The organism is Duganella sp. HH101 (assembly GCF_001758795.1).
GTDB lineage: Bacteria > Pseudomonadota > Gammaproteobacteria > Burkholderiales > Burkholderiaceae_D > Rugamonas > Rugamonas rivuli.
Map to the genome: position 1 here is coordinate 1 of NZ_LRON01000009.1, position 110701 is coordinate 110701.

Sequence of the window (110701 nt, forward strand, 5' to 3'; positions counted from 1 at the left end):
CATCGCGCCGCCGCAGGCGCTGAGCAACAAGGCCATCAACGCCGCGCCGGCGCGATGCCGCAGCCGGCCGGAGGCGAAATAAGTTGGCATGCGCAGCTCCCTATTCGATGACGCTGGTGTCGAAGCCGGCCGGCAGCGCGCCCGGTATCCACGCGTGGCCGGCATAGGCGCGCATGTGGCCGCCGGAGACGATCACCACGTCCTGCTGCTCGACCGCCAGCTGCGAATGGCCTGCCTTGGGACGCTTGGCGGCGGTGTTGCTCAGGACCGCGAACTTGTCGCCCAGCAGGGTGCGCAGGTCGGGCAGGGCGGGGCCGTTCCAGCTGACGGCGAACACCACGCCCTCGGCGTTCATGTATTCGCGCACCACGGTGCCGCTGTCGAGCGTGCTCTGGCTGACGGTGTAGACCGCCGTGCTGCCGGAGCCGGCCGCAGCCAGCGTGCGCGCGCCCTGGCGGACGGGCGTCGTGCCGAAGTTGGATGGGGAACTGCCCAGCGCGGCATAGGCGAGCGCGCCTTGCAGCAGGGAGAGTACCAACATGAGTAAGAATGCCCGGCGCATAGCCCGCTCCTGTGCCTAAGATGCAGGCAGTGTAGAACGGCGCCGAGTTGGATGGCGTTAGCGAGATGTAAGCAAACGTTACACGCCGGCGGAAACGAAAACGGCGCCCGAAGGCGCCGTCGATGCTCACCGCAGCAAGCTTAGAACTTGACGTACAGGCGGCCGAAGTAGGACGCGCCGTTCAGGCCGAACTGCACGCTTTCATACTTGAAACCGTTGTCGGTCTGGTCCGGGTTCTGCGTGGTCGGCTTGACGTTGAAGATGTTGTTGCCGCCGAAGGTGAACTTCATGTTTTTGTTGATGGTGTAGGTGAAGCTCAGGTCGGCCGAGGTCTTCGACTCGTAGTGCTGGTTAGGCACGCCGGCTGCCGTACCGTCGAAGGTGCCCAGCGTCTGCGGACCGAAGTGGATGATCTTCAGGTCGCTTTCCCACGGGCCGGTCACATAGTCGAAGCCCAGCGTGGCCTTCGAACGCGGCGCGCCCTGCTCGATGTACAGGCGTTCCTTCTCCGACAGCAGCACGTCCTCGAAGCCCTTCAGCGAAGCCGGCGCGTGGATGCCGGTCACTTCCGTCTTGCTGACGTTGAGCGCCAGGAAGGTGGTCAGCTTGTTGGGACCGAAGTTGGTCTTGTGCGACGCCGTCAGGTCCAGGCCCTGGGTCTTGGTGTCGACCGAGTTGACGAAGAACTGCGCTTCGCCCACGCCCAGCTTGGCCAGGCGCTCGGCCAGGGCTGGATAGGTGTCGGCATTGAAGCGGCCGGACAGCACGATGCGGTCCTTGATCTTGATGTTGTACAGGTCGGCGGTGACGGAGACGGCGGCGTTCGGCGTCCAGGTTGAACCCAGCGTGAAGCTGGTCGACTTCTCTTCCTTCAGCTTCGGAATGCCGGCCTCGTTGGCGACGGCGCCGCCGTTCGGCGCCAGCACCACGTCGGTGGCCACGCCGCCGATGAAGTCGGTGAAGGTGGACGAGAAATACACCTGCTGCAGCGACGGCGCGCGGAAGCCGGTGCTGGCCGAGCCGCGCAGCAGCACGCTGTCGGCCACGCGCACGCTGCCGGCCAGCTTGCCGGTGACGGTCGAGCCGAAGTCGCTGAACTTCTCGTAGCGCACCGCGCCCTGCAGCTTGACGGTCTTGCTCAGGTCAGCTTCCAGGTCGAGGTAGGCGGCGGTGCTGTGGCGCTTGGCGTTGACCTGGTCGCCCGGCTGGAAGCCGGGGAAGCCCTGGCTGCCGGCGTTGCCGCCGAAGCCGATGCCGTCGACGTCGTTGTACGAGCCCGCTTCGCCCGCGAAGATCTTGTAGTTCTCGCTGCGGTACTCGCCGCCGAAGGCGACGTTCAGGCCGTCACCGATGAGGCCGTCGTAGTAATGGTTCAGGTCGAGGTTGGTGGTCAGCTGCTGGAACGAGAAGCCGCCGGCGTCGAAGCGGTCCGGGCTGATGCCCTTGCCGCCGGCCAGCAGATCCTTGTTGGCGATCGATGCGTTGAGCGTGTGGCTGATGTTGTACTTCATCTTGTTGTAGCCGTAGGTCTGCGACACGTCCATATTCCAGTCGCCCAGCGTGCCGCGATGGCCGACGGTGGCGTAGCGGTCGTCGATGTCGGCATTGATGAAGGGCACGAAGCCGTTCGGGTACATGGCGGCCGAGTTGCGGCTCGGGATGTCGTCGGAACCGACGCCGCCGCGCGCGAACGCGGCGCTCGATGCGTCGCGGGTCTGGGCGCCGGCGGTGAAGTAGAGCTTGCCGGTGCCGGTGGTTGGCAGTTCGCCGTTCAGGTACAGCGACTGGTTCTTGGTCTTGGTGTCGCCGATGATGCGCGGGTTGCCGGCGTCGGCGCGGTTGGAGCGGCCACGGTCCAGGTACTCGCCGGTGATGCCGAGCACGCCGCCGCTGCCGATCTCGAAGCCGCAGTAGGCCGAGGTCAGGTAGTTCTTGCCGTCGCGCTTGGAGTATTCGCTGAAGCCGGCGATGGCTTCGCAGCCCTTGCTCTTTTTCAGGCCGATGTCGATCACGCCGGCGATGGCGTCCGAGCCGTACTGGGCGGCGGCGCCGTCGCGCAACACCTGCACGTCCTTGATCGCCAACAGCGGAATGGTGTTCATGTCGGTGCCGGTGTTGCCGCGGTTGCGGGCGCCGAACAGGTTGACCAGCGCGGTGGTGTGGCGGCGCTTGCCGTTGACCAGCACCAGGGTCTGGTCGGAGCCGAGGCCGCGCAGCGCGGCGGAGTCGACCAGGTCGGCGCCGTCGGAGCCGCTCTGGCGGGTCGAGTTGAACGATGGCGAGATATAGGTCAGCGTTTGCGCCAGGTCGAACTGGCCGCCTTGTTCTGTGGTCTTGCTCATCGGGATGATATCGACCGGCACGACGGTGTCGGTGGACGAGGTGGTCGCGCGGCGCGAACCGACCACGCTGACCGACTGCATCTGGGTTTCCTGTTTGGCTTCTGGGGCGGTCTGCGCGAAGGCGGAGGGGGCGAAGCCCAGGGCTGCTGCGCCGTACAGGCTGAGCAGTACGGCATGACGTAAAGGCGTGGTGGCGAACAAGTTTTCTCTCCCGTGAAAAATCTGATTCTAGTCAAATAGTTCATAAGCAAATGACTTTTTTGACAATTTTGCAGCCAAACTTTATTTACTGTTGTTTTTGTCTCGCCGGCCCTGCGTAGTGCTACGTAGGGCCATAGTTTTAGCCAATAAATCCACCGGCGCCGACTATTAAGGTTATTCATGTCGAACGGCGCGCAGGGTGTATTATACTGTACAAAAACACAGTATAAAATCATGGGCACATCCTCCGTCCAGGGCTTGCCGGCTTATGCCGAGCTGTTCTGCATGACCAATTTCTCCTTCCTGCAGGGCGCCTCCAGCGCCGAGGAGCTGGTCGCGCGCGCCGTGCAGCTCGATTACGCCGGCCTGGCGATCACCGACGAATGCTCGCTGGCCGGCGTAGTGCGCGCTCACGCCCAGGCCAAGGCTGCCGGGCTGCCGCTGCTGATCGGCAGCCATTTCCACCTGAAGAACCCGGACGGCAGCCCGGCCCTGTCGTTGATCGCCCTGGCGCAGGACCGCGAAGGCTACGGCAATCTCTGCGAGCTCATCACGATAGGCCGCAACCGCGTCGCCAAGGGCAGCTACCTGCTCACGCCGGCCGACCTGGCCGCACCGCCACCCGCCTACGCCCACCTGAAGGGCTTGCCCGGTTGCCTGATGATCTTGCTGCCGCATTACCCGGCCTTCCAGCCGGACGATGTCGACCGCCTGCACGCGCAGGCGGCGTGGATGGAGGCCAACTTCCCCGAGCGCAGCTGGATGGGGCTGAGCCTGCTGCAGCGCGCCTTCGACGAGGCGCACCGTCTCAGCATCGACGAGGTGGCTTTGCAGCACGGCATGCGGGTGGTGGCGGTCGGGCAGGTCTGCATGCACGTGCGCTCGCGCAAGCCGCTGCACGACACGCTGTGCGCGGTGCGCGTCGGCAAGCCGGTGGGGGAGTGCGGCTATGCGCTGGCGCAGAACGCCGAACAGCATCTGCGCTCGCGGCTGCGGCTGGCGAACCTGTATCCGCCGCAAGCGCTGGCGGAAACCTTGAGCATCGTGCAGCAGTGCAGCTTCAATCTCAAGCAGCTGCGCTACGAATACCCGCGCGAGCTGGTGCCGCAAGGCCAGACGCCGGCCAGCTATCTGCGGCAGGAAGTGTATGCCGGCGCACAGGGGCGCTTTCCGGCGGGCCTGTCCGTCAAGGTGCGCGGCCAGATCGAGAAGGAGCTGGAGCTGATTGCCGAGCTGGAGTACGAACCTTACTTCCTGACGGTCTACGACATCGTCCGCTACGCCCGCTCGCAGGGCATCCTGTGCCAGGGCAGGGGATCGGCGGCCAACTCGGTGGTCTGCTATTGCCTCGGCGTGACCGAGGTCGATCCCGAGCGCAGCAACATGCTGACCGGGCGCTTCATCTCCAGGGAGCGCAACGAGCCGCCGGATATCGATGTCGACTTCGAGCACCAGCGGCGCGAGGAGGTGATCCAGTACATCTACAAAAAATACGGCGCGGACCGTGCCGCGCTGGCGGCCGTGGTCATCAGCTACCGCCCGAAGAGCGCATTGCGCGACAGCGGCAAGGCGCTGGGCGTGGACCTGGCCATCGTCGAGAAGGTGGCCAAGGCGCACCACTGGTTCGACAGCCGCAACGACCTGCTGGGCCGGTTGGCCGAGTGCGGACTGAACCCGGAGTCGCAACTGGCGCAGCAATGGGCCGCGCTGGCGATCGGCCTGCTGGGCTTCCCGCGCCATCTGTCGCAGCATCCGGGCGGCTTCGTCATCTCGCACGACAAGCTGTCGCGGCTGGTGCCGATCGAGGCCGCCACGATGGAGGGGCGCTGCGTGATCCAGTGGGACAAGGACGACCTGGAAGAGCTGGGCCTGATGAAGGTGGACGTGCTGGCGCTGGGCATGTTGTCGGCGCTGCGGCGCGCGCTGGACCTGGTGGGCGCGCAGCGCGGCGAGCCGTTCCGGATGCAGGACATCCCCAAGGAAGACCCCGCCACCTACGACATGATGTGCGAGGCCGACACCATCGGCGTGTTCCAGATCGAATCGCGCGCGCAGATGAGCATGTTGCCGCGCCTGCGGCCCCGGGAGTTTTACGACCTGGTGATCGAAGTGGCGATCGTGCGGCCGGGGCCGATACAGGGCGGCATGGTGCATCCGTACCTGCAGCGGCGCATGAATCCTCTCGCGAAGACGCATTGCCCGCCCGGGCTGGAAGAGGCCCTGGCCCGCACGCTGGGCGTGCCGATCTTCCAGGAGCAGGTGATGCAAATCGCCGTCATCGCCGCCGGCTTCAGCGAGGGCGAAGCGGACCAGCTGCGGCGCGCCATGGCGGCCTGGAAGCGCAAGGGCGGCGTGGACAAGTACGAGCAGCGCATCAAGGACGGCATGCGCGAGCGCGGCTACGAGGCCGATTTCGCCGACGCGATCTGCAAGCAGATCGAAGGCTTCGGCGAATACGGCTTCCCCGAATCGCACTCGGCCAGCTTCGCGCTGCTGACCTATGCCAGCTCCTGGCTCAAGTGCCACGAGCCGGCGGCCTTCCTGTGCGCGTTGTTGAACAGCCAGCCGATGGGTTTCTACAGCCCATCGCAACTGGTGCAGGACGCCAGGCGCCACGGCGTACAGGTGCGCGAGATCGACGTCACCGTCAGCGGCTGGGATACCTCGTTGGAAGAGCGGGTGGGCAAGCGCGGCCAACCGGCGGTGCGCCTGGGCCTGTCGATGCTGAAGGGCATGCGCGCCGAAGCGGCCGCGCGCATCGAGCAGGCGCGGGCCGAACGCCCCTACACCAGCGTGGCCGACATGGCGCGGCGCGCGGACCTGGAGCGCCACGACCTGCAAGTGCTGGCCGCCGGCAACGCCCTACAGCAGTTGTCGGGCAACCGCAGGCAAGCCTTGTGGCAGGCGGTCGGCGCCGTGCCGGACAAGGATCTGCTGCGCCCGGCCATGCCGGACGAAGACATCCCCGTGCTGAAACCGCCGACGGAGGGCGAGGAAATCCTGGGCGACTACCGCTCGCACGGCCTGACGCTGGGCCGCCATCCGCTGGCGCTGCTGCGCCCCAAGCTGCTGGAGCACCGCTTCCTGCCGGCCGCCACGCTCAACACCTACACCAACGGCATGCTGGCGCGCGCCTGCGGCATGGTGACGGTGCGGCAACGCCCCGGTACGGCCAAGGGCGTGCTGTTCATCACCATCGAGGACGAGACCGGCAACGTCAACGTCATCATCTGGCCGTCCCTGGTCGAAACGCAGCGGCGCGAAGTGTTGAGCGCGCCGCTGCTGGGCGTGTATGGCGTCTGGCAGCAGGAGGGGATCGTGCGCCACCTGGTGGCCAAGCGGCTGGTCGACATGTCCCACCTGCTGGGACGGTTGCCGACCATCAGCCGGGACTTCTGCTAGCGCTGTTGCGCGTCGTGCTGGCTGCCGGTGGCGTAGTAGGTGTGGATCTGGCTGGCCCAGGTCTGGTTGGCCATGTTCGGCCAGTGGTCGGTATCGAAGCCCGGAGCGTTTTCGATGCGGTCTTTCTCCAGGTTCAGCGTGAAGCGCTTGTTGATGGTGTCCAGCGTCAGCGCTTCCCAAGGCACGGCGAACAGTTTTTCGCCGATCGTGAACACGCCGCCGTACGACATCACCGCATAGGCGATGTTGCCGGTGCGCATGTCGAGCATGATTTCCTTGATCTCGCCCAGGTGTTCGTCTTTCAGATTGTGGACGTGGTTGCCGATCAGCGTGTCGGCGCCCATCAGTTCCGGGCCGGGGCCTTTATGGCCGTTGTCCACATACATGCCCAAGGCATCGAGTTCTTCGTAGTTCATATCATGACCTCCCTGATTTAATGAGTTGTCATTTTTGCCTGCCGGCGGGCGACGGTCTGTACGGTGCAGCACCGTGCTGATGGATAGGCAAACTGGCTAATTTTGCACTTTCCCTCATAGGAGTTTCCCGCCCGGTTGAGGATTTTTCCGGGCAGGAAGGTGAAGAATCGGACGTTTTAGGGTATAATTTCAATTTCCCGCACGTGCCGTTCGGCACCATCTGCAATGACCAAATTTGTCTTCGTCACTGGCGGCGTCGTGTCTTCCCTTGGTAAAGGGATTGCCGCCGCCTCTCTCGCCGCGATCCTCGAATCGCGCGGCCTCAAAGTCACCATGCTCAAGCTCGACCCGTACATCAACGTCGATCCTGGCACGATGAGCCCTATGCAGCACGGTGAAGTCTTCGTCACCGACGACGGGGCCGAAACCGACCTCGACCTCGGCCACTACGAGCGCTTCATCTCCACCCGCATGAAAAAGGTGAACAACTTCACCACCGGCCAGATCTACGAATCGGTGATCCGCAAGGAACGCCGCGGCGAGTACCTGGGCAAGACCGTGCAGGTCATCCCCCACATCACCAACGAAATCCAGGACTACATCCGTCGCGGCGCCGAAGGCTACGACGTGGCCCTGTGCGAAATCGGCGGTACCGTGGGCGACATCGAATCGCTGCCGTTCCTGGAAGCCGCCCGTCAGCTGAGCCTGCGCGCTGGCCGCAAGAACACCGCCTTCGTCCACCTGACGCTGGTGCCGTTCATCGCCTCCGCCGGCGAGCTCAAGACCAAGCCTACCCAGCACTCGGTGCAGAAGCTGCGCGAAATCGGCATCTCGCCGAACGCGCTGCTGTGCCGCGCCGACCGCGCCATTCCGGAAGACGAACGCGCCAAGATCTCGCTGTTCTCGAACATCGAAGAGCAGGCCGTGATTTCCGTGTGGGATGTCGACACCATCTACAAAGTGCCGCAGATGCTGCACGACCAGGGCCTGGACGCGATCATCTGCGAAGCGCTGGACCTGAACCCGGCCCCGGCCGACCTGTCGGTCTGGAGCCGCCTGATCTACACGCTGGAGCATCCGAAGAGCGAAGTGTCGATCGGCATGGTCGGCAAGTATGTGGAACTGACCGAGTCGTACAAGTCGCTGACCGAAGCGCTGCGCCACGCCGGCATCCACAACGAATCCAAGGTCAACATCGAGTACATCGACTCGGAAGAGATCGAGACCACCGGCTGCGCCGCGCTGGGCAAGTACGACGCCATCCTGGTACCGGGCGGCTTCGGCAAGCGCGGCGTGGAAGGCAAGATCATGGCCGCCCAGTTCGCCCGTGAAAACAAGATCCCTTACCTGGGCATCTGCCTCGGCATGCAAGTGGCGCTGATCGAATACGCCCGCCACAAGGCCGGCCTGACCACCGCCAACTCCACCGAGTTCGACCTGGACACCGCGCAGCCTGTGGTGGCCCTGATCGACGAGTGGCAAGGCCAGGACGGCAAGGTCGAGAAGCGCGACGAGAACTCCGACCTGGGCGGCACCATGCGCCTGGGCGCGCAGACCTGCGCCATCAAGCCGGGCACGCTGGCTTCGGAAATCTACGGCGCGGTCGTCACCGAGCGTCACCGTCACCGCTACGAAGCCAACAACCACTACCTGCCGCGCGTGGAAGCGGCCGGCCTGGTGGTCGCGGCGCGCACCCCGACCGAAGACCTGTGCGAAATCATGGAACTGCCGCGTACCGGCGAGAACGCGCACCCTTGGTACATGGGCGTGCAGTACCACCCTGAATTCAAATCGACCCCGCGTGACGGCCATCCGCTGTTCACGTCCTACATCAAGGCAGCACTGGCCCACAAGGCCGCCGGCGGCAACCGCCTGCACGCTGTCGATGTTAAAACTGCGGATACTCTGCAAGGAGATGCAGCATGAAACTGTGCGGATTCGACGTTGGCCTCGACCAGCCGTTCTTCCTGATCGCCGGCACCTGCGTGATCGAATCGCGCCAGATGGCGTTCGACACCGCCGGCGCGCTGAAGGAAATGACGGCCGCGCTGGGCATCCCGTTCATCTACAAGTCCTCGTTCGACAAGGCCAATCGTTCCTCCGGTACCTCGTACCGCGGTCCGGGCCGCGACAAGGGCCTGGAGATCCTCGGCGACGTCAAGCGCGAACTGGGCGTGCCGGTGCTGACCGACGTGCACTCGATCGATGAGATCGCCGAAGTCTCTTCGGTGGTCGACGTGCTGCAAACCCCGGCCTTCCTCTGCCGCCAGACCGACTTCATCGTCGCCTGCGCCGAGTCCGGCCTGCCGGTCAACATCAAGAAGGGCCAGTTCCTCGCCCCGCACGACATGAAGAACGTCATCGACAAAGCCCGCCTGGCCGCCAAGGCCAAGGGCCTGAACGAAGACAACTTCATGGCCTGCGAGCGCGGCGCCTCCTTCGGCTACAACAACCTGGTCTCGGACATGCGTTCGCTGGCCATCATGCGCGAATCGAACTGCCCGGTGGTGTTCGATGCGACCCACTCGGTGCAACTGCCAGGCGGTAATGGCACGTCGTCCGGCGGCATGCGCGAGATGGTGCCGGTGTTGTCGCGCGCGGCCGTGGCGGTTGGCGTGGCCGGCCTGTTCATGGAAACGCATCCGAACCCTGCGGAAGCCCTGTCGGACGGCCCGAACGCCGTGCCGCTGGGTCGCATGAAGGAGTTGCTGTCCACGCTGATCGAGCTGGACCGCATCACCAAGAAAGCTGGCTTCCTGGAAAACAGCTTCAACTAATGCAGCATACCTGGCGTACGAGTTTTCGTATGTTCGGCCCTCCGGCGCCGGGTACAATTCCCGTTATTTCGTCCGCAACGCGCATCAGAACGCGTAGCGACTTCGCATCGCCTAACTTTGGAGAATGACATGAGTGCTATTGTTGACATTATCGGCCGTGAAATCATCGACTCGCGCGGCAATCCTACCGTCGAATGCGACGTGCTGCTGGAATCCGGCGTCATGGGCCGCGCCGCCGTACCATCGGGTGCATCGACCGGTTCGCGCGAAGCGATCGAGCTGCGCGACGGCGATCCGAAGCGTTACTTCGGCAAGGGCGTGCTGCAAGCCTGCGAGAACATCAACACCGAAATCTCGGAAGCCATCATGGGCCTGGACGCCAATGAGCAAGCTTTCCTGGACCGCACTCTGATCGACCTGGACGGTACCGAAAACAAGGCACGCCTGGGCGCCAACGCCATGCTGGCCGTGTCGATGGCTGTCGCCAAGGCCGCCGCTGAAGAAGCCGGCCTGCCGCTGTACCGCTACTTCGGCGGTTCGGGCGCGATGCAGCTGCCAGTGCCGATGATGAACGTGATCAACGGCGGCGCGCACGCCGACAACAACCTGGACATCCAGGAATTCATGATCATTCCAGTCGGTGCACCTTCCTTCAAGGAAGCGGTCCGCTACGGCGCCGAAGTGTTCCACACGCTGAAAAAGATCCTGCACAAGAAGGGTCTGAGCACCGCCGTGGGCGACGAAGGCGGTTTCGCGCCATCGCTGGCCAACCATGAGGAAGCGATCAAGCTGATCATCCAGGCGATCGAAGAAGCCGGCTACGAGCCAGGCACCCAGATCGCCATCGGCCTGGACTGCGCCGCTTCCGAGTTCTACAAGGACGGCAAGTACGAGCTGGAAGGCGAGGGCCTGAGCCTGACCGCCACCGAGTTCACCAACCTGCTGGCGACCTGGTGCGACAAGTACCCGATCATCTCGATCGAAGACGCGATGCACGAAGGCGACTGGGACGGCTGGGCGATCCTGACCAAGGAATTGGGCAAGAAGATCCAGCTGGTGGGCGACGACCTGTACGTCACCAACACCAAGATCCTGAAAGAAGGCATCTCGAAAGGCATCGCCAACTCGATCCTGATCAAGATCAACCAGATCGGCACCCTGACCGAAACCTTCGCCGCCATCGAAATGGCCAAGCGCGCCGGCTACACCGCCGTGATCTCGCACCGTTCGGGCGAAACCGAAGATTCGACCATCGCCGATATCGCCGTTGGCCTGAACGCCCTGCAGATCAAGACCGGCTCGATGTCGCGTTCGGACCGCATGGCCAAGTACAACCAGCTGCTGCGTATCGAAGAAGATCTGGGCGATATCGCTTCCTACCCGGGCCGCGACGCGTTCTATAATCTGAAGTAATTAAGCAAACGCGGCCGGATCACTTCCGGCCGCTGTCGATTCCATGCGTCTGATCACTCTCGCACTGGCAGCCCTGCTGCTGTTGATACAGTACCCGCTCTGGCTGGGGAAGGGCGGGTGGCTGCGCGTGAAAGACTTCGAGGCCCAGGTGGACACGGCCCACAAGAAAAACGCGGAACTGATCGCCCGCAACGCCAAGCTCGACTCCGAAGTGCGCGACCTCAAGGACGGCACCGGCGCAGTGGAGGAGCGTGCTCGCTACGAGCTCAGCATGATCAAGCAAAACGAAATCTTCATCCAGATCGTCGGCAAGGGCCAGGCCGCTGCGCTGCCGCCGCTGGCGCCCAAACCTTCCGACAACTGAGCCCCTTCATGGCGATCCGCGCTGGCATACTGCTGATGTTGGCCACGCTTGCTCCGCTGGCAAAGAGTGCAGGCGTTTGCACGCCGCTGCGGGTCGGCTATATGGACCAGAACCGGCCGCCCTACTGGATGGGCGAGGGCGAGCAGGTGCCCGAACCGCCCGGCGCGGCGGTCGACCTGATACGCAACGCGGTCATGGGTTCCGGCTTCAACTGCCTGCCGACGCTGGTGCGGCTGCCGGTGGCGCGCCTGAGGGTGGCGCTGGAGGCGGGCGACATCGACATGACGCCGCTGGCCGAGCAGCCCAGCTATTCCGCCGAGATCGCGCTGCCGCGCGACAAGGACGGCAACATCGACCGCAACCGAGCGCTGCACAACACGCTGGTGGTGCTGGTGCGCGTCAAGGACAAGATCCCGGCCGGCGCCAATCCCAATGAATACTTCCGCGGCAAGGTGCTCGGTTCGCCGCAAGGCAATGCCTACAACGCGCGCCTGCGCGACGCCGGCTTGACCATCGACGACGGCGCCCGCGACCTGGAGCGCAATATCGAGAAGCTCAAGCTGGGCAGGGTGGACGGCGTGGTGGTCAACCTCGTCAAGCCCGAGCATCTGGCGCTGACGCTGAAACGCTATCGCGGCGTGGTGGTGCAGTTGCCGCAGCCGCTGATCAACACGCGGTTGTGGCTGGCCTTCAACGCCACTTACTACCGCGCCCATCATGACCAGGTCGAAGCGCTGTGGAGCTGGCTGGACTCGCACCGCGGCCGTCTCGGCGACGTCATGCAAAAATACCGCAAGCAGGAGTGACACCGTGAGCAATCCTTTGCACCATCTCAGCGCCATCAGCCTGTTCGTCGAAGACGTGGCGGCGGCCAAGGCGTTTTATCTCGACGTGTTCGGCGTGCCGGTGGTGTACGAGGACGCGGTGTCCGCCGTGATGAAGTTCGACAACCTGATCATCAACCTGCTGCATGTGGGCAGTGCGCCGGTGATCATCTCGCCCGCAGTGGTGGCGCCGCGCGATGCCGGCTCGCGCTTCCAGATCAGCATCTGGGTGCCGGACGTGGACGCGGTCTGCGCGCAGCTGCGGCAGCGCGGCGTGACGCTGCTGGCCGGTCCCGTCAACCGCCCTTGGAATATGCGTACCGCTAACTTCGTCGACCCCGCTGGACACAGCTGGGAAGTCGCACAACAACTGGAATCCTGAACATGCTGCATCACATTTCTTTCGGCGTGCGCGACCTCGCGCTGTCCGGCGCTTTCTACGACGCCGCCATGGGCGCGCTCGGCTTCCGCCGCGTGTTCGAAGACGACGACGCCATCGGCTATGGCTTGGAGGACGACAAGGACCTGCTGTGCCTGAAGCTGCGTCCCGAAGCCGAGGCGCCGGGCGCGGGCTTCCACATGGCCTTCGCCGCGCCGAACCGCGCCGCGGTGGACGCCTTCCATGCCGCCGCGCTGCGCGTCGGCGGCAGCGACAATGGCGCGCCGGGCCTGCGTCCCGATTACGGCGACCATTACTACGCCGCCTTCCTGGTCGACCCGGACGGCCACCACATCGAGGCGGTCATCAACACCGCCAACTAATTGCGCTTTTACCAGCGCCGCAGCGAACAGGCTTAACGGGCAAGCTTAAGCTAGAATAAGCGCCCCTTACGTCATACGAGTCCGGCTTGAGAGTCTTATTTTTTGTCGCATCGCTGATTGCCGCCGCCAGCGTTGGCGCGGCCACCGTCGGCCCGAAGGCGCATGGCCCGGAAGTGCTGCGCGCCCAGGTGCTGCTCGACCGCGCCCATTTTTCCACCGGCGAAATGGACGGCGCCTATGGCAGCAATATGCGCCAGGCCATACGCGGCTTCCAGAAGCTGCACCAGCTGCCGGTGACCGGCGTGGTCGATGCCGCCACCTGGGCCGAGCTGGAGCGCGACCAGGCGCCTGTGCTGGACAGCTACACCATCACCGCGCAAGACGTCGCCGGACCCTACACGCCTGTCCCGGCCGGCATGATGGCCAAGTCCAGGCTGCCCGCGCTGGGCTACGCCAGCCTGGCCGAAGCGCTGGGCGAACGCTTCCATTGCAGCCCCGACCTGCTGCGCCGCCTCAACCCCGGCAAGCCGCTGACCCGGGCCGGCACCCGCATCACCGTGCCCAACGTGGCCGCCGCCAAGCCGCTGCCGAAAGCCAGCTCCATCCTGGTCGACGCGCAGGACGGTACGCTGACGCTGCTCGACGCGGGCGGCATGCCGTTCGCGCAATTCCCCGCCAGTACCGGGAGCAAGCACGACCCGCTGCCCGAAGGCCGCTGGCAGGTGCGCGGCGTCGCCACCGATCCCGAATACCGCTACAACCCCAAGCTGTTCTGGGACGCCAAGGCGGGCGATGCCAAGGCCCGCCTCGCGGCCGGCCCCAACAACCCGGTCGGCGTCGCGTGGATAGAACTGAGCAAGGAACACTACGGCATCCACGGCACGCCCGAGCCGGGCAAGATCGGCAAGACCCAGTCGCACGGCTGCATCCGCCTCACCAACTGGGACGTGATGGCCGTGGTCCGCTCCATCGCGCGCGGTGCGGTGGTGTTATTGCAAGAGTAGTGACATTTCAATAGATTTCCAATAAGAAATTTTTTATACAATCGGGCCGTCGATTCTTCATGAGAACAATCCTCCATGACCCGCTTACTACTGACGATCACCTTGCTCTGCGCCAGCGCCGCCGGCCACGCGCAAGTCTACAAATGGGCCGACGCCCAAGGCCGCATCCATTACACCGACAACAAGGACGATGCCGGCGACTTGCCCGTCGCCGAGTTGAAGATGAACGGCCAGCCGACCGTGCTGCCGGCGCCGCAGGCCCATGGCCCGACCTGGCAGCAGCGCGACGCCGAGTTCAAGCAGCGCCTGCAATACAAGCTGCTGGCGCCCGGCTTCCGTCCGCGCCGACAGGTCGCGCACGAGCAGGTGGGGGAGCGTCAGTCCTGACAACTGGTTGTGTGGGGGCGTGTGGCGCAAACACAGCAGGCTCCTTCATGTCGCTGGCATAGACGCGACCGCCGGGCTACAATCAACGCTCAAAGTTGTTTTTTGGATAACCTTTTGAAAGGGACTACCATGGCGACACCTGAGCAACTGGCGCAAGTGAAGGAAAATGTCAGCAACCTGATGGACCTGACCAACCATGTGCACGACTACATGCAGGACGTCCTCAGCGGGGTCTACCAGGAGCTGTCGCAGGATGCCTCGCCCGATCCTGGCCAGAAAGAACTGTCCACGTTCTTCACTGCGGTGTTCAGTTGTATCGGACTGCTGGATTTTCCAGGCGCGGGTATATTCGGCACCTTCCTCGGCACTTTCTTCGGCGCTTACTCTGGCCCGGACGAGCCGCCCAGCCTGAAATCCACGTTTGGCTCGCTGTGGCTGCGCATGAACCAGACCTTCCTGCAGGCCAATGACGATCTGTCGCTCATCCATGCCGATCCGGCCGCGTACTGGAACAAGAGTTATATCAATCCGCTGAATCAGCATAGCGCGCCGGTCTCCAGCTTGGGCGATCCCAAAGTGACCCTGCCTGCCAAGTCCGATCCGAAATTCCAGCAAATAACAGACGCCATCATCAACAAGTCCTGGTATGAAACGACGCGCACCACCATCGGCCAGAAGTTCTATATCGCGCTGGTCACTACTGAACCGGCGGACCCGTTTCTGGCTGGGGAGACCGACGCCCAATTCGCGCAGTTCGGCGCTGACAGCATCGGCAAAAAAACGTACAGCTATTTCGCGTCACGCCACGCCTTTACTAAAAATTGCTGCGGTGATCCTTTGGACGGCATACAGTACTCGCAATTCGGCCTCAGGACGTCGAATGGATGGGCAGCGCCGGATCTGTGCGCGTGGCTGTTCCGAGACAACCAGTTTGGTACGGTTACCAATCCGCTAGGCATTGCAAACCGTTTCGAGGTGTTTACCCAATGGGAAATTCCGGGAAGCGATTTGATACTAAACTGGCCTGGCTCCGTCTGGTCCGAGGCCCCGGCCGCCTTGTCGCCGCAAGATCAGGAGCATGCCCAAGCCTGGAACCGCCTGCTCGAAGGCACGTCCCGGCAGGAACTGGAGAAGCGACTGATACGTAAATTCTACGCAGACCCTGCCTTCGCCCATGCACTGATCAGCGAGCCGGAAAAGGCCATCGCGGCGGAATTAGGTGTGGAACTGCCATCGCTCGTCAAGGTCGAAGTACTGCGCGAAACGCCCGGCAACTACAAGCTGGTCATCCCGACTGTTGGCCTTGCCGCTTATCTCGCGCCGTAAGCATGGTCCAGAGCTCCGCTTCGCTAAAATGAGAACAGGAGGTGCGTATGACTATCCATCTTGATCATTTGTTGATACCCGTGCGCGACAAGATCGCCGCGGCCAAGCAGCTGGCGGAACTGCTGGGCGTGCCCTGGTCGAGCACCGGCGTAGGACCCTTCGCGCCGGTGTTCGTCAGCGACAGCCTGACCATCGACTTCGACCAGTGGCCGGAACCCATCCCGCTACAGCACTATTGCTTCCGCGTCGCGCAGGCGGACTTCGACGCCATCCTCGGCCGCATCAAGGCCGCCGGCATCCCTTACCGCAGCTCGGTGTTTGCGGACAACGACAACCAGGTCGGCAGCTACAACGGCGGCAGCATCGTCTACTGGAACCAGCCCGACGGCCACCAGTGGGAAATCCTCACCGTCAGCTACGCCCGCCCCGAGGCTTGAGCAAAAAACCGTCGCGGCGTGTATGCTGGCGGGCCGGGCCCGCGTGTCGCGAGGCCGGTTTTTCGGAGGGGCGCGCTTGAAAACGATAGGCCTGATAGGCGGCATGAGCTGGGAATCGACGGTACCTTACTACCGCCAGATTAACGAGACGGTGAAGCAGCACCTGGGCGGCCTGCATTCGGCCAAGGTGGTGCTGTACAGCGTGGACTTCCACGACATCGAACGCCTGCAGCACGCGGGCGACTGGGACGCCGCCGGCGCCGTGCTGGCCGATGCGGCGCGTTCGCTGCGCGCGGCCGGCGCGGATTTCCTGGTCCTGTGCACCAACACCATGCACAAGGTGGCGCCCGCCATCGAGGCGGCGGTGGACATTCCGCTGTTCCACATCGCCGACCCGACCGCCGCTGAAATCCAGCACGCCGGCCTGCGCAAGATCGGCCTGCTGGGTACGCGCTTCACGATGGAGCAGGCGTTCTACAAGGACCGCCTGCGCGAGCATCACGGCCTCGACGTGGTGGTACCGGCGCAGCACGACCGCGACATCGTCCACCGCATCATCTACGAAGAACTGTGCCTGGGCCGCATCGTCGACAGTTCGCGCGACGAATACCGCCGCATCATCGCCGGCTTGGTGGAGCAGGGCGCGCAGGCTATCATTCTGGGCTGCACCGAAATCTCGCTGCTGGTCGCGCAGCGGGACGCCGCCGTGCCGCTGTTCGACACCACCGCCATCCACGCGCGCAAGGCCGCCGAGTGGGCGCTGGCTTAGGCTTAACTATTGGAGAAAACATGAAATTAATCGGGATGCTGGATTCGCCCTATGTGCGCCGCGTGGCCGTCACGCTGCAGTTGATGGGCGTGCGCTTCGAACACCAATCGCTGTCGGTGTTCAGCACCTACGAGCAATTCCGCCAGATCAATCCGGTGGTCAAGGCGCCGACCCTGGTGGCCGACGACGGCACCGTGCTGATGGACTCGACGCTGATCGTGCAGTACGCGGAAGCGCTGGCCATGCCGGCCAGCCGCCTGACGCCGTCGATGCCGACCGAACTGATGCGCTCACTGCGCGTGCTGGGGCTGGCGCTGGCCGCCTGCGACAAGGGCGTGCAACTGGTGTACGAGCGCATGGTGCGTCCCGCCGAGAAGCTGCATCAGCCGTGGGTGGACCGTGTCACCGCGCAGATGCTGTCGGCCTTCGATGCGCTGGAGGCCGAGCTGGGCGCGCATCCGCTGTCGGTGGCGGCGCTCGACCATGCCGGCGTAATGACGGCCGTCACCTGGCACTTCATGCAGCAGATGCTGCCGGAAGTGGTCGACGCATCCCGCTATCCGCTGCAGGCAGAGTTCTCGCGCCAGGCCGAAGCGCTGCCTGCCTTCCAGGCCGCGCCGCACGGCGACACCACCTATATCGCTTGAAAAACATGCCCATCTCCAGCTATCTCAACACCAGCCCCGTCCTCGGCGAAAACATTTATCTGCACGCCTCCGCGCAAGTGATAGGCGACGTGCGCATCGGCCGCGACAGCTCGGTCTGGTGCAACACCGTGCTGCGCGGCGACGTCAACCGCATCGTCATCGGCGAGTGCAGCAATGTGCAGGATTTCGCCATGGGCCACGTCTCGCACAAGAACGCCGCCAAGCCGGACGGTTCGCCGCTCGTCATCGGCGATTATGTGACCATCGGCCACTCGGTGCTGCTGCACGGCTGCACCATCGGCAATGAGTGCCTGATCGGCATGGGCTCCATCATCATGGACGACGTCGTCGTGCAGGACCAGGTGATGGTCGGCGCGGGCAGCCTGGTCTCGCCGGGCAAGGTGCTGGAAAGCGGCCACCTCTACGTCGGCCGTCCGGCGCAGAAGGTCAGGGCGCTGACCGCCGAAGAAATCGCTTATCTGAAATATTCGGCGGAGCACTATGTCCGCGTGAAGAACAACTACCTGGCGGCTTGATAGTTATCGGCCCGCAGTTTCTGGCTGGCCCAATAACCATAGTCGACATCGATGTTCTCCAGCAGCGCCACGAAGTCCGTGGCCTGGCTGGCCACCAGTTCGGCCGATTGCGACACCAGGTTGCTCTGCTTCTCCACCAGCTTGGACATGGTGTTGGCTTGCCGCAGCTGTCCATAATCGTCGATCAGGATGGCGCAGCCCTTGTGCCAGTTCTGATGCTGCACATACAGCCGCTGCATGATGGCCGCCTGCAGCTGCGTCCATTCACTCCAGACGACCGGATCCCATAGCCGCGTGACCAGCGCCATCGAGACGGCGCTGTTGTTGACCAGGTGCGTGGCGTCTTTTTGCAGCAGCCTTTGCGCGGTCATGGCGTGCGCCAGGGGCGCTATCGCGTTCGATGCGATGGCTGCGGATTCGGCGGCGATGCCTGCTGTATCCCCATGCAGGCTGGTCGAGACGGGAAATTTGCTCATTGGATTCTCCTTGGTCGCTCAAGCGCACAGGCGGTCGAGCATGGCGTGTATCGCCTTGATCTGCACCGCGTGGCGCGAATAGTACGGCGACGCGGCGTCCTTGTTGCTGTATCCCCACCAATCCCAGCAGCCGTCCGGATTCTGGATGGCGCCGTTGTCCGTGCCTTCGGCTTGCGGATAGAGCACGATGATGTCGTTGCTCTCGGCGATGTTGTTGTAGCCCGTGGTCGTGATGTAGCGGTTGCCGTACGGCGGCTGGTTGGCGATGTCCGCGCGGCCGTTGACGTAGTCGGTGTAGTTGTAGCCCTGCTTGCAGCCGTGCAGCGCGATATGAACGCGCGGCGCCTTCACCGCGCCTTCCAGCACTCTGGATGGAATGTAGGCGTAGCCGAAGCGGCTCATGCTGGCCCACGGCGCATCCTCGCCGAGGAACTCCGATTGATCGAAACGCAGCAGCTGGCCGTTGGCTTGCGCTGCCGGTGCTTTCAGATCGCCGTAGATATGGCGCAGGATGTCGTGGGATTGCATGAAGCCGCCGTTGTTGATGTACGGCGGCTGGTTGGTCTGCAATTCCGAATCTTCGGGATTGTCCGTGATGATGCTGTGGCCTGCCGGCACGTCGTCGTGATAGGCGATGTTGTCCCTCTTCACGCCCAGCATTTCGTAGAACTGGCGGGTTCTCTCCACCACGTCGGAATAGACCACGTCATCCTGGCTGCCGGTGAAGATGTAGAGCCGGTCGTCGGCGAGGTTGGCGATGTCGTCGATCAGGCCGGCCTGGGCGGTTTCGCGCGCCATCTCGACCAGGCGTTGCGCGTCGGGACCGGTTTGCGGGATCAGCGGGTTCATGCAGATGTACAGGGAGTTCTCGATGCGGGCGTCTTCCGCCGTCACCAGCCCGGCGGGCTGGTAGGTCTCGGCACAGCGGAACGGCCCGCCCGCGATGATGCCCGCGCCTGCAAAGCTGGCCGAACGGGCCAGGTGCAACTGCACGGTCATGAAGGCGCCGGACGACAGGCCGGAGATGGAGTTGTTTCCTTTTGACGCCGCATACGATCCGAGTTGAACGATTTTCCCGTCTGCACTAGCAACCATCGTGGACCTCCTGTCGTGAATTTTTCGGGGGATTTGGCCTGTAGCTGCCGGCCGGGTGGAAGCGGTATTCTGCGTGCGCCTCACGGCGGACTCTTGAGCTTTATCAAGATACCTGAAGAACGGAAAGATGCAATAAGAATAATGTTTAACTTTTATCTAGCAATGCGGTCGCGGATTCTCACCACGCCGCCGCTTGTAAATGAGAATCATTATTGTTAGAATGTATTTTTGCCAGCAATCGCCGTAGGTCCGAGAGCCAGCCGTCACCCCCCACTCTTGGAATTCTATGGCCGCTATCATTTCGGGCGCCCGGCATACGGCCGCGCCTTTGTCTCCCCACGCCGTGACACTGGCGGTGCGATCCGCCTTGCTGACCTTGCTGGGCGCCGCGCTGCTGCCTGCCGCCTATGCCAACAACGCCGCCAACGCCACCAACGCCACCAACGCCGCCGACGTGACCGCCGCATCCGTGGCACTGGGCGAGATCCTGGTCAAAGCCAAACGCGACGACAGCAGCAACACCCGCAGCGGCGCCACCATCGTCATCGGCGCCGAGCAGATCGGCCAGAACAACGCCATCGACATGGCCAATCTCGCCCGCTACGCGCCGCTGGTCAGCGTGCCGACGGCGGCCAGCGGCTCCGGCAATATCTGGGATGGCGCCGGCAATACCGGCATCAACATCCGTGGCGCCGAAGGCAACCGCGTCAGCCTGGAGCTGGACGGCATCGCGCTGCCGGACGCCGCACCCAAGCCGGACGGCAACTCCACCAACGCCTTCGGCATCGGCCGCGACTACTTCGATCCCGAAACCTTCCGCGAAGTGCGCATCGGTTCCGGCACCAGCCCGGCCGGCGCAGGCACGCCCGGCATCGGCGGTTCGGTATCGTTCATCACCAAGACGCCGGAAGAGTACCTGACCACCCGCAAGCTCTACGCCGACTACAAGGCGGGCTACACCTCCGACCGTGGCGCCCGCGTGCATGCGGTGACGGCGGCGGCCACGCTGAGCGACAAACTGAAGGGCCTGATCGTCGGCGTGCACCGCGCCGGCGACGAAGGCAAGAGCCGAGGCAATGTCGCACTGAATCCCGACGACTGGACTTCCGACGCCGTACTGGCCAAGCTGAACTGGACGCTGAGCGGCAACCAGAAACTCGGCTTCACCGTCGACAACTACAAATCCACGCACGACCGCGTCTACGCCAACAAGCTGGGCCCGTCGTATCCGGAAGGCGCGGCGCAGAACTCGCGCACCGAGCGCAGCCGCTACAGCATCGAGCACCACTACACGCCGGGCTCCGGCCTGCTGTTCGATACGCTCGACACCCGCGCCTACACGCAGAACGCCTCGGTGGTCGACCTGACCCGCGCCAGCTACATCACCGGCAGCCAGCCTTACCTGCGCAACATCACGACCGGCTTCTACAACAACAGCAAGGGCCTGGCGGCGGACGCCACCAAGCAGCTGGACGCGAACAGCCTGCTGAGCTACGGCATCAGCTACGAGCAGCAGGAGAGCCGTCGTCCATGGCAGGAAGACCGCACCGTCATCAAGACCGGCGCGCACCAGATCACCATGAAGAACCGCATGGCCGACATGGACACCGACAAGCTGGCGGCCTATCTGCGCGGCGAGTTCGGCTTCGCGATGCTGGGCCACCAGGCCACGCTGACGCCCGGCCTGCGCGGCGAGCAGCGCAAGCTGCATCCGAAAAACCTGGAGGCGTACTTCATCGCCGTGCCAAGCGCGGCCAGGGAAATCAAGGATGAAACCGATTCCTTCTTCACGCCCAGCCTGAACCTGTCGGTCGAGCTGACACCGGGCTTCAGCGCCTATGCGCAGTACAGCCGTGGCACCCGCCTGCCGACCGCGGCCGAGCGCACCGGCACCTACGATTCGTTCACCTACACCGCCGCCGGCAATGCCTACGCCGTGATGGGCAATCCGAACCTGAAGAAGGAAACCAGCAACGCCTTCGACATCGGCCTGAAAGGCGCGCCGGTTCCGGGCGTGGAATTGAGCACCTCGGTGTTCTACACCAGCTACAGCAACATGATCGAGTACGCCGCGCAGCCGCTGGACCCGGTCAACTATCCGACCATCACCTTCGGCCTGTTCCGTCCGGAGAACATCGGCAAGGCCAACACCAAGGGCATAGAAGTCAGCGGCCGTTTCCAACTGGGCCAGTGGTTGGCGCCGATGAAGGGTTACAGCGTGGCGCTGGCCGGCGGCATCTCGCAGGGCACGGCGGAAAACCGCACGACCGGCAAGAAAGCCGATTTGCCGTCGGTGCAGCCGTACAAGGCCAACGCCGTGTTCGCTTATGACGATCCGGCATTGCGTGGCGGCGCGGCCTTCGCGGTCAGCACCGTGCGCGGCAAGAAGGCCGCCGATGACGTGATCTCCGACACCAGCGCCGCGCGCTTCAACGTTCCGGGTTCGACCGTGATGGACTTCACGGCCTACTGGAACATCGGCAAGCACGTGGTCCTGAACGCCGGCGTCTACAACCTCGGCGACAAGAAGTACTGGGATTACGCTTCGGCGCGCAGCCTGCCGGTCGGCACCACCACCGCCACGCTGGCCGATATCGAACGCTATGTCCGTCCGGGCCGCAACTACGCGGTCAACCTCAAAGTGATCTACTAAGGAGTTACCCATGAAAGCTCACCACCGCTTTGCCCTGGCGCTGACCGGCGCCCTGTTGCTGAACTATCTGCCAGCGGGCGCCGCCAGCCTGTCCGAACGCTACGATGCGCTGCGCACCAGCCAGCCCCGTCTGCAAGCACGCGACGCCGCCAAGACCTTGAACGTGTCCGAAGCCGACCTGCTGGCGATCGGCATCGGCAAGACCGTCACCCGTTTGCAGGAAGGGGAGAACGTGCCGCGTGAAATCATGCGCCGCGCGCTGGACCTGGGCACGGTGATGGCGCTGACGCGCAACGAGAACGGCGTGCTGGAACGCACCGGCGTCGCCACCAAACTCAAGCCGCAGGAAGAAATCACCGGCCTCGACGCCGACAAGGAAAAGGAACGCGAAGCCCGCCTGCGCAACATCGCCGGCGGCTACCTGGGCGGCGAGATCGACATGCGCTTCACCTTCAAGAACTGGAAGTATGCGTTCGCCGTCGTCCAGCCGGGCAAGGACGGCGTGGTGTCGCGCAGCCTGCAATTCTTCGATGCCCACGGCGACGCCGTGCACAAGGTCTACGTGAAGAGCGAGGCCGGCGTGCCGGTGTTCGACAAGCTGGTGGCGGACTTCCGCAACCCGGTGCAAAGCGCGGACCTGAAGGTGACGGCGGCGCCGGCCAAGACGGCCGAGAAACCGGACAGCGCCATCGACGTCAAGGAATACCAGCTGGCCTGGAACGAGCTGACCGATGTGCACCAGTTCAACCGCCTGCTGGGCGAGTTCGGCCTGACGCGCGAACAGGCGATGCGCTTGGCGCCGGCCAGTTCCGTGCAGCGCGTGACGCCGCTGGCGGTGCGCCAGCTGCTGGAAGAGTCGGCCAAGCAGAAGCTGGAGATCATGGCCTTCCTCGGCAACGAGGCGGCGATCCAGATCTACAGCGGCAAGGTCGGCAAGGTGCAGGAAGCGGGCGGCTGGTTCAACGTGCTGGACCCTGAATTCAATCTGCACCTGCGCGACAACGCCTTCAACAGCGGCTACGTGATCAAGCGCGCCGGCGTGACGTCGGTGGAATTCTTCGACAAGAATGGCGAGCTGGTGGTGAGCTTCTTCGGCGTCCGCGAGCGCAACAAGCCGCAGCCGCAAAGCTGGGTCGACATGACGGCCGCGCTGCCCAAGGCCGGTGCCGATCGCCGCTGATCAGTAGAAATAGAACGAACTTGCATGCGAAAAGCCAGCTGTGGCTTTTCGCGCAGGTCGGAAAGTAACTGTTGATTTTTCAACTGGACGATGTCAAATTGAATACATTATAAAAAATGCATGGAGACCGGAATGAAATTGCTGCCCGTCGTCAGTGTGCTGCTTTCCGTATTGCTGGCCGGCCCCGCCGCCGCCGATGAAACCTGCAACTCGCCCTACATGGCCAACCTGATCAAGGGCCAGGAGGACTACGTCCATGTCTGGACGCTGGGCATCGCGGGCGTCGGCAATGGCCAGGACAAGCTGGTGACGATAGACGTCAACCCGGCCTCGCCGACATACGGCAAGGTGATCCACTCGCTGTCGGTGCCGGGACGCGGCGACGCCCACCATGTCGGCTTCACCGAAGACCGCAAATACCTGTGGGCAGGGCGGCTGCAGGACAGCAAGATCTTCGTGTTCGACGTCGGCACCGACCCGGCCCATCCCAAGCTGGTGAAGACCATCAACGACGTGGTCGACAAGAGCGGCTTCGTCGGCCCGCACACCTTCTACGCGCTGCCGGGGCGGATGCTGGTCGGCTTCCTGTCGAACCCGCGCGACATGGGCGGCGCCACCGGCATGGCGGTCTACAACAACAAGGGCGACGTGGTGGCCCGCTACCCCAACCCGACCGACAAGATCGGCGACGTGCAGGGCGACGGCTACGGCTACGACCTGGCGATCAATCCCGGCCGCAACGCCATGCTGACCTCCAGCTTCACCGGCTACAACAACTACCGCACCGACCTGGGCAAGCTGATCAAGGATCCGGCGGCCATGCAGAAATTCGGCAACACCATGGTGCTGTGGGATTTCAAGGCCATGAAGCCGCAGCAGATCTTCAGCACCCCGGGCGCGCCATTGGAAGTACGCTGGTCGCAGGCCCCGGGCGACAACTGGGCGATCACCGCCACCGCATTGACCTCCAAGCTGTGGCTGGTCCGGCCCGATGCCGACGGTCGTTGGCAGGCGCGCGACGTTGGCCCGATAGGCGATCCGGCCAAGGTTCCGCTGCCGGTCGACATGTCGATCACGGCCGACGGCAAGGGTTTGTGGGTCAACACCTTCATGGATGGCAAGACCCGCTTGTTCGACCTGAGCAATCCTGAAGCGCCGCGCCAGGTCTATGAGAAAGTCACCGGCAAGCACGTCAACATGGTCAGCCAGAGCTGGGACGGCAAGCGCCTGTACATCACCACCAGCCTGCTTGAACACTGGGACCTGGACAACGACGACCATTTCATCAAGCTCTTCCACTGGGATGGCCGCGAGTTGAGCCAGCAATGGAAGATCGATTTCTACAAGGAGAAGCTGGGCCGTCCGCATCACATGAAGTTCAGCGCGAAGCCGGCTCCCAATGTGGCGTCGATACGCTGACATCTGGGCGCTGCTGCCGCTGCTGCTGTTGAGCGGAACGGATGGCGCGCGGCTGGCCGGCGCGGCGCAGCGGCCGGCGGCCGTGCCGCCGCAACCGATCGTGCCCGCCGCCGGCAGCTACCACCTGCCGGTGATCCAGCAGGGGCCGCGCGGCACAGTGCTCGACAGCGACGGCCGCGACATGCCGCTGGAACGCTACACCACCGGCCGTGTCACGTTGCTCAATTTCATGTACACCTATTGCAGTGATCCGACCGCGTGTCCGGCGTTGTTCGCCACCTTGCATGGCTTGCGCGAGCGCTTGCTCAACACGCCTGCGATGGCGCGGCGGGTGCAGTTCGCCAGTGTGTCCTTCGACCCCGTCAACGATACGCCGGAGGCGATGCGCCTCTACGGTGGCGCGCTGGGCAGCGCCGGCCAGCCCTTGCGCTGGCACTTCCTGACTTCGCGCTCGGTGGAGAAGCTGCAACCCATCCTCGACGATCTGGGGCAGAGCACGTCGGTGCAGCTCGACGCACAAGGCAAGCCGACGCGCTTGTACTACCACCAGGTCAAGCTGTTCCTGCTCGACCGCCAGGGGAGGGTGCGCGAGATCTACAGTCCAGCCTTCCTGCAGCTCGAGCTGATCTACCGCGATATCCAGACACTGCTGCTGGAAAAGGACACCGCCCAGGCGGCGGCCGGCCGGCGGCGGTACTAGCGGCCATGTTGACGCACAGCCCCATGTCGGCCAGGCATTCGGTGGTCATCGTCGGCGGCGGCGCGGCCGGCATCGCCACGGCGGCCAGCCTGCTGGCGCGGCAGCCCGGGCTGGATGTCGCCATCGTCGAACCGGGCGACATCCACTACTACCAGCCCGGCTGGACGCTGGTGGGCGGCGGCGCGATGCGCAGCGCCGCCACGGCCCGGCCGATGGAGAGGGCCATGCCGCGCGGCGCGCGCTGGATCAGGGCGGCGGTGGCCGGCTTCGCGCCGCAGCGCGACGCCGTCGTGCTGGCCGACGGCGGCATGCTGCACTACAGCCAGCTGGTGGTGTGCCCCGGCCTGAAGCTGGACTGGGACGCCATAGCCGGACTGTCGGAGACGCTGGGCCGCAACGGCGTCACCTCGAACTACCTGTACCGGCTGGCGCCCTACACCTGGCAGATGGTGCGGCAGCTGCGCGGCGGCCGCGCGCTGTTCACCCAGCCGGCCATGCCGATCAAGTGCGCGGGCGCGCCGCAAAAGGCGATGTACCTGGCGGCCGACCACTGGCGCCGCAACGGCGTGCTGGGCGATATCGAAATTGAATTCTGCAGCGCCGGCGCGGTGCTGTTCGGCGTTGCGGATTATGTGCCGGCGTTGATGGAGTATGTCGACGCTTATGGCATCGACCTGCGTTTCGGTCACACGCTGGTCGCAGTGGACGGCGCTGCCAGGACGGCGACCTTCCGCCGCGCCTTGCCGGATGGCGGCAGCGAGGAAATCCAGCGCGGCTTCGACCTGCTGCACGTGGTGCCGCCGCAGACGCCGCCCGATTTCATACGCGGCAGCCTGCTGGCCGATGCGGGCGGCTGGCTCGACGTTGATCCGGCCACGCTGATGCACAAGCAATGGGGCAACATCCACGCGCTGGGCGACGTCGTCAACTGCGGCAACGCCAAGACCGTCGCCGCCGCCCGCCGCCAGGCGCCGGTGGTGGCGCACAATGTATTGGCCGCGCTGCGCGGCGTCAAGCGCGGGGCGCGAGGCCTGGCGCGCTATGACGGCTACGGCGCCTGCCCGCTGACGGTAGCGCGCGGCAAGGTGGTGCTGGCCGAATTTTGCTACGGCGGCCGCTTGTCGCCCAGTCTGCCCGGCTGGCTGATCGACGGCACCCGCCCGTCGCGGCTGGCCTGGCTGCTCAAACGGCATGTGCTGCCGCCCTTGTACTGGCGGGCCATGCTGAAGGGGCGGGAGTGGTTGGCCGGGCCGGACATCGATTGCATTTAAATCAATACTTGGCTATGCTGCGCTCTCCATTGAATCAAGGACAATTCCATGTGGACACATGTAGCAAGCATAGAAACAAGCGCCACGCCGGCGGCCGTCTGGGCGTTGTGGTCCGACGTCGCCGGCTGGAAGCAGTGGAACGCCGGCATCGTTAATATCGAACTGCACGGACCGTTCGCCGACGGCACGCGCTTCACGATGCAGGTGCCGGGCGACGACATCTTCACCAGCACCCTGTTGACCGTGCGCGAGAACCAGGAGTTCACCGACGAGACCGTCATCGACGGCAACCGCGTGCTGGTGTTCCACCGCATCGAAGCGCTGCCGTCCGGCCTCACGCGCATCAGCTACAGCACCGAGATCACCGGCCCGCAGGAAGCGGAATTCGGGCCGATGGTGGTGGGCGATTTCCCCGACGTGCTGGTGGCGCTGAAGCGCCATGTGGAAATCCGCGACGCCGAGGAACAGCTACGTCTGGCCATGCAGGCGTCGGACGTGGCGGCGCTGGACCGCATCCTGGCGGAGGATTTGCTCTTCACCAACCACATGGGACAGATCATCGACAAGGCGCAAGACCTGGAGCTGCACCGTTCCGGCACGCTGCGTTTGCGCAGCGTGGAAACGGTCGAGCTGAAAGTGCTGGGCGGCGCTGCGCTGCCGATGACGTCCATCCTCGTCAAGCTCGGCGGCCAGTACGGCGGTCAGGGCTTCGACACCTTGCTGCGCTTCACCCGCATCTGGCGGCAGGCGGACAACGGCGCGTGGCAATTGGCCGTCGTCCACAGCAGCCCCGTGCTTCAGTAGGCGTAGCTGACGTAGACCGCGGCGGTAGGACTGGTCTTGCGCTCGGTGAGCGGGCTGCGCGAGGCTTCGCGCAGCAGATGGGTGGCGCCCACCATCGTGGTGATGCCCCATTTCTGGTCGAGCTTGTGCTGCCATGTCAGCATGACGTTGGCTTCGTACAGGCCGGACTTCGCCTGGTAAGCCTTGAACTTGGACGTGCTCGCCTGCTTGGCGGTGACGCCGTAGTAGGTCTGCGCGTATTTGCTGTCGGCAAAGCCGGCCCCGACGCCCAGCGAAATCTGATCTTTGGGAGCATCCAGCAAATGCGCGGTTATGCCGGTGTGGAAGGTCTTGCCGTTCTCGCGCTGCGACAGCGGGATGTCGGCGCTGACGTTCAACTCCAGCAAAGGGATCGGCTTGTAGCCCAGGCTCAGCATGGCGTTGGCGCTGCCCTTGATGTCGCCCATGCCCTTCAGGTTGGCGCTGCCGGTGTTGCCGAACAATCCTTTCTCATTCTTTTCCTTGCGGTCGCCGCGATAGCCCAGCGCCGCGCTGTAGGTCAACGGGCCGCCTTCGCCGCCGTAGCCGATGCCGCGCAGGGTGCTGGCGAAGAAGCCGCTGGCGTGGCTGTAGTCGATCAGGATCACCGGTGCGACGGCGTTCTGCTTGGAACCGGAGTAGCGCGCACCGGCGGCCACGCCGCCACCGAGCATGAGTTGGCTGTCGTCGGCCGCAACGGCCAGGGTGGGCAGCAGCAGGCAGGCGGCTGCAGCGGAGATCAGGCGTAAATTCATGGTGAAGTCCATTCAAAAGTAGTACCGGAGCCCCAATGGCCCGGTAAACTGCGTGCAGTATGTTCAACACGCATGAAGGCAATCTGAGCCTTTGATGAAGAAAGCATGAAGACGGGTCTTTAGCTCATCTTCAGATTCGGATGGTCTAATACCGCCTATGAAAATCCTGCTGATAGAAGACGACCTGGACCTGGGCAACGGCGTGCGCATCGCGCTGTCGGAGCAGGGCATGGACGTGGTCTGGGTGCGCACCCTGGACGACGCCTCACGCAGCCTGGCGCATGATGGTTGCGACCTGGTGCTGCTCGACCTGGGCCTGCCGGACGGCGACGGCCTGACCCTGCTCGCCCAGTTGCGTCGCAATCCGGTGCAGGGCGACAGCGGCGGCCTGCCGGTGCTCATCCTCAGCGCGCGCGATACGCTGGATGACCGCTTGTCCGGCCTCGACCGGGGCGCCGACGATTACCTGGTCAAACCCTTCGTGCTGGCCGAGCTGCTGTCGCGGGTGCGCGCGCTGGCGCGGCGCAGCTACGGCTTCGACGGCGAGACCATCGAGGTGCGCGGCCTGGTGCTGCATGCGCCGACGCGGCGCGTCAGCGTCGGCGGGCGCACCGTGGAGCTGACCGCCAGCGAATACGCGCTGCTCAAGATGTTGATGATGCGTACCGACCGCGTGCTGACGCGGCGCGTGCTGGAGGAACAAACGCTGCCGGGCAGCCAGACCAACGCCAGCAACACGCTGGACGTGCACATGGCCAACCTGCGGCGCAAGATAGGCGAGGGCTATATCCGCACCGTGCGCGGCATTGGCTACGTGATCGACCAGCAGGCGCGCGGCGGTGCCGCGTGATTCTGCTGCGGCGCCTGTGGCGCGTGGTCGCCGAGCCGACGCTGGTGCGGCGGCTGATGGTGGTGCAGGTGGCGCTGGTGCTGGTGATGTGGGGCGGCGTGATCGCCCTGATCATTTATGAGGGCGGCGACAGCATCAGCTATCTGAGTTCGCCCAAGTCGTTCGATGCGGTCTTCAGCGTGGCCGAGAACCTGGCCAGCCAGCCGGCGCTGCAGCAAAAAATCCTGCTCGCCTTCGACGACGCGCAGCGCGAAGATTTCGATGCCAGCGGGTTGCATTCCCTGGGGCCGATGCTGATGGTCTGGCAGGGCGGGCGCCTGATCTACCTATCCAAGGGGGCCTTTCCCGGCCTGCGCGGCAAGGGCTTGGACGAGCTGGAGACCGTGTATCTTCAAGGCGAACGCTACCGCGCACGCAGCATGCGCTCGCACCGCTCGGACACCCTGGTGACATTGGCGGCGCCGGTCGGTTGGATGAATTTATTCATGAAGATCAATTCCCGCGGCTACTTCCTGTTGCCTTTGCTGATCAGCTTGCCGCTCCTGCCCTTGCCGGCATGGTGGTCGATCCGCATCGCGATGCGGCCTTGGCGGCGGGTGGCGCAGGAGGTGGCGGCACGCGGCCCGCATGATCTGACGCCCCTGCATTTCAGGCCGCCGCACCGCGAGCTGGCGGCGATGGTCGACAGCGTCAACGCCTTGCTGCTGCGGGTCAGCCAGAGCGCGCTGCGCGAACGCAGCTTCATCGCCGACGCCGCGCACGAACTGCGCACGCCGCTGGCGGCCATGCGCGTCAATGCGGAAGCCTTGCAGGGACAGGACAACGGGCCGGTGCAGCGCGAGCTGTTGAACGGCATCCTCAGCAGCGGCAACCGCGCCGGGCGGCTGGTGGGGCAGCTGCTGCAGCTGATGCGCAGCGACGCCACCGGCGACGAGCCGCACGCGCCGCTGGCGCTGGACGCCTTGCTGCAGGACAGGCTGGCGGCCTTGTCGGGGCTGGCGTCGCGCGATGGCGTCGAGCTGGAGCTGTCGGTGGCCGAGCCGGTGAGCGTGATGGGGCAGCGCGAGAGCCTGGTGTCGCTGGTGGACAATCTGGTCGAGAACGCGATCAAGTATAGTCCGCCGCATGGCGTGGTCAGGGTGAGTTTGTCGCGGGCGGCGGGGCAGGCTTTGTTGACGGTGGAGGACCAGGGTCCGGGCATCGCGCCGGCGTTGCGCGTGCGCGTGTTCGACCGGTTTTTCCGCGATCCGCAGCAGACCAAGAGCGGCAGCGGCTTGGGGCTGGCGATTGCCGCCTCGGCGGCGGCCAGCCACGGCGGCCGCATCGAGCTGGGCGACGCACAGGGCGGCGGCCTGCTGGCGCAAGTACAGCTGCCGCTGGCGTAAATCCCGCTTTGATGGGGTCAAGTCTGACATTCGGACACGAGCTCTACAGCTATTGCTGTAGAGCTCGTGTCCGAATGTCAGACTTGACCCCAGCCTTTCAGGCGAGCGCGGCCCGGCCCAGCGCCGGGTCGTCGGTGAAGAAGCCGTCCATGCCGGTGGCGATGTAGCGCTTGATCTCGGCGATGGAACCCGCCTCGTTGCGCGCCGTATCTCCCGCATTGTTGCGGAAGTCCGCTGCCAGGAAATGATTCTCCGGACGGAAGGTCCAAGGCTCCACCCGCAAGCCCACCTTGTGCGCGTCATCCACCAGCGAGCTGGCCTGATCCAGGCTGCCGTCCTTCTTCAACGGGATCAGCGCGCGCGTCGGCGGCGCCACCACGTCGGCGTATTGGGCGATGTCGCGCAGGCCGGCCGGCGTGCACATCTGCGCGAAGGTCAGCGTGCCGCCGGCCTTGGCCACATCCATCGGCCGCACGTTCTCGGCGATCACCAACTGCATCAGGCGCAGGTTGGCGCGCTGGCCCAGCTTGCCGCGCATGTACTTCAGGTTGGCCACTTCGAACGATTGGATCTCGACCGGGTTGCGGCGCGTGTAGTCGTGCGCGGCCAGGATGGACAGGAACCGGTCTTCCAGCGGCAAACCAACGCTGGCGAAATACGTCGAATGCTTGAGCTCCGGCACCAGGCCGATGATGCGCCCGCGCGCCGCCGCTTCCGCCGCCGTGAAGTCGATGATCTCTTCGAACGTCAGCACCTGGAACATGCCGTCGTACCGGGCGCTGCCGGGACGGTACTGCGGCAGGCGCTCGACCGCGCGCAGCGTCTTCAGCTCGGCCAGCGTGAAGTCGTCGACGAACCAGCCTTCGTGGGTTTCGCCGTCGATGGTCTTGCGCGTCTTGCGGCTGGCGAACTCGGGATGGCTGGCGACGTCGGTGGTTTCGCTGAGGAAGGCTTCATGGCGCGCGACCAGCACGCCATCCCTGGTGCTGCACAGGTCGGGTTCGATGTAGTCGGCGCCGTCGGCGATGGCCTTGGCGTACGACGCCAGCGTGTGCTCGGGGCGCAGCGCGCTGGCGCCACGGTGGCCGAACACCAGCGGGGTCTTGGTCCCCGCGCCGACCGCGCCCACGCCCGGCATGCCGGACAGGTCCGGCGAGGCCGGAGCAGTGGCCGCCAGCACGGAGCCGGGCAGCATCAGCGCGGCGCCGGCGGCGGCCGCCGTCTGGATGAAGCCGCGCCGCGACAGGCGTTGAGGTAAATACAGTCCGTTCATCAGAAGTCCGCCATCAAAGTCAGGAAGCCCTGACGTGGTGCAATCGGGAAGGTATTGTAAGTCCCGCTGGCCGCGCCGACCACCACGTTCAGGCTGCCTTCGCGATTGGCCAGGTTGCTGACGTTCAAACGGTAGCGCGCGTTCTTCACCCAGCTGTTGTTCAGGAAGGGCAGCTTGCCCGATACGCCCAGGCTCATCAGGAAGTAGCTCGGCACGTCCAGGTCGTTGGTGTAGGTGGCGTAGCGCTTGCCGACGTAGTCGCCGATCAGCTGGAACTCGGTGTCGGCCACGGTCATCGTGGCGACGAATTTGTTCATCCACTCAGGGCTGCCCGGCACGGCCTTGCCGGAGGTCGGCACGACATCCTTGCCGTTGTTGTAGTTGTCCGAGTAGGTCGAGCGGTTGAACGACACCGCATCGTAGAACGAGAACATGCGGCCGAAGTGCAGCGTGCCGGAGATGTCGATGCCGTCGGTCTTGACGCTGCCGACGTTGGCCAGCACCGGATTGCCGCCGATGATGGAGGTGATCACCGGCGTCGGGCTGATGGTCAGCAGGCGGTCCTTGAAGTCGACGTGGTACAGGTTGACCTGGCCATCGAAGGCCTTGAGCGGGCCCAGGTCCAGCTGGTGGCTGGTGCGCATGCCCAGCTCATAGGTGATCGAGGTCTCGGGCTTGGCGCTGCTCTTGAACAGGTCGAACGCGGCCTGGCTCGCCAGGCTCCACGGCGAGGCGCCGCCGCCGCCGTAGGTGACGAACTGGCGCATGTTCTTTTGCACGTTGACGAACATCTGGTCTTGCGGCGTGATGTCCCAGCGCGCGCCGACCTGCGGCAGGAACCATTTCTTGGTGATGATCTCGCCGACCGGCAGGGCCAGCGAACCGTTGGCGATGGCGCCCTTGGCCGGCTGCACCGGGAACTGGCCGTCGGCAAACTGCAGGCTGGACTTGAAGCCGGCTTGCAGCGCCAGGTCGTCGCGCACGCGCCATTCGTCCTGCACGTGGATCTGCGCGACCTTGTTGTTGATCTCGCTGCCGTACTGCGTGATCAGCGGATTGCTCGGACGGTCGTACGGCGAGCTTGGGTTGTTCACGTCCAGCGCGTACCAGCGGCGGTAGGCCGACGAGCGGTTGTGCTCCAGCCACAGGCCGCCTTGCAGCTTGTGGTTGCCGAATTCGCTGGTCAGCGTGGACAGCCAGCCGTTGCGGTTGATCGCGTATTCGGTGGTGCGGGTGGCGTAGCCGGAGTTGCCGAACACCTGCTTCAGGTTCTGGCCCGGGAAGTAGACCGCGAACAGGCCAGGCAGGCCGGCCACGCCGATCGGGCCGGCCACCACGCCGACGCCGTCGTCGTTGTGGTAGTAGACCTGGTTGGACCAGGTGGTCGATTCGCCGATGTTCATGTCGAACTTGGCGTAGGTCAGGTAGTCCTTGCGCTGGGCGTCGCTGTAGTAGTTGCGGTAGTTGTTGCCTTCGGCCGCAGGCGTGGCGCCGGTCGGCGACAGGTAGCTCAGCGCGGTCTGGAAGTTCGGGTACATGAACGGACGGGTGTACGGCTGGTACTTCTCGGTGGCCGAGCGCACGGTGGCGTCTTCGTTCGGCTCGATCTTGTCCGAATAGTTGAAGAACAGCGTCAGCTTGCCGGCGTTGCTCTGGTTGACGAACTTGGCGTTGACCTGGTCGCCGCCCTGGCGGCCGTTGAAGTCCCAGGCCTTCTGCTCGTGGTGGACGGCCGAGATGTAGGCGCTGTTGCCGCTGCCGAAGTCGCCGGTGTCGTAGCGCAGGAAGGTGCGCGAGGTGTTGTAGCTGCCGACGGTCTGCTGCACCGCCAGGTTGCGGCTGCGCTGCGGATCGCTGGAGAAGGTCTCGATGGTGCCGCCCAGGTTGCTGGTGGACGCGGTCGACAGGTCGCCGGCGCCGGACGACAGGATGACGTTGCCGACGTTCTCGCTGATGACGGCGCGCTGTGGCGACAGGCCGTTGTAGTTGCCGTACTGCTGGTCGCCGAGCGGTACGCCGTCCATGGTGTAGCCCAGCTGCGGGCCGCTGAAGCCGTGGATGAACAGCGACAGGTTCTGCTCGTTGTTGCCCCATGGGTCGGCGGTCTGGAAGCTCACGCCGGGCAGGGTTTGCAAGGCCTTCAACGGGTTAATGCCCGGCAGGATCTTCTGCATGTCGCCCTTGGTCAGCGCGACCGAGGAGCGGGTTCTGCGGGTGGCGATCTCGATCGTGGCGACCGGAGCGGCAGCGGCCGCTTCGGCTTCCGTAGCGTGGCCGGCTGCGGTAGCCGGTGCGTCGGCGGCCATGTCGGCCACGGCGGCGGCGACGTTGGCGGCCATCGCCAGCATGGGGAAGCTCAGCGCGGCGAAGCACACTGCGGATAATTTCTTGTTCATGATCGGCCTTGAATACCAGTTGGAGGGAAATGAAAACTTTGCGCATGATAGGCACTGAGTGTTACCGGATCATGACGCCGGTGAGATACACTGCTGGCTGCAAATAGAGAGAGGATCACGATGCGCAAACTTTTGATGCTGGCGCTGGCGGGGTTGGTAGCTCAACTGGCCGGCTGCTATACGGTGAACCAGGCCGCGCTGGGCAACTTCATCACGCAGACGGTGCAGCCTGGCATGCCGCTGGATCAGGCGCTGGTGCGCATGCGGACCGAGGGCTTCTACTGCAATACCAGTTCGGCCGGCACGGTGACGATCTGCACCCGCAACCAGGAGCGTTTGCTGCGCGGCTCCTGCGTCGAGCGGGTCGATCTGGTGCGCAGCACCACCTCCGCCCAGACCCTGGGTTCCATCGACGTGATGGAAATCCGCTGCGCCAAGTACTGAGCATGGATACCAAACCGGGCTTGCGGGACTGGGCGCTGGCCGCGATCGGCACCATGTTTGTCCTGATGGGGGCGGTGATACTGCCGCGCGACCTCAATACCGGCGTGACGACCATCGCCTTCTTCGGCATGTGCGCCGCAGTGGGGATCAACACGATAGTGCGCAAGCGGCGCTATGCGCGGCAGCGGGTGGATGGGATCCAGGTCGTCGGCGGCGTGCGCATCCGGCCTTCGCGGCTGCGGCTGGTCTTGTTCGGCGGCTTGCTGCTGGGCTTGGGCGTCGTGTTGCTGGTCTTCAGTCCCGCCGCGCCGTACCTGGTCTGGCTCAGTTTTTGGGTGATCGTCGGCGTGGGCGCGCTGATGCTGGCCGGCGTCGCCGTCGGCTATCTGCCGAATCAATACATCGAGTTCACGCCGGAAGGATTGACGTTGGGCGTGCGGGGCTGGACGGTGCTGTTGCCATGGGAGCGGATAGCGCGGGTGTCCGCCGGCGAGATGCACAGCAATCCGGTACTGCTGCTGTCGCTCGATGCGCCGGAAACATGCGACGTCAAGCCGCCCGCCAAGCTGGGTAAGTTCATGAAGTACGTTGGGCAAAGCCGTGGCTGGACGGGCGCCGATATCTTTCTGCTGACGACGCACTTCGGCATCGATTTGCCCGTGCTGGTCGGCGCCATCAGCCGCTACGTGGCGGACCCCGCAGCGCGCGCCGAGCTGGCGCCGCCGAAGGCCTTGACGGAGTGACGCCGGCATGGACTCACTGGTGACCGAGCGCCTGCTGCTCACGCGCCCTCGGATGGCCGACAGCGCCCCGCTGCTGGCGTATCGCGAGGCGAACCGCGCCCATCTCGAACCGTGGGAGCCTCAACGCAACGACCGGTTCTACACCATGCAGGCGGTTGAGGAACGACTCCGCCAGATGGCGCGGCAGGCCGAGGAAAACTCGGCGGTCTATTGGCTGCTGCGGTTTCCGCATAGCGCGCAAGTGGTGGGGGAGTGCAGCTTCACGAATATCGTGCGCGGACCTTTTCAAGCGTGTCACCTGGGATTCTCGCTGGACAGCCGGCACACCGGACAAGGCCTGATGCATGAGGCCCTGGTGGCGGCGATTGCGGATATCTTGGACGTTCACGGACTGCATCGCATCATGGCGAACTACCAGCCCCGTAATAGCGGCAGCGAGAAGCTGCTGCGTAGGCTGGGTTTCGAGCGGGAGGGGCTGGCCAGGAAGTATCTGAAGATCGGCGGCGAGTGGGCCGATCATGTGCTGACTTCTTTCATTAATCCGCGTGACGGCGAAACCCCGTACGCCTAAGCGATACGGTAGCCGCAGCACTTAGGGGGCTGACCCCGGATGGGGGCATCTCGCACTGCGAGATGCGGGCGCAGCCCTCCCCAGACCCCGTCCTGCAGTGCGGGGTTTAGTGCTTCACTTCGCCGGCCGGTATCAGCGCTTCGACCGGCGCGTCGGTGGCGAACAGCTGGGCGCAATCGACCTTGTCGTAGTCGTAGTGCTGGCCGCAGAAGTCGCAGTTGACGCCGACATGGCCTTGCTCTTCCAGCACGCTGTCGACTTCGGCGCGGCCCAGCATCTTCAGCATATTGCCGACCTTCTCGCGCGTGCACGTGCAGTGGAAGGCCGGGTGCAGCGGTTCGAACACGCGGATGGTCTCTTCCCAGAACAGGCGCTCCATCAGCACGTCGATGGTGGTCGACAGTATCTCTTCTTGCTTCAGGGTCGAGCCCAGGATCACGGCGCGGTTCCAGGTTTCCAGCGCGTCGTCTTCGGTCAGCGGCGTCGCCTCGGCAGCGGTCGTGCCGCCGTTGTAAGGCAGCTTTTGCAGCAGCAGGCCGCGCGAGACGTTGTCGTCCGCCGCCAGCCACAGCTTGGTGTCCAGCTGTTCCGAACGCAGCATGTAGTTTTCGATGACGGTGCTGACGTCGTCGCCGTCCAGCGGCACGATGCCCTGGTATGGCTGCTGGCCGGGCATCTTGTCGGCCGGGTCGAGCGTGATGATGAAGCGGCCCTTGCCATGCTCGTTCAGCAGCGCCTGCAGCGTGGCGTCGTCGGCGATGGCCGCGTCGGGATCGAGCTTGGCGGTGGCGCGCAGGTTCAGGTCGGCGTCGCATTCGACCACCAGCAGGCGCAGCGGGCCGTCGCCATGGATCTGCATGATGATGGTGCCGTTGAACTTCAGGTTGGCCGACAGCAGCGCGGCCGCGGCCACCATCTCGCCCAGCAGCTTCTTGACCGGGGCAGGGTAGGCGTGGCGCGACAGCACCTCGCGCCAGGTGGCGGAAATGTCGATGAACTCGCCGCGCACGGCGGCGTTATCGAAGATGAATTTTTGCAGGGTGTCCTGGCCGATGATGGGGGTAATGCTCATGTGTTATCCGATCTTTTTGAGTTGCGTCTTGAACAGTTGGCCGCGCTTGACGTAGCTGTCGGCGCTGGCGAGCAGGCGAGCGGCGTCTTCGGCGGTCAGCGTGCGCACGGCCTTGGCCGGCGAGCCGATAATCAGCGAGTGGTCCGGGAATTCCTTGCCTTCCGTGACCAGCGCGCCGGCGCCGACCAGGCAGCCCTTGCCGATCTTGGCGCCGTTGAGGATCACGGCCTGGATGCCGATCAGGGCGCCGTCGCCGATGGTGCAGCCGTGCAGCATGGCCTGGTGGCCGATGGTGACGTTGCTGCCCACGGTGAGCGGGTAGCCCATGTCGGTGTGCATGACCGTGCCTTCCTGGACATTGCTGTTTTCGCCGATGGTGATGCGTTCGTTGTCGCCGCGCAGGGTCGCACCGAACCACACCGAGCTGTTGGCGTGCAGGCTGACTTTGCCGATGATGGTGGCAGAGTCGGCAACAAATGACGATGCATCGATCTCGGGCGCGTGTTCGCCCAGTTGATATATAGACATTGGAAACCTTAGTTGAGTGCTGAATACAGCGCTGATGAGCGGTGGGATGGCGCTATTTTACGCTTGAGCGGCTATCGAACGGTCGTGCTATTATTTTACTTCATCGCCGGCAAGCAACCGATATTGCGCCGGCTTACGCATTTTCAAGGACCATCATGACCTTCACTTCGTCCCGCTCGGAATTCCTGACCATCCGCGGCCTGCGCTGCCACGTGCGCCACTGGGGCCGGGACGGCGCCCCCAAGATCTTCATGCTGCACGGCTGGATGGACGTCGGCGCCTCGTTCCAGTTCGTGGTCGATGCTTTGCAGGGCGACTGGCACGTGATCGCGCCGGACTGGCGCGGCTTCGGCCTGTCGCAGCGCTGCGGCGGCGATACCTACTGGTTCCCCGACTACCTGGCCGACCTGGACGCCATCCTGCGCCATTACTCGCCGGACCAGGCGGTCAACCTGCTGGGGCACAGCATGGGCGGCAACGTGGTGGGGCTGTACGCCGGCGCGCGGCCGGAGCGCATCCGCAAGCTGATCAACCTGGAGGGCGGCGGCCTGCGCTCCAGCAAGCCGGAGCAGGCGCCGGGCCGCTACGCCAAGTGGATGGACGCGCTGCTGGAGCAGCCGGAGCTGCGCAACTACCCGTCGCAGGCGGCCGTCGCGGCCCGCCTGCAAAAGACCAATCCGCGCCTGGGCGACGAGCGCGCGGCCTTCCTGGCGCAGCACTGGTCGGCGCAGAACGATGCGGGCGAGTGGGAAATCCTCGGCGATCCGGCGCACAAGCAGCCCGGCCCGCTGCCCTACCACGTGGAAGACATCATGGCGTGCTGGAGCGCCATCACGGCGCCGGTGCTGTGGGTGGAGGCCGAGCAGACCAATATGTGGACCTGGATGGGCGGCGAGCAGGAGGGGCGTGCCGAGCTGGCGCGGCGCCTGGGCCATTTGCGCGACGTTGAATGCAAGGTGCTGGCCGATGCCGGCCACATGCTGCACCACGACCAGCCCGAGGAGCTGGCCCATCTGATCGAAGCCTTCCTGGCGCGCTGACCGGAATCGCTTGCCAAGGCCTTGGCTATTTGGCATGATTAAACACATGACCTCTTATCCGACCATCTTGCCAACCCGCCGCCACGTCGCTTCCGACGCTGGTGCCGTTGCGTTGGCCGGTCGGAGCCTGTCCGCCGTCTCCATTATTCGAATTATTCAGGGTCGCTGAGCTGCGGCTGCGCCGGTGCTCGGCGCCCCCAGCCTCCACGGGCTCAGCCCGCATTCCCTCGAATATTTTATGGAGCAGCACCATGAGCACATCCTATCCCTCGCTGGCCGAGATCCGCGACACCGCCCGCCGCCTGCACGGAAAGATCCTTGAAACGCCCGTGTGGCGCTGGCAGACCGGCGTCATCGAAGAGCAATTGGCTGGCGGCGAAGTCTGGCTGAAACTGGAATTGTTCCAGAAGACCGGCACCTTCAAGCTGCGCGGCGCCCTCAATTGCATCGCCGCGCTGGACGAGGCGGCACGGCGGCGCGGCGTCGTCGCCGTCAGCGCCGGCAACCATGCGATCGCGGCGGCCTACACCGCGCGGCTGGCCGGGTGCGGCGCCAAGGTGGTGATGCCGCAGCACGCCAGCCCGGCCCGCATCGCCGCCTGCCGCGAGCTGGGCGCCGAAGTGCTGCTGATGCCCGATGTGCACCAGGCCTTCGCGCGCGGCCGCGAGATCGAGCGCGACGAGGCGCGCACCATGCTGCATCCCTACGAGGGGCCGCTGACGGCGCAGGGCACGGCCACCATCGGCCTGGAACTGATGGCGCAGATCCCGCAACTGGACGCAGTGGTGGTGCCGGTGGGCGGCGGCGGCCTGTGCGCCGGCATCGCCGCCGCCGTCAAGCAGGTCAACCCTGCCTGCGCCGTGTACGGCGTGGAGCCCTACGGCGCCGATGCGCTGTACCGCAGCTTTGCCTCGGGCGTGCCGGAGGCCTTGGAGCGGGTCGACACCGTGGCCGACAGCCTGGGGGCGCCATATGCGATGGCCTACAGTTTCGGCGTGTGCCGGCGCTTTGTCGACGAGGTGGTGCGGGTCAGCGACGACGAGATCTGCCTGGCGATGCTGCACCTGTTCCGCGACGCCAAGCTGGTGGCCGAACCGGCGGCGGCGGTGGCCACTGCCGCGTTGTTCGGGCCGCTGCGCGGGCGGCTGGCCGGCAAGCGCGTGGCGCTGCTGGTGTGCGGCTCGAACATCGATCCGGTGCGCTTCGCCGAGCTGCTGGCGCGGGGCGCGCGCGTCCGCAGCGCCGGGCTTGACGCGGCGGCACATGGTTTGAGCGCAGGCAGCGTACAATGATCACTTCATTGCCGTAATCATTGAGCCATATGTTGAAAGTCGATCTGCACTGCCATTCCAATGTTTCCGACGGCGTCCTCGCGCCGGCCGCCGTGGCGCAGCACGCGCGCAAGGCGGGGGTGGACGTGTGGGCCTTGACCGATCATGACGAAGTGGGCGGCATCGCCGCCGCCCGTACCGCCGCCCAGGAGCAGGGCATGCGCTTCGTCACAGGGGTGGAGATTTCCATCACCTGGGCCAACGAAACCGTGCACATCGTCGGCCTGCAGATCGACGAGCACAATACCGGGCTGGTCGAGGGCCTGGCCCGCACCCGTTCCGGCCGCGACAACCGTGGCCGCGAAATAGCCCATCAGCTGGCCAAGGCCGGGATACCGGATGCCTACGAGGGCGCGCTCAAGTACGTCGGCAATCCCGACTTGATGTCGCGCACCCACTTTGCGCGCTACCTGGTGGAAGTGGGCGCCTGCGCCAACATTCCCGAAGTGTTCAAGAAATACCTGTCCGAAGGCAAGCCGGGCTACGTGCCGCACTGCTGGGCCACGCTGGCCGACTCGGTCAACTGGATACGCGGCGCCGGCGGCGTCGCCGTGATCGCCCACCCGGGCCGCTACAAGTTCAGCCAACTGGCCCAGGGCCAGCTGTTCGACGAGTTCAAGCAGCTGGGCGGCACGGCGATCGAGGTCGTCACCGGCAGCCACACGCCGGACCAGTACGCGGTCTACGCGCAGCTGGCCAACAGCTACGGCTTCCTGGCCTCGCGCGGCACGGATTTCCATGCACCGGGCGAGTCCCGCGTCGATTTCGCGCTGCTGCCGCCGCTGCCGGCTAATGTCACACCCGTCTGGCACGACTGGTTTTAAGCGGTAAATGTCGACGGTAGATGCGCGCGCCGATTACCGGCGCGATGTAAGAGCTTGTATCTTGAATTTGCGTTCGCACGGTCATACCTTATGATTTGGGCAAATTTTTTGCCTGTACCGGAGACCTTCCCATGAAACGCATCATCCTGTTTATCGCCACCAACCTCGCCGTGATGTTGGTGCTGTCCATCGTCCTGTCGCTGCTGGGCATAGGCCGTCCGGGATCGGGCAGCACGCTGCAGCTGGGCAGCCTGCTGGCGTTTTCGCTGGTGGTGGGCTTTACCGGCGCGATCTTCTCGCTGCTGATCAGCAAGCCGATGGCCAAGTGGTCGACCGGCGCCCGCGTGATCGCCGCGCCGTCGTCGTCGACCGAGCTGTGGCTGGTCAACACCGTCAAGGCGCTGTCCGAGCGCGCCGGCATCGGCATGCCGGAAGTGGCGGTCTACGACGGCGAGCCGAACGCCTTCGCCACCGGCGCCTTCAAGAACTCGGCGCTGGTGGCGGTGTCCACCGGCCTGCTGGAAAACATGAACCGCGACGAGGTCGAAGCCGTGCTGGGCCACGAAGTCGCCCACATCGCCAACGGCGACATGGTGACGATGACCCTGATCCAGGGCGTGGTGAATACCTTCGTGGTGTTCCTGGCGCGGGTGGTGGGTTTCTTCGTCGACAACATGCTGCTGAAGAATAACGACAACGAGCGTCGTGGCCCCGGCATCGGCTACATGGTGACGGTGTTCGTGTGCGAGATCATCTTCGGCCTGGCCGCCTCGCTGATCGTGGCCTGGTTCTCGCGCCAGCGCGAATTCCGCGCCGACGCCGGTTCCGCCAAGCTGCTGGGCAGCAGCGTGCCGATGCAGCACGCGCTGGCCCGCCTGAACGGCATGGAGCCGGGCGCCTTGCCGCAGTCGATCGCGGCGGCCGGCATCACCGGCGCCGGTGGCTGGGGCGCGCTGTTTTCGACCCATCCGCCGTTCGAACAGCGTATTGCCGCCCTGCGTAGCGTACAATCCTAAGCGTTATCAACAGCGGCCGGGAGCATGCCCCGGCAGCGGCCATATGAGTCAATTTTTCCAGGTCCATCCCGTCAATCCGCAGCCGCGCCTGATCAAGCAGGCGGCGCAGATCGTGCACGACGGCGGCATCGTCGCCGTGCCGACGGATTCCTGCTACGCCCTGGTCTGCCATCTGGATGACAAGGCCGCCGTCGAGCGGCTGCGGCGCATCCGCGGCATCGATGAAAAACACCACCTGACCCTGCTGTGCCGCGACCTGAGCGAGATCGGCGTCTATGCGCGGGTCGACAATCGCCAGTTCCGCCTGTTGAAGGCGGCCACGCCGGGCCCGTTCACCTTCATCCTGGAGGCGACCAAGTGCGTGCCGCGCCGCCTCAGCCACCCGTCGCGCAAGACCATCGGCCTGCGGGTGCCCGAGGACGCCATCGTCCACGCGTTGTTGGAAGAATTGCAACAGCCGCTGCTGGGCACGACGCTGATCATGCCGGGCGAGGAAGATGCGCTCAATGACGCCGACACCATCTGCGAGCGCCTCGGCAAGCAGATCGAGCTGGTCATCGACGGCGGCGCCTGCAGCATGGAACCCACCACGGTGATCGACCTCAGCGGTTCGGGCGCCGAGCTGGTGCGCCAGGGCAGGGGCGATGCGGCCATGTTCGGCCTGTAAGTCCGGCCTAAGCCTGGTCTGTCATTGTCAGGCATTCAACAGGGCAAGTGCGCCGGCCCCTGACGGCGCAGCAAGTGGCTTACCCGGCCTCTGGTAAAATCCCCCTCATGAACGAAACCGACAGTATTATCCAGACCATCACGGTCTACCTGATCCCTGTTCTTTTTGCAATTTCCCTGCACGAAGCCGCACACGGATACGTCGCCCGCTATTTCGGCGACCCCACCGCAGCCAACGAAGGGCGCCTGAGCCTCAATCCGCTGCGCCACATCGATCCTTTCGGCACCATCATCCTGCCGCTGATCCTGAGCCTGCTGCACCTGCCTGCGCTCGGCTACGCCAAGCCGGTGCCGGTCGATTTCGGCCGCCTGCGCAATCCGAAGAAGCAGATGGCGCTGGTGGCGGCCGCCGGTCCGGCGGCCAACTTCGCCATGGGCCTGGGCTGGATGGCGCTGTGGGTGGTGATGATCCAGGCGCTGGGCATGCCGCCGGATGACTTCTTCGTCAAGATGGCCGAGGCGGGCTACGCTGTAAACTCGGCGATGTGCATCTTCAACCTGATACCGTTGCCACCGCTCGATGGCGGCCGCATCGTCACCGGCATCCTGCCCATGCCGTTGGCGCGCAAGTACGCACAGATCGAGCGCTACGGCATGTATGTGTTCATCGGCCTGATCCTGATGATGCAGTTCGGCCTGCTGACCGGCTTCCTGGTTGGCGGCATGCACGTCTTGCAAAGCATCTTCTATGTGCTGTTGTACCCCCTTATTTTCATTCTGAGCTGAGCCCGACTATGTATCCCGATCGTGTTGTATCCGGCATGCGCCCCACCGGCGCCATGCACCTGGGCCACTACCACGGCGCCTTGAAGAACTGGATCAAGATGCAGTCCGAGTTGCCATGCCTGTTCTTCGTGGCCGACTGGCACGCGCTGACCACGCACTACGACGACCCGACCGTTATCGAGCGCAGCACCTGGGACATGCTGGTCGACTGGCTGGCCGCCGGCATCGATCCGTCGCAGTCCACGCTGTTCATCCAGTCGCGCGTGCCGGAACATGCCGAGCTGCACCTGCTGCTGTCGATGGCCACGCCGCTGGGCTGGCTGGAGCGCGTGCCGACCTACAAGGACCAGATCGAGAACCTGGCCAATAAAGACCTGGCCACCTACGGCTTCCTCGGCTACCCGCTGCTGCAGGCCGCCGACGTGCTGATCTACCGCGCCAGCCAGGTGCCGGTGGGCGACGACCAGGTGCCGCATATCGAGATGATGCGCGAAATTGCGCGCCGTTTTAATCACTTGTACGGCAAGGAAAAAGGCTTCGAAGAGAAGGCGCAGGACGCGGTGAAAAAGCTGGGCAGCAAGCGCGCCAAGCTCTACAACGAGCTGCGCACCGAATACCAGCAGGACGGCAAGGAAGAGGCGCTGGAACAAGCCAAGGCCATGCTGGACGACGCCCAGAGCTTGTCGATGGGCGACCGCGAGCGCCTGTTCGGCTACCTGGAAGGCAGCCGCAAGCTGATCCTGGTCGAGCCGCAAGCCCGCCTGACGGCCGCCTCGCGCCTGCCGGGCCTGGATGGCCGCAAGATGTCCAAGAGCTATGGCAACTCGATCGCGCTGCGCGAAGACAAGGCCTCGGTCGAAAAGAAGATCCGCACCATGCCGACCGATCCGGCCCGCGTGCGCCGCACCGACGCCGGCGATCCGGCCCGTTGCCCGGTCTGGCAGTTCCATCAGGTGTATTCCGACAACGCTACCCAGGAATGGGTGGTAAAAGGATGTAAATCCGCCGGCATCGGTTGCATCGAATGCAAGCAGCCGGTGATCGACGCCATCGTCAAGGAGCAGGAGCCTATGCACGAGCGCGCCCAGCAGTATCTGGACGACCCGTCGCTGGTGCGCGCCATCGTCGCCGACGGCAATGATGCGGCCCGCAAGCTGGCGCTGGAAACCATGCGCGACGTGCGCGAAGCGATGGGGCTGGCCTACTCATGAGCGACGCTGTGAACACCCCCGTCTCATCCTGGGTGCAGCGCTATGCGCCGCTGATCCCCGGCGGCGAAGTGCTGGACCTGGCCTGCGGCAGCGGCCGCCATTCGCGCCATCTGGCCTCGCTGGGCCACGCCGTGGTGGCGGTGGACCGCGACGCCGAGGCGCTGGCCGCCGCGGCCGGCCCGGAAATCACCACCAGCGCCATCGACCTGGAAGAGGCGGGCGCCGCCTGGCCCTTTGGTCCCGATCGATTTGCCGGCATCGTGGTCACAAACTACCTGCATCGCCCGCTAATCGCCGACATGTTGACCAGCCTGGCGCCGAATGGCGTGCTGATCTATGAAACCTTCGCGGACGGTAACGCCCAGTTCGGCAAACCATCGAATCCGGCCTTTCTGCTACAGGCGGGCGAGTTGCTAGAACTGGCGCGCGCCCACAGTTTGCGCGTGGTGGCCTTCGAAGACGGCGTCATCGATACGCCGAAAGCTGCCATGGTGCAACGTCTGTGCGCCGTGAAGCCTGATTTTCCCCGCGTGGCGGCACTTTTACCGCCATTTTGACGGCCGATTTGTCGCCCCGAATGCACCATATCGGCGGCCTATCGTCTACAATCGTTGTTTTAATACTTTATGCAGTGGTTTCCTATGATTAAGGGCAGCATAGTAGCAATCGTCACCCCGATGAACGCAGACGGCAGTCTGGACTTCGAGGGTCTGAATCAGCTGATCGACTGGCACATCGCCGAAGGTACGGACAGCATCGTCATCGCCGGCACCACCGGCGAATCGGCCACGGTGAGCGTGGAAGAGCACTGCGCGCTGATCAAGGCGACGGTCGCCCACGCCAAAGGCCGCATCCCGATCATCGCCGGCGCCGGCGCCAACTCGACCGCCGAGGCGATCAAGCTGACCCGTTTTGCCAAGGAAGCCGGTGCCGACGCCACGCTGCAAGTGGTTCCGTACTACAACCGTCCCACCCAGGAAGGCATGTACCAGCACTTCAAGGCCATCGCCGAAGCGGTGGACCTGCCGGTGATCCTGTACAACGTGCCGGGCCGTACCGTTGCCGACATGAGCAACGAGACCATCCTGCGCCTGGCGCACATCCCGAACATCGTCGGCGTCAAAGATGCGACCGGCAACATCGGCCGCGGCTACGACCTGCTGCGCCTTGCGCCGAAATCGTTCGCCGTGTACTCGGGCGACGATCCGACCGCGATGGCGCTGATGCTGGCCGGCGGCGCCGGCAACATCTCCGTCACCGCCAACGTCGCCCCGCGCGACATGGCCGACATGTGCGAAGCGGCGATCGCCGGCAATATCGCCAAGGCAGTGGAACTGAACAATAAAATGTTCCCGCTGCATCAAAAACTGTTCATCGAGCCGAATCCGGTGCCGGTCAAATGGGCGCTGGCGGAAATGGGCAAAATGCCAGCCGGCATCCGTCTGCCGCTGGTGCCGCTGGCGGCCGACTGCCACGAAGCGGTGCGCGCGGCCCTGCGAGAAGCCGGCGTGCTGTAAAAACCTTAGCAACAAGCCCCGACCTCGGTTCGGATCAACCCTGATTTGCTGCTTTTCAGCTTCTTAAACAGTAACGACATGACTATTCGCAAGACAGCTTCTATTTCCTCGCAGCGCGCCGTCGTAGTAGGCGCATTGATGGCCAGTTTGACCGGTTGCGGCATGATCAGCTCCGTTGTCGGTAATGATAAAGTGGACTACAAGTCCGCCAAGAAGGCCAGCACGCTGGACGTGCCGCCGGATCTGACGCAATTGCAGAAAGATAACCGCTACTCGCTGCCGGATTCGAACAACGGCGTCGCCACCGCTTCCGGCTACAACGCCTCCAAGGGCATCGTCGCCGGTCCTGGCGCCATCGTGCCAGGCACGCCTGCCGCCGGTACCGTGGTGCCGACCAGCATCAACGATATCAAGGTCGAGCGCGACGGCAACCAGCGCTGGCTGGTGATCAAGCAGACGCCCGAGCAACTGTGGCCGCAGCTGAAGCAGTTCTGGGAAGACTCGGGCTTCGTGCTGGCCAAGGAAAACGCCACCGCCGGCACCATGGAAACCGAGTGGAACGAGAACCGCGCGAAGATACCGCAAGACTTCATCCGCAACACCATCGGCAAGGTCTTCGACTCGGTTTATTCGAGCGGCGAGCGCGACAAGTTCCGCACCCGCATCGAACGCCGCGCCGACGGCGCCAGCGAGATCTACGTCAGCCATCGCGGCGCGCAGGAAGTTGTCACCGGCGCCCAGAAGGAATCGACCACCTGGACCCCGCGTCCTAACGATCCGGGCCTGGAAGCCGAATTCCTGGCGCGCCTGATGACCAAGCTGGGCAACGGCGCCGAAGTAGCGCAAGCCAAGACCGCCGTCGACGGTGCGATTGTGCAACCGCAGCATGCATCGCTGGTGGGCGCAGGCGCCGAGCGCGCCGTGCAGGTGGACGAGGGCTTCGACCGCGCCTGGCGCCGTGTCGGCCTGGCGCTGGACCGCGCCGGCTTCACCGTGGAAGACCGTGACCGCACGCAAGGTACTTACTTCGTCCGCTACGTTGACGATACGACGGAAACCAAGGGCTTCTTCGGCAAGTTGTTCAGCTGGGGTTCGTCGTCGGAAGCCGATAAGGAAGCGCAGCGCTATCGTATTTCGGTGAAAGCCGGCGCGGGTAATAGCAGCACCGTTACCGTGTTGAGCAATAGCGGCAAGGCGGAAGCATCGCCGGTCGCCGATAAGATCCTGACGCTGCTGCACGAGCAACTGAAGTAATCGGCCCTTTATTAGGCCCCAATAAAAAAACCGGCTTTGGCCGGTTTTTTTATATCTGCATCTACATGGTTCTTTCCATTTGGATGCAAAAGCTTGGGACGAAAAAAAACCCGCTTGCACTGAGCGCGATCTTGATCGCGTTCAGGCCAGCGGGTTTTCCGCAAGCTGATTACTTCGAAGCAGCAGGAGCAGCCGAAGCGGCTGGAGCAGCAGCAGCGTCCGAAGCGGCAGGAGCAGCAGCGGCTGGAGCAGCAGCGTCAGCAGCTGGTGCTGGTGCTGGAGCAGCAGCTGGAGCAGCGGCTTCTGGAGCAGCTACTGGAGCTGGGGTCACGGTGGTGGTTTCTTCTTTTTTGGAGCAAGCAGCCAGAGCAACAGCCAGCAGGGAAACGATCAGCAGGGATTTTTTCATGGGGTTTTCCTTAATTAATTCAAAATTAAACACAATTGTTGCGATTAATAATTACCGGTAATTATCGCTCATTAGGTCGTCTTCGAAGGCTTTCGTACCTAGAATGGTGCCTGCCAGACAACGGAAACTTCCTAACCGAATATTATAGCGATTTTTAGTGCGTCGCAATAGGACAAACAGCCGTTTTCACTACTATTTTGCGATATCGCAACATTTCGGTTTCGACTCTACTTTAGCAGAGTTTGCACGAAATACCAGTGTTCGCATCGAACACCGGCATTTTACCTTGAACTGACTCATAATCCAGTTGAGTTTGCGTACAATCCGGGCGCTGACTCCAACCAAATTGTAATAAAACGTTCGGCACTGGTTTGGGTATCTTCCGGCCCGTCAAAAACCGCTTCGCCACGGAAATGATCGGCATGAAAGCGGCGCACAATATGGCGGTCGTCGGCGATGCAGAATGAGTCCGTCAGCTGGCGCAATTGCTGGCTGGTACGGCGTACCTCCACCAGGTGGCCGTAGTCCTTGATCAGGCGCAGGAAGCGGGGCGCGTCGCGCTCGACGGCGCGGCCCTCGTGCGCCGCCAGTTGCAGGCGGCCGCCGTTTTTCAGGTAGTGCCGCAGCTGGGCGTCGGTGGAACTGGCGCCCAGTTCCCAGATGTGGAAATCCGGGTCGAACATGGTCAGCGTATGCTCGGCGCGGGCGATGCAGCTGGACAGGTGCTGGAGAAATTCCGCCCTGGTGGTGAATGGAAAACTCTGCCGTTCCATGCTGCTTCCCCCGTGGTTAGCCCAACTCGATCCAGCCGTCCTGATACCAAGTGTATAACGCGTCCATGACATCGTCCGAGGCCGCCGCCAGCGCCGCGCCGTCCAGCGCGCGATCGTTGGCCAGCACCTCCAGCGTGATCTTGTCGGCGCGGCTGACGCCGAACGATTCGCCGTTGATGAACACATGTTTGCCGCGGTACAGCATTTGCGTCTTGCGCGACAGCGACAAGCCTTTTTTCGCCGCGCTTTCGCCGAACTTGCCGAACGTCAGCGGCTTGGCCGGGCCGGTGAAGAACACATTGTGCTTAGGCTCGGACATGTACTCGCCCAGGAAGATGGTGATGTCTTCCTCGGTGAAGCTGACCTTGTTGATTTCCTCGGCGATCGTGTTCAGCATGTGGCGCGGGATTTCCGCCGGCTTGGAGGTCGCCTCCAGCTCCGGATCGCCGTAGCGGCCCGGCAGGTCGATCGAATCGGCCATGAACTGCAGGAAGGCTTCGCCCAGCTCCTGATAGGACGGCGAGCGGAAGCCGATCGAGTAGGTCTGGCAATCGCCGATGGCGATGCCGTCGTGCGCGTAGTGCGGCGGCAGGTACAGCATGTCGCCCGGGTTCAGCACGAACTCCTCGTTCGGCTTGAAATTGGCCAGTATCTTCAGCGGCAAGCCTTCAACCAGCGTCAAGTCCTTCTGCGGGCCGATGCTCCAGCGGCGCTGGCCCTGGGCCTGCAGCAGGAACACATCGTAGGAATCGAAGTGCGGACCGACGCCGCCGCCATCGGTGGCGAAGCTGACCATCAGGTCGTCCAGGCGGGCATCGGGAATGAAGCGGAACTGGCGCAGCAGCGCATCGGCCTTGGCGTCGAACAGGTTGACGCCCTGGACCAGCATGGTCCATTCCTTCTGGTCCATAGGCGGCAGGCTTTCCAGCGGGCCGTGCTGCATATTCCACTGGCCGTCGACGTTCGTCACCAGGCGCGATTCCGCGTGGTTGGTCGAGGCCAGCTTGGTCAGCGCCTCCATGCTCAGCAAAGGCTTGAATCCGGGGATGGCGTTGCGGATCAGCAGGGGCTTCTTGTGCCAGTAGTCGCGCAGGAACTGCGCCGGCGTGATATCGCCGAGGAGAGGTAATTTTTTCATGCGCTCATTATAACCATCGCCGCGCCGATTGTCGGGCTGGCGGCGGTCCGGCAGGCGATCCAAGGTATAATTCCGGGGCTTATATACAGAAAGGAATTACAAAATGAAGATTGCCAAGAACACGGTCGTGACTGTGAATTACAAGCTGTCCGATGCCCAGGACAATCTGATCGAAGACGGCCGTCAGCCCATGGTTTACCTGCACGGCGGCTACGAGAACACGCTGCCTAAAATTGAAGAAGAGCTGGATGGCAAGGAAGTCGGCTATTCGTCGATCATCCAGATCGAGCCGGAAGATGCGTTCGGCGACTACGACGCCACGCTGGTCAAGGTCGAGCCGCGCAACCGCCTGCCAGAGCCGCTGGAAGTGGGCATGCAGTTCGAAGGCATGCCGGACGGCGACGATGGCGAAGAAGCGATGATCTTCACCGTCACCGATATCGCTGACGACAAAGTGGTCCTGGACGGCAATCACCCGCTGGCCGGCATGGCGCTGCGCTTCTCGCTGAGCGTTGCCGACGTGCGTGAAGCGTCGGAAGAAGAAATCGCCCACGGCCACGTGCACGGCGCCCACGGCCACCACCACGGTGACGAGGACGACGAAGGCGAAGACGGCGATCACGTCGCCATCCACCCGATTCACTAAGTGAATTAAGGCGTCGCCTCGGCGCTGCCGCCCTTGAGCGTGAACAGGGCGGCGGTGCCGGGGGCGACGCGCACCTCGGCCCATTCGGCGGCCAGGCTCAGATGTCCCACATTGCCGCGCCAGACGATGGCCGGTTCGGTCCCCGCGCCGCTCTGCGTATCGACCAGCAGCACCTTCCCTTTGAATTTTTCCGCCATCGCCCGTATCTGCCGGCGCGGTTCGGCGAAGCCGTCCTGTTTCGACTGAAAACTCGGCAGCAGCGAGAAGCCTTGCTCCGCCTGCACGCCGACATCGCCGTCCGAGAACAGCACCAGTCCCTGCATCTTCTGCCGCTCCGCCAGCGTAAACAGGCGGTGCAGCCAGGCGCGGTTGGCCACCAGGCGGTCTTCGTACTCGCTGTTGCGGCCAGCCTCGGCGCGGAAGTGGTTGTTATTGGCCGGCAGGTTGATGGTGGCGAACAGCACCTTGCCGTACTCCCAGTGCGCGTTCTCGGCGTAGCTGCGGAACTTGGCGCTGGCCGACAAGCGCGTCAGCGGCAGGCGGCGTTCGCCCAGCGATTCGCCGTCGGCGTAGAACAGTTCGCGCAGGCGGTTCAGGCGCTCGATGGCGTTCGAGCGGCCGACGGAATTGACGCACGCGCTCCAGTCGCTGCCGGCCAGCGACACGATCATCGGCGGCGCCGCCTCGTTGAGCAGCGCGCGGCGCTGGGCGTACAGCCTGTCGCTGCAAGGCTCGGTGCTGGCCTTGATGCCGGTGGCGACGATGAAGGCGGGCGCGATCAGCGTGGCGTCGGCGATGGCGCGCTTGAGCACCGATTCATCCGGCCCGCTCTTGAAGGAGTGGCCGATCACGCCGAACTGGAAGCCGCGCACCGCCGGCTGCACGGCCTGCGCCGGGCCGGCCATCAACGCCGTCAACGCCGTCAGCGCTGACAGGCCAACGGCCATGGCAAAACCGTGGGCGCGCTGCCGCATCATGCCTGGGCCGTCTCCGTCAGGCGCTTGAGTTGGTACAGGCGATCCAGCGCTTCGCGCGGCGTCAGCGCGTCCGGATCGAGATCGTCGAGCGCATCGAACAGTTCGCGCATCGCCGGGCTGGTGGCGGCGGGCGCGCTGTGCGCCGGCGCCGCCAGTTCCTCATCGTCGGCATCGGCGGTCGGCGCGGCGAACAGGTCCAGCTGCGGCGTGGCGTCCAGCGCCTGCGCCTCCAGGCGGGCCAGGTGCTTGCGCGCGGCCTTGATCACCGGCTGCGGCACGCCGGCCAGCTGCGCCACCTGCAAGCCGTAGCTCTGCGAGGCCGGGCCGTCCTGCACCGCGTGCAGGAACACGATGCTGTCCTTGTGCTCGACCGCCGACAGGTGGACGTTGGCCGCCGTCGGATGGCTCTCAGGCAGCTGCGTCAGTTCGAAGTAGTGGGTGGCGAACAGCGAGAAGCTGCGGCTGGTGTCGATCAGGTGGCGCGCGATCGCCCACGCCAGCGCCAGGCCGTCGAAGGTCGAGGTGCCGCGGCCCACTTCATCCATCAGCACCAGCGAATGCTCGGTGGCGCCGTTGAGGATCGCGGCCGATTCGGTCATCTCCACCATGAAGGTCGAGCGGCCGCCGGCCAGGTCGTCGGTGGCGCCGATGCGGGTGAAGATGCGGTCGATCGGGCCGATGGTCGCGCTGGTGGCGGGCACGTAGCTGCCCACGTAGGCCAGCAGCGTGATCAGCGCCACCTGGCGCATGAAGGTCGATTTACCGCCCATGTTGGGACCGGTGATCAGCAGCAGGCGACGGTCTTCGACGAAGCGGCAGTCGTTGGCGATGAAGCGTTCGATCTGGTTCTCCACCACCGGATGGCGGCCTTCGGCGATGTTGATGCAGGGCGTGTCCACCAGCTGCGGCGCGCACCAGTTGTGGCGCAGCGCATGGTCGGTCAGCGAAGTCAGCGCGTCCAGCTGGGCCAGCGCCTTCGAGATGGTTTGCAGGCTGCCGATGAACGGCGCCAGGTCGGCCAGCAGCTGGTCGTACAGCATCTTCTCGCGCGCCAGCGCCTTGTCCTGCGCCGACAGCGCCTTGTCCTCGAAGGCCTTCAGTTCCGGCGTGATGTAGCGTTCGGCGTTCTTCAGCGTCTGGCGGCGGCGGTAGTCGTCCGGCACCTTGGTGGTCTGGCCGTGCGTGACTTCGATGTAGAAGCCGTGCACCTTGTTGTACTCCACGCGCAGGTTGGCGATGCCGGTGCGGGCGCGTTCTCGCGTCTCCAGGTCGACCAGGAACTGGCCGGCGTTTTCGGACAGCGCGCGCAGTTCGTCGAGCTCCGCGTCGAAGCCGCGTGCGAACACGCCGCCGTCGCGCACCATCGCTGCCGGCTCCAGCGCCACAGCGCGTTGCAGCAGATCGAGGCAGGCTTCGGGCGTGGCCATGTCGGCGTGGATGGCGGCCAGCAGGCCGTCGGTGTCGGTCAGCGCGCGCTGCATCGCGTGGCGCAGGGCAGGCAGCTGCTGCACGCCGTCGCGCAGGCTGGCGAGGTCGCGCGGGCGCGCCGACAGCAGCGCGATGCGGGTGGTGATGCGTTCGATATCCGGCACCTGCGCCAGCGTATGCGACAGCGTGCCGGTGGCGTCGGCCTGGCCCAGCGCGGCGATGGCTTCGTGGCGCGAGCGGGCGATGGCCTGGTCGCGGCGCGCGTGGTGCAGCCAGTGGCGCAGCAGGCGCGAACCCATCGCGGTGCGGCAGTGGTCCAGCAGCGAGAACAGGGTAGGGGATTCCTGGCCGCGTATGGTCTCGGTCAGTTCCAGGTTGCGGCGGGTGGCGGCATCGAGGCCGATGAATTCGTTTTCGGTTTCGGTGGCCAGCGAGCGCACGTGCTGCAGGCCGCGTCCCTGCGTCGACTGCGCGTAGCGCAGCAGCGCGCCGGCCGCGCCGAACGCGGCGCCCAGGCCGTCGGCGCCGAAGCCGGTCAGCGTCGCCACGCCCAGCTGGTCGAGCAGCGCCTTGTGGCCGCCGACGACGTCGAAGTGCCAGTCCGGTACCCGGTTGACGTGGCAGCTCAGGGTATCTTCGAACAGGTCGGCGTTATCGCCGCGCAGCACCTCGGCCGGCGCGATGCGCTCCAGCTCCTGCTGCATGCGGGCGGTGACGGTGCGGCTGTCGCCGGAGAACTCCATCAGCTTCAGCGCGCCGGAAGCCAGCGACAGCCACGCCAGGCCAGCGGTGGCGACCTTGCGCTGGCTGATGATGCACATCGCCAGCAGCGGACGTTCGGCTTTTTCCGGCAGCAGGTCGGCGTCGGTCAGCGTGCCCGGCGTTACCACGCGCATCACCTTGCGCTCGACCGGACCTTTGCTGGTGGCCGGGTCGCCGATCTGTTCGCAGATCGCGCACGATTCGCCGATCTTGACCAGCTTGGCCAGATAGCCTTCGAGCGAATGGAAAGGCACGCCGCACATCTTGATCGGCTGGCCGCCCGAACTGCCGCGAGCGGTCAGTGTGATGCCCAGCACGCGCGCCGCCTTTTCCGCATCCGAGTGGAACAGCTCATAGAAATCGCCCATGCGGTAGAACACCAGCATGTCCGGGTACTCGGCCTTGATGGCGAGGTACTGGGCCATCATCGGGGTGACTTTTTCGGTGGGGCTGTTCTTGACGGCGGCGGCGTTGATTTCGTTCGGGACGGTGGTCATTGGTTCTTTTTCGGCGATGCGTGAGTCTGGTTTTGCGGCGGCTCAACCAGCCCCCGCGCGTAACCTGTCATTTTACCGCTTTCGGCTGTGCTACTGGTGAAAACACACTGCCGCTGTGGGGGAGTACACTGGATTAATCCAAATGAGCGTCGAAGACTCGTTGAGAACTGCAGTTGAGGAAGCCCGCGCAGGCAGGGACGGCCTTTTGGAGTATGGGTTTAATACATCGGAAGGTGAGGTAGCGGTTTTGGCAGATGTCGTTTTGGAAAATGATACGATCATCTGCAGAAACCTTTGCATCTATGCGGCGTCCGACCCTCCCGGCATAAAAAAATCGACAATTGCGAGAGAGTTGCTGTCTGAGTTACGAGCGTTGCTGAAGGCTGGCAATGTCCTTGGATATGAGGCAATGACGGTGCAAGGAAAGCGCACTGCCGGTAGTAGTTCTGCCAATGTAGGAAAGATTGTAGATATCAGACGTCGGAGGAAGAAATGAGTAAATCTGAAATCGGTGTCGAACTCGTAAAAGCGAAGTGGCAACAGGCCAACGATGCTGAACGAGAACAGATCCTGTTGGAGCTAAAGCGGCGAGGGCTGTCTATTACCGACGCAATACTGGCGCTGCGAAACTCAGGATTTTTCTCACTAGGCGAGGCGAAAGAATACATCGCCACCAGCCCGGCGTGGCATGTTGAAGTCGGAAACGGCAAAGTTCTGCATGAGATAGCGTGGCAAGTGCTTGATGATTTCGTAGCCTCCCAACGTGATAAATCACGGCAACCATAGTGCCAACAGGGGGGGGCGTTCAGACAAAGTCATCCATCGCGTAATGGGAGCCGTCGTTCACCCAAGAAAACAGCGATTTGCAGATCGATCGCTCCTTGCCCTTGAATCGCGCTTCAATTCCGCCCACAGCAACTCGTAGGAGGTCTTTATGGGGTTGTTGGGGCTTGGACTCGACACAGGATCCATTGGGCGTCTTGCGAAGCATCCAGAAGGTCTCCTCGTTCATCGCTTGTCCGCGCCGGTCAGGGTTGATTGTGGGTCAGCACGAACACTTGCTTGATCTGGCCACCGGCGCGGACCTCGTCAAAATCGCTTTGATCAGGCTGCTGGCGATGAACAAAATGTCGCTATCAAGGCTCGACACGTGATCGTCGAGGACCACCACGCGGTTCGCGGCGATCGCCTTTTGAGGAACGAGCGGCGCTTGGAGGCATGATGCAGACTTGCTGCTGAATCTACCTGGATCTCTACCCGGCCTGACTGCACCGAACGCCGGCAAACGAAAGTCCGCCCAATCCGCCGCCTTCGCTTTCAGCCACCTTGCAAAACATACAAACCAGAGCTGTGTATTAAAGACAACAGTAATGTTTTGCATTTGTGTCCGAAACGCTCATGTTTCATGTTCATTACAAAAAAATTGTCACGGAACTGTTGTGACAAATAATTAATTAAGCAATACTTTAATTGAAACTTTTGCATGTCTTGTTCGCAACACATGAATGTTTCGCGGAGTATATTTTTTCGTGGAAACGAATGTATTCCAAGTGAAATTGCCGCATGGCGTAGGGAAATACAGGGAAAAGCAGACTTTCGGACCAACAATAAAATTAAGGGTATAGCAGGCATGAAACTTTCAGTGAATCCGTCATCGACTCCCCGCCTCAAAAAGGCCAGGGCAACGCTGCGTCCTACCGCTGGACGCATGTTATTCGCTTTCATGGCACTGGGCTGGACCGTCTCCGGCTCCGCCGCCGTCATCGCCGCCGAGGCGCAGGTCCAGAGCCAGCCTACCGGCGACTTCTGGCAAGACGTCGGCCCCGCCGGCGGCCGCACCGCGCAGGCCGCCAGCACCACGGGGCCGCGCCGCTTCCACGCCGCCAGCCTGAACCGCAACGGCCTGAAGAAGCTGGCGCAATCGGCGCCGCTGGAACGCACCGAGGCCGCCGCCGTCAGCCCGTTGATCATTTCCCTGCCGCACCCGGACGGCGGCTACCAGCGCTTCGCCATCGTCGATTCGCCGATCATGGAAGCCGGCCTCGCCGCCAAGCACCCTGAAATCAAGACCTACGCCGGCAAGGGCATCGACGATCCGAACGCCAGCCTGCGCATGGACATCACGCCGCTGGGCCTGCACGCTTCGGTGCGCACGCCGAAGGGCGCCTGGTATGTCGATCCGCAAACCGCGCTGGACGACAGCGTCTACAACAGCTACCACAGCCGCGACCTGGCCAACAGCCACGGCGCCTTGCGCGAAGCACCGCTGACCGAGGCGCAGATCGCCGTGTCGCAGGGCTTCTACCACGCCGACGACAAGGTCGAAGTGCGCGGCGCCGGCTTCACGCCGGGCGCTTCGGTGACGGTCTCGGTGCGCAACGAAGGCGACACCGGCAGCCGCCAGAGTCTGGTTGTCACCGCCAACGCGGAAGGCGTGATCAACGCCACGCTGGTGGCCGATCCATCGCGCAACCTCGGCGCCTACGAAGTCAGCGCCACCGACGGCACGTCGACCAGCACCGTGTCGTACCACGTGGTGGACGACCAGGCCGCCGCCGCTGCCGCCACCGGCAACCAGCTGCGCACCTATCGCCTGGCGCTGGTGACGGACCCATCCTATGCCACCTATTTCGGCGGCCCTGCCAACGTCACGGCGGCCAAGGTCACGCTGATCAACCGCGTGACCCAGGTCTATGAAGACGAGACCGCGATCCGCCTGATGCTGATCAACGCCACCGACGCGCTGAACCTGGACACCCCGGCGCTCATGACCGGCGCCAACGGGCCGTGCGGCGCCAGCGCCTGCTTCACCGCTTCGCAGTCGGCCAGCTGCGGCAGCGGCACCTTGAGCCGCAACCGCATCGTCGCGGGCCTGCTGGCCGGCGCCGGCAACTTCGATGTCGGCCACATCGCGCTGGGCCTCAACGGCGGCGGCATCGCCAGCCTGGGCGTGGTCGGCAGCAGCAGCAAGGCGCAGGGTTGCACCGGCATTCCCACCCCGGTCGGCGACTTCTACGCGGTCGATTATGTGGCGCACGAGCTGGGCCACCAGTTCGCCGGCAACCACACCTTCAATGGCGTGATCGGCAGTTGCTCGGGCGGCAACCGCAACGACACCACCTCGGTCGAGCCGGGCAGCGGCTCGTCGATCATGGCCTACGCCGGCATTTGCGGCACCGACAACCTGCAAACCCACAGCGACGCCTATTGGTCGCAGCGCAGCTTCGATGAAATCGTCACCTACACCTCGGGTAGCGAAAGCATCGTCAACGAAGTGCAGATGCTGGCCCTGACCAATTTCTCCGGCACCCAGCAGTTCAAGCTGCGCTACAACGGCAACGATTCGGCCGCCATCATCCGTGGCACCAACTTCACCACCGCCGGCGTCAAGGCGGCGATCCAGGGCATCAGCGGCCAGCCTGCCGGCGCCACCGTCACCGTCAGCTCGCTGAGCGACGCTGCCGCCACGATCACCTTCGGCGGCACGCTGGCCGGCACCAACGTCCCGATGCTGCAGCTGGTTAATTGCAGCGGCGGTTGCAGCGGCTATGTCGGCGAGATCACCGTCGGCGGCGCCACCACCCGTCGCGGTTCGCAGTCGGCCACCGGCAATACCGCGCCGGTTGTCAGCGTGCCGGCCGGCTACACCATTCCGGTGCGCACGCCGTTCGCGCTGACCGGCAGCGCCACCGACGGCGAAGGCGACACCCTGACCTATCTGTGGGAACAGAACGACGTCGGCAGCGCCAACGGCACCGGCCTGATCGCGAACGGCAAGACCAACGGTCCGCTGTTCCGCCAGTTCGGCGTGCAGGCCGTGGTCAGCAACGCCGACACCATCAAGTATGGTTCGCCGGGCGAGAACCACGTCAGCACCGATCCGACCCGCGTGTTCCCGGACCTGGCGCAGATCCTGGTCAACAACACCAATGCCGAAACCGGTGCCTGCCCGACCGCCGCCGCCACCCCGACCGCTGCGGATATCGCGTGCTTCTCGGAGTACCTGCCGACCGCCGCCTATGTCGGCAGCGGCGCCAACGCCAATCCGGCCGCGCTGAACTTCCGCCTGACGGTGCGTGACGGCCGTGGCGGCGTGGGCAACGCCAGCACCAAGCTGGTGCTGGCGCCCAACGCCGGTCCCTTCCTGGTGACGTCGCCGAACAGCGCCGTATCGGTGGATGCGGGTTCGACCCAGACCGTGACCTGGAGCGTGGCCAACACCAACGTGGCGCCGGTCAACGCCGCCGACGTGAAGATCACGCTGTCCACCGACGGCGGCAAAACCTATCCGTACACGCTGGCGGAAAGCACCGCCAACAATGGCAGCAAGTCGGTCACGCTGCCGCTGGTGGCCAGCACCACGGCGCGCGTCAAGGTGGCAGCGGTCGGCAATGTGTTCTTCGATGTGTCGAACGCTGACTTCACGATCCGCCTGGTGGGCGACGTCAATGCCGACGGCGCCCTCAATTGCGACGACTATGCCATCGTCAAGGCGTCGCTGGGCAAGCGCACCGGCCAGGCCGGCTTCGATGTCCGCGCCGATCTGAACAAGGATGGCCTGGTGGATGCGCGCGACCTGGCGGTCGTGTCGCAACGCATCGCCGGCGGTTGCCGTCTGTAAGCGTACCTGCTGTCGGCGCCGCCTGATCGCGGCGCCGATGTCGAATCTAAGCCCGATGGGCAAAGGAAAATGAATATGTTGAGTTTGAATAAATGGAAATACCAGGCCGGCGCCGCGCTGCTGGCCGCCGCTTTCGCCGCACCGTCGGCCTACGCCGCCGATCCGTCGCTGAGCATCGTCGCCACGCCGTCGACCGGCGTGGTCGGCTCGACCATCGACCTGGACATCCGCATCGCCGACGTCACGGATTTGTACAGCTACAATTTCTCGCTGCTGTTTAACCCGGCCTACCTGCAAGTGACCGGCGCGAGCGAGGGCGGCTTCCTGGGCACGGGCGGCGGCGCCACCGACTTCGGCGTGGTCGACCTGAACGGCACGCCGGGGCTGGTGTCCTATGTGTACGGCGCGAAGTTCGGCGCCGTGCCCGGCGAGAGCGGCGGCGGCAGCCTGGCGCACCTGAGCTTCAAGGTGATCGGCGCCGGCACCAGCACCCTGAACTTCTCCGACGTCGGCTTCTTTAACTTCGCCGGCAACGACATCGCGCCGCAGTACGGCGCGCTGACGCTGGTGACGACCGCCGTGCCGGAACCGGAAACCTATCTGATGATGGGTGTCGGCCTGATCGGCCTGGCGGCACTGCGCCGCCGTCGCGCCGGCTAAAGCCGCGCAGCGCTGCCGCCACCCTGCGGCGGCAGCGCTTCATACTTCTTCAGCAGTACCGGCAGGCGCTTGCGGCCCTTGCTGCCCATCCAGTTCCACATCGCTTCCACGGCCGCGCCGTGCGAGCCGTAGTAATCCTTGTTGACCATCAACCACAGCGAGTGCGAACTCCACAGCTGTTCCAGCCGCACCAGATCCTTGCCGTGTTCGCGCGCCAGCACCTCGTCCATATCGCCGGGCACGTTCAGCGACATGGCGACGGCGTCGACGCGGTGGCGTTTGAGCTTGTCGAAATTGCGGCGCGCGTCGGCGGCGCCGTCGTCCACGGCCAGGCCGGCCGCGCGCAGCTCGCCGGCAAACGAGACGCCGTGCGAGACGCCCACCCGCCGCTTATGCAGGAAGCCGGGCAGGTCGCGCTCGGCCGCCGCCCGGTCGGCCGCGCGCACGATGATCACCGTGTAGTGCTGCAGGCCGCGCGCCGGATCGGGCTTGCCGTCGGCGTCGCGCGGATAGACCACGGACGGCAGGCCGGCCGGCGGCGAGGCCAGCGCGGTGGCGTCGATCTGGCCGGCGTTCACCGCCAGCAGCAGGCGCGCGGTCGGCAGGCGCACCAGTTCGGTCTTGCAGCCTGCCGCCGCCGCCATTTCGTTCAGCAGGTCGACGGTGGCGCCGGGCGCCGCCGGGATCGTATCCGTGCCGATGAAATAGGGCGGGGCGTTTTGCGAGGTGTAGCCGATGCGCAGCACGCAGGCGTCCGCTCCGGCGCTCAGCAGAACCAGCAGTGAGGTCAGGAAAGGGTGTCTAAGGTTCATAAATTATGAATGATTACTTGCCTTTTGGCTGATTGATAGCCATGAATTTAAATCATATAGTGATTGCACCACCCACCCATTCAGGAGCCTAACATGAACACCAGCACCACGATTCTTCGCCGCACCGTGCTTGCCGCAGCACTGGTTTTGAGCACCGGCCTGGCCGTCGCGGCCGCCGCCCCGATCGACGTCAAGGTCGCCGGTTTCGCCGACAAATACGCGCAAGTCAACGGCGTCAAGCTGCACTACAAGATCGGCGGCCAGGGCAGCCCGGTCGTGCTGCTGCACGGCTACGGCCAGACCGGCCATATGTGGACGCCCGCCATGGCCGAACTGGTCAAGCGCCACACCGTCATCGTGCCCGACCTGCGCGGCGCCGGCGGCTCGGAAAAAGCGGAGAGCGGCTACGACAAGAAGACCATGGCCACCGACATCCATGAACTGGTCAAAGGCATCACCAGAGAGCCCGCCGCCGTGGTCGGCCACGACATCGGCCTGATGGTGGCCTACGGCTACGCAGTCCAGTTCCCGGCCGACACCAGCAAGCTGGTACTGATGGACGCCTTCATTCCCGGCGTCGGCGACTGGCGCAACGCCTTCCCGGCCAAGGCCGTGTGGCACTTCCACTTCTACGGCGACACCCCGCTGGCGCTGGTGAAGGGCCGCGAACGCATCTACTTCGAACACTTCTGGAACGACTTCTCGGCCGATAAAACCAAATCGGTCAAGGAAGCGGACCGCAAGCTGTACACCGCGGCCTATGCCCAGCCGGGCGGCATGCGCGCCGGCTTCGCCTACTTCAGCGACTTCGAACGCGACGCCGCCGACTTCGGCCCGCTGTCGCAGACCAAGCTGACCATGCCGGTGCTGACGCTGGCCGGCCAGTACTCGGCCGGCGAATTCCTCGGCAAGCAGGTCGGCACCGTGGCCACCAATGTGAAGAGCGTCATCGTCCAGGGCTCGGGCCACTGGCTGATCGACGAAGCGCCGGAACAAGTGGTGCCGGCCATCGTGGGCTTCATCGACCAGTAGGCGGTCTGCCGCGCCGGCCGCGGGGCCGGCGCGCGATGCCGGCAATAAAAAATATTTAAAAATATTTTGAAAAGCCTGTCGATTTGGTTTGTGCCGCTTCGTCGTGGAGGTAGAGTGAGCGTTCTCACTCGTTTCAACCCACGTTAAAGGAGAGCACCATGACTGCGAAAGTAGATCCCATCCCGAAAGACATGCACAGCGTCACCCCGCACCTGGTGGTTGACGGCGCGGCGGCCGCCATCGAGTTCTACAAAAAAGCCTTCAGCGCCGTCGAGACCGCGCGCATGGGCGGGCCTGACGGCAAGATCATGCACGCCGCCGTGCGCATCGGCGATTCCCAGGTCATGCTGGTGGACGAGTTCCCCGACTTCGGCAACCTCGGCCCGCTCAAGCTCAAGGGCAGCCCGGTGACGCTGCACATCTACGTGCCCGATGCCGACGCCACCTACGCCCAGGCGATAGACGCCGGCGCCACCGCCAGGATGCCGCCGGCCGACATGTTCTGGGGCGACCGCTACGGCCAGGTCACGGATCCGTTCGGCCACGTCTGGTCGATCGCCACCCACGTCAAGGACATGACGCCGGAAGAAATGGCCGAGGCCATGAAACAGCAGATGCCTAACTGCGGCTAAGGGGAGAACGACATGCGCTTCATGATTATCGTCAAGGCCACCGAGGATTCCGAGGCCGGCAAGATGCCCAGCATCGAGTTGATGACGGCGATGGGCAAGTTCAACGAGGAACTGGTCAACGCCGGCGTGCTGCTGGCGGGCGAGGGCGTGCATCCCAGCTCCAAGGGCGCGCGCATCCGCTACGACGGCGCCACGCGCACCGTCACCGACGGTCCGTTCGCCGAAACCAAGGAACTGATCGCCGGCTTCTGGCTGCTGCAGGTGAAGTCCAAGGAAGAGGCCATCGAATGGATGAAGCGCTGCCCGAATCCGTTCGACGTGCCGTCGGAAATCGAAATCCGCCAGGTGTTCGAGATGGAGGATTTCGGCGAGGTCGCCACGCCGGAGCTGGTCGCGCAGGAAGAGGCCTTGCGCGCCCGCCTGTGATGCTGCTACCTTAGCGGAAAAAAGGAGCATGCGATGGAATTCATGATACTGCGCCGCGCCAACCAGAGCACCGAACGCGGCCAACAGCCGCCGGCGCTGGAGCCGGGAACTTTTCTCAAGCCCAGCACGGAGGCGGTGCGCCTGTTGCGCCGCGGCGGCGAGTGGAGCCAGCTGCACGGGCCGTTCGCGCCCAGGGAGCTGGTGGCCGGCTTCACGCTGATCGAGGCGGCGTCGAAAGAGGATGCGATCGAGCAGGTGCGCTGGTGGCCCTTGTTCGACAGCGGCGCAGTGTATGAAATCCGCGACGCCGGCTGTCCCGGCAACTGCCACGGCTTCGACGAGCGCGGCACGGTGGCGGGCAACATCCCGCGCCGTGACGAGGCGTTGACGCGCTACGTCATCTTCATCCGTTCCGACGCCGGCGCCGAGGCCGACCTGGCGCCGCCGCCGGAAGTGATCGACCGCATGAACGCCTACAACGAGGCCGGCGTGCGGCAGGGCGTGCTGCTGGCGGGCGAGGGCCTCAAGGCCAGCGCCTCGGCCACGCGCGTCCATTTCGCCAATTCGAAAACCTCGGTGGTCGACGGTCCGTTCACCGAAGTGAAGGAACTGATCGCCGGCTACTGGATGGTGCAGGCGGCGTCGCTGGACGAGGCCATCGCCTGGGCCAAGACCTACCCCTATCCGGGCGACGGCGACCTGACGCTGGAGATCCGCGAAGCCTGCGAGCGCATCGCCCACCAGGAGTTCACGCCGGAAATGCGCGCCGCCGAAGAGCGCCTGCGCGCCGAGCTGCTGGAGACGGAGCTGCGCGAAGCGTTCAAGAAAAAAGCCCGTGGCGGATAAGCAGCACAAGGTCGACAAGATCGTCGAGGCGGTGTGGCGGATGGAGTCCGCCAAGATCATCGCCGTGCTGGCGCGCATGTTGCGCGACGTCGGCCAGGCCGAGGAGCTGGCGCAGGATGCGCTGGTGCTGGCGCTGGAGCGCTGGCCCGAAAGCGGCGTGCCGGACCAGCCGGCCGCGTGGCTGACCACGGTCGCCAGGAACCGCGCGCTGGACGTGCTGCGCCGCCGCCAGATGCATCAGGAAAAGGAAGCGGAGCTCACCTACGAAATCGAAGGCGTGCTGCAGGACGCCGCGCCCAATCTCGACGCCGCCGTCGCCGACGCGCTGGAAAACGATATCGGCGACGACCTGCTGCGGCTGGTGTTCGTGGCCTGCCATCCGGTGCTGCCCACCGATGGCCGGGTGGCCTTGACCTTGCGCCTGCTGGGCGGCCTGAGCACCGAGGAAATCGCCCGCGCCTTCCTGGTGCCGGAAGCGACGGTGGCGCAGCGCATCGTGCGCGCCAAGCGCACGCTGGCCGAGGCCAGGGTGCCGTTCGAAGCGCCGCGCGCGCACGAGCTGGTCGAGCGGCTGGCGTCGGTGCTGCAGGTGATCTACCTGATCTACAACGAAGGCTATTCCGCCAGCGCCGGCGCCGACTGGATGCGGCCGGCGCTGTGCGAGGAGGCGCTGCGGCTGGGCCGCATCCTGGCCGCGCTGGCGCCGGACGAGGCGGAGGTGCACGGCCTGGTGGCGCTGATGGAGATCCAGTCCTCGCGCGCCCGCGCCCGCGTCGGCCCGGGCGGCGAGCCCATCCTGCTGCTGGAGCAGGACCGCTCGCGCTGGGACCAGATGCTGATACGGCGCGGCCTGGCCGCATTGGCGCGCGCCGAGCAAACCGGGCGCGGCCTCGGTTCCTATGGCGTGCAGGCGGCCATCGCGGCCTGCCATGCGCGCGCGCTGCGCGCGGCCGACACCGACTGGCAGCGCATCGCCGCGCTGTACGACGCCTTGTCGCAGCTGGCGCCTTCGCCGGTGGTGGAGTTGAACCGCGCGGTGGCGCTGTCCATGGCCTTCGGGCCGGCGGCGGGCCTGGAAGTGGTGGATGGCTTGATGGAGGTGGCGGCGCTGAAGCACTACCATCTGCTGCCCAGCGTGCGTGGCGATTTGCTGGCCAAGCTGGGACGGCACGGCGAGGCCCGCCTCGAATTCGAACGCGCGGCGCAGTTGACGCAGAACGAGCGCGAACGCAGCCTGCTGCTGGCGCGCGCCGCCGCCCAATAAGCAAGCCGGCCGTGGCGCCGGCAGCTATTAATACCAAAACAATACCACTTATAAAATAAATGCGATTCCAGTGCTTTTTAGACAAATAATGGCTTAGTATTCACCTTGTTGGTGCAGAAAATTAAGAATACGCCAATGTTTCCAGTGTGTTTTTGGTACTGGATTGGTACTTGTTTATGGGCAAAAAGGGATCGCATGGTGACGTTAACCAACATCAAGCAGGTGCTGAGCGAGAGCAGCAGCTTGCCGCTGTATCACCAGTTGCAGCGCGCCTTGCGCGAGGCCATCGCCCAGCGCGTGCTGCTGCCGGACGACGCCCTGCCGCCGGAACGCAAGCTGGCCACCGACTTGAACGTGTCGCGGCTGACGGTGCGCAAGGCGCTGGACGGGCTGGTGGCGGAGGGCTTGCTGGTGCGGCGTCCCGGTTCCGGCAACTTCATCAACCACACCCGCATCGAGCAGAATTTTTCCAAGCTCAGCTCATTTTCAGAGGACATGCGCGCGCGCGGCCGGCGGCCCAACAGCACCTGGCTGCACCGCGCCGTCGGCATCGCCACCAGCGAGGAGGCGGCGCGGCTGCGGCTGAGCCCGGGCGAGCAGGTCTACCGTTTCAACCGCATCCGCTATGCCGACGACACGCCGATGTGCCTGGAGTACGCGACCGTGCCCGGCTGCTATCTGCCTTCGCTGGAGGCGGTGGATAAATCGATGTACGAGGCCTTGCACCGCTACGGCCACCGGCCGGTGCGCGCCTTGCAGCGGCTGTCGGCGCTGCTGTTGGATGCCGAGCAGGCGCGGCTGCTGGAGGCGAAGGCGGCCGATGCCGGGCTGGCCGTCGAACGCCTGGGTTTCCTGTCCGACGGCCGGGTGGTGGAGTTTTGCCGCTCGTACTTCCGCGGCGACGCCTACGATTTCGTGGCGGAGCTCAGCTCGGTCTGAAGCTGAAGCCAGCCCAGCGCGTCTTCCCACAGCGGCTGGGCGCTGGCCCGGAAGTAGCCCATGTGGCCGATGGCGCCGATGCCGGCGCGGGCCGGATCGATGTCGGCGGTGGTGACGCTGGCGTTGCGGTAGCCGGCCATGAAGGCGTCGCGCGAGGCCGGCGGCGCCCACAGATCGTCCAGCGCGTTGACCGCCATCACCGGCATGCGCACCCGGTCGTAGCTGCTGCGGATGTCGCCCATCCTGGGATCGTCGAAGAAGTAGCGCGGGAAGCCGCACCAGCGTTTCCACTGGCGGTAGATGGACAGCGGCAAATCCTCGCCCATGCCCAGCTTGCTCCAGGCCAGGTAGCCGTGCCAGCGCGTCAGCAGCGGGCCGGCGATGTGCCAGGTGATCCAGACCTTGACGCGTTCCAGCGGCGGCATCCAGCCGTGCCAGCCGGCGCTGGTGCCGAACAGATAGCAGGCGGCGATCTTGTGCTGGTTGGGCAGCAGGCCGAGCGCGTGGCCGCCGTAGGAATGGCCGATCATCAGCAAGGGCAGCGCCGTGTCGGCCATGTAGTCGACGGCGGCGGCCAGGTCGAGCCGGCCCCAGTCCAGGAAGTCCACGTCGAAGCCCTTCAGCGTGGCCGGGCTGGACAGTCCGATGCCGCGATAGTCCAGCGTCAGCACGCGGTAGCCGCGCGCGGCGGCGAATTCGGCGAAGCGGCGGTAGTAGCCCTGCGGCACGCCGGTGGCGCTGGCGACGATCAGCTGCGCCTTGGCCGCGCCGGCGGCCGGGTAGAGCGTGGCGACGACCGGGTAGCCGTCGGCCGCTGTCAGGGTGAGCTGCTTAGTCATGGGTATTTCCTTGGAGTTGGGTGCGCAGCAGCGGGAACAGGGTGGCGCTGACCAGCTCCATCGGCGCCACGCTGCCGGCCACGCGGGCTTGCAGCAGCGCGCCTTCGTAGGCGGCCACGATCAGCGCGGCCAGGCCGGCGGCGTTGGCGATTTTCCCCGACGCCTGCAAGGCCAGCGCCAGGCGTTCGCGGATGGCGGCGAAGCCGTCGGCCAGCGCCTTGCGGATGGCGACGTCGTCCACTTCCGACTCCAGCGCCACCGTGGCCAGCGGGCAGCCGCGCTGGAAGCCGCTGGCGGCCAGCAGTTGCTGGGCGCGGGCGGTCCACTGCTCAAGCGCGGCCACCGGGTCGGACGCGGCGGGCAGCAGCTTGTCGAGCAGGGCGCACAGTTCGGCCACCTGCTGTTCGATGGCGGCCACGGCCAGTTCGGTCTTACCGCCGGGGAAGTGGTGGTAGAGGCCGCCCTTGGGCGTGTCGGCGGCGGCCAGGATCTCGCTCAGGCCGACGCCGTGCAAGCCCTTGCGTTGCAGCGCGTCGCCCATGGCGCGGATCAGGCGGTCTCGGGTAGGTGGGGTGGTCATGGGTTTACTGTACAGACCGGTCGGTCTGTTGGCAAGCGAAAAAAAACGAAGTCGTTCCCGCGCAGGCGGGAACCCATAGGCCGCGTGCGTGCCGGCTCAGCATGGATTCCCGCGTGCGCGGGAATGACGTGCTTAGGCCAGCGTGGCTTCGAGGATCTTGACCAGCATCTCGATGCCGTCGGCGTCGGTCTGGTCGAAGCGGTTCGGCAGCGGGCTGTCGAGGTCGAACACGCCGACGATCTCGCCGCCGGCGCCGCGCACCGGCACCACCAGCTCCGAGCGCGAGTTGACGTCGCAGGCGATGTGGCCGGGGAATGCATGCACATCCGGCACGACGATGGACTTGCCTTCGACCACGGTGGCGCCGCAGACGCCGCGCCCCTTCTTGATGCGGATGCAGGCCGGCTTGCCCTGGAACGGCCCCAGTACCAGCTCGTCGCCCTTGAGGAAGTAGAAGCCGGCCCAGTTCAAGCCCGGCATGCTGTTGAATACCAGCGAGCTGAAGTTGGCGGTGTTGGCGATCAGGTCGCGCTCGCCGTGCACCAGGCCGGTCAGTTGCGAGCGCAGGTCGTCGAACATGGCGAGCTTGGCTGCGGGAGTGTCGGTGCCGTAGGCGGTGTCGCTGAGGGTGAAAGTCATGGTGTTCTTCTAAGAAAAATATGCCGAGGACGATATGGTAGCCGTTTCCGCGCCGGTACGCTGCCGATCAGCCCAGCGTCTCGGCCGCCAGGCGCCGCAGCACGGCGGCGGCGGGGTGGCCGTCGGCGACGATCAGGCCCAGGCCGGCCGCCAGTTCGTCGCCTTCCTTCAGCTTGCGGTAGGACACGCCGCCGCGGCTGATCGCCGCGAACGAGGCCGGCAGCAGCGCCATGCCCTTGCCGGCCGCCACGTCGCTCAAGAGCACATGATGGTCGTGCGGCTCCAGCAGGAAGCGCGGCGCGAAGCCGTGGCGGCGGAACACCGCGTGGCTGTGGTCGAAGAAGGCCGGCTGGCGCGCGCGTTCGAACCAGTACACCGGCTGGTCTTGCAGGTCGGCCAGCGACAGGCTGCGGCGCTTGGCCAGCGGATGGCGGCTGGCCAGCGCGACCAGCGTCGGCTGCTTGCCCAGCTGGAGCACGGGCAGGTCGAAGGTCTTGGTCGGCAGCGCGATGATGGCCGCGTCCAGCCGCCGCGCGCGCAGGCGGGCCACCAGGCGCGGCGAGGCGTCGAAGACGGTGTCCAGCGCGGCGCCGTCGATGGCGGCCGTGACGCCGTCGGTGAAGGCGCGGAACAGGTCGGACTCCATCGACGACGTCATGCCCAGCCGCAGCCGCGTGGCCGGCTGGCGCGTTTGCAGCGCCTGCTCGGCCTGCTCCAGCAGCGCCAGGATGCGCAGCGCGCGCGGCAGCAGTTCGGCGGCGGCCGGCGTCAGCGCGACGTGCTGGGTGTCGCGCTCGAACAGGCGCGTGCCCAGCCGTTCCTCCAGCTGCCGCACGGCGCGGCTCAGCGGCGGCTGCGTCATGTGCAGCTGTTCGGCGGCCTGGCGGAAGTTCAGGCATTGGGCGACGGCGACGAAGATCTCCAAGGCGTGGGTATCGAGTTTTCTCATGATACCGAAAAGGTATCACGATTTTGCCCATTCCGCGCGCCGCCCATGCTGGCTAGACTCGCCTGCATCGACAAACAAGGAGGTCAGCATGAAAAAATTATCGGGTATCGGTTTGGGCTGCATGGGCATGTCGGAGTTCTACGGTTCCACCGACGACGCCCAATCGCTGGCGACGCTGGAGGCGGCCTACGAGGCCGGCGTCACGCTGTACGACACGGCCGATTCCTACGGCGCCGGCCACAATGAAGCGTTGCTGGGCCGCTTCCTGCGCGGCAAGCGCGAGCATGTCACGCTGGCCACCAAGTTCGGCCTGGTGCGCAAGGCCGGCAGCTACGAGCGCCGCGTCGACAATTCGCCGGCCTACATCCGCGAAGCGTGCGAGGCCTCGCTGCGCCGGCTGAACGTCGAGCATATCGATTTATACTATATGCACCGTTTGAACCTGGCGCAGACGCCGCTGGAGGCCTCGATGGAGGCGCTGGCGCAACTGGTCCGCGAGGGCAAGATCGGCGGCATCGGCCTGAGCGAAGTGTCGCCCGCCACCTTGCGCCGCGCCGCCGCCGTGCATCCGGTGGCGGCCGTGCAAAGCGAGTACTCGCTGTGGACGCGCGACCCGGAGGAAGGAGTGCTACAAGCCTGCCGCGAAGTGGGCGCCGTGTTCTGCGCCTACAGCCCGCTGGGCCGCGGCTTCCTGACCGGGAAGGTGATGCCGTTGGAAGAAGGCGATTTCCGCAGGTTCAGCCCGCGCTTCGCCGGGGACAACCTGGCCGCCAACGAGCGCATCGTCGACATCGTGCGCGAGATCGCCGCCGGCAAGGGGTGCACGCCGGCCCAGCTGGCGCTGGCCTGGCTGCTGGCGCAGGGCGACGATATCGTGCCCATCCCGGGCACCAAGCGCATCCCTTATCTGCTGGAGAACCTGGGCGCGCTGCGCGTGCAACTGAGCGGCGAAGAACTGGCGCGCATCGCCACCGCGCTGCCGCCGGGCATGGCGGCCGGCGACCGCTACCCGGCCGAGGGCATGAAGGGAATCAACTCCTAGCGACTCCTAGCCGTTTTCCGTGACACTCCTACGATAGTTGTAGGCAGCCTCCGATGGCGTGCGCGCGCCGCCCGCGATACTCTGGAGTCGGTGCGCTGCGGTTCGCCCGTCCAGCGATTTGTTGATCATAAAAAACGGATTACCTATGTCAACCAGAAAAAAGAACGCCGTCCTACCGCGTCAGGGAAAGCAGGGAGTACTGTCCAGGGAAGAAAAACCCGTGTCATACGGGCCGCCCAGGGTGTCGCCGTATATCGACGCCATGCTGATGGTCGGCGACGAGCACGTTATCATCAACCAGAAGGTGAACGACAACATAGGATTCATGACGGAATATATCGATACTGTGTGAGCTGGGTGCGTTGGATGACAGATAGGCTTGCCGGCAGGCGCTAGCATCGGACATCGAATTTTGAAAGCAAGCCATGTCCGATATGGTGGTAGTGCGCAAGGAAGGCCTGTACTGTGTTCCAGGCGGTTTTTACATCGATCCATGGCGGCCGGTCGAGCGCGCTGTCATCACGCACGCCCATGGCGACCATGCCCGCGGCGGACACCAGCACTACCTGGCGGCCGCACCGGGCGTGAACGTCATGCGGGCGCGGCTCGGCCCGATCAATGTGGATGGGCTCGCTTACGGCGAACGCGTCACGCACAACGGCGTGACAATATCGCTGCATCCGGCCGGCCATGTGCTGGGCTCGGCACAGGTGCGCATGGAGCACCGGGGCGAGGTATGGGTGGCGTCCGGCGACTACAAGGTCGAAGCGGACGCGACCTGCACCCCGTTCGAGCCCGTGGCTTGCGACACTTTCATTACCGAATCCACGTTCGGCCTGCCGGTCTACCGCTGGCAGCCGGAGCGCGAGGTGTTTGCCGACATCAACGACTGGTGGCGCGCCAACGCCGAGCTGGGCCGCGCCAGCATCCTGCAGTGCTACAGCTTCGGCAAGGCGCAGCGCATCCTCAGCGGGCTGGATCCGTCCATCGGCCCCATCATCTGCCACGGCGCCGTGCAGGCGCTTAATCAAGTCTACCGCGACGAAGGCGTGCGGCTGCCGCCGACCGCGATGGTGGGCGAGGTGGACAAGGAAGCCATCGGCCGCGCCATCGTCATCGCGCCGCCGTCGGCGGCCGGTTCGCCGTGGATCAAGCGCTTCGGCGATTTCAGCGACGCCTTCGCCAGCGGCTGGATGCAGTTGCGCGGCGCGCGCCGGCGGCGCGGCGTCGATCGCGGCTTCGTCCTGTCCGACCACGCCGATTGGCCCGGGCTGATGCAGGCCATCAGCGCTACCGGCGCGCAGCGCGTGATCGTCACGCACGGCTCGATCGCCGTGCTGGTGCGCTGGCTGCAGCAGCAGGGCTTGCAGGCCAGCGGCTTCGATACCGAATATGGCGACGACGAGGCCGACGACGCGCCGGCCGCCGCCGCGCCAGCCGCGCCGGAAGGAGGGGCCGATGCGTGAATTCGCCCGCCTGTACGCCGACCTCGACGAGACCACGTCCACCAGCCGCAAGCTGGCCGCGCTGCAGAACTACTTTGCCAGCGCCGCCCCGGCCGATGCCGCCTGGGCCGTGTATTTCCTGGCCGGCGGCAAGCCGCGCCAGGCGGTGCCGACCAAGCTGCTGCGCCAGTGCGCCATCGAATATTCCGGCCTCGACGACTGGCTGTTCGACGAGTGCTACCACGTCGTCGGCGACCTGGCCGAGACCATCGCCCACATCCTGCCGCCGCCCCGGCACCAGAGCGAGATCGGCCTGGCCGACTGGATCGAGCTGGCGATCGCGCCGTTGCGCGGCGCCGCGCCGGAAGCGATACGCGCCGCGCTGTCGCTGTTCTGGGACCAGCTCGATACGCGCGAGCGCTTCCTGCTGACCAAGCTGATCGGCGGCGGCTTCCGTGTCGGCGTGTCGCGCCTGCTGGTGACGCGCGCGCTGAGCGCCGTCGCCGGCGTCGACAGCAAGCTGCTGGCGCAGCGCCTGATGGGCTGGACCGACGGCGGCGTCAGCCCGACGCCGGCCGGCTTCCTGCAGCTGATCGCCGCCCACGGCGAGGACGACACCGCGCAGCGCGGCGGCCAGCCCTATCCCTTCTTCCTGGCGCATCCGCTGGAACGGGATCCGGCCACGCTGGGCGAGCTGTCGGACTGGCAGGTCGAATGGAAGTACGACGGCATGCGCGCGCAGCTGGTCAGCCGGGGAGGGCAGAACAGCCTGTGGTCGCGCGGCGAAGACCTGATCACCGAACGCTTTCCCGAACTGGCCGCGCTGCGCCTGCCGGACGGCGTGGTGCTCGACGGCGAGATCCTGGTCTGGCATGGCGGCCGCGCGCCGGCGCCGTTTGCCGACCTGCAGAAGCGCATGGGCCGCAAGCAGGTGTCGGCGCGGCTGCTGGGCGAGCTGCCGGCCGTGCTGCTCGCCTACGACCTGCTTGAGTATGAAGGCCGCGACCTGCGCCAGCTGCCGCAGTCCGAGCGCCGCCGCATGCTGGAGCAGTTCATCGCCCGCCAGCCCGGCACGCCGCAACTGCGGCTGGCGCCTGTGATCGTGGCCGACAGCTGGCAGCAGCTGGCGCGGATACGCGAGGAATCGCGCGAGCGCGGCGTCGAAGGCATGATGCTCAAGGCCCGCGATGCGCAGTACGGCGTGGGCCGCACCAAGAGCGGCGGCACCTGGTGGAAGTGGAAGATCGATCCGTACAGCGTGGACGCGGTGCTGATCTACGCGCAGAGCGGCCATGGACGGCGCGCCGCGCTGTACACCGATTACACCTTCGCGGTGTGGGACGACGACGACGGCCAGCGCAAGCTGGTGCCGTTCGCCAAAGCCTACTCCGGCCTGAGCGACGCCGAGATCGCGCAGGTGGACAAGACCATCCGCAAGACCACCATCGAAAAATTCGGCCCGGTGCGCAGCGTCACGCCGAGCATGGTGTTCGAGATCGGCTTCGAAGGCATCGCCAGTTCGCCGCGCCACAAGTCCGGCATCGCCGTGCGCTTCCCGCGCATCCTGCGGCGGCGCGAGGACAAGTCCATCGAGGAAGCCGATACGCTGGATGCGCTGAAAACGCTGCTCGCATCATGAGCGCCGCCCGGCAGGCCGAGGACTGGTTTGCCGCGCGAGGCTGGAGCGTGTTCCCGTTCCAGCGCGAAGTCTGGGCCGCCGCCGGCGCGGGCCATTCCGGCCTGCTGCATGCGAGCACCGGCGCGGGCAAGACGTATGCCGTGTGGTTCGCCGCCTTGCAGCGCGCCGCCGGCCTTGCCGCGGCCGCGCGCGCCAAGCCCGGCCTGCGCGTGCTGTGGATTACGCCGATGCGCGCGCTGGCGGCCGACACCTTGCGCGCCCTGCAGCAGTCGGCCGCCGAACTGGCGCCGCACTGGCAGATCGAAGCGCGCACCGGCGACACCGGCTCGGCCCAGCGCGCGCGGCAGAACAAGCGCCTGCCCGAAACCCTGATCACCACGCCGGAAAGCCTGACGCTCATGCTCAGCAAGGCGGAGGCGCTGGCCCAGTTCGCGCAGCTGGACATGGTCGTCGTCGACGAGTGGCATGAGCTGATGGGGAACAAGCGCGGCGTGCAGACGCAGCTCGCGCTGGCGCGCCTGCGGCAGTGGAATCCGCGCCTGCTGGTGTGGGGGCTGTCGGCCACGCTGGGCAACCTGGCGCGCGCGCGGGAGGCGCTGATGCCGGACGGCGTCGTCGTCGAAGGCCACGTCGCCAAGGAGATCGTGATCGATACGCTGATCCCCGTGCAGCCGTCGCGGTTTCCGTGGGGCGGGCATCTCGGCATCCAGATGCTGGCGCCGGTGATCGCGGAGATCGAACGGCACGCCACCACGCTGGTGTTCACCAACACGCGTTCGCAGGCGGAGCTCTGGTATCAGCACATGCTCGATGCGCGTCCCGACTGGGCGGGCCTGATCGCGTTGCATCACGGCTCGCTCGACAAGGAGGTGCGCGACTGGGTGGAGCAGGGCCTGAAGCAGGGGCGGTTGAAGGCGGTGGTCTGCACTTCCAGCCTGGATCTCGGCGTGGACTTCCTGCCGGTGGAGCGGGTGCTGCAGATCGGCAGCGCCAAGGGCATCGCGCGGCTGCTGCAGCGGGCCGGCCGCAGCGGCCACGCGCCGGGCCGCGTCTCGCGACTGACGCTGGTGCCGACGCAGAGCATGGAGCTGCTGGAGGCGGCCGGCGCGAAGCAGGCGGTGGCCGCGCGCGATATCGAGGCGCGGCCGGTGCCGGAGAAGCCGCTCGACGTGCTGGTGCAGCATCTGGTGACGATCGCGCTGGGCGGCGGCTTCCGGCCGGAGGCCTTGTATGCGGAAGTGCGCAGCGCCTGGTCGTATCGCGACCTGACGCCCGGCGAATGGCAATGGGCGCTGGACTTCGTGGCGCGCGGCGGGCAGACGCTGGCCGTCTATCCCGAATACCGCCGCGTGCTGCCGGACGAGGAGGGCGTCTACCGCGTGCCGGACGCCGCGCTCGGGCGGCGCCACCGCATGGGCATCGGCACCATCGTGTCGGAGGCCGCGTTGCAGGTCAAGTACCTGGGCGGCGGGCGGCTGGGCAGCGTGGAGGAGGGCTTCATCTCGCGGCTGCGCAAGGGCGACCATTTCCTGTTCGCGGGGCGGATACTGGAATTCGTCCGCCTGCACGAGATGACGGCCTACGTGCGCCGCGCCACCGGCGCCAGGGGCGCGGTGCCGCGCTGGCAGGGCGGCAAGATGCCGCTGTCCTCCGAACTGGCGCATGCGGCGCTCGAGCAGCTGCGCCTTGCCGCGCTGGCCCGCGACGACGATCCGCCTCTCGGCCCGGAGATGCAGGCCTTGCAGCCGCTGCTGGCGATCCAGCGGCGCTGGTCGGCCCTGCCGACGCCCGGCGCCACCGTCATCGAGGCCATGCAAAGCCGCGAGGGCTGCCACCTGTTCATGTTCCCGTTCGCCGGACGTTCGGTGCATATCGGACTGGCCTCGCTGCTGGCGTGGCGCGTGGGGAGCCTGGCGCCGGCGACGTTTTCCATCGCCGTCAACGACTACGGCCTGGAGCTGCTGGCGCCGCAACAGCTGGACTGGCCGGCGCTGCTGGCCGGCGCGCATGGCGACCAGGTGGCGCTGTTCAGCACCGACCATCTGCTGGAAGACGTGCTGGCCAGCCTGAACGCGGCCGAGCTGTCGCGGCGGCGCTTCCGCGAGATCGCCCGCATCGCCGGGCTGGTGTTCCAGGGTTATCCCGGCCAGCCCAAAAGCGCGCGCCAGTTGCAGGCGTCGTCGTCGCTGTTCTTTTCGGTGTTCAGCCAGCACGACGCGGGCAACCTGCTGTTGACGCAGGCGCAGCGCGAAGTGCTGGAGCAGGAGCTGGAGCTGGGCCGGCTGCGCGCGACCTTGCTGGCGCTGCAGGCGCGCAGCGTCAGCTTCCACCAGGTCAAGCGCGCCACGCCGTTCGGCTTCGGGCTGATGGTGGAACGCTTCCGCGAAAAACTCAGCACCGAAAAACTGTCCGACCGCGTGGCCCGCATGGTGCGCGAACTGGAAAAGGCGGCCGGGCCATGAGCGCGCTGATGCCGGCTGCGGCGCCGGCCTGGCTGGCGGGCGAACTGGTGATGCTGCTGGCGCAGAAGGCGCTGTACTGGCCGCGCGAGAAAATGCTGGTGGTGGCCGATATCCACTTCGGCAAGGCGGCGTCGTTCCGCGCCTTGGGCGTGCCGGTGCCGGGCGGCACCACCGCCGCCAATACCGGCGCGCTCGACGCGCTGATCGCGCAGTACGATGTCGATCAGATTCTGTTTCTCGGCGATTTCATGCACGCCAGGGCCGCGCACGCGACGGCCACGCTGGAGGCCATGCGCGAGTGGCGCTGGCGGCATCCGCGGCTGCGGATGGTGGTGGTGCGCGGCAATCACGATGCGCATGCGGGCGATCCGCCGGCCTCGCTGCGGATCGACATGGTCGACGAGCCGCACGCGCTGACGCCGTTCGCGTTCTGCCACCATCCCGACGTGCTGGTGCCGGCCTATGTGCTGGCCGGCCATGTGCATCCGCTGTACCGGCTGCACCATGGCTGGGAATCGCTGATGCTGCCCTGCTTTCTGCTGGGGGCGACGCGGGCGGTGCTGCCGTCGTTCGGCGCCTTCACCGGCGGCCACGCTGTGGTGCGCGAGCCCGGCGAGCGGCTGTTCGTCACCACCGGGGACACCGTGTTCGAAGTGCCTGTGTGAAAAGGTAAGAGACATTCGGTTAGGCATACAACCGGTACCCGGAATGGTCCTACATCGCTGTCTGCATGCGTCCTATATTGTGCGGTTGGGCCCTGCACTACGATGACTGCTCCTGTGCAGCAAGCAGGATCAGTCAGCGATAACGACAGGAGGAAATCATGGCCACTTCCAACCAGGGCGGCGACCAGGGCAGCAAGCAGGGCGACAAATCCGGCAGCCAGCAGAAGGACACCAGCAAGCGCGGTTTCGCTTCGATGGACCCGGAACAGCAACGTGAGATCGCGGCCGAAGGCGGCCGCGCGGCTCACGAGAAAGGCACGGCGCACGAATTCACATCCGAAGAAGCGCGCCGCGCCGGCAGCATGAGCCACAAGAACGATGCCCGCAGCAGCCAGAGCAGCACCGGCGGCAGCGCATCGCAAGGCAGCGGCGGCGGCAGCAAGGGCCGCAGCGACGAGGACGAGGACGACAACAGCCGCGGCAGCCGCGGCGGTTCCAGCGGTTCCAGCCGCTCGGGGTCGTCCGGCGGCAGCGCCAAGTCCTGAGCGACAACCCGCCGGGGGCAGTTCATCTGCCCCTTTTTTACAGGCAGATCGTGGTGTGGCGGCCCGTTTGCGACGGCCTGCGGCCGCTGAGGGCGGCCCTGGCCAGCTGGAACAGCTGCTTCATCTTGCCGGCGCCCGCATCCCAGTACTCGGCGCTCTGGATGCGCACCCTGATCAACGCCAGGTGCGGATCGTCCAGGCCGCCGGGGAACCAGCCACGTACCGTCGGGTTCCATAACTCGCGCGCCTTGGCCCTGTCCTTCAGCAGGTAGGCGCGGCCGGCCACCGACAGGTACAGGCTCTCGGCCGGATTGGAAAAACTGACGTTGACGCCGGGATGGCGCTCGAGGTCGCCCGCGAAGTCGGCCTCGTCGGACGTGAAGAACCATAGGTTGCCTTCGTTGTCGATCTGCTGCGCGGTCAGCGGACGGCTGCTGATCTGTTCGTCGTCGCCGGCCGTGGTGAACATGCCGAAGCGCACATCCTTGATCTTGGCGGCGAGGGTATGGATTTGTTCCTGGGTATAGAGCGGCATGATGCGCCTCCATGATGGTCGTGGATGGTCAGCCCCAGCTTAACCCGCCTGCGCCGCGCGCACCGTGCGCGACTTCACCCAGATTTACATAGTCGATACATGATGGCGATTGACTTCGCAAATGATAATCATTATCATCTGCATTTGTCCCTTTGAAGGAAAGCCCTTGAGCGCCCAAGCCGCAGCCTCCACCCGCAACGCCAGCCGTGCCGTTTGGCTCAAGCATCTGCACCAATGGCACTGGGTCAGTTCGGCGATGTGCCTGATGGGCATGTTCTTGTTCAGCATCACCGGCATCACCCTGAACCACGCGTCGCAGATCGAGGCCAAGCCGGCCGTCGTGCGCCAGCAGGCCACCGTGCCGGCGGCGCTGGCGGCGCAGCTGCGCGCCTACGCCGCCGGGCACGACGGCGACAAGCAGCCGCTGCCGGCCGCCGCCGAGCAATGGCTGCTGGCGACCTGGAAGGTGCAGGCCGGCGGCCGCGCCGCCGAGTGGGCCGCCGATGAAGTCTACCTGCCGCTGCCCAAGGCCGGCGGCGACGCCTGGGTGCGCATCGCGCTGGAAGACGGCGCCGCCGAATTCGAGAACACCGACCGCGGCTGGGTCTCCTGGCTCAACGACGTGCACAAGGGCCGCAACACCGGCGCGGCCTGGAACTGGTTCATCGACATCTTCGCCGGCGCCTGCCTGGTGTTCTGCATCACCGGCCTGCTGATCCTGAAATTCCACGCGGCCAACCGCCCGTTCACCTGGCCGATGGTGGGCCTGGGCGTCCTGATTCCGTTTGTTATCGCACTGCTGTTCATTCATTAATCTCACGACAGGTACTCCATGAAACTACGCTATTCCATCGCACTCAGCCTGCCTCTGGCCAGTGCCTCGGCCATGGGCGCCGATCTGGCCCTCAAACTCGAAGTGCCGCAGTTGAATGTGGCCGAGTACCATCGCCCGTACATCGCGGCCTGGCTGGAAAACGCCGACCAGAAAGTGGTGGCCAACCTGGCCGTGCTGTACGACACCAAGAAGAAGGACAACGCCGGCACCAAGTGGCTCAAGGACGTCCGCCAATGGTGGCGCAAGAGCGGCCGCGACCTGGAAATGCCGATGGACGGCGTGAGCGGCGCGACCAGGGCGCCGGGCGAACAGTCGCTCAGCTTCCCGGGCGCGAAAGCCACGCTGGACAAGCTGCCGGCCGGCCAGTACACGCTGGTGGTGGAAGCGGCGCGCGAAGCCGGCGGCCGCGAAGCGGTCAAGGTGCCGCTGCAATGGCCGCCGAAGTCGGCGCAGAACGTGAGCGGCCAGGGCAAGGAAGAACTGGGCGCCGTGGTTGTCCAACTCAAACCTTAAGGCCTGTCCATGAAACTGTATAAATCGTTGATCGCCCTGGCGCTGGCCGGCCTGTCCCTGGGCGCGCAGGCGCACAAGCCGTGGCTGCTGCCGTCGTCGACCATCGTCGAAGGCAAGGAAGCCTGGCTGACCGTGGACGCCGCCATCTCCGAAGGCTTGTTCGATATCGACCACCAGCCGCTCAAGCTGGACGGCATCGTCATCACCGGCCCGGACGGCGGCAAGCTGGCCATGGAGAACGTCGGCAACGGCAAGCTGCGCAACACCTTCGACGTCAAGCTGCCGAAGCCGGGCACTTACCGTATCGCGCTGGTGTCGCAGAGCGTGATGGGCAGCTACAAGGACAAGGCCGGCGAGATGAAACGCTTCCGCGGCAGCGAGGAATCGCTGGCCAAGGATGTGCCGGCCGACGCCACCGACGTCAAGCTGACGCGCACCCACGGCCGCCTGGAAACCTTCGTCTCGACTGGCACGCCGGACATGGCGGTGTTCAAGCCGACCGGCGTCGGCCTGGAGCTGGTGCCGGTGACGCATCCGAACGATATGCGTTCGGGCGAGAAGGCCACCTGGCGCTTCCTGTTGGACGGCAAGCCCGCGGCCAACCAGGGCTTCAGCCTGATCCCGGGCGGCGTGCGCTATCGCGGCACGCTGGGCGAGATCCGCAAGAACACCGACGCCAACGGCGAAGCGACGTTCGAGCTGCCGGCCGCGGGCATGTACCTGGTCAGCAGCGCCTGGCCGGCCGCCGCGCCGCAGGTGCCGGGGCAGCCGCCGCAGATGGCGCCGCGTCGCGCGACCTACGCGGCGACGGTAGAAATCCTGCCGCAGTAAGTTGGCGATGCGCCGCGTCCTGTTGCCGCATGTGGTCGCCGACGAGCCGGCGCCCGCCGACGGCGTGATCCGCGATTTTGGCGGCCGCAGCATGGGCACCAGCTGGTCGGTGCGGCTGGTGGCCGCGCCTGGCGACGATGGCGCCCGGCTGCAGCAAGGCCTGCAACAGCAGCTGGACACGGTGGTGGCGGAGATGAGCCACTGGGAACAGGACTCCGACCTGGGCCGTTTCAACCGCGCCGGGGCGGGCAGCTGGCATCCGCTGCCGCCGGCGTTTTTCGATGTGCTGGCGTTTGCGATGGAGGTGGCGCGCTGCTCGGGCGGCGCCTATGATCCCTGCGCCGGTGAACTGGTGAACCTGTGGGGCTTCGGCCCGCACGGCAGGTTCGACCAGCCCGATTTCGTGCCGCCTGCCGCCGCGCGGATCGCCGCCGTGCGCGCCGCGCTGGCCGCGCACCCGGTGGCGCTGGAGCGCGACGGCCGCCGCGCCTTGCAGCCGGGCGGCGTGCAGCTGGATTTGTCGGCGGTGGCCAAGGGCTACAGCGTCGACCGTCTGGCGTATTTTCTGAAGTCGCAGGGCTATGCGCACTACCTGGTCGAAGTCGGCGGCGAGCTGCGCGGCGCCGGCGTCAAGCCGGACGGCCAGCCGTGGTGGGTGGCGCTGGAGCAGGTGGACGATGCGCAGCTGGATGAGCTGGTGCTGGCCCTGCACGGCTTGTCGGTGGCGACCTCGGGCGACTACCGCCGCTATTTCCAGCTGGACGGACAGCGCTATTCCCACACCATCGATCCGCGCAACGGCATGCCGATCGCCAACGATCTGGCCTCCGTCACCGTGGTCCATCCTCAATGCATGGCCGCCGACGCCTGGTCCACCGCCTTGACGGTGCTGGGTTGCGATCACGGCCTGCGCCTGGCCGAACAACAGGGCCTGGCGGCGCGCTTCGTCGCCCGCCGTCGCGACGGCGGTTTTACCGAACATATGAGTACCCATTTACGCAACATGCTAGACGAATGATCTGGACCAACGACCCCACCCGATTGATGCTGGTAGCCAGCCTGGCGATGAGCTATGCGCTGGTCTGCCTGGCCCCGTATCTGCGCACGCGCCGCAAGCGCCTGGCCGCGCGGCGCGCCAAGGCCGAGGCGGCCGCGAACCCGGGCTGGATCGTCGCCTACGCCAGCCAGACCGGCAACGCCGAGGAGCTGGCCGGACAAACGCTGGCGACGCTGCGGCTGGCCGGCATCCCGGCGCAGCTGAGCGAGCTGTCGGCGTTGCGGGACGAGGATCTGCAGCGCGCCGAGCGCATCCTGTTCCTGGTCAGCACCTACGGCGAGGGCGACGCTCCCGATGCCGCCGCCGCCTTTGCCGGCCGCCTGATGACCAGGGGGCTGGCGCTGCCGCACCTGCACTACGCCGTGCTGGCGCTGGGCGACAGCGCCTACGCCCAGTTCTGCGGCTTCGGCCGCGCGCTCGATGCGTGGCTGCAGGAGCAGGGCGCGCAAAGCCTCTTCCCCCGCGTCGAAGTCAACCGCAGCTCGGCCGAGGCCATCGGCGCCTGGCGCCAGCAGCTCAGCCATCTGGCCGGCACCAGCGATGCGCCGGACTGGGGCGCTCCGGCCTTCGCGCCGTGGCGCCTGGCCGCGCGCGTGCTGCTCAATCCGGGCAGCGCCGGCGCCCCGGTCTACCACCTGGAACTGGAACCGCAGGACGGGGATCTGCCGGCCTGGGAATCGGGCGACCTGGTGCAGGCCGCCGCGCCCTCCGACCTGGAGCGCGCCCGCGAATACTCGATCGCTTCGATCCCGGCCGACGGCCGCGTGCACCTGCTGGTGCGCCTGCACACGCATGCCGACGGCAGCCACGGCGCCGCCTCGGGCTGGCTGACGCAGCAGGCCGAGGTCGGCCAGACTGTGCAGCTGCGGCTGCGCCAGCACCGCCGCTTCCGGCTGGAAGACAATCTGCAGCGGCCGCTGATCCTGATCGGCAACGGCAGCGGCATCGCCGGCCTGCGCGGCCACCTGAAGGCGCGCGCGCTGGCGGGCAGGGCGCGCAACTGGCTGCTGTTCGGCGAGCGCAACGCCGCCCACGACTACCATTATCGCGAGGAACTGGCGACCTGGCAGCTGCACGGCAAGCTGGAAAAACTGGACATGGTGTTCTCGCGCGACCAGCCGCAGCGGCGCTACGTGCAGGACCGCCTGGCCGAGCAGGCGGACACGGTGCGCGCCTGGGTCGCGGCCGGCGCCGCCATCTACGTTTGCGGCAGCCTGGACGGCATGGCGGCCGGCGTCGATGCCGCCCTGGCCGCCGCGCTGGGCCGCGATGCGCTGGACCAGCTGACCGCCGCCGGACGCTATCGGCGCGATGTTTATTGATGTTTTATTGCAACGCACCAACTCGGTGCAAATTCACATGTTTTGATGGTATTAAAATATTACGTTTTATCCATTATAAATTTTCTGCATGTGGAAATTAAATTTTGTAATTTCGCGTAAATGTCGAACTTGTGAGGTTTGTTCTTTATTTGCTTCAATAATGTATCAAATTGTAGTGCCAGCCCCGATAATTCTCTTATCGAAGAGCAATATTGATGGTATTGCCTTCGATTTCTATGTTTTTATTCGGGAGTTTGAATGGTATTGCAAGAAAAAATCGGCGTACGCTCCGTGCGCATCGCTTTGAGCGTGCTGACCGGCACGGTACTGATCGCTGGCCAGGCCTTGGCAGACGAGGCGATCCAGAAAGTTGAAATCACCGGTTCGAGCATCAAGCGCATCGCCGTTGAGGGCGCGCTGCCCGTGCAGCGCCTGTCGCAGGAACAAATCGCCAAGACCGGCGCCACCACCGTTGCCGACCTGATCCAGTCGCTGCCGGCCATGCAGGGCTTCAGCATCGCCGCCACCGCCGCCGGTTCCAACTCCGGCGGTATCGTCTCGGCCTCGATCCATAACATCGGCGAGAGCTACACCCTGGTCCTGCTGGATGGCCGCCGCATCGCGCCGACCGGCTCGGGCAGCACCATCAACCTGAATTCCATCCCGATGAGCGCGGTTGAGCGCGTCGAGATCCTGACCGACGGCGCGTCCGCCCTGTACGGTTCGGACGCGATCGCCGGCGTGATCAACTTCATCCTGAAGAAAAACGCCCAGGGCGGCACCATCGACGCCACCTGGTCGCAGCCGACCGCCGGCCGTCCAGGCCAGTCGTACAACACCAACCTGACCTATGGCTTCGGCGATCTGCAGGAAGACCGCTACAACATCCTGGCGACCTACCGCCACGACGAGCAGAGCCCGGTCAAGGCGACCGACCGCTCGTTCGCGTCGACCTCGTACATCCCGTTCAACTACAACGGCCACAACTACATCTACGACCGCACCAGCCCCGCGGCGGCGCCGGCCAACGTCGGCGTCACCTTCGGCAACGGCCTGGCGCCAATCGGCTTCAGCCCCTACCTGGCGAAGAACGGCAGCTGCCCGCAGCAGACCTACCTGAGCCTGAACAACACGGCCGACACCCGCAACTGCTCGTTCGATTCGACCCCGGCCGTGGAAATCTCGCCGCAGAACAAGCGCGACAGCTTCTTCACCAAGGCCCAGTACAAGGCCAGCGACGACATCACCGTGTTCGCCGAAATGGCGCTGTCGCGCCTGGACCTGACCGCGCGCATCGCCCAGAACACCGCGCCGTTCACCATCACGCCGGGTTCGGACCGCTACAACACCTATGTGCTGCCTTACCTGACTCCCGAGCAGGCCGCCAACGTCAAGCAGGTGTCGGGCAGCTATCGCACCTATGACTGGGGCACCCGCAACAGCCAGACCGTGACCGACTCCCAGCACCTGGTGCTGGGCGCGGACGGCGAGATCGGCGCCTGGAGCTTCGGCACCGGCCTGACCTGGTCGCGCAACAAGCTCGACGAGCGTTATGTGGGCGGCTACGCGCTGACCAAGGAATTCAAGGACATGTTGGCCAACAACGCCTTCAATCCGTTCGCACCGATCGGCGCCCAGAGCGACGCCACCAAGGCGCAGATCGCCAACTCGATCTTCCACGGTTCGGTGCGCGAAGCATCGACCACGCTCAAGGGCGTGGACGCGCACGGTTCGCGCGAAGTGTTCGCGCTGCCTGGCGGCGCGGCCAACCTGGGTATCGGCGCCGACTACCGCGAATACGCCTACCAGCAGACGCCATCGGCTGACGCGGCCGGCGGCAAGATCTACAACCTGACCGCGCAACCTGCCTACGACATGAAGCGTGCGTCCTACGGCGTGTTCGGCGAGCTGCTGGCGCCTGTGACCAAGGAACTGGAAGTGAGCCTGGCCGGCCGTTACGACAGCATCGCCGGCGTCGACAATCTGCTGGCCCACCGCAAGATGGGCGAGACCCAGTCGGCCAGCACCTACAAGGTGTCGGCGCGCTGGCAGCCCGCCAAGACCGTGCTGGTGCGCGGCTCCTACGGCACCGGCTTCAAGGCGCCCAGCATGCTCGACATCGGCCAGCCGCTGGTCAGCGCCGGCGTGACGTCGAACAGCTACGACTGCCCGTTCCCAGGCACCGACCAGTGCCGTCCAGGCCATCTGCAGTACAACCTGCTGTCCGGCGGTAACGAGAACCTGAAGCCTGAGCGCTCCAAGCAGTACTCGATCGGTTTCCGCGTCGAGCCTAGCCCGTCGTTCTCGTTCGGCGCCGACCTGTGGGATGTGAAGATCACCGACGCCGTGTCGTCGATCAGCGAACAGCAGATCTTTGCCGCGCCGGCCAAGTTCCGCGACCTGTTCACCACCTTCACCGAACCGTCGACCGGCAACACCTACTGGGCGATGAAGAGCCTGTCGATCAACATCGGCAAGACCCACAACCAGGGTATCGACTACGACATGGTCGGCCGCCACAAGTTTGCGTTCGGCCAGCTGACCGCCAACCTGAACGGCACTTACCTGATGAAGTCGGACTACACCCGTCCGGGCACCGATGGCGAGTGGACCAGCGACATGAACTTCTTCGGCGTCGATAACAAGGTGGCGTTCCGCCACATCGTGCGCGCCGCGCTGACGCTGGATACCGGCAAGGTCAGCAACACGCTGAGCGCCAACTACCGCAACGGCTACCAGGACGCGCAGGCCACCGTGCGCAACGTCGACAGCGGCAAGGACGAGAGCATCCGCCTGTGGGTGCCGTCGTACCTGACGATCGACTGGCAGGGCAAGCTGGCGCTGAGCAAGACCGCGTCTATCCGCATGGGCGTGAAGAACCTGCTGGACCGCGAGCCGCCGCTGTCGCTGCGTGCGTCGTCGGGCCACCAGGTCGGCTTCGACCCGCGCTACACGGACCAGCTGGGCCGCTCGGTCTACCTGACTGGCACCATGGCGTTCTAATCTGCTGAGCTTGTAGCGCAACAAAGCCCCATGTGTGCTTGCGACGGCCAAGGCCGCCGCAAAGCCACATGGGGCTTTTTTTCGTAGTTACTCCGCGCCGGCTTGTTCGAGGCCGCGCGCGAGGCTGGAGATGCTGGGGTTGTCGATGAACACGCAGCGCTTGCCGGTGCGCTTGCAGTAATCCTTGACCCGCCAGTAGGCGCTGTGGCTGATGCAGCCGGTCTGGCAGATTACCAGGTCGGCCGCCGCCAGGCTGGCGTCGAGGCGGTTGGCGTTGTCCTCCAGGCCGCCGTCGTGGTGGGCGAACTGCGCGCCTTCGCGCTCGATCAGCTCGCGGTAGGTGGCGACGTTGCCGCTGCGTCCGCCCACGCACAGCACGGCGCGGTCGTTCAGGCTGAGCGGCATCTTCATCACGTGCTCGACGATCTGGCGCGTCTCTTCCTGCACCGGTTCGGCCGCCGTCTGCAGCTTGGCCAGTTCGAGCTTGAGCTCGTTGATCTGGTTGCGCATGGCGCGTTCGCGCTCTTCCATCTGGCCCAGGCGCTCGGCCAGCTTGGCGCGGCTTTCCAGGCCGGGGATGGACTCGCGCAACTGCTCCAGCTCGACCTTCAGCGAATCGATCAGGCTGTCTTTGCCGACCGACTGCGCGCGCAGCTGCATCAGTTGCGCCGCGTGGCGTTCGGCGTCGCCGCTCTTGTCGGCCAGCAGGGCCGCGCTGCGCTGCTGCGCCTTGGCCAGGTCGTGCGTCAGGCGCGCGTTCTCGGCCAGCGTGGCGTGGAACTTGCTGATGTCGGCGCGCACGCAGGCGCCGGCCTGGTGCTGCACCATGTGCAGGTCGCGGCACATCTGCTCTTCCAGCTCGGCGTTGCAGCGCGGATGCGTCAGGCCGGCCCAGAAGGCGCCGGCGACGTCGCCGTTGGCCACGGCCGTGCGCCACATGGCGGCCACCTGTCCGGTGGTCTTGGCGGCGCGGAAGCGCAGCAGCACGGCGGCGTAGCGGCGTTCCAGTTCCTTTTGCAGCGCTTCCGACAGGCGGTTGCGGTTGCCGCACTCGGTGACGGCGCCGACGTGCACTTCATAGTCGTCGGCCAGCACCTTGCCGGACGTGACCTTGTCCACCAGCTTGCGCAGCACGCCCAGCGGGAAGCCGACGCCGACCAGCGGGCAGTGGCAGGCATGGCCCAGCTCCCACAGCCGGCGGCGGCGCGAGGCGTGCGAATCTTCCTGCTGCAAGGCGTCCATGACATTGCCGATCGCCGGCTTGAGCACTTGCTGTTCGGCGGGGCGGGGTGGGGCGGCGGCGGGCGCCAGCGTGCCGGCCACCTGCGGCATGGCGGCGGCGATGATGGCCGCCAGCGGATCGTGTTTCTCGCACATGGACGGGCTCCTCAGGCGGTGGCCGGCGCGGTGCGCGCGCGGGCCATGATGCGGCTGAGGAAGTTGCTCTTTTCCTGCAGGTGCATATTGCGCTCGACCTCGGTGGCCCACTGCTCGGACAGTTGCTGGCAGGTGGCGCTGAGCACCGGCGCCAGGTCCGGCAGGCTGGCCAGCGCTTTCAGGTGGCGTTCGATGACCGAGGCCAGCTTCACGCAGCCGCCGGCGTCGTCGCTGCCGGCCGTGTAGTGCGACATCAGATGCAGCACGGCGGACAGCATCAGTTCTGGATTGTGCCCGCCATGGGAGGGGGCGAGAAAAATCGGATTGCTACGGTCTATGGCCATCAAACGCTCCTGGATTCAGTGGGAGTCTGGCTGGCGATAGCTGGCTTGCTCAAGGGGAGTGCGGGCGCGGCAGCGCCCGGGTTCACGCACAGTGAACGGCGTACATCATGCGGTCAGGATCAACTTGTTGAGCTGGGTGATGCGCAGACGGTAAATGCGGCCCGAATGTTCGATCTCGACTTCGCGGCCATCGCCCATCAGGCTGGCGCTGGTGATGCGCTTGATTGGCACGACGGCCGGCGCCGCCGCGAGGGTGGCGGCGTGGGCGTGGGCGCTGATGGCGGGCGGGGTGGCGGGCATGGTCGTGGTCATCTTCTGGGCTCCTTAAATAAGAATGATTCGTATTTGCATTCATTATTGTAGAAGCGCGGGAGGAATGCAAGGGTTATTTCAACGTTATTTAAAGCTTATTTGACGGCGGTGCAGGGGGCGCATAAAAAAAGGCCCGGCTGGAGAGACCGGGCCCAAGCTGGGTAAGGCGGCGGGGGCCGCGCGGGGCTTACAACGCAGCCAGTAACTGACCCGGCGTGACGCTGTCGCCGCCCTTGGTTTTGGCGGCGGCCAGCTGCTTGGCGCGGGTGCGGGAGGGCGGCAGGCGGCGCAGGGTTTTCAGCGCTTCCGGATCCTTGATGCCGATGGTGCGCTGGTCGACGCTGATCAGGCCGATCTCGTTGAAGGCCGACAGCGTGCGGCTGACCGTTTCCAGCGTCAGGCCCAGGTAGCTGCCGATCTCGTGGCGCGTCATGCGCAGGTTGAACAGCTTGCTCGAATAGCCCATCTGGGCGAAGCGCTCGGCCAGCGACACCAGGAAGCGCGCCACGCGCGCCTCGGCGCTGAGCGCGCCCAGCATGCCGATCATGGCTTGCTCGCGCACCAGCTCGCGGCTCATGACGCCGTACATCATGTTTTCCAGTTCCAGGTGGACGCGTCCCAGCGCCGTCAGCTTTTTGAACGGCAGCAGTATCAGGTCGCAGTCGGACAGGGCCACGGCTTCGGAGGAATAGTGGCGGGTGTGGATGCCGTCCACGCCCAGCATGTCGCCCTTCATCGGGAAGCTCAGCACCTGTTCGTTGCCGAACTCGTCGATCAGCACCGTTTTCAGGAAGCCGGAGTTGACGATGTACAGCGTGTCGAAGGGCTGGCCGATGGTGTGGATGCGCTGGCCGGTCTTGAACTGCACGTGCTGGAACAGCAGTTCCTCGGTGGTGATCGAGCACGCCGCCGGGATGTGCAGCAGGTCGCAGACTTCCTTCAGGTTGGACCAGAGCCGCCCTTGACGCTGACGGCCCGCCTCCATCGACGAGGACTGCATGGTCGCGGTGGTGGTCGGACGAATTTCGGACGTTTGCGTAGACAGCATGGTGATCTCCTGTGTACAGGTATAGCTTTTCGAAAGGACGGGAACTGGGCTGTGCCGCGCTGCTTGGTTTCCTGTTGTGGTGTCGCACGGCATCGTGCTGCCTGTCTGGTGCCGTGCAGCATGAATCGTATGGTTTCAGTATGCCAACGCGATGGGGAGATAGATATCAGCAATGGCTGAATATGCGCGTAGGAGCCAGCGCAGGCTTGTAGGAGTTGTCCTAACGAGGGACGGGGAGATCAGGTCTTGAAGGGGGATAACAAACGATGAGCCACGGCATATTGCACCATCTCCGACAGCGAACTCATGCCCATCTTCTGCATGATGCGGGTCTTGTGGGTGCTGACCGTCTTGACGCTCAGGTGCAGGCTGTTGGCGATTTCGGTGATGGACTTGCCGGCCACCAGCAGCGAAAACACTTCGAATTCGCGGTCCGACAGCTGTTTATGCAACAGGCTTTCGTTGGGCATCATGATGTTGAGCGCCAGTTGCTCGGCCACCTCGGTGCTGATGTAGGGGCGGCCGGAAGCCACCTTGCGGATCGCGCCGACCAGCTGGGTGCCGGCGCTTTCCTTGGTCAGGTAGCCCTGCGCGCCGGCGCGGATGGCGCGCACCGCGTACTGTTCCTCTTCGTGCATGGTGAGGATCAGGATGGCCAGCTTGGGCGCCTCCGCCTTGATCTGGCGGATCAGGTCGACGCCGCTGCGGCCGGGCATGGACAAGTCCAGCAGCAGCAGGTCGAAACCGCCCTGGCGCACATGGCCGAGGACTTCGAAGCCGTCGATGGCCTCGCCTACGATATCGATGTCGGGTGCGCCGTCGAGTATGCGCTTGAGACCTTCGCGCATGATGGTGTGGTCGTCGGCAATGACAATACGAATCATAGTGGTGCTTAAAAAGTGATTAAAAGTAAGTATTCTTATTTTTGAACTAATCTTGTGATCTTACTACAAAAATGTAGCAGGCCCGCGCTTTATTTGCTGCCGGGTTCCTTGATCAGGCGATGCACCAGCACCGGTGTTTTGGCGTGCGACAACACCTTGTTGGTAACACTGCCCAACAACAGCTGGCCCCAGCCGCTGCGGCCGTGCGAGCCCATGAAGATCAGGTCGCAGCGGTGTTTTTCCGCCACATCGACGATCTTCAGCGCCGCGCTTTCCGCGAACGCCGTCAAGGCCTCGCAGGGCACGCCGCGCTTGGCGCAGGAATCGACGACGTCCTGCGTGTGCTCCTGGCCGGCGCGCAGCATGGCGGCGCGGTATTCGTCCTCGCTGGGGTAGCTGGGCGGGATGATCTCGACGTAGATCGGGTACTGGTACTCGGGCGCCACGAACAGCACCAGCACCTCGGCCTTCATCTGTTCGGCAAAGGCCACCCCGGCGCAGGCGGTTTTGCTGGAAACGGCGGAGCCGTCGGTGGTAATCAAGATTTTGCGGTACATGACGAACCTCCTTTTAAAACCAGCTGGCTGCTCTTAATTGTAGTCCCGATTTACATTATTGTTAGTATGGAAAGACTTGATGATTATCAAATAAAAGCCGTTTATCCCGTGGCGCCCGTGTTGGCTTTCATACTTTTTACCTGTTATTTTTGCACCCGAGCACTACTTTTGTGTCTCAAGGCGTGTTTTGTCGATCTAACCAATGTTAGTATCTCCAAATACAACGAAACTTGGCTTGGACCCGGAGCGCAGGGCAGGCGACCCTACTCCGGGATTGAATAATCTGGCTGCGCCCTGCTACACTCGGGTAAGTGCGTTATATTGCCGAGCGTCATCACAGACAAGCAAGTTTAGGGCAGCAATTTTACAAATTATGGAGAAGCAGGGATTATGACCAACGCCGCTGACGATTTCGACGCATTATTTGATGAAGTGTCCGCTCAGAGCAAGACCGCAGCGCCTGCTCCAGCGCCTGCTCCCGCACCAGCTTCGGCGGAAGACGACCTGGAAAGCCTGTTCGACGAAGTCTCGTCGGCCCGGCCTGCGGATGTCGCGGCTGCCGCCCCCGCCCCAGCGCCCGCGGCCAACGCCGCCGCGCCGGCCGACGGCGCCGAGGCCGAAGACAAGCCGATGTTCGAACGCCTGGGCGGCATCGTCCGCCTGCTGCACGATTCGCTGCGCGAACTGGGCTACGACAAGGCGCTGACCGAGGCTTCGTCGCAGATCAACGACGCCCAGGACCGCCTCGAATACGTCGCCACCCTGACCGAACAAGCCGCCAACAAGGTGCTCAACACCCTGGACGAAGGCATGCCGGAGCAGGATACGCTGTCGAAAAAATCCAAGGACATGGAAAACCGCTGGGCCGACCTGTTCGCAGGCAAGCTGAGCCTGGACCAGTTCAAGCAGCTGGCCGGCGACTCGCAAGCCTTCGCGGTGGCCGTGTCGGCCGCCACCGAGGCCGAAAAAGCCCGTTTGCTGGAAATCATGATGGCCCAGGACTTCCAGGACATCACCGGCCAGCTGATCAAGAAAGTCGTGACCATCACCAAGACGGTGGAGCACGAACTGGCAGAACTGCTGCGCGACAATGCGCCGCCGGCGGTACGCGAGAAAATCGCGCAAAAAGAAGTGTCCCTGATGTCCGGCCCGTCGGCACCCGCCGTCGCGCTGAACCAGGACAATGTCGACGACCTGCTTGCTGACCTGGGATTCTAATGGACGATATGCTCAAGGATTTCGTCGTCGAGGCGATGGATCTTGCGGTCAACGTTGAAGAGCATCTGCTGCGGCTCGAACGCGACCCGGACAATAAAGAGACACTCAATGCGGTGTTCCGTTCCTTCCACACCATCAAGGGCGGCGCCGGTTTCATGGGCCTGCCTGCGCTGGTCGCGGCCTGCCACCTGACCGAGAACCTGTTCGACGCGCTGCGCACCGGCGCCGCGCCGGTCACGCCGATCGCGATCGAGGCGGCGCTGCAGGCGTCGGGCTTCGTGGCCGACCAGCTGGCCGAACTGAACAACGGCGCCGAGCCGGACAGCCTGCCGGCCATGCCCAAGGATCTGGAAGTCATCCTGACCGACGCCATCGAAGGCAAGACCACCGCTGGGCCGGCGCATGCGCCGGCCCAGCGGTGGTCTTGCCTTCGATGGCGTCGGTCAGGATGACTTCCAGATCCTTGGGCATGGCCGGCAGGCTGTCCGGCTCGGCGCCGTTGTTCAGTTCGGCCAGCTGGTCGGCCACGAAGCCCGACGCCTGCAGCGCCGCCTCGATCGCGATCGGCGTGACCGGCGCGGCGCCGGTGCGCAGCGCGTCGAACAGGTTCTCGGTCAGGTGGCAGGCCGCGACCAGCGCAGGCAGGCCCATGAAACCGGCGCCGCCCTTGATGGTGTGGAAGGAACGGAACACCGCATTGAGTGTCTCTTTATTGTCCGGGTCGCGTTCGAGCCGCAGCAGATGCTCTTCAACGTTGACCGCAAGATCCATCGCCTCGACGACGAAATCCTTGAGCATATCGTCCATTAGAATCCCAGGTCAGCAAGCAGGTCGTCGACATTGTCCTGGTTCAGCGCGACGGCGGGTGCCGACGGGCCGGACATCAGGGACACTTCTTTTTGCGCGATTTTCTCGCGTACCGCCGGCGGCGCATTGTCGCGCAGCAGTTCTGCCAGTTCGTGCTCCACCGTCTTGGTGATGGTCACGACTTTCTTGATCAGCTGGCCGGTGATGTCCTGGAAGTCCTGGGCCATCATGATTTCCAGCAAACGGGCTTTTTCGGCCTCGGTGGCGGCCGACACGGCCACCGCGAAGGCTTGCGAGTCGCCGGCCAGCTGCTTGAACTGGTCCAGGCTCAGCTTGCCTGCGAACAGGTCGGCCCAGCGGTTTTCCATGTCCTTGGATTTTTTCGACAGCGTATCCTGCTCCGGCATGCCTTCGTCCAGGGTGTTGAGCACCTTGTTGGCGGCTTGTTCGGTCAGGGTGGCGACGTATTCGAGGCGGTCCTGGGCGTCGTTGATCTGCGACGAAGCCTCGGTCAGCGCCTTGTCGTAGCCCAGTTCGCGCAGCGAATCGTGCAGCAGGCGGACGATGCCGCCCAGGCGTTCGAACATCGGCTTGTCTTCGGCCTCGGCGCCGTCGGCCGGCGCGGCGGCGTTGGCCGCGGGCGCTGGGGCGGGGGCGGCAGCCGCGACATCCGCAGGCCGGGCCGACGAGACTTCGTCGAACAGGCTTTCCAGGTCGTCTTCCGCCGAAGCTGGTGCGGGAGCAGGCGCTGGAGCAGGCGCTGCGGTCTTGCTCTGAGCGGACACTTCATCAAATAATGCGTCGAAATCGTCAGCGGCGTTGGTCATAATCCCTGCTTCTCCATAATTTGTAAAATTGCTGCCCTAAACTTGCTTGTCTGTGATGACGCTCGGCAATATAACGCACTTACCCGAGTGTAGCAGGGCGCAGCCAGATTATTCAATCCCGGAGTAGGGTCGCCTGCCCTGCGCTCCGGGTCCAAGCCAAGTTTCGTTGTATTTGGAGATACTAACATTGGTTAGATCGACAAAACACGCCTTGAGACACAAAAGTAGTGCTCGGGTGCAAAAATAACAGGTAAAAAGTATGAAAGCCAACACGGGCGCCACGGGATAAACGGCTTTTATTTGATAATCATCAAGTCTTTCCATACTAACAATAATGTAAATCGGGACTACAATTAAGAGCAGCCAGCTGGTTTTAAAAGGAGGTTCGTCATGTACCGCAAAATCTTGATTACCACCGACGGCTCCGCCGTTTCCAGCAAAACCGCCTGCGCCGGGGTGGCCTTTGCCGAACAGATGAAGGCCGAGGTGCTGGTGCTGTTCGTGGCGCCCGAGTACCAGTACCCGATCTACGTCGAGATCATCCCGCCCAGCTACCCCAGCGAGGACGAATACCGCGCCGCCATGCTGCGCGCCGGCCAGGAGCACACGCAGGACGTCGTCGATTCCTGCGCCAAGCGCGGCGTGCCCTGCGAGGCCTTGACGGCGTTCGCGGAAAGCGCGGCGCTGAAGATCGTCGATGTGGCGGAAAAACACCGCTGCGACCTGATCTTCATGGGCTCGCACGGCCGCAGCGGCTGGGGCCAGCTGTTGTTGGGCAGTGTTACCAACAAGGTGTTGTCGCACGCCAAAACACCGGTGCTGGTGCATCGCCTGATCAAGGAACCCGGCAGCAAATAAAGCGCGGGCCTGCTACATTTTTGTAGTAAGATCACAAGATTAGTTCAAAAATAAGAATACTTACTTTTAATCACTTTTTAAGCACCACTATGATTCGTATTGTCATTGCCGACGACCACACCATCATGCGCGAAGGTCTCAAGCGCATACTCGACGGCGCACCCGACATCGATATCGTAGGCGAGGCCATCGACGGCTTCGAAGTCCTCGGCCATGTGCGCCAGGGCGGTTTCGACCTGCTGCTGCTGGACTTGTCCATGCCCGGCCGCAGCGGCGTCGACCTGATCCGCCAGATCAAGGCGGAGGCGCCCAAGCTGGCCATCCTGATCCTCACCATGCACGAAGAGGAACAGTACGCGGTGCGCGCCATCCGCGCCGGCGCGCAGGGCTACCTGACCAAGGAAAGCGCCGGCACCCAGCTGGTCGGCGCGATCCGCAAGGTGGCTTCCGGCCGCCCCTACATCAGCACCGAGGTGGCCGAGCAACTGGCGCTCAACATCATGATGCCCAACGAAAGCCTGTTGCATAAACAGCTGTCGGACCGCGAATTCGAAGTGTTTTCGCTGCTGGTGGCCGGCAAGTCCATCACCGAAATCGCCAACAGCCTGCACCTGAGCGTCAAGACGGTCAGCACCCACAAGACCCGCATCATGCAGAAGATGGGCATGAGTTCGCTGTCGGAGATGGTGCAATATGCCGTGGCTCATCGTTTGTTATCCCCCTTCAAGACCTGATCTCCCCGTCCCTCGTTAGGACAACTCCTACAAGCCTGCGCTGGCTCCTACGCGCATATTCAGCCATTGCTGATATCTATCTCCCCATCGCGTTGGCATACTGAAACCATACGATTCATGCTGCACGGCACCAGACAGGCAGCACGATGCCGTGCGACACCACAACAGGAAACCAAGCAGCGCGGCACAGCCCAGTTCCCGTCCTTTCGAAAAGCTATACCTGTACACAGGAGATCACCATGCTGTCTACGCAAACGTCCGAAATTCGTCCGACCACCACCGCGACCATGCAGTCCTCGTCGATGGAGGCGGGCCGTCAGCGTCAAGGGCGGCTCTGGTCCAACCTGAAGGAAGTCTGCGACCTGCTGCACATCCCGGCGGCGTGCTCGATCACCACCGAGGAACTGCTGTTCCAGCACGTGCAGTTCAAGACCGGCCAGCGCATCCACACCATCGGCCAGCCCTTCGACACGCTGTACATCGTCAACTCCGGCTTCCTGAAAACGGTGCTGATCGACGAGTTCGGCAACGAACAGGTGCTGAGCTTCCCGATGAAGGGCGACATGCTGGGCGTGGACGGCATCCACACCCGCCACTATTCCTCCGAAGCCGTGGCCCTGTCCGACTGCGACCTGATACTGCTGCCGTTCAAAAAGCTGACGGCGCTGGGACGCGTCCACCTGGAACTGGAAAACATGATGTACGGCGTCATGAGCCGCGAGCTGGTGCGCGAGCAAGCCATGATCGGCATGCTGGGCGCGCTCAGCGCCGAGGCGCGCGTGGCGCGCTTCCTGGTGTCGCTGGCCGAGCGCTTCGCCCAGATGGGCTATTCGAGCAAGCTGTTCAACCTGCGCATGACGCGCCACGAGATCGGCAGCTACCTGGGCCTGACGCTGGAAACGGTCAGCCGCACGCTGTCGGCCTTCAACGAGATCGGCCTGATCAGCGTCGACCAGCGCACCATCGGCATCAAGGATCCGGAAGCGCTGAAAACCCTGCGCCGCCTGCCGCCCTCCCGCACCCGCGCCAAGCAGCTGGCCGCCGCCAAAACCAAGGGCGGCGACAGCGTCACGCCGGGTCAGTTACTGGCTGCGTTGTAAGCCCCGCGCGGCCCCCGCCGCCTTACCCAGCTTGGGCCCGGTCTCTCCAGCCGGGCCTTTTTTTATGCGCCCCCTGCACCGCCGTCAAATAAGCTTTAAATAACGTTGAAATAACCCTTGCATTCCTCCCGCGCTTCTACAATAATGAATGCAAATACGAATCATTCTTATTTAAGGAGCCCAGAAGATGACCACGACCATGCCCGCCACCCCGCCCGCCATCAGCGCCCACGCCCACGCCGCCACCCTCGCGGCGGCGCCGGCCGTCGTGCCAATCAAGCGCATCACCAGCGCCAGCCTGATGGGCGATGGCCGCGAAGTCGAGATCGAACATTCGGGCCGCATTTACCGTCTGCGCATCACCCAGCTCAACAAGTTGATCCTGACCGCATGATGTACGCCGTTCACTGTGCGTGAACCCGGGCGCTGCCGCGCCCGCACTCCCCTTGAGCAAGCCAGCTATCGCCAGCCAGACTCCCACTGAATCCAGGAGCGTTTGATGGCCATAGACCGTAGCAATCCGATTTTTCTCGCCCCCTCCCATGGCGGGCACAATCCAGAACTGATGCTGTCCGCCGTGCTGCATCTGATGTCGCACTACACGGCCGGCAGCGACGACGCCGGCGGCTGCGTGAAGCTGGCCTCGGTCATCGAACGCCACCTGAAAGCGCTGGCCAGCCTGCCGGACCTGGCGCCGGTGCTCAGCGCCACCTGCCAGCAACTGTCCGAGCAGTGGGCCACCGAGGTCGAGCGCAATATGCACCTGCAGGAAAAGAGCAACTTCCTCAGCCGCATCATGGCCCGCGCGCGCACCGCGCCGGCCACCGCCTGAGGAGCCCGTCCATGTGCGAGAAACACGATCCGCTGGCGGCCATCATCGCCGCCGCCATGCCGCAGGTGGCCGGCACGCTGGCGCCCGCCGCCGCCCCACCCCGCCCCGCCGAACAGCAAGTGCTCAAGCCGGCGATCGGCAATGTCATGGACGCCTTGCAGCAGGAAGATTCGCACGCCTCGCGCCGCCGCCGGCTGTGGGAGCTGGGCCATGCCTGCCACTGCCCGCTGGTCGGCGTCGGCTTCCCGCTGGGCGTGCTGCGCAAGCTGGTGGACAAGGTCACGTCCGGCAAGGTGCTGGCCGACGACTATGAAGTGCACGTCGGCGCCGTCACCGAGTGCGGCAACCGCAACCGCCTGTCGGAAGCGCTGCAAAAGGAACTGGAACGCCGCTACGCCGCCGTGCTGCTGCGCTTCCGCGCCGCCAAGACCACCGGACAGGTGGCCGCCATGTGGCGCACGGCCGTGGCCAACGGCGACGTCGCCGGCGCCTTCTGGGCCGGCCTGACGCATCCGCGCTGCAACGCCGAGCTGGAAGAGCAGATGTGCCGCGACCTGCACATGGTGCAGCACCAGGCCGGCGCCTGCGTGCGCGCCGACATCAGCAAGTTCCACGCCACGCTGGCCGAGAACGCGCGCCTGACGCACGACCTGGCCAAGGCGCAGCAGCGCAGCGCGGCCCTGCTGGCCGACAAGAGCGGCGACGCCGAACGCCACGCGGCGCAACTGATGCAGCTGCGCGCGCAGTCGGTCGGCAAAGACAGCCTGATCGATTCGCTGAAGGTCGAGCTGGAGCAGTTGCGCGAGTCCATCCCCGGCCTGGAAAGCCGCGCCAAGCTGGCCGAGCGCCTGGGCCAGATGGAAGAGCGCGAACGCGCCATGCGCAACCAGATCAACGAGCTCAAGCTCGAACTGGCCAAGCTGCAGACGGCGGCCGAACCGGTGCAGGAAGAGACGCGCCAGATCGTCGAGCACGTGATGAAGATGCCGCTCAGCCTGAACGACCGCGCCGTGCTGTGCGTGGGCGGACGCAGCGGCAACGTCGCCACCTACCGCGAGCTGATCGAGCGCGAAGGCGCGCAGTTCGCCCACCACGACGGCGGCCTGGAGGACAACGCCAACCGCCTCGACGCCAGCCTGGCGGCGGCCGACCTGGTAATCTGCCAGACCGGCTGCATCAGCCACAGCGCCTACTGGCGGGTCAAGGATTACTGCAAGCGCACCGGCAAGCGCTGCGTGTTCATCGACAACCCCAGCATCTCCAGCCTCGCGCGCGGCCTCGAACAAGCCGGCGCGGAGTAACTACGAAAAAAAGCCCCATGTGGCTTTGCGGCGGCCTTGGCCGTCGCAAGCACACATGGGGCTTTGTTGCGCTACAAGCTCAGCAGATTAGAACGCCATGGTGCCAGTCAGGTAGACCGAGCGGCCCAGCTGGTCCGTGTAGCGCGGGTCGAAGCCGACCTGGTGGCCCGACGACGCACGCAGCGACAGCGGCGGCTCGCGGTCCAGCAGGTTCTTCACGCCCATGCGGATAGACGCGGTCTTGCTCAGCGCCAGCTTGCCCTGCCAGTCGATCGTCAGGTACGACGGCACCCACAGGCGGATGCTCTCGTCCTTGCCGCTGTCGACGTTGCGCACGGTGGCCTGCGCGTCCTGGTAGCCGTTGCGGTAGTTGGCGCTCAGCGTGTTGCTGACCTTGCCGGTATCCAGCGTCAGCGCGGCGCGCACGATGTGGCGGAACGCCACCTTGTTATCGACGCCGAAGAAGTTCATGTCGCTGGTCCACTCGCCATCGGTGCCCGGACGGGTGTAGTCCGACTTCATCAGGTAAGTGCCGTTCAGGTTGGCGGTCAGCTGGCCGAACGCAAACTTGTGGCGGCCGACCATGTCGTAGTCGATACCCTGGTTGTGGGTCTTGCCGATGTTGATCGACAGGCTCTTCATCGCCCAGTAGGTGTTGCCGGTCGACGGTTCGGTGAAGGTGGTGAACAGGTCGCGGAACTTGGCCGGCGCGGCAAAGATCTGCTGTTCGCTGATCGACGACACGGCGTCGGTGATCTTCACATCCCACAGGTCGGCGCCGAACGAGAACGACGGGCTAGGCTCGACGCGGAAACCGATCGAGTACTGCTTGGAGCGCTCAGGCTTCAGGTTCTCGTTACCGCCGGACAGCAGGTTGTACTGCAGATGGCCTGGACGGCACTGGTCGGTGCCTGGGAACGGGCAGTCGTAGCTGTTCGACGTCACGCCGGCGCTGACCAGCGGCTGGCCGATGTCGAGCATGCTGGGCGCCTTGAAGCCGGTGCCGTAGGAGCCGCGCACCAGCACGGTCTTGGCGGGCTGCCAGCGCGCCGACACCTTGTAGGTGCTGGCCGACTGGGTCTCGCCCATCTTGCGGTGGGCCAGCAGATTGTCGACGCCGGCGATGCTGTCGTAACGGCCGGCCAGGCTCACTTCCAGTTCCTTGGTCACAGGCGCCAGCAGCTCGCCGAACACGCCGTAGGACGCACGCTTCATGTCGTAGGCAGGTTGCGCGGTCAGGTTGTAGATCTTGCCGCCGGCCGCGTCAGCCGATGGCGTCTGCTGGTAGGCGTATTCGCGGTAGTCGGCGCCGATACCCAGGTTGGCCGCGCCGCCAGGCAGCGCGAACACTTCGCGCGAACCGTGCGCGTCCACGCCCTTGAGCGTGGTCGATGCTTCGCGCACCGAACCGTGGAAGATCGAGTTGGCGATCTGCGCCTTGGTGGCGTCGCTCTGGGCGCCGATCGGTGCGAACGGATTGAAGGCGTTGTTGGCCAACATGTCCTTGAATTCCTTGGTCAGCGCGTAGCCGCCCACATAACGCTCGTCGAGCTTGTTGCGCGACCAGGTCAGGCCGGTGCCGAAGCTCCAGGCGCCGATCTCGCCGTCCGCGCCCAGCACCAGGTGCTGGGAGTCGGTCACGGTCTGGCTGTTGCGGGTGCCCCAGTCATAGGTGCGATAGCTGCCCGACACCTGCTTGACGTTGGCGGCCTGCTCGGGAGTCAGGTAAGGCAGCACATAGGTGTTGTAGCGGTCCGAACCCGGCGTGATGGTGAACGGCGCGGTGTTCTGGGCGATGCGCGCGGTCAGGTCCAGGCGCGACAGCGCCATTTCGGCGAACACGGTGATGTCGTCGCTGGCCTTGTACTGGGCCTTGGTGAAGAAGCTGTCGCGCTTGTTCTGCGGCGAGATTTCCACGGCCGGGGTCGAATCGAACGAGCAGTTGCGGGTGTCGGCCGTGTTGTTCAGGCTCAGGTAGGTCTGCTGCGGGCAGCTGCCGTTCTTCGCCAGGTAGGGGCTGAAGCCGATTGGCGCCAGGCCGTTGCCGAAGGTGACGCCGACGTTGGCCGGCGCCGCCGCGGGGCTGGTGCGGTCGTAGATGTAGTTGTGGCCGTTGTAGTTGAACGGGATGTACGAGGTCGACGCGAACGAGCGGTCGGTCGCCTTGACCGGGCTCTGCTCGTCGTGGCGGTAGGTCGCCAGGATGTTGTAGCGGTCTTCCTGCAGATCGCCGAAGCCATAGGTCAGGTTGGTGTTGTACGACTGGCCTGGACGGCCGGCGGTCGGCTGCGACCAGGTGGCGTCGATGGTGCCGCCCTGGGCGTTTTTCTTCAGGATGAAGTTGATCACGCCGGCGATCGCGTCCGAACCGTACAGGGCGGACGCGCCGTCGGTCAGGATCTCGACGCGCTCAACCGCGCTCATCGGGATGGAATTCAGGTTGATGGTGCTGCCCGAGCCGGTCGGCGCGATGCGGCGGCCATCCAGCAGGACCAGGGTGTAGCTCTCGCCGATGTTATGGATCGAGGCCGAGACGATACCGCCGGAGTTGGAACCGGCGGCGGTGGCGGCGATGCTGAAGCCCTGCATGGCCGGCAGCGACTGGATCAGGTCGGCAACGGTGGTGGCGCCGGTCTTGGCGATTTGTTCCTGCGACAGGCGCTGCACGGGCAGCGCGCCCTCAACGGCGATGCGCTTGATGCTCGAACCGGTGATTTCAACTTTCTGGATCGCCTCGTCTGCCAAGGCCTGGCCAGCGATCAGTACCGTGCCGGTCAGCACGCTCAAAGCGATGCGCACGGAGCGTACGCCGATTTTTTCTTGCAATACCATTCAAACTCCCGAATAAAAACATAGAAATCGAAGGCAATACCATCAATATTGCTCTTCGATAAGAGAATTATCGGGGCTGGCACTACAATTTGATACATTATTGAAGCAAATAAAGAACAAACCTCACAAGTTCGACATTTACGCGAAATTACAAAATTTAATTTCCACATGCAGAAAATTTATAATGGATAAAACGTAATATTTTAATACCATCAAAACATGTGAATTTGCACCGAGTTGGTGCGTTGCAATAAAACATCAATAAACATCGCGCCGATAGCGTCCGGCGGCGGTCAGCTGGTCCAGCGCATCGCGGCCCAGCGCGGCGGCCAGGGCGGCATCGACGCCGGCCGCCATGCCGTCCAGGCTGCCGCAAACGTAGATGGCGGCGCCGGCCGCGACCCAGGCGCGCACCGTGTCCGCCTGCTCGGCCAGGCGGTCCTGCACGTAGCGCCGCTGCGGCTGGTCGCGCGAGAACACCATGTCCAGTTTTTCCAGCTTGCCGTGCAGCTGCCAGGTCGCCAGTTCCTCGCGATAATGGTAGTCGTGGGCGGCGTTGCGCTCGCCGAACAGCAGCCAGTTGCGCGCCCTGCCCGCCAGCGCGCGCGCCTTCAGGTGGCCGCGCAGGCCGGCGATGCCGCTGCCGTTGCCGATCAGGATCAGCGGCCGCTGCAGATTGTCTTCCAGCCGGAAGCGGCGGTGCTGGCGCAGCCGCAGCTGCACAGTCTGGCCGACCTCGGCCTGCTGCGTCAGCCAGCCCGAGGCGGCGCCGTGGCTGCCGTCGGCATGCGTGTGCAGGCGCACCAGCAGGTGCACGCGGCCGTCGGCCGGGATCGAAGCGATCGAGTATTCGCGGGCGCGCTCCAGGTCGGAGGGCGCGGCGGCCTGCACCAGGTCGCCCGATTCCCAGGCCGGCAGATCCCCGTCCTGCGGTTCCAGTTCCAGGTGGTAGACCGGGGCGCCGGCGCTGCCCGGATTGAGCAGCACGCGCGCGGCCAGGCGCCACGGCGCGAAGGCCGGAGCGCCCCAGTCCGGCGCATCGCTGGTGCCGGCCAGATGGCTGAGCTGCTGGCGCCAGGCGCCGATGGCCTCGGCCGAGCTGCGGTTGACTTCGACGCGGGGGAAGAGGCTTTGCGCGCCCTGCTCCTGCAGCCACGCATCGAGCGCGCGGCCGAAGCCGCAGAACTGGGCGTAGGCGCTGTCGCCCAGCGCCAGCACGGCGTAGTGCAGGTGCGGCAGCGCCAGCCCCCTGGTCATCAGGCGGCCGGCAAAGGCGGCGGCGGCATCGGGAGCGTCGCCCTCGCCGTAGGTGCTGACCAGGAACAGGATGCGCTCGGCGCGCTGCAGATCCTCGTCCCGCAACGCCGACAGCTCGCTCAGCTGCGCCGGGATGCCGGCCAGCCGCAGCGTCGCCAGCGTTTGTCCGGCCAGCTCCTCGGCGTTGCCGGTCTGGCTGGCGTAGGCGACGATCCAGCCCGGGTTCGCGGCCGCCTCGGCCTTGGCGCGCCGCGCGGCCAGGCGCTTGCGGCGCGTGCGCAGATACGGGGCCAGGCAGACCAGCGCATAGCTCATCGCCAGGCTGGCTACCAGCATCAATCGGGTGGGGTCGTTGGTCCAGATCATTCGTCTAGCATGTTGCGTAAATGGGTACTCATATGTTCGGTAAAACCGCCGTCGCGACGGCGGGCGACGAAGCGCGCCGCCAGGCCCTGTTGTTCGGCCAGGCGCAGGCCGTGATCGCAACCCAGCACCGTCAAGGCGGTGGACCAGGCGTCGGCGGCCATGCATTGAGGATGGACCACGGTGACGGAGGCCAGATCGTTGGCGATCGGCATGCCGTTGCGCGGATCGATGGTGTGGGAATAGCGCTGTCCGTCCAGCTGGAAATAGCGGCGGTAGTCGCCCGAGGTCGCCACCGACAAGCCGTGCAGGGCCAGCACCAGCTCATCCAGCTGCGCATCGTCCACCTGCTCCAGCGCCACCCACCACGGCTGGCCGTCCGGCTTGACGCCGGCGCCGCGCAGCTCGCCGCCGACTTCGACCAGGTAGTGCGCATAGCCCTGCGACTTCAGAAAATACGCCAGACGGTCGACGCTGTAGCCCTTGGCCACCGCCGACAAATCCAGCTGCACGCCGCCCGGCTGCAAGGCGCGGCGGCCGTCGCGCTCCAGCGCCACCGGGTGCGCGGCCAGCGCGGCGCGCACGGCGGCGATCCGCGCGGCGGCAGGCGGCACGAAATCGGGCTGGTCGAACCTGCCGTGCGGGCCGAAGCCCCACAGGTTCACCAGTTCACCGGCGCAGGGATCATAGGCGCCGCCCGAGCAGCGCGCCACCTCCATCGCAAACGCCAGCACATCGAAAAACGCCGGCGGCAGCGGATGCCAGCTGCCCGCCCCGGCGCGGTTGAAACGGCCCAGGTCGGAGTCCTGTTCCCAGTGGCTCATCTCCGCCACCACCGTGTCCAGCTGCTGTTGCAGGCCTTGCTGCAGCCGGGCGCCATCGTCGCCAGGCGCGGCCACCAGCCGCACCGACCAGCTGGTGCCCATGCTGCGGCCGCCAAAATCGCGGATCACGCCGTCGGCGGGCGCCGGCTCGTCGGCGACCACATGCGGCAACAGGACGCGGCGCATCGCCAACTTACTGCGGCAGGATTTCTACCGTCGCCGCGTAGGTCGCGCGACGCGGCGCCATCTGCGGCGGCTGCCCCGGCACCTGCGGCGCGGCGGCCGGCCAGGCGCTGCTGACCAGGTACATGCCCGCGGCCGGCAGCTCGAACGTCGCTTCGCCGTTGGCGTCGGTGTTCTTGCGGATCTCGCCCAGCGTGCCGCGATAGCGCACGCCGCCCGGGATCAGGCTGAAGCCCTGGTTGGCCGCGGGCTTGCCGTCCAACAGGAAGCGCCAGGTGGCCTTCTCGCCCGAACGCATATCGTTCGGATGCGTCACCGGCACCAGCTCCAGGCCGACGCCGGTCGGCTTGAACACCGCCATGTCCGGCGTGCCAGTCGAGACGAAGGTTTCCAGGCGGCCGTGGGTGCGCGTCAGCTTGACGTCGGTGGCGTCGGCCGGCACATCCTTGGCCAGCGATTCCTCGCTGCCGCGGAAGCGTTTCATCTCGCCGGCCTTGTCCTTGTAGCTGCCCATCACGCTCTGCGACACCAGCGCGATACGGTAAGTGCCCGGCTTCGGCAGCTTGACGTCGAAGGTGTTGCGCAGCTTGCCGTTGCCGACGTTCTCCATGGCCAGCTTGCCGCCGTCCGGGCCGGTGATGACGATGCCGTCCAGCTTGAGCGGCTGGTGGTCGATATCGAACAAGCCTTCGGAGATGGCGGCGTCCACGGTCAGCCAGGCTTCCTTGCCTTCGACGATGGTCGACGACGGCAGCAGCCACGGCTTGTGCGCCTGCGCGCCCAGGGACAGGCCGGCCAGCGCCAGGGCGATCAACGATTTATACAGTTTCATGGACAGGCCTTAAGGTTTGAGTTGGACAACCACGGCGCCCAGTTCTTCCTTGCCCTGGCCGCTCACGTTCTGCGCCGACTTCGGCGGCCATTGCAGCGGCACCTTGACCGCTTCGCGGCCGCCGGCTTCGCGCGCCGCTTCCACCACCAGCGTGTACTGGCCGGCCGGCAGCTTGTCCAGCGTGGCTTTCGCGCCCGGGAAGCTGAGCGACTGTTCGCCCGGCGCCCTGGTCGCGCCGCTCACGCCGTCCATCGGCATTTCCAGGTCGCGGCCGCTCTTGCGCCACCATTGGCGGACGTCCTTGAGCCACTTGGTGCCGGCGTTGTCCTTCTTCTTGGTGTCGTACAGCACGGCCAGGTTGGCCACCACTTTCTGGTCGGCGTTTTCCAGCCAGGCCGCGATGTACGGGCGATGGTACTCGGCCACATTCAACTGCGGCACTTCGAGTTTGAGGGCCAGATCGGCGCCCATGGCCGAGGCACTGGCCAGAGGCAGGCTGAGTGCGATGGAATAGCGTAGTTTCATGGAGTACCTGTCGTGAGATTAATGAATGAACAGCAGTGCGATAACAAACGGAATCAGGACGCCCAGGCCCACCATCGGCCAGGTGAACGGGCGGTTGGCCGCGTGGAATTTCAGGATCAGCAGGCCGGTGATGCAGAACACCAGGCAGGCGCCGGCGAAGATGTCGATGAACCAGTTCCAGGCCGCGCCGGTGTTGCGGCCCTTGTGCACGTCGTTGAGCCAGGAGACCCAGCCGCGGTCGGTGTTCTCGAATTCGGCGGCGCCGTCTTCCAGCGCGATGCGCACCCAGGCGTCGCCGCCGGCCTTGGGCAGCGGCAGGTAGACTTCATCGGCGGCCCACTCGGCGGCGCGGCCGCCGGCCTGCACCTTCCAGGTCGCCAGCAGCCATTGCTCGGCGGCGGCCGGCAGCGGCTGCTTGTCGCCGTCGTGCCCGGCGGCGTAGGCGCGCAGCTGCGCCGCCAGCGCCGCCGGCACGGTGGCCTGCTGGCGCACGACGGCCGGCTTGGCCTCGATCTGCGACGCGTGGTTCAGGGTGATGCCGGTGATGCTGAACAAGAACATGCCCATCAGGCACATCGCCGAACTGACCCAGTGCCATTGGTGCAGATGCTTGAGCCAAACGGCACGGCTGGCGTTGCGGGTGGAGGCTGCGGCTTGGGCGCTCAAGGGCTTTCCTTCAAAGGGACAAATGCAGATGATAATGATTATCATTTGCGAAGTCAATCGCCATCATGTATCGACTATGTAAATCTGGGTGAAGTCGCGCACGGTGCGCGCGGCGCAGGCGGGTTAAGCTGGGGCTGACCATCCACGACCATCATGGAGGCGCATCATGCCGCTCTATACCCAGGAACAAATCCATACCCTCGCCGCCAAGATCAAGGATGTGCGCTTCGGCATGTTCACCACGGCCGGCGACGACGAACAGATCAGCAGCCGTCCGCTGACCGCGCAGCAGATCGACAACGAAGGCAACCTATGGTTCTTCACGTCCGACGAGGCCGACTTCGCGGGCGACCTCGAGCGCCATCCCGGCGTCAACGTCAGTTTTTCCAATCCGGCCGAGAGCCTGTACCTGTCGGTGGCCGGCCGCGCCTACCTGCTGAAGGACAGGGCCAAGGCGCGCGAGTTATGGAACCCGACGGTACGTGGCTGGTTCCCCGGCGGCCTGGACGATCCGCACCTGGCGTTGATCAGGGTGCGCATCCAGAGCGCCGAGTACTGGGATGCGGGCGCCGGCAAGATGAAGCAGCTGTTCCAGCTGGCCAGGGCCGCCCTCAGCGGCCGCAGGCCGTCGCAAACGGGCCGCCACACCACGATCTGCCTGTAAAAAAGGGGCAGATGAACTGCCCCCGGCGGGTTGTCGCTCAGGACTTGGCGCTGCCGCCGGACGACCCCGAGCGGCTGGAACCGCTGGAACCGCCGCGGCTGCCGCGGCTGTTGTCGTCCTCGTCCTCGTCGCTGCGGCCCTTGCTGCCGCCGCCGCTGCCTTGCGATGCGCTGCCGCCGGTGCTGCTCTGGCTGCTGCGGGCATCGTTCTTGTGGCTCATGCTGCCGGCGCGGCGCGCTTCTTCGGATGTGAATTCGTGCGCCGTGCCTTTCTCGTGAGCCGCGCGGCCGCCTTCGGCCGCGATCTCACGTTGCTGTTCCGGGTCCATCGAAGCGAAACCGCGCTTGCTGGTGTCCTTCTGCTGGCTGCCGGATTTGTCGCCCTGCTTGCTGCCCTGGTCGCCGCCCTGGTTGGAAGTGGCCATGATTTCCTCCTGTCGTTATCGCTGACTGATCCTGCTTGCTGCACAGGAGCAGTCATCGTAGTGCAGGGCCCAACCGCACAATATAGGACGCATGCAGACAGCGATGTAGGACCATTCCGGGTACCGGTTGTATGCCTAACCGAATGTCTCTTACCTTTTCACACAGGCACTTCGAACACGGTGTCCCCGGTGGTGACGAACAGCCGCTCGCCGGGCTCGCGCACCACAGCGTGGCCGCCGGTGAAGGCGCCGAACGACGGCAGCACCGCCCGCGTCGCCCCCAGCAGAAAGCAGGGCAGCATCAGCGATTCCCAGCCATGGTGCAGCCGGTACAGCGGATGCACATGGCCGGCCAGCACATAGGCCGGCACCAGCACGTCGGGATGGTGGCAGAACGCGAACGGCGTCAGCGCGTGCGGCTCGTCGACCATGTCGATCCGCAGCGAGGCCGGCGGATCGCCCGCATGCGCATCGTGATTGCCGCGCACCACCACCATCCGCAGCCGCGGATGCCGCCAGCGCCACTCGCGCATGGCCTCCAGCGTGGCCGTCGCGTGCGCGGCCCTGGCGTGCATGAAATCGCCGAGAAACAGAATCTGATCGACATCGTACTGCGCGATCAGCGCGTCGAGCGCGCCGGTATTGGCGGCGGTGGTGCCGCCCGGCACCGGCACGCCCAAGGCGCGGAACGACGCCGCCTTGCCGAAGTGGATATCGGCCACCACCAGCATTTTCTCGCGCGGCCAGTACAGCGCCTTCTGCGCCAGCAGCATCACCAGTTCGCCCGCCAGCCAGGCCGGCGCCGCAGCCGGCATCAGCGCGCTCATGGCCCGGCCGCCTTTTCCAGTTCGCGCACCATGCGGGCCACGCGGTCGGACAGTTTTTCGGTGCTGAGTTTTTCGCGGAAGCGTTCCACCATCAGCCCGAAGCCGAACGGCGTGGCGCGCTTGACCTGGTGGAAGCTGACGCTGCGCGCCTGCAGCGCCAGCAAGGTCGCGCGCAGCCGGCCCAGCTCCAGCTCCTGCTCCAGCACTTCGCGCTGCGCCTGCGTCAACAGCAGGTTGCCCGCGTCGTGCTGGCTGAACACCGAAAAGAACAGCGACGACGACGCCTGCAACTGGCGCGCGCTTTTGGGCTGGCCGGGATAACCCTGGAACACCAGCCCGGCGATGCGGGCGATCTCGCGGAAGCGCCGCCGCGACAGCTCGGCCGCGTTCAGGCTGGCCAGCACGTCTTCCAGCAGATGGTCGGTGCTGAACAGCGCCACCTGGTCGCCATGCGCGCCGGCCAGCAGCGCCGGCCAGTCCAGCTGTTGCGGCGCCAGCAGCTCCAGGCCGTAGTCGTTGACGGCGATGGAAAACGTCGCCGGCGCCAGGCTCCCCACGCGCCACGCCAGCAGCGAGGCCAGTCCGATATGCACCGAACGTCCGGCGAACGGGAACATGAACAGGTGGCAGCCCTCGCGGCTTTGCATGGCCTCGATGACGGTGGCGCCGGGCGTCGGCAGGGCCGACCAGCGCCGCTGGATCGCCAGCAGCGGCTGCAAGGCCTGCATCTCCGGGCCGAGAGGCGGATCGTCGTCGCGGGCCAGCGCGGCAAGGCGCAGCTGCTCGAGCGCCGCATGCGCCAGTTCGGAGGACAGCGGCATCTTGCCGCCCTGCCAGCGCGGCACCGCGCCCCTGGCGCCGGTGGCGCGGCGCACGTAGGCCGTCATCTCGTGCAGGCGGACGAATTCCAGTATCCGCCCCGCGAACAGGAAATGGTCGCCCTTGCGCAGCCGCGAGATGAAGCCCTCCTCCACGCTGCCCAGCCGCCCGCCGCCCAGGTACTTGACCTGCAACGCGGCCTCCGACACGATGGTGCCGATGCCCATGCGGTGGCGCCGCCCGAGCGCGGCGTCCGGCACGCGGTAGACGCCCTCCTCGTCCGGCAGCACGCGGCGGTATTCGGGATAGACGGCCAGCGTCTGCCCGCCGCGCGCCACGAAGTCCAGCGCCCATTGCCATTCGCCGGGCGTCAGGTCGCGATACGACCAGGCGCTGCGCACTTCCGCATACAAGGCCTCCGGCCGGAAGCCGCCGCCCAGCGCGATCGTCACCAGATGCTGCACCAGCACGTCGAGCGGCTTCTCCGGCACCGGCCGCGCCTCGATATCGCGCGCGGCCACCGCCTGCTTCGCGCCGGCCGCCTCCAGCAGCTCCATGCTCTGCGTCGGCACCAGCGTCAGTCGCGAGACGCGGCCCGGCGCGTGGCCGCTGCGGCCGGCCCGCTGCAGCAGCCGCGCGATGCCCTTGGCGCTGCCGATCTGCAGCACCCGCTCCACCGGCAGGAAGTCCACGCCGAGATCCAGGCTGGAAGTGCAGACCACCGCCTTCAACCGCCCCTGCTTCAGGCCCTGCTCCACCCAGTCGCGCACCTCCTTGTCGAGCGAGCCGTGATGCAACGCGATCAGGCCCGCCCAGTCGGGACGCGCATCGAGCATGTGCTGATACCAGAGCTCCGCCTGCGAACGCGTGTTGGTGAACACCAGCGTGGTGGCGTGCCGTTCGATCTCCGCGATCACCGGCGCCAGCATCTGGATGCCGAGATGCCCGCCCCACGGAAACCGCGACGGCTGCACGGGGATCAGCGTATCGATCACGATCTCCTTGGCGACGTGGCCTTCGACGACGACGCCGTCCGGCATCAGCGCCTCCCGCGCGCGCGCCAGGTTGCCCAGCGTGGCCGACAGCCCCCACACCAGCAGGCGCGGATTCCACTGCCGCAGGCGCGCCAGCGCGAGCTGCGTCTGCACGCCGCGCTTGTTCCCCATCAGCTCATGCCACTCGTCGACGACGACCATGTCCAGCTGCGCGAACTGGGCCAGCGCCTCCGCCTTGCTGAGCATGAGCGTCAGGCTTTCCGGCGTGGTGATCAGGGTTTCGGGCAGGCGCTTGTTCTGCCGCGCGCGCTGGGCCGAGCCGGTGTCGCCGGTGCGCGCTTCGATCTGCCAGTGCGGCGCCAGTTCGGCGGCCGACTGCTGCAGGGCGCGCAAGGTGTCGGCCGCCAGCGCGCGCATCGGCGTAATCCACAGCACGCGCAGGCCGGGCTTGGCGCGCGCGGCCGCGGCAAGGCCGGCGGCGCGCTGCAAGGCGGCGAACCACACGGCATACGTCTTGCCCGCGCCGGTGCTCGCATGCAGCAGGCCGGAATGGCCCGCGCCGGCGGCGGCCCAGACTTCGCGCTGGAACGGGAACACGCTCCAGCCTCGCGCGGCAAACCAGTCCTCGGCCTGCCGGGCGGCGCTCATGATGCGAGCAGCGTTTTCAGCGCATCCAGCGTATCGGCTTCCTCGATGGACTTGTCCTCGCGCCGCCGCAGGATGCGCGGGAAGCGCACGGCGATGCCGGACTTGTGGCGCGGCGAACTGGCGATGCCTTCGAAGCCGATCTCGAACACCATGCTCGGCGTGACGCTGCGCACCGGGCCGAATTTTTCGATGGTGGTCTTGCGGATGGTCTTGTCCACCTGCGCGATCTCGGCGTCGCTCAGGCCGGAGTAGGCTTTGGCGAACGGCACCAGCTTGCGCTGGCCGTCGTCGTCGTCCCACACCGCGAAGGTGTAATCGGTGTACAGCGCGGCGCGCCGTCCATGGCCGCTCTGCGCGTAGATCAGCACCGCGTCCACGCTGTACGGATCGATCTTCCACTTCCACCAGGTGCCGCCGCTCTTGGTGCGGCCCACGCCGTACTGCGCATCGCGGGCCTTGAGCATCATGCCTTCGACGCCGCGCTCGCGCGATTCCTCGCGTATCCGCGCCAGCTGCTGCCAGCTGTCGGCCACGATCACAGGCGCCAGCCGCAGTTGCGGCGTGCCGGGCTGGCGGGCGATGAACTGCTCCAGCATGCGGCGGCGCTCGGACTGCGGCAGCTGGCGCAGGTCGCGGCCTTCATACTCAAGCAGGTCGTAGGCGAGCAGCACGGCCGGCAGCTCCGCCCAGCGCACGGCCGCCGCCGACAGCCCTGCTTGCTGGCCATGCGCTTCTGCAGATCGGCAACGGCGCCGCGCGCGGCCGCCATGCCAGACCAGGATCTCGCCGTCGAGCACCACGCCGTCCGGCAGGCGCAGCGCGGCCAGTTCGGGAAAGCGTTCGGTGATCAGGTCTTCGCCGCGCGACCACAGGCTGTTCTGCCCTCCCCGGCTGACCAGCTGCGCGCGCATGCCGTCGTACTTCCATTCGACCTGCCAGTCCGACAGCTCGCCCAGCGTGGCCGGATCCCGTTCCAGCGGATGCGCCAGGAAGAAGGGATAGGGCTGGCCGCCGCGCTGCGCGGTGTCGTCCTCGCCGTGGGCGGCGATCAGCTGCAGGAAGCCGGCCGGCGTCGGGCTGACGCCGCCGTCGGTCCAGCCCATCAGGCGCTGCGCCAGCAGCTTGCTGTCGACGCCGGCGACGGCGCTCAGCGCGCGCGTCACCAGCAGGCGCGACACGCCGACACGGAAGCCGCCGCCGATCAGCTTGGTCAGCAGGAAGCGCTCGCGCGTATCGAGCTGGTCCCAGAACAGCGACAGCGCGGCGCGTATCGCTTCCGGCGCGGCGCCGCGCAACGGCGCGATCGCCAGCTCGATCCAGTCGGCCAGGCCGATCTCGCTCTGGTGCCGGGGCGGCGGCAGGATGTGGGCGATGGTCTCGGCCAGGTCGCCGACGACGTGGTAGCACTCGTCGAACAGCCAGTCGTCGAGGCCGGAATATTCGATGGCGCACTGGCGCAGCAGCTTGGTCGGCACCGCCTGGCGCGGCTTGCCGCCGGCCAGGAAATACACGGCCCAGGCGGCATCGGCCGGGGCGGCGCTGGCAAAGTAGTTCTGCAGCGCGGCCAGCTTGCGGCTGGTGGACGTGGTCTCGTCGAGGTCGGCGTACAGGCGGGCGAATTCACGCATCGGCCCCTCCTTCCGGCGCGGCTGGCGCGGCGGCGGCCGGCGCGTCGTCGGCCTCGTCGTCGCCATATTCGGTATCGAAGCCGCTGGCCTGCAAGCCCTGCTGCTGCAGCCAGCGCACCAGCACGGCGATCGAGCCGTGCGTGACGATCACGCGCTGCGCGCCGGTAGCGCTGATGGCCTGCATCAGCCCGGGCCAATCGGCGTGGTCGGACAGGACGAAGCCGCGATCGACGCCGCGCCGCCGGCGCGCGCCGCGCAACTGCATCCAGCCGCTGGCGAAGGCGTCGCTGAAATCGCCGAAGCGCTTGATCCACGGCGAACCGGCCGCCGACGGCGGCGCGATGACGATGGCGCGGCCGATGGCTTCCTTGTCCACCTCGCCCACCATCGCGGTCGGCGGCAGCCGCACGCCTTCGTCGCGGTAGACTTGATTAAGCGCCTGCACGGCGCCGTGGCAGATGATGGGGCCGATGGACGGATCCAGCCCGCTGAGGATGCGCTGCGCCTTGCCGAAGCTGTAGCACTGCAGGATGCTGGCGCGGCCCAGCTCGGCGTTGGCGCGCCACCAGTCGTTGATGTCGGCAAACACCTCGCGCTCCGGCTGCCAGCGGTAGACCGGCAGGCCGAACGTGGATTCGGTAATGAAAGTGTCGCAAGCCACGGGCTCGAACGGGGTGCAGGTCGCGTCCGCTTCGACCTTGTAGTCGCCGGACGCCACCCATACCTCGCCCCGGTGCTCCATGCGCACCTGTGCCGAGCCCAGCACATGGCCGGCCGGATGCAGCGATATTGTCACGCCGTTGTG

The 110701-nt window shown here is 65.2% G+C and carries 111 protein-coding genes (1 of these 111 cut by a window edge); 69 read left to right on the plus strand and 42 right to left on the minus strand.

The annotated features are described in order from the left end of the window. Nucleotides 1-100: 100 nt before the first annotated feature. On the minus strand, nt 101-541 hold the full coding sequence (locus DUGA2_RS15665; RefSeq protein WP_229214699.1) for a DUF2844 domain-containing protein: 441 nt from the start codon (nt 539-541) through the stop codon (nt 101-103). 161 nt (nt 542-702) lie between these two features. After that, a complete protein-coding gene (locus tag DUGA2_RS15670; protein WP_070270282.1) occupies nt 703-3105 on the minus strand; it encodes a TonB-dependent siderophore receptor in 2403 nt (800 codons plus the stop codon). 234 nt (nt 3106-3339) lie between these two features. Here DUGA2_RS15670 and DUGA2_RS15675 point away from each other — a divergent pair, with 234 nt between their 5' ends. Then, nucleotides 3340-6507, plus strand: coding sequence for an error-prone DNA polymerase (locus tag DUGA2_RS15675; RefSeq protein WP_070270283.1), 3168 nt, complete (start codon nt 3340-3342; stop codon nt 6505-6507). On the opposite strand, the gene DUGA2_RS15680 is transcribed toward DUGA2_RS15675, so the two are convergent. Next, nucleotides 6504-6923, minus strand: coding sequence for a PRC-barrel domain-containing protein (locus tag DUGA2_RS15680; protein WP_070270284.1), 420 nt, complete (start codon nt 6921-6923; stop codon nt 6504-6506). The two genes, DUGA2_RS15675 and DUGA2_RS15680, sit on opposite strands and share 4 nt — an antisense overlap. Before the next feature lie 225 nt (nt 6924-7148). On the opposite strand from DUGA2_RS15680, the gene DUGA2_RS15685 reads away from it, so the two are divergent. The 14 genes from DUGA2_RS15685 to DUGA2_RS15750 all read left to right on the plus strand — a co-directional run bounded on the left by DUGA2_RS15685 (nt 7149) and on the right by DUGA2_RS15750 (nt 18169). Next, nucleotides 7149-8849: a CTP synthase gene (locus tag DUGA2_RS15685; protein ID WP_070270286.1), complete on the plus strand. Its 1701-nt coding sequence runs from the start codon at nt 7149-7151 to the stop codon at nt 8847-8849. Next, nucleotides 8846-9700 carry a 3-deoxy-8-phosphooctulonate synthase gene (gene kdsA, locus DUGA2_RS15690; protein WP_070270287.1) on the plus strand — a complete coding sequence of 285 codons (855 nt, stop codon included), beginning with the start codon at nt 8846-8848 and terminating at the stop codon, nt 9698-9700. Before DUGA2_RS15685 ends, kdsA begins: the two co-directional genes overlap by 4 nt. 129 nt (nt 9701-9829) lie before the next feature. Beyond that, nucleotides 9830-11113, plus strand: a complete 1284-nt coding sequence (gene eno / locus DUGA2_RS15695; RefSeq protein WP_008451142.1) for a phosphopyruvate hydratase — start codon at nt 9830-9832, stop codon at nt 11111-11113. A 43-nt stretch (nt 11114-11156) separates the two neighbouring features. Further along, nucleotides 11157-11477, plus strand: coding sequence for a cell division protein FtsB (gene ftsB / locus DUGA2_RS15700; protein WP_008451141.1), 321 nt, complete (start codon nt 11157-11159; stop codon nt 11475-11477). An 8-nt stretch (nt 11478-11485) separates the two neighbouring features. Next, entirely contained in the window at nt 11486-12283 is a 798-nt protein-coding gene (locus DUGA2_RS15705) for a hypothetical protein (RefSeq protein ID WP_070270289.1), read from the plus strand. Between the two features lie 4 nt (nt 12284-12287). Then, entirely contained in the window at nt 12288-12683 is a 396-nt protein-coding gene (locus DUGA2_RS15710) for a VOC family protein (protein ID WP_070270290.1), read from the plus strand. Nucleotides 12684-12685: 2 nt separating this feature from the next. Beyond that, a complete protein-coding gene (locus DUGA2_RS15715; RefSeq protein WP_070270292.1) occupies nt 12686-13063 on the plus strand; it encodes a VOC family protein in 378 nt (125 codons plus the stop codon). Nucleotides 13064-13149: 86 nt separating this feature from the next. Next, nucleotides 13150-14067, plus strand: coding sequence for a L,D-transpeptidase (locus tag DUGA2_RS15720; RefSeq protein WP_070270294.1), 918 nt, complete (start codon nt 13150-13152; stop codon nt 14065-14067). Between the two features lie 75 nt (nt 14068-14142). Beyond that, a complete protein-coding gene (locus tag DUGA2_RS15725; protein ID WP_070270296.1) occupies nt 14143-14454 on the plus strand; it encodes a DUF4124 domain-containing protein in 312 nt (103 codons plus the stop codon). 129 nt (nt 14455-14583) lie between these two features. Continuing rightward, nucleotides 14584-15780, plus strand: coding sequence for a hypothetical protein (locus DUGA2_RS33140; RefSeq protein WP_083296343.1), 1197 nt, complete (start codon nt 14584-14586; stop codon nt 15778-15780). 47 nt (nt 15781-15827) lie between these two features. Then, nucleotides 15828-16217 (plus strand): VOC family protein, encoded by a 390-nt coding sequence (locus DUGA2_RS15735; RefSeq protein WP_070270298.1) that lies wholly within the window; start codon nt 15828-15830, stop codon nt 16215-16217. 76 nt (nt 16218-16293) lie between these two features. Further along, nucleotides 16294-16986 carry an aspartate/glutamate racemase family protein gene (locus DUGA2_RS15740; RefSeq protein WP_070270299.1) on the plus strand — a complete coding sequence of 231 codons (693 nt, stop codon included), beginning with the start codon at nt 16294-16296 and terminating at the stop codon, nt 16984-16986. Nucleotides 16987-17006: 20 nt separating this feature from the next. Next, nucleotides 17007-17633 carry a glutathione S-transferase N-terminal domain-containing protein gene (locus DUGA2_RS15745; RefSeq protein WP_070270301.1) on the plus strand — a complete coding sequence of 209 codons (627 nt, stop codon included), beginning with the start codon at nt 17007-17009 and terminating at the stop codon, nt 17631-17633. Nucleotides 17634-17638: 5 nt separating this feature from the next. Beyond that, a complete protein-coding gene (locus DUGA2_RS15750; RefSeq protein WP_070270517.1) occupies nt 17639-18169 on the plus strand; it encodes a gamma carbonic anhydrase family protein in 531 nt (176 codons plus the stop codon). Here DUGA2_RS15750 and DUGA2_RS15755 read toward each other — a convergent pair. After that, nucleotides 18154-18645, minus strand: coding sequence for a hypothetical protein (locus tag DUGA2_RS15755; protein WP_070270303.1), 492 nt, complete (start codon nt 18643-18645; stop codon nt 18154-18156). The two genes, DUGA2_RS15750 and DUGA2_RS15755, sit on opposite strands and share 16 nt — an antisense overlap. An 18-nt stretch (nt 18646-18663) precedes the next feature. Continuing rightward, nucleotides 18664-19740, minus strand: a complete 1077-nt coding sequence (locus tag DUGA2_RS15760) for a poly(3-hydroxybutyrate) depolymerase (RefSeq protein WP_070270305.1) — start codon at nt 19738-19740, stop codon at nt 18664-18666. A gap of 286 nt (nt 19741-20026) precedes the next feature. On the opposite strand from DUGA2_RS15760, the gene DUGA2_RS15765 reads away from it, so the two are divergent. From DUGA2_RS15765 to DUGA2_RS34505, 6 genes are all read left to right on the plus strand, one after another. Further along, the gene (locus tag DUGA2_RS15765) at nt 20027-22393 is read left to right on the plus strand and encodes a TonB-dependent receptor domain-containing protein (RefSeq protein WP_070270307.1); all 2367 of its coding nucleotides are present in this window, start codon (nt 20027-20029) and stop codon (nt 22391-22393) included. 10 nt (nt 22394-22403) lie between these two features. Further along, nucleotides 22404-23573: a hemin-degrading factor gene (locus DUGA2_RS15770; RefSeq protein WP_070270309.1), complete on the plus strand. Its 1170-nt coding sequence runs from the start codon at nt 22404-22406 to the stop codon at nt 23571-23573. Nucleotides 23574-23705: 132 nt separating this feature from the next. After that, entirely contained in the window at nt 23706-24992 is a 1287-nt protein-coding gene (locus tag DUGA2_RS15775; protein ID WP_070270310.1) for a selenium-binding protein SBP56-related protein, read from the plus strand. Next, nucleotides 24973-25692 carry an SCO family protein gene (locus DUGA2_RS15780; RefSeq protein WP_070270312.1) on the plus strand — a complete coding sequence of 240 codons (720 nt, stop codon included), beginning with the start codon at nt 24973-24975 and terminating at the stop codon, nt 25690-25692. The genes DUGA2_RS15775 and DUGA2_RS15780 overlap by 20 nt, the downstream gene beginning before the upstream one ends. A gap of 5 nt (nt 25693-25697) precedes the next feature. After that, a complete protein-coding gene (locus DUGA2_RS15785; protein WP_070270313.1) occupies nt 25698-26963 on the plus strand; it encodes an FAD/NAD(P)-binding oxidoreductase in 1266 nt (421 codons plus the stop codon). A 48-nt stretch (nt 26964-27011) separates the two neighbouring features. After that, nucleotides 27012-27767 (plus strand): DUF4440 domain-containing protein, encoded by a 756-nt coding sequence (locus DUGA2_RS34505; protein WP_083296344.1) that lies wholly within the window; start codon nt 27012-27014, stop codon nt 27765-27767. Here the strand turns inward: DUGA2_RS34505 and DUGA2_RS15800 are convergent. Further along, nucleotides 27761-28540, minus strand: coding sequence for a MipA/OmpV family protein (locus DUGA2_RS15800; RefSeq protein WP_168167798.1), 780 nt, complete (start codon nt 28538-28540; stop codon nt 27761-27763). The genes DUGA2_RS34505 and DUGA2_RS15800 overlap by 7 nt on opposite strands. A 157-nt stretch (nt 28541-28697) precedes the next feature. Between DUGA2_RS15800 and DUGA2_RS15805 the strand changes: the two genes are divergently transcribed. Beyond that, nucleotides 28698-29390 carry a response regulator gene (locus DUGA2_RS15805; protein WP_070270316.1) on the plus strand — a complete coding sequence of 231 codons (693 nt, stop codon included), beginning with the start codon at nt 28698-28700 and terminating at the stop codon, nt 29388-29390. Further along, on the plus strand, nt 29387-30775 hold the full coding sequence (locus tag DUGA2_RS15810) for an ATP-binding protein (RefSeq protein ID WP_229214700.1): 1389 nt from the start codon (nt 29387-29389) through the stop codon (nt 30773-30775). Before DUGA2_RS15805 ends, DUGA2_RS15810 begins: the two co-directional genes overlap by 4 nt. Before the next feature lie 97 nt (nt 30776-30872). On the opposite strand, the gene DUGA2_RS15815 is transcribed toward DUGA2_RS15810, so the two are convergent. Next, nucleotides 30873-32048, minus strand: coding sequence for a glycerophosphodiester phosphodiesterase (locus DUGA2_RS15815; RefSeq protein ID WP_070270318.1), 1176 nt, complete (start codon nt 32046-32048; stop codon nt 30873-30875). Next, a complete protein-coding gene (locus DUGA2_RS15820; RefSeq protein WP_070270321.1) occupies nt 32048-34444 on the minus strand; it encodes a TonB-dependent receptor in 2397 nt (798 codons plus the stop codon). The genes DUGA2_RS15815 and DUGA2_RS15820 overlap by 1 nt, the downstream gene beginning before the upstream one ends. Before the next feature lie 120 nt (nt 34445-34564). Between DUGA2_RS15820 and DUGA2_RS15825 the strand changes: the two genes are divergently transcribed. From DUGA2_RS15825 to DUGA2_RS15835, 3 genes are read left to right on the plus strand one after another with little or no spacing between them, the layout of a single operon-like run. After that, entirely contained in the window at nt 34565-34888 is a 324-nt protein-coding gene (locus DUGA2_RS15825; protein WP_070270323.1) for a hypothetical protein, read from the plus strand. A 2-nt stretch (nt 34889-34890) separates the two neighbouring features. Beyond that, nucleotides 34891-35631, plus strand: coding sequence for a hypothetical protein (locus DUGA2_RS15830; RefSeq protein WP_070270325.1), 741 nt, complete (start codon nt 34891-34893; stop codon nt 35629-35631). A gap of 7 nt (nt 35632-35638) precedes the next feature. Then, nucleotides 35639-36202 carry a GNAT family N-acetyltransferase gene (locus tag DUGA2_RS15835; RefSeq protein ID WP_070270327.1) on the plus strand — a complete coding sequence of 188 codons (564 nt, stop codon included), beginning with the start codon at nt 35639-35641 and terminating at the stop codon, nt 36200-36202. 106 nt (nt 36203-36308) lie between these two features. On the opposite strand, the gene hslO is transcribed toward DUGA2_RS15835, so the two are convergent. Together hslO and DUGA2_RS15845 are read right to left on the minus strand one after the other, a co-directional pair. Continuing rightward, nucleotides 36309-37274, minus strand: a complete 966-nt coding sequence (hslO, locus tag DUGA2_RS15840; protein ID WP_070270329.1) for an Hsp33 family molecular chaperone HslO — start codon at nt 37272-37274, stop codon at nt 36309-36311. A gap of 3 nt (nt 37275-37277) precedes the next feature. Further along, on the minus strand, nt 37278-37802 hold the full coding sequence (locus DUGA2_RS15845) for a gamma carbonic anhydrase family protein (protein WP_008451088.1): 525 nt from the start codon (nt 37800-37802) through the stop codon (nt 37278-37280). A gap of 155 nt (nt 37803-37957) precedes the next feature. On the opposite strand from DUGA2_RS15845, the gene DUGA2_RS15850 reads away from it, so the two are divergent. The 10 genes from DUGA2_RS15850 to bamC all read left to right on the plus strand — a co-directional run bounded on the left by DUGA2_RS15850 (nt 37958) and on the right by bamC (nt 47447). Next, nucleotides 37958-38842, plus strand: coding sequence for an alpha/beta fold hydrolase (locus DUGA2_RS15850; RefSeq protein WP_070270330.1), 885 nt, complete (start codon nt 37958-37960; stop codon nt 38840-38842). Between the two features lie 251 nt (nt 38843-39093). Further along, nucleotides 39094-40134, plus strand: a complete 1041-nt coding sequence (locus tag DUGA2_RS15855; protein WP_070270332.1) for a threonine/serine dehydratase — start codon at nt 39094-39096, stop codon at nt 40132-40134. 29 nt (nt 40135-40163) lie between these two features. After that, nucleotides 40164-40997 (plus strand): 3',5'-nucleoside bisphosphate phosphatase, encoded by an 834-nt coding sequence (locus DUGA2_RS15860; RefSeq protein ID WP_070270333.1) that lies wholly within the window; start codon nt 40164-40166, stop codon nt 40995-40997. Nucleotides 40998-41128: 131 nt separating this feature from the next. Further along, a complete protein-coding gene (gene htpX, locus DUGA2_RS15865; protein WP_070270335.1) occupies nt 41129-42013 on the plus strand; it encodes a protease HtpX in 885 nt (294 codons plus the stop codon). Nucleotides 42014-42056: 43 nt separating this feature from the next. Continuing rightward, complete coding sequence (locus DUGA2_RS15870; protein ID WP_070270337.1) at nt 42057-42680, plus strand: L-threonylcarbamoyladenylate synthase; 624 nt, start codon at nt 42057-42059, stop codon at nt 42678-42680. A gap of 107 nt (nt 42681-42787) precedes the next feature. Beyond that, nucleotides 42788-43465 carry a site-2 protease family protein gene (locus DUGA2_RS15875; RefSeq protein WP_070270339.1) on the plus strand — a complete coding sequence of 226 codons (678 nt, stop codon included), beginning with the start codon at nt 42788-42790 and terminating at the stop codon, nt 43463-43465. A gap of 8 nt (nt 43466-43473) precedes the next feature. Beyond that, a complete protein-coding gene (locus DUGA2_RS15880) occupies nt 43474-44676 on the plus strand; it encodes a tryptophan--tRNA ligase (RefSeq protein ID WP_008451074.1) in 1203 nt (400 codons plus the stop codon). Then, nucleotides 44673-45233, plus strand: coding sequence for a bifunctional 2-polyprenyl-6-hydroxyphenol methylase/3-demethylubiquinol 3-O-methyltransferase UbiG (locus DUGA2_RS15885; RefSeq protein ID WP_070270341.1), 561 nt, complete (start codon nt 44673-44675; stop codon nt 45231-45233). Before DUGA2_RS15880 ends, DUGA2_RS15885 begins: the two co-directional genes overlap by 4 nt. Before the next feature lie 84 nt (nt 45234-45317). After that, nucleotides 45318-46193, plus strand: coding sequence for a 4-hydroxy-tetrahydrodipicolinate synthase (gene dapA / locus DUGA2_RS15890; protein WP_070270342.1), 876 nt, complete (start codon nt 45318-45320; stop codon nt 46191-46193). A gap of 138 nt (nt 46194-46331) precedes the next feature. Next, complete coding sequence (bamC, locus tag DUGA2_RS15895) at nt 46332-47447, plus strand: outer membrane protein assembly factor BamC (protein WP_070270343.1); 1116 nt, start codon at nt 46332-46334, stop codon at nt 47445-47447. A 169-nt stretch (nt 47448-47616) separates the two neighbouring features. Here bamC and DUGA2_RS34510 read toward each other — a convergent pair whose 3' ends face one another. From DUGA2_RS34510 to DUGA2_RS15905, 3 genes are all read right to left on the minus strand, one after another. After that, nucleotides 47617-47856: a hypothetical protein gene (locus DUGA2_RS34510; protein WP_071658921.1), complete on the minus strand. Its 240-nt coding sequence runs from the start codon at nt 47854-47856 to the stop codon at nt 47617-47619. A 296-nt stretch (nt 47857-48152) separates the two neighbouring features. Further along, a complete protein-coding gene (locus DUGA2_RS15900; protein ID WP_070270345.1) occupies nt 48153-48629 on the minus strand; it encodes a hypothetical protein in 477 nt (158 codons plus the stop codon). A gap of 16 nt (nt 48630-48645) precedes the next feature. Next, nucleotides 48646-49767, minus strand: coding sequence for a cupin domain-containing protein (locus DUGA2_RS15905; RefSeq protein ID WP_070270522.1), 1122 nt, complete (start codon nt 49765-49767; stop codon nt 48646-48648). Nucleotides 49768-49870: 103 nt separating this feature from the next. Between DUGA2_RS15905 and DUGA2_RS15910 the strand changes: the two genes are divergently transcribed. Then, nucleotides 49871-50413, plus strand: a complete 543-nt coding sequence (locus tag DUGA2_RS15910; RefSeq protein ID WP_008451059.1) for a peptidylprolyl isomerase — start codon at nt 49871-49873, stop codon at nt 50411-50413. 5 nt (nt 50414-50418) lie between these two features. Here the strand turns inward: DUGA2_RS15910 and DUGA2_RS15915 are convergent, their stop codons facing one another. Both DUGA2_RS15915 and mutS read right to left on the minus strand, forming a co-directional pair. Further along, entirely contained in the window at nt 50419-51390 is a 972-nt protein-coding gene (locus DUGA2_RS15915; RefSeq protein ID WP_070270347.1) for a hypothetical protein, read from the minus strand. After that, the gene (gene mutS, locus DUGA2_RS15920; RefSeq protein WP_070270349.1) at nt 51387-54077 is read right to left on the minus strand and encodes a DNA mismatch repair protein MutS; all 2691 of its coding nucleotides are present in this window, start codon (nt 54075-54077) and stop codon (nt 51387-51389) included. Before mutS ends, DUGA2_RS15915 begins: the two co-directional genes overlap by 4 nt. 142 nt (nt 54078-54219) lie before the next feature. Between mutS and DUGA2_RS33545 the strand changes: the two genes are divergently transcribed. Together DUGA2_RS33545 and DUGA2_RS33550 are read left to right on the plus strand one after the other, a co-directional pair. Beyond that, nucleotides 54220-54573, plus strand: a complete 354-nt coding sequence (locus DUGA2_RS33545; RefSeq protein ID WP_141753291.1) for a hypothetical protein — start codon at nt 54220-54222, stop codon at nt 54571-54573. Continuing rightward, the gene (locus DUGA2_RS33550) at nt 54570-54863 is read left to right on the plus strand and encodes a hypothetical protein (RefSeq protein ID WP_141753292.1); all 294 of its coding nucleotides are present in this window, start codon (nt 54570-54572) and stop codon (nt 54861-54863) included. The genes DUGA2_RS33545 and DUGA2_RS33550 overlap by 4 nt, the downstream gene beginning before the upstream one ends. Before the next feature lie 19 nt (nt 54864-54882). On the opposite strand, the gene DUGA2_RS34230 is transcribed toward DUGA2_RS33550, so the two are convergent. After that, nucleotides 54883-55089 carry a hypothetical protein gene (locus tag DUGA2_RS34230; RefSeq protein WP_071658922.1) on the minus strand — a complete coding sequence of 69 codons (207 nt, stop codon included), beginning with the start codon at nt 55087-55089 and terminating at the stop codon, nt 54883-54885. A 33-nt stretch (nt 55090-55122) separates the two neighbouring features. Further along, nucleotides 55123-55458, minus strand: coding sequence for an AAA family ATPase (locus DUGA2_RS34235; RefSeq protein ID WP_071658923.1), 336 nt, complete (start codon nt 55456-55458; stop codon nt 55123-55125). A 327-nt stretch (nt 55459-55785) separates the two neighbouring features. Between DUGA2_RS34235 and DUGA2_RS15930 the strand changes: the two genes are divergently transcribed. Next, the gene (locus DUGA2_RS15930; protein ID WP_229214701.1) at nt 55786-58698 is read left to right on the plus strand and encodes a M12 family metallo-peptidase; all 2913 of its coding nucleotides are present in this window, start codon (nt 55786-55788) and stop codon (nt 58696-58698) included. Nucleotides 58699-58773: 75 nt separating this feature from the next. Beyond that, entirely contained in the window at nt 58774-59358 is a 585-nt protein-coding gene (locus DUGA2_RS15935; RefSeq protein WP_070270524.1) for a cohesin domain-containing protein, read from the plus strand. Here DUGA2_RS15935 and DUGA2_RS15940 read toward each other — a convergent pair. Further along, nucleotides 59355-60170, minus strand: a complete 816-nt coding sequence (locus DUGA2_RS15940) for an ABC transporter substrate-binding protein (RefSeq protein ID WP_070270354.1) — start codon at nt 60168-60170, stop codon at nt 59355-59357. The genes DUGA2_RS15935 and DUGA2_RS15940 overlap by 4 nt on opposite strands. 93 nt (nt 60171-60263) lie before the next feature. On the opposite strand from DUGA2_RS15940, the gene DUGA2_RS15945 reads away from it, so the two are divergent. From DUGA2_RS15945 to DUGA2_RS15970, 6 genes are all read left to right on the plus strand, one after another. Beyond that, nucleotides 60264-61202 carry an alpha/beta fold hydrolase gene (locus DUGA2_RS15945; RefSeq protein WP_141753293.1) on the plus strand — a complete coding sequence of 313 codons (939 nt, stop codon included), beginning with the start codon at nt 60264-60266 and terminating at the stop codon, nt 61200-61202. Nucleotides 61203-61360: 158 nt separating this feature from the next. Then, nucleotides 61361-61834, plus strand: coding sequence for a VOC family protein (locus DUGA2_RS15950; protein WP_070270356.1), 474 nt, complete (start codon nt 61361-61363; stop codon nt 61832-61834). A gap of 12 nt (nt 61835-61846) precedes the next feature. Further along, complete coding sequence (locus tag DUGA2_RS15955) at nt 61847-62260, plus strand: YciI family protein (RefSeq protein WP_008451034.1); 414 nt, start codon at nt 61847-61849, stop codon at nt 62258-62260. 33 nt (nt 62261-62293) lie between these two features. Continuing rightward, nucleotides 62294-63106, plus strand: a complete 813-nt coding sequence (locus DUGA2_RS15960) for a YciI family protein (protein WP_070270358.1) — start codon at nt 62294-62296, stop codon at nt 63104-63106. Nucleotides 63107-63146: 40 nt separating this feature from the next. After that, on the plus strand, nt 63147-64370 hold the full coding sequence (locus DUGA2_RS15965; protein ID WP_210402568.1) for an RNA polymerase sigma factor: 1224 nt from the start codon (nt 63147-63149) through the stop codon (nt 64368-64370). A 195-nt stretch (nt 64371-64565) separates the two neighbouring features. Then, nucleotides 64566-65309: a GntR family transcriptional regulator gene (locus tag DUGA2_RS15970; RefSeq protein ID WP_070270361.1), complete on the plus strand. Its 744-nt coding sequence runs from the start codon at nt 64566-64568 to the stop codon at nt 65307-65309. Here DUGA2_RS15970 and DUGA2_RS15975 read toward each other — a convergent pair. The 4 genes from DUGA2_RS15975 to DUGA2_RS15990 all read right to left on the minus strand — a co-directional run bounded on the left by DUGA2_RS15975 (nt 65276) and on the right by DUGA2_RS15990 (nt 68316). Then, on the minus strand, nt 65276-66148 hold the full coding sequence (locus DUGA2_RS15975) for an alpha/beta fold hydrolase (protein WP_070270362.1): 873 nt from the start codon (nt 66146-66148) through the stop codon (nt 65276-65278). The genes DUGA2_RS15970 and DUGA2_RS15975 overlap by 34 nt on opposite strands. Then, nucleotides 66141-66728: a TetR/AcrR family transcriptional regulator gene (locus DUGA2_RS15980; protein ID WP_070270364.1), complete on the minus strand. Its 588-nt coding sequence runs from the start codon at nt 66726-66728 to the stop codon at nt 66141-66143. Before DUGA2_RS15980 ends, DUGA2_RS15975 begins: the two co-directional genes overlap by 8 nt. Nucleotides 66729-66860: 132 nt before the next feature. Next, complete coding sequence (locus tag DUGA2_RS15985) at nt 66861-67367, minus strand: GAF domain-containing protein (protein ID WP_070270366.1); 507 nt, start codon at nt 67365-67367, stop codon at nt 66861-66863. Nucleotides 67368-67434: 67 nt separating this feature from the next. Then, the gene (locus tag DUGA2_RS15990; protein WP_070270367.1) at nt 67435-68316 is read right to left on the minus strand and encodes a LysR substrate-binding domain-containing protein; all 882 of its coding nucleotides are present in this window, start codon (nt 68314-68316) and stop codon (nt 67435-67437) included. Between the two features lie 88 nt (nt 68317-68404). On the opposite strand from DUGA2_RS15990, the gene DUGA2_RS15995 reads away from it, so the two are divergent. From DUGA2_RS15995 to DUGA2_RS16020, 7 genes are all read left to right on the plus strand, one after another. After that, nucleotides 68405-69358 carry an aldo/keto reductase gene (locus tag DUGA2_RS15995; RefSeq protein ID WP_070270369.1) on the plus strand — a complete coding sequence of 318 codons (954 nt, stop codon included), beginning with the start codon at nt 68405-68407 and terminating at the stop codon, nt 69356-69358. 145 nt (nt 69359-69503) lie between these two features. Continuing rightward, entirely contained in the window at nt 69504-69710 is a 207-nt protein-coding gene (locus DUGA2_RS33560; RefSeq protein ID WP_141753294.1) for a hypothetical protein, read from the plus strand. Nucleotides 69711-69783: 73 nt separating this feature from the next. Then, the gene (locus DUGA2_RS16000; RefSeq protein WP_070270371.1) at nt 69784-70824 is read left to right on the plus strand and encodes a ligase-associated DNA damage response exonuclease; all 1041 of its coding nucleotides are present in this window, start codon (nt 69784-69786) and stop codon (nt 70822-70824) included. After that, a complete protein-coding gene (locus DUGA2_RS16005) occupies nt 70817-72442 on the plus strand; it encodes an ATP-dependent DNA ligase (RefSeq protein ID WP_070270527.1) in 1626 nt (541 codons plus the stop codon). Before DUGA2_RS16000 ends, DUGA2_RS16005 begins: the two co-directional genes overlap by 8 nt. After that, entirely contained in the window at nt 72439-74904 is a 2466-nt protein-coding gene (locus DUGA2_RS16010) for a ligase-associated DNA damage response DEXH box helicase (protein ID WP_070270372.1), read from the plus strand. The genes DUGA2_RS16005 and DUGA2_RS16010 overlap by 4 nt, the downstream gene beginning before the upstream one ends. Continuing rightward, entirely contained in the window at nt 74901-75569 is a 669-nt protein-coding gene (pdeM, locus tag DUGA2_RS16015) for a ligase-associated DNA damage response endonuclease PdeM (RefSeq protein ID WP_083296346.1), read from the plus strand. Before DUGA2_RS16010 ends, pdeM (DUGA2_RS16015) begins: the two co-directional genes overlap by 4 nt. A 158-nt stretch (nt 75570-75727) precedes the next feature. Next, nucleotides 75728-76114, plus strand: coding sequence for a KGG domain-containing protein (locus DUGA2_RS16020; RefSeq protein WP_070270374.1), 387 nt, complete (start codon nt 75728-75730; stop codon nt 76112-76114). A gap of 37 nt (nt 76115-76151) precedes the next feature. On the opposite strand, the gene DUGA2_RS16025 is transcribed toward DUGA2_RS16020, so the two are convergent. Continuing rightward, nucleotides 76152-76649: a pyridoxamine 5'-phosphate oxidase family protein gene (locus DUGA2_RS16025; protein ID WP_070270375.1), complete on the minus strand. Its 498-nt coding sequence runs from the start codon at nt 76647-76649 to the stop codon at nt 76152-76154. A 166-nt stretch (nt 76650-76815) separates the two neighbouring features. On the opposite strand from DUGA2_RS16025, the gene DUGA2_RS16030 reads away from it, so the two are divergent. The 6 genes from DUGA2_RS16030 to DUGA2_RS16055 all read left to right on the plus strand — a co-directional run bounded on the left by DUGA2_RS16030 (nt 76816) and on the right by DUGA2_RS16055 (nt 84210). Continuing rightward, on the plus strand, nt 76816-77463 hold the full coding sequence (locus tag DUGA2_RS16030) for a PepSY-associated TM helix domain-containing protein (RefSeq protein WP_070270377.1): 648 nt from the start codon (nt 76816-76818) through the stop codon (nt 77461-77463). 18 nt (nt 77464-77481) lie between these two features. Continuing rightward, a complete protein-coding gene (locus tag DUGA2_RS16035; protein ID WP_070270378.1) occupies nt 77482-77997 on the plus strand; it encodes a DUF2271 domain-containing protein in 516 nt (171 codons plus the stop codon). Between the two features lie 9 nt (nt 77998-78006). Then, nucleotides 78007-78828: a DUF4198 domain-containing protein gene (locus DUGA2_RS16040; RefSeq protein ID WP_070270380.1), complete on the plus strand. Its 822-nt coding sequence runs from the start codon at nt 78007-78009 to the stop codon at nt 78826-78828. A 7-nt stretch (nt 78829-78835) separates the two neighbouring features. Next, nucleotides 78836-79846, plus strand: coding sequence for an FAD:protein FMN transferase (locus tag DUGA2_RS16045; RefSeq protein ID WP_070270531.1), 1011 nt, complete (start codon nt 78836-78838; stop codon nt 79844-79846). Next, complete coding sequence (locus DUGA2_RS16050; RefSeq protein WP_070270382.1) at nt 79843-81207, plus strand: sulfite reductase subunit alpha; 1365 nt, start codon at nt 79843-79845, stop codon at nt 81205-81207. Before DUGA2_RS16045 ends, DUGA2_RS16050 begins: the two co-directional genes overlap by 4 nt. A gap of 258 nt (nt 81208-81465) precedes the next feature. Beyond that, nucleotides 81466-84210 (plus strand): TonB-dependent receptor, encoded by a 2745-nt coding sequence (locus DUGA2_RS16055; RefSeq protein ID WP_070270383.1) that lies wholly within the window; start codon nt 81466-81468, stop codon nt 84208-84210. A gap of 87 nt (nt 84211-84297) precedes the next feature. Here the strand turns inward: DUGA2_RS16055 and DUGA2_RS16060 are convergent, their stop codons facing one another. The 6 genes from DUGA2_RS16060 to DUGA2_RS16085 all read right to left on the minus strand — a co-directional run bounded on the left by DUGA2_RS16060 (nt 84298) and on the right by DUGA2_RS16085 (nt 88732). Next, nucleotides 84298-85587 carry a DUF2325 domain-containing protein gene (locus DUGA2_RS16060; RefSeq protein ID WP_083296347.1) on the minus strand — a complete coding sequence of 430 codons (1290 nt, stop codon included), beginning with the start codon at nt 85585-85587 and terminating at the stop codon, nt 84298-84300. A gap of 11 nt (nt 85588-85598) precedes the next feature. Further along, nucleotides 85599-85931 (minus strand): hypothetical protein, encoded by a 333-nt coding sequence (locus DUGA2_RS16065; RefSeq protein ID WP_070270385.1) that lies wholly within the window; start codon nt 85929-85931, stop codon nt 85599-85601. 105 nt (nt 85932-86036) lie between these two features. Continuing rightward, on the minus strand, nt 86037-86243 hold the full coding sequence (hemP, locus tag DUGA2_RS16070; RefSeq protein WP_070270388.1) for a hemin uptake protein HemP: 207 nt from the start codon (nt 86241-86243) through the stop codon (nt 86037-86039). Nucleotides 86244-86430: 187 nt separating this feature from the next. Continuing rightward, complete coding sequence (locus DUGA2_RS16075; RefSeq protein WP_043482248.1) at nt 86431-87228, minus strand: Crp/Fnr family transcriptional regulator; 798 nt, start codon at nt 87226-87228, stop codon at nt 86431-86433. 302 nt (nt 87229-87530) lie between these two features. Then, nucleotides 87531-88175 (minus strand): response regulator transcription factor, encoded by a 645-nt coding sequence (locus DUGA2_RS16080; RefSeq protein ID WP_008450985.1) that lies wholly within the window; start codon nt 88173-88175, stop codon nt 87531-87533. 89 nt (nt 88176-88264) lie between these two features. Next, entirely contained in the window at nt 88265-88732 is a 468-nt protein-coding gene (locus tag DUGA2_RS16085) for a universal stress protein (RefSeq protein WP_070270390.1), read from the minus strand. Between the two features lie 390 nt (nt 88733-89122). Between DUGA2_RS16085 and DUGA2_RS16090 the strand changes: the two genes are divergently transcribed. Then, complete coding sequence (locus DUGA2_RS16090; RefSeq protein ID WP_070270391.1) at nt 89123-89950, plus strand: protein phosphatase CheZ; 828 nt, start codon at nt 89123-89125, stop codon at nt 89948-89950. Then, entirely contained in the window at nt 89950-90402 is a 453-nt protein-coding gene (locus tag DUGA2_RS32715) for an Hpt domain-containing protein (RefSeq protein WP_070270395.1), read from the plus strand. Before DUGA2_RS16090 ends, DUGA2_RS32715 begins: the two co-directional genes overlap by 1 nt. On the opposite strand, the gene DUGA2_RS16100 is transcribed toward DUGA2_RS32715, so the two are convergent. Both DUGA2_RS16100 and DUGA2_RS16105 read right to left on the minus strand, forming a co-directional pair. Then, entirely contained in the window at nt 90305-90757 is a 453-nt protein-coding gene (locus tag DUGA2_RS16100) for an Hpt domain-containing protein (RefSeq protein WP_070270395.1), read from the minus strand. The two genes, DUGA2_RS32715 and DUGA2_RS16100, sit on opposite strands and share 98 nt — an antisense overlap. Then, nucleotides 90757-91584, minus strand: coding sequence for a protein phosphatase CheZ (locus DUGA2_RS16105; RefSeq protein WP_070270391.1), 828 nt, complete (start codon nt 91582-91584; stop codon nt 90757-90759). The genes DUGA2_RS16100 and DUGA2_RS16105 overlap by 1 nt, the downstream gene beginning before the upstream one ends. 390 nt (nt 91585-91974) lie before the next feature. Between DUGA2_RS16105 and DUGA2_RS16110 the strand changes: the two genes are divergently transcribed. From DUGA2_RS16110 to DUGA2_RS16135, 6 genes are all read left to right on the plus strand, one after another. Next, a complete protein-coding gene (locus tag DUGA2_RS16110) occupies nt 91975-92442 on the plus strand; it encodes a universal stress protein (protein ID WP_070270390.1) in 468 nt (155 codons plus the stop codon). 89 nt (nt 92443-92531) lie between these two features. Next, nucleotides 92532-93176: a response regulator transcription factor gene (locus DUGA2_RS16115; RefSeq protein ID WP_008450985.1), complete on the plus strand. Its 645-nt coding sequence runs from the start codon at nt 92532-92534 to the stop codon at nt 93174-93176. A gap of 302 nt (nt 93177-93478) precedes the next feature. Then, a complete protein-coding gene (locus DUGA2_RS16120) occupies nt 93479-94276 on the plus strand; it encodes a Crp/Fnr family transcriptional regulator (protein WP_043482248.1) in 798 nt (265 codons plus the stop codon). A gap of 187 nt (nt 94277-94463) precedes the next feature. After that, nucleotides 94464-94670: a hemin uptake protein HemP gene (hemP, locus tag DUGA2_RS16125; protein WP_070270388.1), complete on the plus strand. Its 207-nt coding sequence runs from the start codon at nt 94464-94466 to the stop codon at nt 94668-94670. A 105-nt stretch (nt 94671-94775) separates the two neighbouring features. Further along, nucleotides 94776-95108: a hypothetical protein gene (locus DUGA2_RS16130; protein ID WP_070270385.1), complete on the plus strand. Its 333-nt coding sequence runs from the start codon at nt 94776-94778 to the stop codon at nt 95106-95108. An 11-nt stretch (nt 95109-95119) separates the two neighbouring features. Continuing rightward, nucleotides 95120-96409: a DUF2325 domain-containing protein gene (locus DUGA2_RS16135; RefSeq protein ID WP_083296347.1), complete on the plus strand. Its 1290-nt coding sequence runs from the start codon at nt 95120-95122 to the stop codon at nt 96407-96409. Nucleotides 96410-96496: 87 nt separating this feature from the next. Here the strand turns inward: DUGA2_RS16135 and DUGA2_RS16140 are convergent, their stop codons facing one another. The 6 genes from DUGA2_RS16140 to DUGA2_RS16165 form a co-directional block, all read right to left on the minus strand. After that, nucleotides 96497-99241, minus strand: coding sequence for a TonB-dependent receptor (locus DUGA2_RS16140; protein ID WP_070270383.1), 2745 nt, complete (start codon nt 99239-99241; stop codon nt 96497-96499). A gap of 258 nt (nt 99242-99499) precedes the next feature. Continuing rightward, nucleotides 99500-100864: a sulfite reductase subunit alpha gene (locus DUGA2_RS16145; RefSeq protein ID WP_070270382.1), complete on the minus strand. Its 1365-nt coding sequence runs from the start codon at nt 100862-100864 to the stop codon at nt 99500-99502. Next, entirely contained in the window at nt 100861-101871 is a 1011-nt protein-coding gene (locus DUGA2_RS16150; RefSeq protein WP_070270531.1) for an FAD:protein FMN transferase, read from the minus strand. Before DUGA2_RS16150 ends, DUGA2_RS16145 begins: the two co-directional genes overlap by 4 nt. A 7-nt stretch (nt 101872-101878) precedes the next feature. Continuing rightward, nucleotides 101879-102700 carry a DUF4198 domain-containing protein gene (locus DUGA2_RS16155; protein ID WP_070270380.1) on the minus strand — a complete coding sequence of 274 codons (822 nt, stop codon included), beginning with the start codon at nt 102698-102700 and terminating at the stop codon, nt 101879-101881. A gap of 9 nt (nt 102701-102709) precedes the next feature. Then, nucleotides 102710-103225: a DUF2271 domain-containing protein gene (locus tag DUGA2_RS16160; protein ID WP_070270378.1), complete on the minus strand. Its 516-nt coding sequence runs from the start codon at nt 103223-103225 to the stop codon at nt 102710-102712. Between the two features lie 18 nt (nt 103226-103243). After that, the gene (locus DUGA2_RS16165) at nt 103244-103891 is read right to left on the minus strand and encodes a PepSY-associated TM helix domain-containing protein (RefSeq protein ID WP_070270377.1); all 648 of its coding nucleotides are present in this window, start codon (nt 103889-103891) and stop codon (nt 103244-103246) included. Between the two features lie 166 nt (nt 103892-104057). Between DUGA2_RS16165 and DUGA2_RS16170 the strand changes: the two genes are divergently transcribed. Beyond that, nucleotides 104058-104555, plus strand: coding sequence for a pyridoxamine 5'-phosphate oxidase family protein (locus DUGA2_RS16170; protein ID WP_070270375.1), 498 nt, complete (start codon nt 104058-104060; stop codon nt 104553-104555). Between the two features lie 37 nt (nt 104556-104592). On the opposite strand, the gene DUGA2_RS16175 is transcribed toward DUGA2_RS16170, so the two are convergent. The 5 genes from DUGA2_RS16175 to DUGA2_RS16195 form a co-directional block, all read right to left on the minus strand. Then, nucleotides 104593-104979, minus strand: a complete 387-nt coding sequence (locus DUGA2_RS16175; RefSeq protein ID WP_070270374.1) for a KGG domain-containing protein — start codon at nt 104977-104979, stop codon at nt 104593-104595. 158 nt (nt 104980-105137) lie between these two features. Further along, a complete protein-coding gene (gene pdeM / locus DUGA2_RS16180) occupies nt 105138-105806 on the minus strand; it encodes a ligase-associated DNA damage response endonuclease PdeM (protein ID WP_083296346.1) in 669 nt (222 codons plus the stop codon). Beyond that, a complete protein-coding gene (locus DUGA2_RS16185) occupies nt 105803-108268 on the minus strand; it encodes a ligase-associated DNA damage response DEXH box helicase (protein WP_070270372.1) in 2466 nt (821 codons plus the stop codon). Before DUGA2_RS16185 ends, pdeM (DUGA2_RS16180) begins: the two co-directional genes overlap by 4 nt. Further along, nucleotides 108265-109896, minus strand: coding sequence for an ATP-dependent DNA ligase (locus tag DUGA2_RS16190; protein WP_070270535.1), 1632 nt, complete (start codon nt 109894-109896; stop codon nt 108265-108267). The genes DUGA2_RS16185 and DUGA2_RS16190 overlap by 4 nt, the downstream gene beginning before the upstream one ends. Then, nucleotides 109889-110701, minus strand: partial view of a ligase-associated DNA damage response exonuclease gene (locus DUGA2_RS16195; RefSeq protein WP_070270371.1) — the 3' portion only. It continues 228 nt past the right edge of the window; only the last 813 of its 1041 coding nucleotides appear in the window; the start codon falls outside the window, past its right edge; the stop codon is at nt 109889-109891. Before DUGA2_RS16195 ends, DUGA2_RS16190 begins: the two co-directional genes overlap by 8 nt.

Coding starts and splice junctions, on each gene's coding strand:
- DUGA2_RS15665 (WP_229214699.1), bottom strand. CDS start 541: ATGTTGGTACTCTCCCTGCTGCAAGGCGCGCTCGCCTATGCCGCGCTG.
- DUGA2_RS15675 (WP_070270283.1), top strand. CDS start 3,340: ATGGGCACATCCTCCGTCCAGGGCTTGCCGGCTTATGCCGAGCTGTTC.
- DUGA2_RS15680 (WP_070270284.1), bottom strand. CDS start 6,923: ATGAACTACGAAGAACTCGATGCCTTGGGCATGTATGTGGACAACGGC.
- DUGA2_RS15685 (WP_070270286.1), top strand. CDS start 7,149: ATGACCAAATTTGTCTTCGTCACTGGCGGCGTCGTGTCTTCCCTTGGT.
- kdsA (WP_070270287.1), top strand. CDS start 8,846: ATGAAACTGTGCGGATTCGACGTTGGCCTCGACCAGCCGTTCTTCCTG.
- eno (WP_008451142.1), top strand. CDS start 9,830: ATGAGTGCTATTGTTGACATTATCGGCCGTGAAATCATCGACTCGCGC.
- ftsB (WP_008451141.1), top strand. CDS start 11,157: ATGCGTCTGATCACTCTCGCACTGGCAGCCCTGCTGCTGTTGATACAG.
- DUGA2_RS15705 (WP_070270289.1), top strand. CDS start 11,486: ATGGCGATCCGCGCTGGCATACTGCTGATGTTGGCCACGCTTGCTCCG.
- DUGA2_RS15715 (WP_070270292.1), top strand. CDS start 12,686: ATGCTGCATCACATTTCTTTCGGCGTGCGCGACCTCGCGCTGTCCGGC.
- DUGA2_RS15725 (WP_070270296.1), top strand. CDS start 14,143: ATGACCCGCTTACTACTGACGATCACCTTGCTCTGCGCCAGCGCCGCC.
- DUGA2_RS33140 (WP_083296343.1), top strand. CDS start 14,584: ATGGCGACACCTGAGCAACTGGCGCAAGTGAAGGAAAATGTCAGCAAC.
- DUGA2_RS15735 (WP_070270298.1), top strand. CDS start 15,828: ATGACTATCCATCTTGATCATTTGTTGATACCCGTGCGCGACAAGATC.
- DUGA2_RS15745 (WP_070270301.1), top strand. CDS start 17,007: ATGAAATTAATCGGGATGCTGGATTCGCCCTATGTGCGCCGCGTGGCC.
- DUGA2_RS15750 (WP_070270517.1), top strand. CDS start 17,639: ATGCCCATCTCCAGCTATCTCAACACCAGCCCCGTCCTCGGCGAAAAC.
- DUGA2_RS15755 (WP_070270303.1), bottom strand. CDS start 18,645: ATGAGCAAATTTCCCGTCTCGACCAGCCTGCATGGGGATACAGCAGGC.
- DUGA2_RS15760 (WP_070270305.1), bottom strand. CDS start 19,740: ATGGTTGCTAGTGCAGACGGGAAAATCGTTCAACTCGGATCGTATGCG.
- DUGA2_RS15765 (WP_070270307.1), top strand. CDS start 20,027: ATGGCCGCTATCATTTCGGGCGCCCGGCATACGGCCGCGCCTTTGTCT.
- DUGA2_RS15770 (WP_070270309.1), top strand. CDS start 22,404: ATGAAAGCTCACCACCGCTTTGCCCTGGCGCTGACCGGCGCCCTGTTG.
- DUGA2_RS15775 (WP_070270310.1), top strand. CDS start 23,706: ATGAAATTGCTGCCCGTCGTCAGTGTGCTGCTTTCCGTATTGCTGGCC.
- DUGA2_RS15780 (WP_070270312.1), top strand. CDS start 24,973: ATGTGGCGTCGATACGCTGACATCTGGGCGCTGCTGCCGCTGCTGCTG.
- DUGA2_RS15785 (WP_070270313.1), top strand. CDS start 25,698: ATGTTGACGCACAGCCCCATGTCGGCCAGGCATTCGGTGGTCATCGTC.
- DUGA2_RS34505 (WP_083296344.1), top strand. CDS start 27,012: ATGTGGACACATGTAGCAAGCATAGAAACAAGCGCCACGCCGGCGGCC.
- DUGA2_RS15800 (WP_168167798.1), bottom strand. CDS start 28,540: ATGAATTTACGCCTGATCTCCGCTGCAGCCGCCTGCCTGCTGCTGCCC.
- DUGA2_RS15805 (WP_070270316.1), top strand. CDS start 28,698: ATGAAAATCCTGCTGATAGAAGACGACCTGGACCTGGGCAACGGCGTG.
- DUGA2_RS15815 (WP_070270318.1), bottom strand. CDS start 32,048: ATGAACGGACTGTATTTACCTCAACGCCTGTCGCGGCGCGGCTTCATC.
- DUGA2_RS15820 (WP_070270321.1), bottom strand. CDS start 34,444: ATGAACAAGAAATTATCCGCAGTGTGCTTCGCCGCGCTGAGCTTCCCC.
- DUGA2_RS15825 (WP_070270323.1), top strand. CDS start 34,565: ATGCGCAAACTTTTGATGCTGGCGCTGGCGGGGTTGGTAGCTCAACTG.
- DUGA2_RS15830 (WP_070270325.1), top strand. CDS start 34,891: ATGGATACCAAACCGGGCTTGCGGGACTGGGCGCTGGCCGCGATCGGC.
- DUGA2_RS15835 (WP_070270327.1), top strand. CDS start 35,639: ATGGACTCACTGGTGACCGAGCGCCTGCTGCTCACGCGCCCTCGGATG.
- hslO (WP_070270329.1), bottom strand. CDS start 37,274: ATGAGCATTACCCCCATCATCGGCCAGGACACCCTGCAAAAATTCATC.
- DUGA2_RS15845 (WP_008451088.1), bottom strand. CDS start 37,802: ATGTCTATATATCAACTGGGCGAACACGCGCCCGAGATCGATGCATCG.
- DUGA2_RS15850 (WP_070270330.1), top strand. CDS start 37,958: ATGACCTTCACTTCGTCCCGCTCGGAATTCCTGACCATCCGCGGCCTG.
- DUGA2_RS15855 (WP_070270332.1), top strand. CDS start 39,094: ATGAGCACATCCTATCCCTCGCTGGCCGAGATCCGCGACACCGCCCGC.
- DUGA2_RS15860 (WP_070270333.1), top strand. CDS start 40,164: ATGTTGAAAGTCGATCTGCACTGCCATTCCAATGTTTCCGACGGCGTC.
- htpX (WP_070270335.1), top strand. CDS start 41,129: ATGAAACGCATCATCCTGTTTATCGCCACCAACCTCGCCGTGATGTTG.
- DUGA2_RS15870 (WP_070270337.1), top strand. CDS start 42,057: ATGAGTCAATTTTTCCAGGTCCATCCCGTCAATCCGCAGCCGCGCCTG.
- DUGA2_RS15875 (WP_070270339.1), top strand. CDS start 42,788: ATGAACGAAACCGACAGTATTATCCAGACCATCACGGTCTACCTGATC.
- DUGA2_RS15880 (WP_008451074.1), top strand. CDS start 43,474: ATGTATCCCGATCGTGTTGTATCCGGCATGCGCCCCACCGGCGCCATG.
- DUGA2_RS15885 (WP_070270341.1), top strand. CDS start 44,673: ATGAGCGACGCTGTGAACACCCCCGTCTCATCCTGGGTGCAGCGCTAT.
- dapA (WP_070270342.1), top strand. CDS start 45,318: ATGATTAAGGGCAGCATAGTAGCAATCGTCACCCCGATGAACGCAGAC.
- bamC (WP_070270343.1), top strand. CDS start 46,332: ATGGCCAGTTTGACCGGTTGCGGCATGATCAGCTCCGTTGTCGGTAAT.
- DUGA2_RS34510 (WP_071658921.1), bottom strand. CDS start 47,856: ATGAAAAAATCCCTGCTGATCGTTTCCCTGCTGGCTGTTGCTCTGGCT.
- DUGA2_RS15900 (WP_070270345.1), bottom strand. CDS start 48,629: ATGGAACGGCAGAGTTTTCCATTCACCACCAGGGCGGAATTTCTCCAG.
- DUGA2_RS15905 (WP_070270522.1), bottom strand. CDS start 49,767: ATGAAAAAATTACCTCTCCTCGGCGATATCACGCCGGCGCAGTTCCTG.
- DUGA2_RS15910 (WP_008451059.1), top strand. CDS start 49,871: ATGAAGATTGCCAAGAACACGGTCGTGACTGTGAATTACAAGCTGTCC.
- DUGA2_RS15915 (WP_070270347.1), bottom strand. CDS start 51,390: ATGATGCGGCAGCGCGCCCACGGTTTTGCCATGGCCGTTGGCCTGTCA.
- mutS (WP_070270349.1), bottom strand. CDS start 54,077: ATGACCACCGTCCCGAACGAAATCAACGCCGCCGCCGTCAAGAACAGC.
- DUGA2_RS33545 (WP_141753291.1), top strand. CDS start 54,220: ATGAGCGTCGAAGACTCGTTGAGAACTGCAGTTGAGGAAGCCCGCGCA.
- DUGA2_RS33550 (WP_141753292.1), top strand. CDS start 54,570: ATGAGTAAATCTGAAATCGGTGTCGAACTCGTAAAAGCGAAGTGGCAA.
- DUGA2_RS34230 (WP_071658922.1), bottom strand. CDS start 55,089: ATGAACGAGGAGACCTTCTGGATGCTTCGCAAGACGCCCAATGGATCC.
- DUGA2_RS34235 (WP_071658923.1), bottom strand. CDS start 55,458: ATGCAAAACATTACTGTTGTCTTTAATACACAGCTCTGGTTTGTATGT.
- DUGA2_RS15930 (WP_229214701.1), top strand. CDS start 55,786: ATGTTATTCGCTTTCATGGCACTGGGCTGGACCGTCTCCGGCTCCGCC.
- DUGA2_RS15935 (WP_070270524.1), top strand. CDS start 58,774: ATGTTGAGTTTGAATAAATGGAAATACCAGGCCGGCGCCGCGCTGCTG.
- DUGA2_RS15940 (WP_070270354.1), bottom strand. CDS start 60,170: ATGAACCTTAGACACCCTTTCCTGACCTCACTGCTGGTTCTGCTGAGC.
- DUGA2_RS15945 (WP_141753293.1), top strand. CDS start 60,264: ATGAACACCAGCACCACGATTCTTCGCCGCACCGTGCTTGCCGCAGCA.
- DUGA2_RS15950 (WP_070270356.1), top strand. CDS start 61,361: ATGACTGCGAAAGTAGATCCCATCCCGAAAGACATGCACAGCGTCACC.
- DUGA2_RS15955 (WP_008451034.1), top strand. CDS start 61,847: ATGCGCTTCATGATTATCGTCAAGGCCACCGAGGATTCCGAGGCCGGC.
- DUGA2_RS15960 (WP_070270358.1), top strand. CDS start 62,294: ATGGAATTCATGATACTGCGCCGCGCCAACCAGAGCACCGAACGCGGC.
- DUGA2_RS15965 (WP_210402568.1), top strand. CDS start 63,147: ATGGAGTCCGCCAAGATCATCGCCGTGCTGGCGCGCATGTTGCGCGAC.
- DUGA2_RS15970 (WP_070270361.1), top strand. CDS start 64,566: ATGGTGACGTTAACCAACATCAAGCAGGTGCTGAGCGAGAGCAGCAGC.
- DUGA2_RS15975 (WP_070270362.1), bottom strand. CDS start 66,148: ATGACTAAGCAGCTCACCCTGACAGCGGCCGACGGCTACCCGGTCGTC.
- DUGA2_RS15980 (WP_070270364.1), bottom strand. CDS start 66,728: ATGACCACCCCACCTACCCGAGACCGCCTGATCCGCGCCATGGGCGAC.
- DUGA2_RS15985 (WP_070270366.1), bottom strand. CDS start 67,367: ATGACTTTCACCCTCAGCGACACCGCCTACGGCACCGACACTCCCGCA.
- DUGA2_RS15990 (WP_070270367.1), bottom strand. CDS start 68,316: ATGAGAAAACTCGATACCCACGCCTTGGAGATCTTCGTCGCCGTCGCC.
- DUGA2_RS15995 (WP_070270369.1), top strand. CDS start 68,405: ATGAAAAAATTATCGGGTATCGGTTTGGGCTGCATGGGCATGTCGGAG.
- DUGA2_RS33560 (WP_141753294.1), top strand. CDS start 69,504: ATGTCAACCAGAAAAAAGAACGCCGTCCTACCGCGTCAGGGAAAGCAG.
- DUGA2_RS16000 (WP_070270371.1), top strand. CDS start 69,784: ATGTCCGATATGGTGGTAGTGCGCAAGGAAGGCCTGTACTGTGTTCCA.
- DUGA2_RS16005 (WP_070270527.1), top strand. CDS start 70,817: ATGCGTGAATTCGCCCGCCTGTACGCCGACCTCGACGAGACCACGTCC.
- DUGA2_RS16010 (WP_070270372.1), top strand. CDS start 72,439: ATGAGCGCCGCCCGGCAGGCCGAGGACTGGTTTGCCGCGCGAGGCTGG.
- pdeM (WP_083296346.1), top strand. CDS start 74,901: ATGAGCGCGCTGATGCCGGCTGCGGCGCCGGCCTGGCTGGCGGGCGAA.
- DUGA2_RS16020 (WP_070270374.1), top strand. CDS start 75,728: ATGGCCACTTCCAACCAGGGCGGCGACCAGGGCAGCAAGCAGGGCGAC.
- DUGA2_RS16025 (WP_070270375.1), bottom strand. CDS start 76,649: ATGCCGCTCTATACCCAGGAACAAATCCATACCCTCGCCGCCAAGATC.
- DUGA2_RS16035 (WP_070270378.1), top strand. CDS start 77,482: ATGAAACTACGCTATTCCATCGCACTCAGCCTGCCTCTGGCCAGTGCC.
- DUGA2_RS16040 (WP_070270380.1), top strand. CDS start 78,007: ATGAAACTGTATAAATCGTTGATCGCCCTGGCGCTGGCCGGCCTGTCC.
- DUGA2_RS16045 (WP_070270531.1), top strand. CDS start 78,836: ATGCGCCGCGTCCTGTTGCCGCATGTGGTCGCCGACGAGCCGGCGCCC.
- DUGA2_RS16050 (WP_070270382.1), top strand. CDS start 79,843: ATGATCTGGACCAACGACCCCACCCGATTGATGCTGGTAGCCAGCCTG.
- DUGA2_RS16055 (WP_070270383.1), top strand. CDS start 81,466: ATGGTATTGCAAGAAAAAATCGGCGTACGCTCCGTGCGCATCGCTTTG.
- DUGA2_RS16060 (WP_083296347.1), bottom strand. CDS start 85,587: ATGTGCGAGAAACACGATCCGCTGGCGGCCATCATCGCCGCCGCCATG.
- DUGA2_RS16065 (WP_070270385.1), bottom strand. CDS start 85,931: ATGGCCATAGACCGTAGCAATCCGATTTTTCTCGCCCCCTCCCATGGC.
- hemP (WP_070270388.1), bottom strand. CDS start 86,243: ATGACCACGACCATGCCCGCCACCCCGCCCGCCATCAGCGCCCACGCC.
- DUGA2_RS16075 (WP_043482248.1), bottom strand. CDS start 87,228: ATGGAGGCGGGCCGTCAGCGTCAAGGGCGGCTCTGGTCCAACCTGAAG.
- DUGA2_RS16080 (WP_008450985.1), bottom strand. CDS start 88,175: ATGATTCGTATTGTCATTGCCGACGACCACACCATCATGCGCGAAGGT.
- DUGA2_RS16085 (WP_070270390.1), bottom strand. CDS start 88,732: ATGTACCGCAAAATCTTGATTACCACCGACGGCTCCGCCGTTTCCAGC.
- DUGA2_RS16090 (WP_070270391.1), top strand. CDS start 89,123: ATGACCAACGCCGCTGACGATTTCGACGCATTATTTGATGAAGTGTCC.
- DUGA2_RS32715 (WP_070270395.1), top strand. CDS start 89,950: ATGGACGATATGCTCAAGGATTTCGTCGTCGAGGCGATGGATCTTGCG.
- DUGA2_RS16100 (WP_070270395.1), bottom strand. CDS start 90,757: ATGGACGATATGCTCAAGGATTTCGTCGTCGAGGCGATGGATCTTGCG.
- DUGA2_RS16105 (WP_070270391.1), bottom strand. CDS start 91,584: ATGACCAACGCCGCTGACGATTTCGACGCATTATTTGATGAAGTGTCC.
- DUGA2_RS16110 (WP_070270390.1), top strand. CDS start 91,975: ATGTACCGCAAAATCTTGATTACCACCGACGGCTCCGCCGTTTCCAGC.
- DUGA2_RS16115 (WP_008450985.1), top strand. CDS start 92,532: ATGATTCGTATTGTCATTGCCGACGACCACACCATCATGCGCGAAGGT.
- DUGA2_RS16120 (WP_043482248.1), top strand. CDS start 93,479: ATGGAGGCGGGCCGTCAGCGTCAAGGGCGGCTCTGGTCCAACCTGAAG.
- hemP (WP_070270388.1), top strand. CDS start 94,464: ATGACCACGACCATGCCCGCCACCCCGCCCGCCATCAGCGCCCACGCC.
- DUGA2_RS16130 (WP_070270385.1), top strand. CDS start 94,776: ATGGCCATAGACCGTAGCAATCCGATTTTTCTCGCCCCCTCCCATGGC.
- DUGA2_RS16135 (WP_083296347.1), top strand. CDS start 95,120: ATGTGCGAGAAACACGATCCGCTGGCGGCCATCATCGCCGCCGCCATG.
- DUGA2_RS16140 (WP_070270383.1), bottom strand. CDS start 99,241: ATGGTATTGCAAGAAAAAATCGGCGTACGCTCCGTGCGCATCGCTTTG.
- DUGA2_RS16145 (WP_070270382.1), bottom strand. CDS start 100,864: ATGATCTGGACCAACGACCCCACCCGATTGATGCTGGTAGCCAGCCTG.
- DUGA2_RS16150 (WP_070270531.1), bottom strand. CDS start 101,871: ATGCGCCGCGTCCTGTTGCCGCATGTGGTCGCCGACGAGCCGGCGCCC.
- DUGA2_RS16155 (WP_070270380.1), bottom strand. CDS start 102,700: ATGAAACTGTATAAATCGTTGATCGCCCTGGCGCTGGCCGGCCTGTCC.
- DUGA2_RS16160 (WP_070270378.1), bottom strand. CDS start 103,225: ATGAAACTACGCTATTCCATCGCACTCAGCCTGCCTCTGGCCAGTGCC.
- DUGA2_RS16170 (WP_070270375.1), top strand. CDS start 104,058: ATGCCGCTCTATACCCAGGAACAAATCCATACCCTCGCCGCCAAGATC.
- DUGA2_RS16175 (WP_070270374.1), bottom strand. CDS start 104,979: ATGGCCACTTCCAACCAGGGCGGCGACCAGGGCAGCAAGCAGGGCGAC.
- pdeM (WP_083296346.1), bottom strand. CDS start 105,806: ATGAGCGCGCTGATGCCGGCTGCGGCGCCGGCCTGGCTGGCGGGCGAA.
- DUGA2_RS16185 (WP_070270372.1), bottom strand. CDS start 108,268: ATGAGCGCCGCCCGGCAGGCCGAGGACTGGTTTGCCGCGCGAGGCTGG.
- DUGA2_RS16190 (WP_070270535.1), bottom strand. CDS start 109,896: ATGCGTGAATTCGCCCGCCTGTACGCCGACCTCGACGAGACCACGTCC.